The organism is Nostoc sp. JL33 (genome assembly GCF_017114985.1).
Classification (GTDB): domain Bacteria; phylum Cyanobacteriota; class Cyanobacteriia; order Cyanobacteriales; family Nostocaceae; genus Nostoc.
The window spans coordinates 68,677-154,698 of record NZ_JABXKP010000053.1; the positions used below are offsets into that span (position 1 = coordinate 68,677).

Below are 86,022 nucleotides of genomic sequence, written 5' to 3' on the forward strand. Positions count from 1 at the left end.
GCAGATTGATGAATTCCGCCGTTGCCAAGACTGCGATCGCATTTATTGGAAAGGTTCGCATTATGAACGATTGCAACAGTTTATTGATGGAGTACTTAACTCACAAAAAGGTGAGTAACTTAGTTATGCCAATTATTTAACCAGCAGAAATATTCCCACTAATTATTTGACTACCCCCGATTCTGGGATCTTCATCTTGGCGATCCAAATCATCAGGAGTGGGGTTTTGCTTACTCTCTCCAGTAACTTCTTCTGGTTCAATGGGATCTGCCTCTTGAGCTTTATCGATATCAAGAGACTGAGGAGGCTCTTTGGCGTGAGAGAAATCGATGAGTGGATTGGGTTGATCGGGAGTCATGAGTTACTAAATTATACAGTCTTCTTTAGTGTTGAATTTATTTTGCTTGCAAACATCTTTCTTGAGAAAGAAACCACGTATTTTGACACTCCCCCCCATAAATAAACGGGGATTCTGTACTGATAAGCTAAAACACATCTAAGAAAGCATATCAAAATTTTATCAATATCTTGTGGGGTGGGCATCTTGCCCGTCCTGATGCTTGGGCGCTGGGTGTGGGTATTGGCAATGTGGCGAACTTGATGAATCCGCAGCGCTTTGTGTTGGGAGGCGGTGTGACGAAGGCGGGGGAGGATTTCTAGCAGGTGGCGCGGGAGACGGCTTTGCCTTCACCATGTAAATTATCCGGTGTTACTCGTGACAGTAGTTCATCAAGGTCATGTACTTTTTCACTTAAGCAAGGTAAGTTGCTCGTAATGCTTTGCAATGCTAAGGATTCTATAGATTGACCAGTTAACTCAGCAAGATGATGCAATTGCTCAAACAGAGATTCTGGAATTTCTAACGTCAGCTTTTGGTTAGCCATCTTTCGACAGATTTGATTATTGTTTTCTTTAACCTAATATTATTTCTGAATATTTTGACGAAATTCTCTAATCGCTTCCAAGGGAGACGACAACAAAATACAACGATTGAGCAGGGATAAATCTAATTCTGGTAAAACTTCACTGTTAACAACTTTCTCATATTCTTGTTCTCGTAAGCAGTAAACTTCAATTGTGCCATCTTCCCAAAACCAAACTTCCGGGACTCCCATTAATTTGTACTTCTGTAACTTTATGGGACTACCGCTAGTAATCACTACTTCAATGCACAAGTCTGGTATAGGTTTGTCCGTTCCAAAGCAATAAGATAAATCTGCTTGATATTCTACTATCTTGGGAATAATCTGGCTAAAACTCCCACTGGGGAAAAATTCAATGCCTTTGATTTCAAAATAAGTAATCAATAGTCCAGCAATTAAACACTTAATCACCTCATGAGGTTTACCAATAGTCACTATTTCTAAAATTCCCTCACAATAAAACAACCGCACCCCTGGCAGATTTTCAAAGCTGGCTTGAATCGCTTTAAATTTTTCCCAACTTAACCCACGTCGAAAGAAGCGTTGTTCTTCTGGTAAGTTAACAGCATTTTCTAACGTTTGAGTCATAATATTTTTTACTCTCCCAGTTAGTACTCACGAAATTTATCTCATTTCCATCTTAAATCAAAACCAAATTATCTCGGTGAATCACAGTTTCCACACCCGCATAGCCTAAAATTACGGAAATTTCCCGCGAATGACAGCCGCGAATCTTTTGCAATTCATCGCTGTTGTAATTCACAAGTCCTCTAGCAATTTCGTTGCCGTTGGTGTCACACAATTGCACTGCGTCCTGTGTGCGAAACTCTCCTTCTACTAGCTTAATTCCAGCTGCTAATAACGATTTTCCTGCTAGAGAAATTGCCGCGATCGCACCTTCATCTAAATACAATTTACCCGCAGGTACAAGTCCGTAAGCTATCCAACGTTTACGCGCCGAAGTTGGTTCAGGTTGCGGTTCAAAATGCGTCCCAATCAGTTCACCTTGGATAATTTTTTCGATATTCCGGGGAAATCGTCCTTGAGTAATTACGGTACGGACTCCAGCAGCGATCGCAATTCTCGCAGCCGAAATTTTTGTCACCATACCACCAGTTCCCCATTGAGAACCTTGGGAACCTGTTTGTATTTGTAATTGAGCTAATTCCTTAATGCTACTCACTAAAGCGATCGGCCGCGCATCTGGTACAGAACGCGGATCGGCTGAGTACAGCCTATCGACATCGGTAAGCAAAAATAGCCAATCTGCTTCTACTAAACTGGCAACCAATGCCGAAAGGGTGTCATTATCACCAAATTTTAGTTCGTCTATTGCTACGGTATCATTTTCATTGACTATGGGGATCACTCCCAGTCTCAGTAGTTCCTGAAAAGTGTTGTAGACGTTGAGATAGCGGCTGCGCTGTACCAAGTCGCTGCGAGTCAGTAATACTTGGGCGATCGCCTGTTGGATCGTACTAAATAAATCATCGTATATACGAATTAACCTGCCTTGTCCAACTGCTGCTACAGCCTGTTTTAGTGCGATCGCCTTCGGACGTTCAGTTAAACCCAACCGCGCACAACCTACCCCCACAGCGCCAGAGGAAACCAAAATCACCCGGTGTCCCTGGTGTCTTAAATGGGAGAGTGTTTCCGCCAAGGTAGCGATCGTAGAAAGTGCTAATTGTCCCGTTTCTGGTTGAGTTAGGCTAGAAGTGCCTATTTTGACAACAATTGTTAGTGGCATCTTTCAATTTTAGATTTTAGATTTTAGATTTTAGATTTCAGATTAGACATCTTGCATAAGTTTTTTAAGCCCTGCTCTAAGAGGTTGTTTGAAAAGTGTTTCACTGTGACTTGAGGCACTTTTAGATCCCCCCTAACCCCCCGATAAATTGGGGGGAACCGGAATCAAAGTCCCCCAATTTATCGGGGGATTTAGAGGGATCTAGAACTTTTAATGCCGACAAGAGGACTTTTCAAACATCCTCTAAGGCAGAGGCTACGCGAACAGACTAAAGCATATGGAAACACCCTTTTAACTTTTAAATCCATACACACAGAAGTCTATTTTAGATTCAATCCAAAATCCAAAATCTAAAATCCAAAATTGTAAAGCGCCAATCCCTCTATAGTGAAGGCTGACGCTTTACGGGTGTATATTTACTTAGTATGGGTTAGGGTCTTTTTTGGCTGACCCCATGTTATTAATACTTATGATCCCCGATTTTGGAATCACACCAAGATTCCTTAATGATTTCTTTAGATTTACTTTCCTGACGATTTATCAACTTTTGTGAATCTTGCTTTTCTTCGGGGTAATAGAGGCTCCCAGAATTTCAGATATCCAGACTTCAAAGTTGCGTACTGGATGAGAGCGGAGGGCTGCGTCGGCATGAACAATCGGTTCGACTAAAATAGTAAACATTCCCAGGCGATTACCTGCTAAAACATCGGTAAATAAGCGATCGCCTACCATTCCCACTTGATGTACTGGTAGATCCATTCCCCTAAGTGCTGCCCTAATTTTGCGCCGGGAAGGCTTGGCTGCACCTAAATAGTAAGGTAGGTTGAGCGATCGCGCAATTCCACCAATTCGCGCTTCACTGAGGTTATTACTGACCAAGCACAATGCAGTACAGGCGCGGATTTGCTCCACCCACTGCCGTAGTTCTGGGGAAGCCACTCCGACTCTAAAGGGTACTAAAGTTTCATCTACATCCAATACCAGCCCCTTAAGCCCGTATTTTTGGATAATATCTGGCGTTAGGTTCAACACTGAACCCTGTAAAATCAAGTCAGGCTGTAAAAGATTGTTCCAGGTCATAGTCACCAGTCAAATTTGAGTAGCTCAGACAAATGAGCATAACCCAATATAGTTTAGTTAGTCGAACTCCATCCTGGGATATCTCCCTGAACACTTTGAGATAAAATCCCTAAAATCTTATCTATTTCTTTGATGTAATAATTACTCAAATCTATAAATATATCGTTTTCTTCTAACTTCAAAAATTTCCAAATATCACCCGTTGTTACCGCACCGTAAATTTTTCTGATTTCATTCCCTTCTTGTTGATTAAACAATTGTGCTGCCAACATTCCGGCTGCACATTGACCTAATCCACCTTTAATATTTTCGTTTTTGGCTTCAATAATAACCACCACAGGCACATTAATTGTTAGTTGCTCTTTAGAACGACTGATGATAAAGTCACAATAGCCATTCAGTCCGTTTTCTGCATCTACATTAAACTCTGTTCCCGAAAATAAACTAATTGGACAATTAGCCCTGCGTCTTACCTCCAACAATATCGGAGTGATAATCATTTCTGAACGAGCTTTTTCAGTATTAATTGCTAAAGCCAGTTCTGTAGTTTCTTCTAAAGAATTTTTGAGTTTCTCACTTGCCTGTAAAGGTTCTATGTTGGCACATAAATCAGTTTTTTCATCAATGCGGATGCTGAATGACTTTTTAAATTTACTTAATGTAAAATCACTATAAGCCATTTTCAGCACCTCATAGCAATTTTTGATTTTAGATTTTAGATAATGGAATTGAAAATCTCTACCAACCACAATGCTTTTTCCAGAATCTTAAACAATACTAATTGTCCCAATTTAGTGTCAATGTTTCATTGCTTCCACATTTAATGGGACATGGTAAAAGGTTTAAGTAGATTGTGATTAAAATGAAAAATTCCCAATTAAAAAATTCAAAATGTTACATTATCATTTTGAATTTTTAATCTTATTCCACTTCATTAAAAAGATGTTCCTCTAACAGAGGTTGCACTTTGCGGAACTCCTCTGGAGAGAGTAATTCAGGTTGACCTGTTTTTGCTATCCGTGCAAAAAATAATAGGGGATCGAGGGGTGTATAAATTGCATACTCCTGATCTTCATCATAGAAGCTAGCTAGTAGCTGTAATTGCTCTGGCTCTAAATCTGCCTCTTCGTCTTCGATTTCTAAGGTGAAGAGTTCTGATTCTTCAACTGGCGGTAAATCACCTGCGACTGTCAAAGCATAGGCTGTGTTCTTCAATATCAGGTTCTGCTCAGATAGTACCGCTTGAGCAGTGGCAAAAATTTGCTCAATGGTGCTGTCATCTTCTACCAGAACCGCTTCTTCTTCCTCGCCCTCACCCTCCCAAGAAAAAATTTCTACAGGTGAGTCTACAGGAAGAAGTAAAACGTATTCTTGCTCATCAACCTCCAGGGAATGCTCTATGTAACATTCGAGCGATCGCCCTTTGTCATCGGTTAAAGTGATGGAACCCGCATGAGCGTTATCATTTTCTTCAGGAAATGGGGAGGGAAACATAGCCGAAATGTAGAATTTTAATAAATACCAGCAACTTTAAAAATCGCTTAACTATTTAATCACATATTATGTTAATTAAATAGCTTTATACGTAGATACAACTGCTGGGTAATCGTTTTCAGAATATCATGTTAAAAGGTATCAATACTCAATAGCCGCCACTGAACTGCGGGAATTGGCACGCTTAACATCCAGCCATTGTTGCAAAATCAAAGCGGCTGCCTTGCGGTCAATCAATCCTTTATGGCGTGACGGGGAGCGGTTCTCAGCTATCAGCAGTTGCTCTGCTTGAAATGAAGTTAATCGCTCATCCATATATTCCACAGGCAGTTTCAGTGCTCTAGCAAGTCTTGTAGTAAATTTCTGAACTTGACGCGCCTGAAATCCTAGTGAGCCATCCATTGAATAAGGTAAGCCCATAACTAGAACTTGCACCTCGCGTTCATTAACTATTTGTCGGATTTGCTCGACATCCCGCTCAAAAGATGTGCGCTCAATTGTGGTGATCCCTGTGGCAATTAAACCCGTGCGATCGCACCCGGCCACACCAATCCGCTTGCGACCGAAATCCAATCCCAACGCTGAAATAAACGGTTTTGGTTGCTCTTGGGATATCACACTAATTCTCCTGCTGTGCATCTGCTGATTCAGGAATCGGCGATGCTTCCATGCTAGGGTTTTTAACCGAAAAGTTAATCGGTTCTGACTTGCTTGGCAACGGTTTATCTGACGATGGCAACTTTGGTGGTTGTATCCATGACATCCCACCTGGTATAGGTTTACGAGTAGGTTGTAGACCTTGCAGCATATCAGTCCACTGGATTCCTTCTAAGGAGACGAATTTAGACTCCCGTAGCTTGTGCCACACAGAGCGAGACATAACTAATGTATGTTCTATGCGTTTTGCCCCAATTCGTTCCAAATACTCTTCTCGCTCTGCCTGATAGTCTGAGGAAGCTAGTTGTAACCCTTGCTGGGGAAAATCTTGGGCAATACGAGCCAGTTGAGATAGTAATTCTGGATACAGCCAGGTGTAAGCAGGATGAACCGTCAGCGTTGCAGCGTGGGGAACTTCACCCTTACGGTCAAGTTGCACCTGAAAATAGCCGATCGCAGCTTTGCGTTGGGGTTCAAATACGTAACCACTCACTACTTCTGTTTTGGTCAGCCATTGCTTCACTGCATCAGTTAAAGCGCCGAACAAACTGGTTTTAAAGTCGCGGGTATTGCGGTCAAAAACCTGACGTACCAGAGGTGGCATCGATGCCGTATCCAGCTGATATAGCAACTGGGCATCAGCATTGCTCACTGGCAAGAGATTGGGCAAGTCTGGCTCTGCTTGTGCCAATTCAACCAATAATTCTGGCCCTATTTCCCAGTATGTCATTTCTGCCAGACGCTGGAATCCATTTTGTCGATATAGTGCCAGCGCCTCTATGTCATTGATGTTAACTTCCAGTAGCCAAGTGCGAGCTTCCAAAATCGATTCAAAGCAATGACGCAAAAGTTGCGAGCCAATTCCTTGTTTATCGACACCACGCTCCAACAGCACTTGATCAATCCGCCAAGTGCTGCGTGTCCGGTTAAACGGTGACACTTGAATCATTCCTAGAAGCATCCGCCCTTGCTCTGCAACGTAGGCACAGAGGCGATACTGGAGCGGGTTAGGAAACCAACTCAAAAATTTGAGTAATCCATACCAGCGACGCAGCCTTTGCATCTGGCTGATGGCAAGACCTGCTCTCTGGGGAGTGAGGGCTGCGAATGACTCTTGAGTTATGCGCTCAATCCCGTCCAGATCCCGGTATTGGACTGGTCGAATAATAACGCTTAGGTTTCGGGGAAGTAATGAAGTCATTTTAATTCGAGCCGCCATTTAGCTTTCACTAACTGATCTTCAAAGGAACTGCTGCATTGACACTCTCAGGTCTAAAGACACTGAGATTCTTGGCTCAACGACGGACTTTAAAACCCAATATCCTTGCGGCAATGCTTAAACTTTTTGACCGTGCCACAGCACCAATCAACGAGCCTAATTTATTGAATTTCTCCAGAGTCTATCTTCTCAAGCGTACTAGGATATGTGAACCTAGAGTTTGAGCGTGCCCCGCCCTACTTTTTTATCAACAATATTTGTTTTTTTGGATTGGGGTACTTCTTTATTACCCTAACGGGTTTCACACTTCGACTGCCCTCAGTGTTAAAACCGAGCAAAGCCGAGGCTTTAACAGTTTTCGTTGGCTCTTTGCCCCTATATTCTTAGCTAAAAGTGTGTCTTAACTGTTTCACAATGCTAAAGGAGTTACACCTTGGCAAGATGATTATATCACGAACGACTCTTCCTAAAGCCCCACGATTGCCTAAAACTCAGTCCCTTTAGGGCTGAGTTTTAGGCTTACCGAGTGTTTTAATAATATTAACTACTTTCTGCCCCTTACTATTGTGCCAAAAGGGTGATTTTAGTAACTTAATACTTAAAAAAGCAGACCTTGTGAGAACACCATTGGCATTGACCCAACAACATCTGCCTTTATTTTATTGGAATTTTGATTAAAGTTTCTATATATTTACAGTCCTTGTCGAGAAACTAGCTTTTCAAAGTGGGCTTGGGTTTGATGGAGTAATTGGTGGCGACTATCTACCAGTGTTTGTTTCAGGGTTGGAACAAGATTGCGAGCTTGCAGAGTCATGTGAAGTTGCAGGTTGGCAACATATTCACTGAAATCTTGATTCACTTCATTTGCGCCCGCATCCGTTAATAAATTTGATTCCATTGCCACTGTGTTCTCCTGTGTTAATCCTGTGCTGTCTCTCTTCATGACCAAAAATTATCACGTTGTTTGGACTAACTTCTTAATTTGCAATGAAGTTTAACGCTTTTTAGGAATAGCGATCGCTGTTAGGTTTTCATCTGCCCATTAAAATCTCAAACCAACACCACCTTGTACTGAGATAGCTGTACCACTGCTATCACGGTAGGCATCAAAAGCGATAATGGCGTTGCCAAAAAGGACAGTATTGCTATTTGGGATCATATAATCAATGCCCGGTTGTAAAGCAAAACTAATTTTGTCGCCCACAGGAGAAGATCCACCACCACCAGCCAACACTAACCCAGCACCCAGGTAAGCATCAGCTTGCCAGTTGAGAGGGAAATCGTAGGAAACCGTTGGCACTACTGCCGTATTATTACCAATTAACACTTGGGCGCGGAGTGAAATCGGTGCTTCCAAAAGCTTGTAGCGCCCCGCTATCACCCCCCCTAATTGGATACCATCGGTAATACCAATAGCCGGGCCTATACCGATATAACTGCCATAGGCTACTTGAGCTTGCGCTGGTTTAGTACTCACCAGACTCAAGGCCAAGCCAGCCCCCAAAACTGAAACCAAATATGGAATATACTTCATAACCGAACTCCTCACACCAATTTGTCATTAGTCATTAGTCATTAGTCATTAGTCATTGGGCATGGGGCATTGAGTTTAGCTAGTCTCCCTCATCCTCCCCTGCCCCCTCCTCCCTCTGCCTCTTCCCCCCTCTCATTCTACGGGCAACGCGGATGAATGCCTCCTTGAGTACAAATGTACGCTAATTGCTTGGCATCTAAATTTTTGGCTTGAGAAAAATCAACCCCTTGGACTACGGCAGATACTGAGCCTAAATCTGGGGTTTCGACAAATTGATCTGCTGGATCTTGTTTGATCGGGGCGAGAATTGCCCCCTTAAAATCTGCTCCGGCGACATTTGCCCCTCGTAAATCTGCCTGACTCAAGTCGGCATTTTGCAAGTTAACGTTTTCCATCTGGGCAGAACGCAAAACAGCGCCAGCTAGACGAGTGGCGCTGAGGTTAGCATTGCTGAGATTAGCACGATCCAAATAGGCTCCTGATAAATCTGCCCCTTGCCAATCAGTGTTAGTTAAGTTGGCAAAGGATAATTGCGTTCCTATAGCACTGACGCGACCTAAACGCGCGGCGTAGAGATTGGCTTCGTTCAAGTTGGCGTCGCCTAAATCTGCTCCAGTCAGGCTAGCTCTTTCCAAGACTGCGTTTCGCAGATCGGCTCCTACTAGTTGAGTGCTGTTGAGTTTAGCGTCAAATAAACGCGCGTTGGATAAGTTGGCTCTGTTGAGAGTAGCGCGGCTCAAATCGGTACGGCTCATCAAGACGCGACTGAGATTAGCATCAGTAAGATTGGCTTGCTGCAACTGAGCTTGGCTTAAATCAGCGATCGCATCGTCGTAGGTATCCCAGCGTCCATCTTCACCCACACCCCGAAAACGGCTACCCTTAAAGCTGGCTTGGTTAAGATTTGCAGATTTTAACTTAACTCCTGATAAATCAACGTTGTCCAGTACCAAGTTGAAGAAGGAACTTCCTGGAGTACCGCTTTGACCTAATTGGGTGCGACTAAGGTCAACGCCCTCGATTTTACCACTGTAAACAGAGAGAATCTTGTTGATCGTCCCCTGGTTTCTTTGTAGCCGCCCTTGCCGTAATTCCCGTTCTTGGGTTGCAGTGCTGCCTACAGACTCCAGTTCGCTAACCAAAAACTGATTTTTATTTTTTAATTCCGGGATGGCTTGGGGCCCGACAGTTGTCAAAGCTTGTTGAATCGTATCCAAGAGGCTGGGATTGGTTTCGCTAACCAATAAATTCGCCAGAAATTTGATCGACTCTGGGTCATTAAGACCACCCATCGCCAGAATTGCACTTTGGCGTTGCTCATTACTCGCTCCAGAGTTGGAATTTAATTGGTTGCGAAGTTCGAGAAACTGTTGGCTGTTGATTTGCTTAGTTGCTCGCTGAGATTGTTGAATTTGGATATAAACTTGAGTGCCGATTAAAGTTGCCAACACAGCAGTCATACTCGTAAGCCCTACCCCAAACAAGGTAAGATTAGGATTTTGCTGTATCCGCCGCCACAGATTAGGCGACTGGTTGGTTTGAGGTACTGCTAATTCTTCTCCCTCCTGCCATTCTTCTGCTTGATCATTAGCGTCAGCAGACTGAACTTGTTTGTTGCTAGCTAAGAGTCCATCTATTGTATAAGTGCTTGCAAGTTGATCATGCAGTGCGCGACGTCCCCGGCGCGACGGTAAGCCGATCCCTTCACCCACAATCATTAACAAAGACAAAAATGTGAATAATCCTAAATTTGGAAAAGCAAAGCTGTAGCGCCACAGCAGATAGGCGATGGAAATGGGTACAGTCCAACGCCCAACGCCTTCTCTAATCACAACTGCCCCCAATCCGGGCGGCGTCCCTTGCTCGTTGACAACCCGCACTTTTAACCAACGTTTAGGAATTGTACTACCAGTCTTAGCTAGTAAATACAATTGCCACCACGAGAGAGTTACAGGCGCTAACAGGGCGATTGTCCACAAAATATTAGTTGGCCATGCGACGTTAGGGATGCCATAGCTCATAGGCAGAGCCAGGGGTCTAGCGATCGCTCTTTGTGTTACTACCAGCACGGGGTTAAGCGGCACTCGGTTGAGATCGCTTCTAGAATTGGCATAGACACCAATGCCGAAGGGAATCAACCCACTAGTAACCACTAGTGTGATTTCAGCTGCCCAAGCAGCAAAACGCCTACCTGCTAGCAACAGCGACTTGGCTCTTTCCGGTTCTTTTGACTGACTAGATTGATTAGTACTTCTCCTGACAATTGGTGTCGTCATCGCATAATTCCCTTTGATATTATTTTTACGCCGCGATCGGCACAATTAAAATAGACTAAGTTAATCGGCAAAAAGAAAAGCATATTGAAATAGAATTTACCAGACATAGGTCAGGAACCGTTTGTATTCTGGCTCCTGACTCTCATAACTTTGGGCATGCAAAGCAAATGCATATCAACTTATTGCTTACGTTGAAAGCTACTAGACACAAAAAATTTGTATCCAACATACACTAATACTGCCAAAAGTGCCAGAGTGATTACAGATGCAACCAGTTTAAACACTGTTTGCAGCATCGCCAAGCCTACTAGCACCGTCACACCCGAAACTACCAGCTTTTTTGCCCCAGATAAGCTCTTGAACCAAATCTGAAATCGCTCCAGTTGCAAGTTCAAGTTGGCAAAAACAGATTGAGGTGTTTGTTTTTGTTCTTGTGGTTGCGAAACCACCCCAGGTGGGGAATTAATCTCTGCCTCTAGCTTATCGAGGCGACGCTGTAAGTTTTCTTCTGGTTGAGAATTCATTAATCTTTTCTACCTCAGCTAAGTCACTTATTCAACAACAAATCAACCAAATTCTATTTTTGATGGTTGTCTTAGTGATTTTAGCTAATGTCTGTATGTGCAAGAACTTTCTGGGCAGATAAAATTTATTATGATGATTTTTAGATTACTAGGGTGTTACGGATTGAAGTGCGGAATATACGGTGAAATATTTTGGTGCAAAAGTGCCACCAAAAATCGATAATTTGCACAATTGATGGTCTTTACACACATCAAATCCTCACAAACAATACCTAACTAAAGGGTATTAGGTTATACGGCAGCTTTTGGAACCAAGATGGATTGCTGTCGTCAATTAAATGACTACTGTATAACAATATTGCTCTAAAAAAATCTGGAGCATTAATTAAAATGAACACGCTTAGGCTACTTGCAATTGTTCCCACAGCTTTGGCGATCAGTTTGGTTTTCACTGAGGCTAATTTGGCACAGACACCAACAATCCAAATTAATCGGAATTTACAACCAGATCCACTGGTTTTGAAGGGAAAGTCTGGGGGAACTGTCAAAAGTAATTGTGGCAATATTACCACTGAACCTAGTCAAGTTATCCAGGTTACAGAGTCACTACCTTATTTGCGATTAACAGTAGAGGGAGAAGGGAAGCCAACGCTGTTAATCGACGGGCCTGGGGGGCGCTTTTGTGTAATGGCAGATAGCTACTCTGGAGACAAGCCAGAACTTTCTGGTTTCTGGCAGGCAGGAAAATACTCGCTGCATGTGGGCGAACTATCCAAACGAGAGTATACCTACACCCTCTCAATCTCGCAAAAAAATAAATAGTCATTTGTCATTTGTCATTTGTCCTTTGCTAATCACCAATGACCAATGACTAATCTTCCAGTGATTGGGCTGGAACTTCGACAGCAGTGACATCAATTGTGCCTTCTGGTGTGAAGCGGTGAAAATGACTATTTTGTACTAACAGTGACTCCCCACAGTTAGGACATTGCAACTGGGTATTATTTAAACCTGTAAATTCATATCGACAGACAGGACACTGATCAGCAACCAAGCTGCGTTGTAGCCACCAACGAAAGCCAAAAAAAGCCAGAATCGGTGCCAACAACAGCAAAGAGAAAATAATTAGCAACGAATTAACCAACCAACCCAAGCCCACTGATGCCAGCAACCAAATAACTGCCAGCAGGATGAGCCAAGGGCGGAGATTTAAAAGATTCAATTGAAATGACTTAAAGCTCATTTTTTAAATGTCGTCCTGCTCTCCTTCTAGGATAGCGATTTTAGTCATTGGCCATTTGTGATTTGTCATTTGTTATTTAGACTTGATTACTGAGGATAGAAGCATTTTTTGCAAGTGCTGTTGGAAGGCATCTATGCCAAACAGAGCGATCGCTTGTTCTCGCAGCCACTCTCCATCACATCGCTGGTCATCCCCTTGAAGCATTTCTATACAAGCCGCTGCTACACTATCAGGGCTGCGGTGTGGTACTCGCCATCCTAGTTTACCATCCTGCAAGGGATCAGCGGAGCCATCGTCGTCACCGGATAATACAGGTACTCCACAAGCCATTGCTTCCAGATAAACAATGCCAAAGCCTTCTTGCGAAGGCATAATATAGGCATCAGCAAGGCGGTAATGTTCTATTAATTCTTCTGTAGGAACGAAACCAGCAAAGACGACCTGATCGCTTACATCTAAATATGCAGCAAGTTTGGCTAATCGCGGTTGGTCATCACCGCGACCAATTACCAAATATTTCACTTCTGGGAAAACTTGAGCGATTTGTGGTAATGCCCGAATTGTTACATCTACACCTTTGTAAATATCCCCCGACCATAACCGCGCTACTGTCATTAACACCTTAGCACCAGTTAAGCCATACTTCTTTGCTAATTCTGGCTGCTTGGAACCAGGAGTAAATTTATCCCCATCAATTGCACAAGGCATTATCTGTACCATTTTCGGGTTTAGACTATTAGCAACACAAGCGCGATCGCGGCTGTAGCGACTAATTGTCCAAATTCCAGCTGCTGATGTCAGGGCGCGACGTTCTTGATTTTTCAGTGGTTCCCAGACTTCTTTACCATAAGTTAGCACGGTGTAAGGAATCCCCAAGGGCTGGCAAAGAGTTTGGATTAATACTGCTAAGTTAATATGACCGCAGAAAACTTGCTGCGGATGGGTTTGCAACAGACACTTAAGTAAAGCGGCTGCCATTTGGAGTCTTCCCCAATAGGGAGACTGATTTTTAAAGTAATGAAATTTTAAGTTCTCGTCTTCAAAGGGATTTAAAGTATCAGGACTATCTCGCAGCAAAAAGACTTCTGCCTTGTAGGCTTGGCTTAATCCCAGATAGGCGCGAAAAATATCTTTTATATATGATTGAATACCACCTTCGTGGGCAAAAATTTCTAAAAACACGAAGACATGGTTAGTTTTTTTGTTAACTTTATCACCTAACTTTAGGTTTTCTATCACTGTAGTGATATGCATGTTATATTCTTTACACTCGTAGCCAGGACGCGATGTCTACGACGGGCTATGCCGGAGCACCGCTTTTTAACCGTTCTAAATCTGTTTTTACCATTTATTTCTAAAAGTTCCTCAAAGCTCACTTGGGGTTTAAGACTCTCAACACTGGTGACAAATCTTAACAAGGGAGCTAGTTTGACACTCCCCGGCGTGAACGCACGGGGATTCTTCTATCTACGAGCCAACTTGCTCTGATAGGATTGCTCCAATTAGAGTAGAGGTATATTATTGTAATCCAAATAATATTGAAAAAAGAGTATACTTTTATCAATCAAATAACTATACACTATATATTTGATCAGAGACTCGTTCCGCTCCTGCTTCTGTTTTGAAGTGAGTGGCTCGACTTTGGGCAAAATCGCCCTACCTCTAGGGAGAGGCAAGCTACGGGTATCAGCGCAATCTAGATAATCATCCAGACATCTGCTTATATTTGCAGAAATATTAGCGAGCAGCTTCCAACCCTTGGCTGCTTGATCATTACTTTTGTGCTTCTAGAGAGTATTTGACGATGAGCAGGCAATTTCTACCATCTGCACCACGTTCGTATACAACACGGTCAGCCAACCGCCGGAGGAGAAACCATCCATACCCGCCTACTTGCAGCGTACCTGGCTCTGGTTCTGCGATCGCATCAGGATTAAAAGGTTTTCCATAATCCCAAATTCTAATCTCTAGTCGGTCAATCCAGAGATAAACGTTAATCTCAATGGTTGTTTCCGGGGGTAAAGCATGATGAGCATGACGAACAGCGTTGGTAAAGCCTTCTGCTAATGCTAAATTGAGGCGATCAAGTTGGGTTTTTGACCAGCCAAGTTGAGACAAATGTTGCAGACAAAATTGCTCGAACCATTCTTGCACCTGGTTTAGGAGACTGAGTTCGCTCTTAACCGTCAGATGGTCTTGCTGCACTATGCTAAACATTAACTGTGACTTAAATATAAGTAAACCCAAGTTGCTAGTTATTAAATTTTGCGCTATTCGCAAAATTTCTCTGATATAGAAAAATCTTAATTGAGATATTCTGTTTACCAAAATACAAAACATGAGCGATTTTGGCATTTCGAGGGTTGTAACTAGCAACTTACGTTAAGTAAGTGAAAAATGTTTGTATTTGTTGACTTTTAGTGATTTGAGATTTTGGAATAGCTTTTCCATCCAAAACTTAAAATCCAAGATGCAATCTCAACTATTAAAATTGACGCCTGTTAATTGTTTTCAAAAGCACATCTGCATATGCTGTTGAAACTCACAGGCGTCAAAGCACTTGGTAGTGACTAATTTAGAATAGTCCTAAGGTCAAAGATTTATCCAATGGCAAGGCAGCACCAATACCCAGCCACAGAGTGACAAGGGTACCAAAGAGGAATAATGTGGTTGCAACTGGACGGCGGAAGGGGTTTTGGAATTTATTCACGTTCTCAATAAAGGGAATGAGGATCAACCCCACTGGTACCGAACCCATTGCTAACACTCCTAAAAGTTTGTTAGGAAGCGATCGCAAAATCTGGAAGACTGGATATAAGTACCACTCCGGCAAAATTTCCAATGGTGTGGCGAAAGGATTTGCTGGTTCACCTGTCATTGCCGGATCTAGCACAGCTAGAGCCACAATCGCAGCGAAGGAACCCATGATCACGATTGGAAAGACGTAAAGTAGGTCATTAGGCCAAGCGGGTTCACCATAGTAGTTGTGACCCATGCCTTTAGCGAGTTTGGCTCTTAACTGAGGATCGCTCAGGTCAGGTTTTTTTTGTGTTGACATTTTGAAATGTGCTCTCCTGCTTAAGTTAAATTAAAGCATTTGTGAAAGCTATCAGCTACTAGGCAACCCTAGCAAAAGCGGCAAATAGCGTTTGTCTATCTACACGTCAGCCGCCTGGAAGGTGTCTACAGCTTTAGGCTTCAGATACAAGTGTTGGTTTTTTGAACTTATGTACAATTAATTTTTTCTGTTTCATAAGTTTAAAACAAACAACTTCATCTGAAAACTGACAAATGTTGCCGAGGGCTAATAGCTTGTTTACAAAGGACCGGAAATGCCTTGCTTGCGGATCATCAAGAAGTGAAACAGCATGAAGACTGCAATCAACCAAGGCAGCACAAAGGTGTGTGCGCTGTAGTAACGAGTTAGTGTTGCTTGACCAACACTCGATCCGCCGCGTAGCAGGTCGGAAATCAGAACGCCAACCACAGGAATTGCTTCTGGTACACCGCTAACGATTTTCACAGCCCAGTAACCAACTTGATCCCAAGGTAGGGAATAGCCGGTGACTCCAAAGGAAACTGTAATCACAGCTAGGATGACACCACTTATCCAGGTCAGTTCGCGGGGCTTTTTGAAACCACCAGTCAGATAAACTCGGAAGGTGTGCAAAATCATCATCAATACCATCATGCTGGCAGACCAGCGATGGATGGAGCGAATTAGCCAACCGAAGTTGACTTCATTCATGATGTACTCCACTGAGGAGAAAGCTTCAGCTACTGTTGGCCTGTAGTAGAACGTCATCGCAAATCCAGTGGCAAACTGGATGAGAAAACAAACCAGGGTAATTCCACCCAGGCAGTAAAAGATATTGACGTGAGGAGGGACGTACTTACTAGTGACGTCTTCGGCGAGTGCCTGAATCTCAAGGCGTTCCTCAAACCAGTCGGAAACGTTGGCCATACAATCTCAAGTTCCTAAAAGTCGGTTGCGGTTGATAAATCTCGAAGTTCTGAATCGGCAAAAGCCTTCGCTCAGACTTCTCTCCCAATTAGCAATTTTGGGATTTTTGTAAAGGGGAGTTTTTTTGGTTGTCAGTTTTCAGCGTGCTAAGAGACTTCAGAAACTTTACACTCTGTAAAGATGGAATATATTGCGATCTCTCTACGCCCCTACACGGTAAATGGTGGACACAAAGTAGATTTTATCCTTTGGTGAGTGGATACGATGCATCAGTTGACTGAACAACTTGATGAGAAAAATGCACCACTTCTATAAAAAAAGTAACATAATCGAGAGATAGATTTCATCAACAACAGGGCAAGTGGGCATTATCTAGGCAATTTGGGTTGAGGTGGAATTGATAATGAGGTTCATGAACAAACAAGTCTTTCGGGTTGGATTTTCATTGTTAATGGTGTTTTCGTTGGCGTTGGGTACGCTCGTCCAGCCGGCGGTGGCTTTGACGACGGAACAAAAGCTGGTTTCGGAAGTTTGGCGAATTGTTAATCGCACTTATCTAGATGAGACGTTTAATCATCAAAACTGGGCGGCTGTCAGGCAAAAGGTTCTGGAGAAGCCGCTCACCGACTCAAATGCCAGTTATACGGCAATTGGGACGATGCTCAAGAGCCTTGATGATCCTTTTACCCGCTTTTTAGATCCAGAACAGTACCGCAGCTTGCAGGTCAATACTTCTGGGGAACTGACTGGGGTAGGATTGCAAATTGCTCTGAATCCTGAGACTGGGAAGTTGGAAGTAGTGGCTCCGATCGCAGGTTCACCAGCAGATAAAGCCGGGATTAGACCACGCGATCGCATTCTCAAAATTGAAGGCGTTTCTACAGAAAATCTCACCCTTGATGAAGCTGCAACTAGGATGCGCGGGCCGAGTGGCAGCCTTGTTACCCTGGTGATCGAACGGGACAAAGAGACAGAAAGGGAAATTAGACTCACACGCGATCGCATTGCTCTTAACCCTGTAGTCTCAGAATTGCGTGTTTCCACTGAGGGTACACCCATTGGCTACCTTCGCCTGACTCAATTTAATGCCAACGCCTCAACAGAATTGGCACACGCTATTTCTAGTCTAGAAAAAAAAGGCGCTGCTGCCTACATTCTGGATTTGCGAAATAATCCTGGGGGGCTATTGCAATCAGGAATTGAAATCGCCCGTCTGTGGTTAGACTCTGGCACTATCGTCTACACTGTTAACCGACAAGGCATTCAGGGTAGTTTTGAAGCCGTTGGGCCAGCCCTGACCAATGATCCTCTGGTTATTTTGGTGAATCAAGGAACTGCCAGTGCCAGCGAGATTCTCGCCGGCGCACTCCAAGATAACGGTCGTGCCCAGTTGGTAGGCGAAACCACCTTTGGAAAGGGCTTAATTCAATCATTATTTGAATTATCAGATGGTTCCGGCTTGGCAGTCACAATTGCTAAGTATGAAACTCCTCAACACCGGGATATTAATAAACTAGGTATTAAGCCGGATAAAGTGATTTCCCAAGATCCAATTAACCGCGAACAGATTGGTACCCAAGCGGATCTGCAATATCAAGCAGCAGTGGAACTTTTGCTTAAAAACTCCGTGATGGCGGGAAAGGCGTATTAAATAATTCGTAATTCGCAATGACGCTCTCTACGAACGCGAATAGCGTGTCGCAGACAGACGCTAAAAGCGTAGCTTGCTTCTCTGTAAGAGTACGATGACTCGCTAACGCAACGCTGACGTAATTTGTAATTAAAGACATTTACATAAGGGGATTTAAATCCCGATGGTTCCTGAGCTTGTCGTTCGCGTAGCGTCCCGCAGGGAAGGACTGAAACTGATCAAAGGCGGAGTGGCTCCGACTCCGCGCTACGTGTAATGGTTGGGGTCTTAAACCCTTTTATTTACGATAAGTTAGGAGTTAGGAATTTGCCTTGTTCCCAGTCTCTGACTGGGAATGACCGGATAATTCATGCAACAGTTTTTTGTGCTGAACTTGCTTTTTGTCAGTAACTATGAGATATTTTATCTGAGATTTAAAATACTGTATTCCTATCGAATTACTGAAAATTCCTGCTAGGTAGCAGGGTGTATAAACTTTTTGACATGAATTTAAGTTTTTTTAGAAAGCATCCACTGTTGTTTGTCATCATAATTTTCTTTGGGCTTTTTTTCAGTAGTACAGTAGTTGCTGCCAACTTAAAATTATATTTCGCTGCTCAGAACTCTAGGTCAGTACAATCAGTAAATCCTCAAGCTATTGCGATCGCAGATCAACAAGTACCTGTAGATAAATTACTAAAATTGATCCAGCAGCGATTGCTAATTGCACATGATGTAGCCCGGTGGAAATGGAATCACAAACGTCCTATTGAGGATCTAAAGCGGGAACAAGAGTTACTATTAAAGGTTAGGCAACAAGCAACAACCCATAGTCTAGAACCCGATACAGTTGCAGCATTTTTTCAAGGACAAATAGAAGCAGGAAAACTCATCCAAACAGTTGATTTTCAAAACTGGCAAAAGCAAGGCATTAAATCTTTTCCTAACGTGCCAGACTTAAACCAGACATTGCGACCATCGTTAGATAAATTAAACACAGAATTTGTCTTTGCTTTAAAAGAACTGACTCCTGTTCTAGGTTGTCCGCAGATACGGCAATTAATTCAGTCACGTTCTCAGGTAATTATTCAGGGAGATGGTATTGATCAGCGAGTGCAGACCCTAGCAATTTCACCCCTGCTGCAATTTCAAAGCGCTTCTTGCAAAGTGGGTAACTTCCGTTGATCGGGTTAGCGACACCTAATGCCAATTATGTATGAAGATGTGCCAAATTATCCATCCGATTGGACTGCCTGGGCTAACTGCTGCACAAAGGCTTGATGTTCGATAGAATTCACTCCTGTCTGTAATACGCTTAACACCTGTTGCATATCACCCGACAGCAAGGCAGATTGATCTAACCACAATCCTGGAAAGACTCGACTTTGAATCACACCTGCGGCATCAGAGTGCAGATTTATATACTCTCCTGCTTCTAAGTGGAACCAATCGATGCGCTGCTCAAACACCTGCCACACGAAGTACTCCTGTATTCCATTCCGCCGATAAGCACGCTTTTTGTCACCCAGATCAACCGTGGCACTACTGGCGGCAATTTCGGCAACCAGTTCTAGCGCTCCCTCTACATAACCATCCTGGCTCAGATGCGTAGACGCGTAGCGGCTTGTTGTCAGACATCGCCCACCCGCCTGAGCATCAATCAATAACACCGCCGAAGTAATTGCTCGGACTTGCCAAGTATTTTCTTGCAGAAGTAGCAATACAACTTTTTTTGCCCCAGAGTTTTCCAGGATAATCTGAGTGAGACTGGCAATGAGTTGGTCTAATTGCAATACGGTTCAGTTAAGCATTTCTTTCTTCTCTCCGTATTCTCTGCGCCTGGAGTGGTTCGATTAAAAATTAATTTTCACAACTCAGATAGGATTGCTATATCTGAAGTTACTTACCAAAAAGAGCCAAAAATTATACCGGAATTTCAATTAAAAATTCTGTTCCCTCACCGATAATACAGTTGAAACTCAATTTTCCACCATGAGTTGATTCGACGATTTGACGAGCGATCGCCAATCCTAATCCTGTGCCTTTACCGACAGCTTTTGTAGTAAATAAATGGTCAAATATTTTGGATTGGACTTGTTCACTCATCCCCTTACCATTATCAGCAATGCCAATTCTAAATAGATTATTTTCTGCTGAGGTTGTAATTGTAATGCAGTTAGGATTGGCTTTAATTTCCTCATAAGTGCGTCCAGAATTAGATTCATCTAAGGCATCAATAGCATTGGCGATAAGATTCATAAATACCTGATTTAATTGACCAGGGAAACATTCTACTTGAGGTAAATTACCGTAGTTTGTGACAACTTCAATAGCGGGACGTAGTTCGTTCGCCTTCAGACGATGTTTCAAAATTAAAATTGTGCTATCAATGCCTTCGTGAATGTTAAATGGTACTTTGTAATCTCGATCAGCACGGGAGAAAGTGCGGAGACTGGTACTGATATTTTTTAGGCGATCGCACGCCATCGACATGGAATCAATCATCTTGGGCAAGTCTTCTAAACTATAATCCAAGTCGATTTCTTCAGCATGATCTTTGATTTGATCACTTTTGTTGGGTAAACTTTCTTGATATAGTCCGAGGTGTTCAACAATATCAGCGATAGTAGGTTTAGCAAGTTTTAGACTGGCAGCAATAAAACCCAAAGGATTATTCATTTCGTGAGCCACACCAGCAACTAAGTTGCCCAGTGCAGACATTTTTTCACTTTGCACTATTTGTAATTGGGCGTTTTGCAAATCAGTTAGCGCTTGTTCTAAATCTTGTGATTTTTCCTGTTCTTGGGCATAAAGTCCGGCATTTTCCAATGAGATTGCCGCTTGAACGCAGAGGAGATTGAGCAGTTCGACCCGCTCATGGGTAAACGCTCCAGTCGCTAGGTTATTCTCCAAATACAGCACACCAAGCAGTTTACCCTGATGTAAAATTGGACTACACAAGATACTTTTGGGCTGCTGTTGCTGAATATAAGGGTCATTAATTAATTGTGGATGCACAATAGCATCAACAATCACTGCTGGTTGTAAACTGCGTTTAACAGTATTAATTAAGCGAACTGGTACATAGGTTGACCCTTCAATAGGCTGTGGATTAGTCAGCATTGGAGAAAAATCAACTTTTGTATTTCCATTGTTCTGTAGCCCCAGCTTTGCTAATGCCCGAATCTGTAAATTACCTGACTCCATAAGCATTAACACACACTTATCGGCTCCTGCATTTTCGATGATGATATGCAGCAACGATGAAAGCAGTTTTTCGAGTTCGATTTCGCCTGAGATCGTTTGGGAAGCTTTGAGAATGGCAGCTAAATCTAGAGTCACAGAGATACTGGTACTGCTGGAAGTGGCAGAACTGCTGGATGTGACACTTCCCAAGGCGAAGATAGTTTCGCTAGTGGAGAAGGGAGAACGGGTTTGGTTGAGGATGGGAGCAAGCAGTTGGGGATAGTGGTTTTCTAGGTGAGCGACTTTGGCTTTAGCACCCCAGCGAGCATAGCAGTAGTAAGCATTTGTGATGTAAATTTGAGCAAATTGCTCTTTACCCCATTCCAGGTAGAATTTAGCTGCGAGTTCGTTGGCTAACGCTTCTTCGTTGATAAACTGATGTTCTTTAGCAAGAGTTATGGCTCGGTCATAACACTCAATGGCTGCGATTTTTTCACCCAAAACTCGATAACGTTCAGCCTCCACTAAATACCATTTATGCAAGTGATTCATCGGGGCATTTTGCGCCCACTGGTGCAGAATAGTTTGATGGGTGAAGGTAGCAGCAAGCATTTCGGCTTGTTCTGGTTCTGGCTGTGTTGGGAAGAGTGCTAGGTGTGTGAGTGCGGCATAAAAATGGAAACTGGGAATAAAAATTAATCCCGATACTGCCATCAAATAGGAGTTGACTTGGGTGATGTGGTCGCGGGCAGCCTGATAATTCCCAAAGGAGTAGGCAAGCAGCAGTTTATAGATGTAGACAATGGCGATCGCCATGAGATCATTATCCTGCTGGTGCTTCGGCAGCATCACCGTTTCATCGTAGGCAGTGCCAATTAAGCAATCGGGTTGGCTGACTGTTTCTCGCAAATGCTGCACCATTTGCCGCCTTATCTGCGAATGAATATGCGCCGAATCTTGTTTAACCTGAGCCAAGGCAGCACTGTAAGCGGCGAATTCGGGTTCTAAAGTGTCCAGTTCTATACCTGCGAAAACCGCAATATTCATGTAGGATATTGCGCTGTAGCCAGCGTTGAGAAAATCGCCTGTTTCGATGCCAGTCGTGTAGCTATCTTTCAGCGTCAATATCGTTGCTCTCAGCGCTTCGTGGCGATGTTGGATGAAAGACCCAAACAGGTTTAGAGTGATGGACTTTATTAAGAGAACATTCAACCGTTCCAGCAACGAGATCGCTAATCTACCAAACCCATAGCCTGTTTCGACTTCGCCCAAAAAGGCACATAGCATCATGCCATGAATCCCATAGCCGACAATCGAAGCGGGTGCATTCCCAAACTGGAGTGACAACCGCACCATTGTCGCACTCAACAAGGGCAGTAACCCTGGCATTCCCTGGATCACTGCTGGAAACAAAACTCCTAACAGTTGCATTGCAGCTTCGGCTGTGCGATCGCTCATCACGGGCAGGTCAATCAGCTCGGCAATCTCTCTGCCCTGGAGAAGGCTGGCCACGTCTTGTAGCCCTTTGCCGATTTCGGCTTCATCTGGTGCGTTCGGGAGATCCACCCCTAATTGACTTAGTGCCTCTTTTCCCACCGCGATCGCCTCTAACATTTGGCTTTGAGCCGTTAATGCCGCGATTTGAATTTCGTAGATTTTCACTTTGTCAAAAATTGTCTGTGTCTGCTGCAATACCACTGCGGCTAAGAGTTCCATGCCCTCGAAGTCACCATTTAAATAGGCAGCTTCCGCAGCCGTCACATATAGATTCAGAGTCAATTCATACTGATTTTGCCAGCAGTTTGTCTGTAATAGCTTAATCCCCGTTTGCAAATAATCCCTTGCGGCGACGTAAGCTGTAGAATTTCTCGCCTTGACTCCAGCTTTCAAATTCAGTTGAGCTAATGCTTGGCGATCGCTTGGTTGACTAATTAACTCAATTCCTAAATTCAAATGCCCGACAAGATCAAACAGTTTTTCCTCAAGCTCGATCTCGGATAAATTTTGTTGGAGTAAATGTCCAATTTGGAGATGAGTTGCTGTTTTTTGCTCATCGGGAATCAGGGAATAAGCCGCTTGCTGTACTCTGTCATGTAAAAATCTATATGAAGCTGTCCTTTGTCCTTTGTCCTTTGTCATTTGTTTGTTATTTTCCAATGACAAATGACCAATACTTCGGCAAAGCTCAGTACAAGTGACCAATGACGAATTTTGATAAAACTTATAAACATCACTAATCGGTAAAATTAGCCCTTCTTGTAAAGCTTTCCATAAATCAGCAGCCGTTTCTACCTCTGAATGTTCTGAAACAATTGCCAAAGTTGCTAAATCAAACTGATTGCCAATACAAGCAGCTAACTCCAAGACGTGTTGAGTTGATTGTGGCAGTCTTCGTAATTGAAATTTCATAAAAGCAACAACGTCATCTGTAACTGCTAGCTGATTCACCTGTACAATGTCACATTGCCAACAGGCTAATTCAGAATCAAATTGAATCAGCTTATCTTGATGCAATGCTTTGAGAAACTGTGTAGCGAAAAACGGATTACCTTTAGTTTTCTGAGATACCAAGCGAGAAAGAGTCCATGCCAAACTTTCTGTACATTTAAGTGTGTCAGCAACTAATTGATTCACTGTGATTTGACTCAGTGGTGCTAAGGTAATTGTATTAATCGTGAAGAGTGTTTTTTGAATCTCACTCAAAGTCAACATTAATGGATGTACTGGATTGACCTCGTTATCACGGTACGCACCAATTAATAAAAGATGACCTGTATCAGCCATTAAGAGCTGCATTAACTTCAGTGATGCCGAATCTGCCCATTGCAAATCATCTAAAAATATCACTAAGGGATGTTCAGCACTGGTAAAGACTTGGGTAAATTTTTGAAACAATAAATTAAATCTATTTTGTGCTGCCGTTCCTGATAATTCTATGGTGGGTGGTTGTTGACCAATAATTCTTGATAATTCGGGGATGACTTCAATAATTACTTGTCCATTTTCTCCAACAGCATCTAATATTTGGTTTCTCCATTGCTGAATTTGAGCATCACTTTCGGTTAACAATTGACCCATTAAATCTCGGAAGGCTTGCACAAATGCACTGAAGGGAATATTGCGTTGAAATTGGTCGTATTTACCTTTGATAAAATAACCGCGTTGTCTAATAATTGGTTTATGAACTTCGTTAACAACTGCTGTTTTACCAATTCCAGAAAATCCAGCTACCAGCATCATTTCTGTTGCACCAAGGCTGACTCGCTCAAATGCTTGTAGTAGAGTTTCTACTTCGGTTTCTCGTCCATAAAGTTTGTCGGGGATAATGAAGCGATCGCACACATCCCGTTCTGCAATTGGGAAACTCTTAATTTCACCAAAAACTTGAAGTTGAGATAAACAATTTTCTAAATCAAATTTCAGCCCCAATGCACTCTGATAGCGGTCTTCAGCATTTTTCGCCATCAATTTCATTACAATATCACAAAGAACTTGAGGAATAAGAAAATCGACCTCACCCCAGCCCTCTCCTTGGTAAGGAGAGGGTGCTTTATGCGGGTGAGGTTGATTCATATTTGGTGGTTGTTTTGCAATATGAGAATGTACCAACTCCATTGGATCGTTTGATGCAAAAGGTAACTCTCCCGTGAGTAATTCGTAGAAAGTCACACCCAGAGAATAAAAATCAGTCCGGTAGTCAATCCCCCGATTCATTCTGCCTGTTTGTTCTGGGGAAATATAAGCGAGTGTACCTTCTAAGACATTTGGATTAATTAGTGTCTGCGTTTCCCGTGGTAATAAAGATGCAATACTAAAGTCAATTAATTTAACTTGTTTGGTTTCGGGATTAATGAGAATATTAGCGGGTTTGATATCTTTATGAATAATCCGATCGCGATACAATATATCTAAGGTATTGCACAGTGCGATCGCTATCTGTAAAAACTCCGTGAGATTTCGTAGACTTTCCCCTGTTACCCATTCTTTCAGAGAAATCCCCCCAAAGTCTTCCATCACCAACGCATACCCATTTTGATACGCTTGGAGGCTGTAGGTTTGGATGATTAGGGGTGAGTTGAGATTTTTGGCAATGGTGTACTGATTGCGAAACTGCACCAATTCGCTGAAACTGGGATAAGGATTTTTCAGCAGTTTAATCACTACTCTTAAGGAGTCTGTTTCTCGATACCCCCGATAAACTAGGGTTCTCGAACCATTGTAGAGTTCTTCACTGATGCGATATCCGGGAATAGTGACCATATTGCGCTTATCCTTAAGGCTTTCAGATTTAGTATTCCCAGATATCTGAAGTTGTTTACCAATAAGAGGTAAAGATTATACCGGAATTTCAATGATAAATTCTGTACCATTACCCAGAAGAGAGTTAAAACTCAATTTGCCACTATGGGTTGATTCGACGATTTGACGAGCGATCGCCAATCCTAATCCTGTGCCTTTACCGACAGCTTTTGTAGTAAATAAATGGTCAAATATTTTGGATTGGACTTGTTCACTCATCCCCTTACCATTATCAGCAATGCCAATTCTAAATAGATTATTTTCTGCTGAGGTTGTAATTGTAATGCAGTTAGGATTGGCTTTAATTTCCTCATAAGTGCGTCCAGAATTAGATTCATCTAAGGCATCAATAGCATTGGCGATAAGATTCATAAATACCTGATTTAATTGACCAGGGAAACATTCTACTTGAGGTAAATTACCGTAGTTTGTGACAACTTCAATAGCGGGACGTAGTTCGTTCGCCTTCAGACGATGTTTCAAAATTAAAATTGTGCTATCAATGCCTTCGTGAATGTTAAATGGTACTTTGTAATCTCGATCAGCACGGGAGAAAGTGCGGAGACTGGTACTGATATTTTTTAGGCGATCGCACGCCATCGACATGGAATCAATCATCTTGGGCAAGTCTTCTAAACTATAATCCAAGTCGATTTCTTCAGCATGATCTTTGATTTGATCACTTTTGTTGGGTAAACTTTCTTGATATAGTCCGAGGTGTTCAACAATATCAGCGATAGTAGGTTTAGCAAGTTTTAGACTGGCAGCAATAAAACCAAGGGGATTATTCATTTCGTGAGCGACACCAGCAACTAAATTGCCTAGTGCAGACATTTTCTCACTTTGCACCATTTGTAATTGGGTGTTTTGCAGATCAGTTAGCGCTTGTTCTAAGTCAAGTGATTTTTGCTGCAAGGCAAGTTCAGCTTTTTTGCGTAAGCGAAGCCCGTTGTAGACATCAGTAACATCTCGCATCACAATTACTGCACCGATTTTATTACCCAAAGGATCGAAGATTGCTTGTCCGCTTGCTAACAAAATTCTCTTAGAACCATGCTTCGGCGCAATTACCATTTCGGCATTTTCGACTATTTCCCCTTCCAAGGCGCGAAACAGAGGGATTTCTGTGATTGACAGAGGTGTTTGACCATCAGGTTGATAGAGTGAGAAGTGTTCTGCCCATTGTTCTGCTGGTAATGATTCTACTGGTAAGCCATGAAACTCACGAGTTGCGTTATTGAATAAGGTCAACTTGCCACTAGCATCACAAACAACAATCCCATCGGTAATATTGTGAATGATCGCATTCAAAAACTCTCGTTCTTTGGCTAGAGATGCTTCAGCTTCTTTGCGTAAGCGAAGCTCGTTGTAGACATCACTAATATCAATCATCACCCCATCCCAGATGATTGCGCCATCGGCTTGTCGCTCTGGCCGAGCAAGAGATTGAATCCATTTCACGGTTCCTGAAGGCAGGATAATCCGACATTCTACCTCAAACGGTGTCAGAGTTTGGGCAGAGTAGGCGATCGCTTGGACAATAGCTGGTTGATCGTCAGGATGATTCATGGCGTAAAGACTATGGGTTCCTGCTATCACCGACTCTGGCTCTAATCCATACAAGTCGAGACAGCCAGAGCTAACGTAGGGTGTTGAAGTTGAACCGTCAGCTGCGATCCGGAATTGGTACACCATACCAGGAATATTATTCGCCAAATTTTGGAAGCGAACTTCACCAGCCTGCAATTTTGCTAGAGATTGTTCCAACTGTTGAGCATAGTTCTGGGAATTTCGATAAAGTCGGGCATTTTCTAAAGAGATTGCGACTTGAGCGCAAAGTAAGTTGAGTAGTTCGACGCGATCGCTGGTAAATGCTCCAGTTGCCAAATTGTTTTCTAGATACAAAATGCCCAGCAACTTACCCTGATGCAAAATCGGGCTGCACAAGATACTCTTGGGTTGCTGTTGCTGAATATACGGGTCATTGATTAATTGAGACTGCACCGTGGCATCAATAATTACTGCTGGTTGTAAGCTGCGTTTGACGGTATTAATTAAGTTAACTGGAACATCAACAGAGTCTTCAACAGGCTGCGGGTTGAGCAACATTGGGTAAAAATCGACTTGAGCAATTCCTTTGTTCTCTAGAGATGTGACACGAAGGGAAAGCTGTGCTAACGCCTGAATGAGCAAACGACCTGACTCCAAAAGCATAAACACGCACTTATCTGCTCCCGCATTTTCAATGACGATATGCAGCAATACCGAAAGCAGTTTTTCGAGTTCGATTTCGCTTGAGATAGTTTGGGAAGCTTTGAGAATGGTAGCTAAATCTAAAGCAACAGAGACGCTGCTACTGCTTGTTGTGGCGGAACTGGTGGAGGTGACACTCGCCAATGTGAAGATAGTTTCGTTAGTTGAGAAGGAAGAACGGGTTTGCTCTAAGATGGGGGCGAGGAGTTGGGGATAGCGTCGTTTCAAGTCGGCGACTTTGGCTTTAGCGCCCCAACGAGCATAGCCGTAGTAGGCTTCGGTCATGTATGACTGGGCAATACGTTTTTTGCCCCAGTCGAGGTAGAATTTAGCTGCTAGTTCATTGGCTAGGGCTTCTTCTTGGATGTAAGCGTTTTCTTTTGCAGATGCGATCGCGCGATCGTAGTAATCCATTGCTTCATACATCTGCCCCAACACCCGATACTGCTCTGCTTCAACCAAATAAAATCTGTGTAAATGGTTTGTGGGTGCATGGTTTGCCCATTGTTTGAGCTTCTTCTGGTTGTCAACAACTTCCTGGGGAAGGCGATCATATTCTCTGCCTTGAGCGTTGGCTATGATCGCCAGATGGGTCAATGAATCGTAAAAGTGAAACACCGGAACCATGAAACAGCCGGATACTCCACTCAAATATTGTTTGGCATAAACTGCCACTTTGATTGCTTGCTCCCACTCATTGAACAAACAACAAAGAATTAATTTATTGATATACAGTGTTCCCATTGCGTAAAGATCGTTTGCTTTCTGATGCAAGGGCAACATCATTTGTTCGTCATAGATTACACCTTGAATTTTCCAGGGACATTCACTCTGGTCGAGTAAATTCAAGACGGATTGGTAAAAGACTCTCAGATAGTTGTGAGCAACTTCCTGTTTGAGTTGAGCCAACGCCTGACTGTAAATCTTCATTTCTGGTTCTAGGATTGACAAATCTTTTCCCAGAAAAAAGGACAGCGAACAGTAATTGTAGGCACAGTAGGCAGCATATTCTAAAGTACCCATCTCCAGACCGGTGTGGTATCCGTCGAGCAAAGGAGCGAGTGACTCTTGAATATGATGTTTCCAAGGCTTTACGAACGGATAAACCATGTTAATCGTGCTGGCTTTAAATTCTCTACTCTCAAAGCGTGATAATAGTCCCATTGCCAGTTGACCAACGCGATCGCCCAAATCTATTTCTCCAATAACGCACAGAATTACTCCATACCAAGCATAAGTTTGTGCTGATACCGCAGCATTACCATATTCAACTGATAACCTAACTTGCTTGCACACGATTAACGGCAGTAGTTCTGGAACCGCTTGATAGACTGCTGCTGTGACGGTTGCTAAAATTCGCATCACTGCCAGAGCTTGAAGGTCTCTCATCTCAGGCAGTTCCAGCAAATCTGCCCAATCTTTTCCTTTTAATATATCTTGAGTCTGTTGCAAACTTTGAGTATTATCTGCTTCAGTGGGCTGCTCTGGAAACAACACTCCAAATAATTTCAAAGCAGAAAGAGCGGTTTTAATCGCTTCGGGCTGCTGACTCTGCGCCACGTCAGCCAAAATTCTCACTTCATAAACCTTAACTTTGTCTAGTAATTGACGAGCATTTTGCAGTACCCGCTCAACTATCTGCTCCATTTGCCTAAAGTCACCGCTCAGACACGCTACTTCTGCGGCTAAATCATGCAGAGCCAAGGTGATGTCATAACATTGCTGCCAACAATTTGCTGTGAGAAGTTGTATGCCTTTAGTTGCGTATTCAATTGCTGCGACGTAAGCGATTGCAGATTTTGCTCTTTGTGCAGCAGCTAGGTTTAACTTTGCTAATCCTTCACGTTCAGTTTCTGAGCCAATTAAATCGGCTCCTTTATTTAACTGATTGACAATCTCAAAGATTTTTTCATCTTTTCCCCTCTGGCTGATTGCACTGAAAAGCAATTGCCCAATTTTCAGGTGAGTTGCCTGTTTTTGCTCCTCTGGAATCAGGGAATATGCCGCTTGCTGGACGCGATCGTGCAAAAATTTGTAAGCACAGGTGTCAACTTTCTGTGTTGATGTTTGGAGTGTGGCGGTTGATGTTTCAGTTTGATAAAACTTGTAAACCTCATTGATCGGAATGATAAATCCTTCTTGCAATGCTTTCCACAAGTCCGAAGCGGTTTCTGTCTGCGATTTTTCAGAAACGATCGCTAACGTCGCCAAATCAAACTGATTGCCAATACAAGCTGCCAGTTTCAAAACATCTTGAGTGATGTCGGGCAATTTCTGAAGCTGTTGGGCCATAAATTCCACCACATCATCGGTGAGGGCGAGCGATCGCACTTGCGCGACATCACACTGCCAAAAACCCGCCTCCCAATCAAAGGTAATCAGCTCATCTTCATGCAGTGCTTTCAAAAATTGAGTCGTGAAAAAGGGATTGCCTTTAGCTTTTTGATAAACCAACTCTGTCAACGGCCATGCCAGGCCCGTTGCACAACTGAGGGAGTCGGCAATTAAATGATTCACATCTGCTTGACTCAAGTTCGCTAGAGTTATAGTATTGACGCGGGAGGATGCCTTTTGAATTTCATCTAGCGTTAAGATCAGTGGATGAGCCGCAAACACTTCGTTATCGCGGTATGCGCCAATAATGAACAGATAACCGCAATCGCTCTGGGCCATCAACACCTTCAGCAAATTCAGCGATGCCGAATCTGCCCATTGCAAATCATCGAGAAACATCACTAACGGATGCTCTCTTGTGGTGAAGACTTGAATGAAATTTTGGAACAGTAAATTAAAGCGATTTTGTGCCGCACTGCCCGATAGTTCGGCTAACGCAGGCTGTTTGCCGATGATCTGTTCCAGTTCAGGAATCACCCCAATTAGGACTTGCGCGTTTTCTCCAAGTGCCGCTAAAATTTTGCTCTGCCATTGTGACAGTTGGGTATCACTTTCACTCAGCAACTGTCCCATCAAGTCACGAAAGGCTTGCACAAAAGCAGACAGAGGAATGTTGCGGTTGAACTGGTCATATTTCCCTTTGATGAAGTAGCCGTTCCACCGGACAATCGGCTTATGCACTTCATTGACGACTGCGGTTTTACCAATGCCAGAGAAACCTGCCACCAGCATCAGTTCACAGCCACCATTGGCAACATCACCAAATGCCTCCAATAACGCCTGCACTTCCGATTCGCGTCCGTAGAGTTTTTCTCTGATGAGAAAGCGATCGCTGATATCGCGCTGTCCCAATTCAAACCAGGTATGTTTGCCTGTTTCTCGCGACTGTTCTAGGCAAGTAACGAGGTCATGTTTAAGCCCCAGTACACTCTGATAGCGGTCTTCGGCATTCTTCGCCATCAGTTTGCGGATAATTTCACCCAGCATCAAGGGCAAATCCGGGTTGAAATCGCAGAGGAAGGGGGGAAGTTTCGCAATGTGGCAATGCACCAACTCCATCGGGTCATTGGACTCAAAGGGCAGTTGTCCGCTCAGTAGTTCAAAGAAAGTCACACCTAATGAATAGAAGTCGCTGCGGTAGTCAATGCCCCGGTTCATCCGTCCGGTTTGCTCTGGCGACAGATACGCTAGTGTTCCCTCCAGTCCGTTGGGACTTTGGATTTCCTGGGTTTCTCGTGGTAGAAGCGAGGCAATACTGAAGTCAATCAGCTTGATTTGTTTGGTGTCAGGGTGAATTAAGATGTTGGCTGGTTTAATGTCTTTGTGAATGACGCGCTGTTGATGTAACTGGTGTAGCGTGTCGAGCAGTTGCAGGGCAATCGCCAGGAATTGCTCTAAAGTCAATGGTCGTCCTTGGGTAAATTCTCGCAAACAAATGCCACCAAAGTCTTCCATGACTAGGGCGTAGCCGTTGCGATCGGCTTCTAAACTGTAGGGCTTGATGATGCCGGGAATATCTAGGTTTTTAGCGATCGCATATTGGTTGCGAAACTGTACTAGTTCGCTAAAAGTTGGGTATTCTCGTTTTAAGAGCTTGATCACAACTGCTAGGCGTTGGCGAAGCCCACCGTTCGCGTAGCGTCTCGTAGAGAAGGTATCACATTCTCGAACTGCCCGATACACTTGGGTACGAGAACCTGAATAAAGTTGCTCGATGATTTGGTAGCCAGCGATCGTTACAGTCCCATCAACTTTTGCGCTCATAAATTTTTCCGAGAATTCCTGTGTACTAAGCTTAGAATTCCCAGGAAAATATCTTGTTTAACAAACGTTACAAAATTTGCATTGCGAACGGCATAGCTTCTCTTCTCTACGAGAGGCTGCGCCAACGAGACGCTCCGCGAACGCTTAACGCGTAGCGTCTCCTTGGCGTAGCCTCTTTAAGAGTTGAGTTGCGATCGCAAAGGTTTTGAGTATTTTATATTTCGTTACATAGTTAGGTTTGTTTATGCCTACCTACTTAGGGATTTCCAACAAATAAATTATCCAATCTTGTGGGGTATTTTTTTATTTGTCAGTCCCTTAGTACAGCATTTCATTAATTCGTAGCGAATTAAATTTGGCAAAACCTTGCAATGTTAATGCGTCCATTTACAATGCCAATGCATCGGGATGCATTGTTAATGCGTCCCCTTACAATGCCAATGCATCGGGATGCATTGTTAATGCGTCCCCTTACAATGCCAATGCATCGGGATGTATTGTTAATGCGTTCCCCTGCATTAAAAACGCTACGCGTATTGGGGGTTAGGGGGTTAAGTTTTTCGTAGGCTTTTCCAGATGAGGTGAAAAGTCAGGTAAATCCAAGGAGGCGAGGTGTTGATAAGCTTGATCTATGAATCGCTTACCTCTGAGAAAGCCTGTATTAGCTCCAGGACAAATGTAGCAGAGAGTTTCTGGTGTAAAACGTTCTAACAATAATCGAAGACTGTTAATTTGCCTTGGCCAGTGAAAGGTTTTCGCAGTCCGTAATGGTACTGGTTGACCCTGCTGATTAGGGACTAAATGGCGACCAGAAAACAATATACCTCCAAGCTCACTATAATAGAGGCAAGATGAGCCGGGAGAATGTCCTGGTGTCCAAATCACTTGTGTTGATGCATCGAGAGTAAATTCCTGCCTAAACGTAGTTACGGTTAAGCCTGGTAATAAATAAGCTTCTTGCTCTTGAACCAGTACCTCGCAGCCAAAGGTTTGCTGAAATTCAGCAGTCTTGCCAATAGCGCCTCGATGGGTGATAAATAACCAACGCACGCCTCCATGCGCTCCTAAAAAATCTTGATTTGTTTGGTCTAAGGTAGGGCAATCTATGAGGATATTGCCTTCATTTCTTACAATAAGATAAGAGGTTCCCCCTAATGTGTCCCGATTGGGTGGAAAAGCAAAAATGCTTTCTTGGGCGAAGTCCGATTGCAGAGAACCCCCGCTAAGAACTTCGTCAGGGAATACAGCCCGTGGTGGCTTAGTTGTATGACTTGGCACTTGTGGTAAAGGGCACATGATCAAAGAGCCGAAACTGAGGAGTTGTGGATAATTTGGTTAAGTAGAGCGGTGTGAATAATTCAAGGTTTGTAGTGAGGGCTTCAGCCATCATTTGAGGACTAAAGTCCTCACTACGAACTAATCTCAAGATTTTTTACATTACTTAATCTAGTTTGATTTATTCTCACCGACTTGGTTACAGTGTGGAAATTCTGAAGAATTGAAACTTGAGCGTTAACCAGCGCTGTTAACCATTGTGAATCAGGAGGCAAAAGGAAGGCAGAAGGAGACAGGAGTAACCCATGTTTAAAGGCGTGGGACTTAGACTGTGAATGCTTTGTATCTCGCGGCACTTTCCGGTCGATACAATTCTTCTTTCTTTTTAAACTGGGTTTTATACTCAGAACTAAAGTTTTCATTCATACTTCTTTCCTCCTGCCTCCTGCCTTCTCTTATAAAATTGGGGTTTGTAGGTCTGCCTTGTAGTTAATGCTATGGTGCTGAAGCTACTGGTGGGGCGTTTTGTCCAAATTACTGAAGATAACATGGCATTTTGGTTTCTGTTTATCCTCCTACTGGGGCTAGCTACTTATCTAATGGTGCAGCGTAGCGTCGCTCAAATCACCCGGACGCCAGTATGGTTGTTGTGGCTGGTTTTAATGACACCAGCATTTTTGTTGAGTGGATGGACGCTGATGTACGGGGCTAAACAACCTCCACCACCAGGGCTGATCCTTTGGTCGTTATTTGTCTGCACACTCTTGTACTGGATGTTGTTTCAATGGGGGCGTCAAGTGCCAACAGATACACAGACCGAAGCCCCAGCCAAAGCTGATGCACAGCCGGCTATCGAGCCAATCGCAGAACCAATAGCGCGTCCCATTGAGCTAACGGAAGAAACCCAACTGCGAAATTGTTTTCCTTGGTCTGTATACTACATTCAAAATATTGAATATCGACCACAAGCCGTGATTTGCCGTGGTCAGTTGCGAACTAAAGCCAGCAACGCCTACCAGCAGATTAAGACTAATATTGAAGCACAATTTGGCGATCGCTTTGTGCTGATCTTTCAAGAAGGTTTAAATGACAAACCTTTCTTTGTGCTGGTTCCTAACACTCAAGCTGCTAAAGAGAGAAATACACCACGACGCGACCAGGAACGGTTAACTCGACCAGGATTAGCACTTCTACTACTAGCAGCTACTTTGGTAACTACAACTTTGGTGGGAATCGAAAATGCTGGTGTTTCTCTTCCAGCTATCTGGGAAATTGGCTCTTTGTTCAAAGTTCTATCTAACCCAGATGTCCTATTCAAAGGATTGCCCTATGCTTTAGGACTGATGACTATTTTGGGCATTCACGAACTTGGGCATTATTTGACAGCTAAATTTTACAATATTCGCTCGACGTTGCCTTACTTTATTCCCGTGCCTTTCTTCTTGGGAACTTTTGGTGCATTTATTCAGATGCGTAGTCCTATTCCCAACCGCAAAGCTTTATTTGATGTAAGTATCGCTGGGCCAATTGCAGGTTTTGTCGTTACCTTGCCATTACTAATATGGGGCTTGGCTCATTCTGACGTGGTTTCCCTGAATGAAAAAACCCGGCTTTTGAATCTTGAGGCCCTTAATCCCAAGTATTCAATTTTACTGGCGCTACTCTCGAAGTTAGCCTTGGGAAGTCAGTTAACAGCAAAATCAGCCCTTGACTTACATCCAGTGGCTGTAGCTGGTTTTCTGGGATTAATTGTCACGGCGTTAAATTTAATGCCTGTGGGACAACTAGATGGAGGTCACATTGTCCATGCGATGTTTGGACAACGAGTTGCGATCATAATTGGTCAAATTGCTCGCCTACTGTTGTTATTACTTTCTTTAGTTCGGGAAGAATTTTTGGTGTGGGCGATTATCTTATTATTTATGCCGTTGGTTGATGAACCGACGCTGAATGATGTGACTGACTTGGATAATGGACGTGACATTTGGGGATTACTGGCGATCGCTTTATTGATTGTAATTGTTCTGCCACTACCGCAGGCGATCGCTAACTTTTTGCAAATTTAAAAAGTATCAACGCCAACAGAGAAATATATCTAAATTTTTTCCCAGCTATCGAATTAACCACAGCTTGGTATTTTATGATTTTAACTTGCTCGCCAGTCAAATAATCTGGTAACGTGCGTTATGGATGGACATTAACCCTAACGCACTGAAAATTTAGGATGGTGCGTTATCCTACGGCATAACACACCCTTGCATTACTACAAAACTAACTAGATACGGAATTAGCCGCCTCTGAAGCCTTCGCGGCTGGTGGAAAACCACCCATGCGAATCTCAGAAGTGAAGGAAGTGATACTAAATCCACCAAAACTCTTGAGGACATTTACCCGCATTCGCAAATTCGGGCTAGCAAACCACAGGCGCTCCTCACAACTCATCGTTTTATCCTCTGTAATCAGGATCAAAGCACCATCACTGTCAATTTTATAGCGTCCGGCAACCGGAGTTTTATCGGCATCAACTATTTCTCGCAGTAACTTGCCTTGGGCTGGATTATCTGCATCAGATACCAGAACTAACACAGTTGAACCACTGTGTTTTGCTTGATCCTTTTCCGTTGTGCCGTTCCAGCTAATTTTGGCAGCACAAGAGGCGGAACTAAGATTAATCTTGTATTGTTGACACAGTTTGCTCACTTCTGGATGATCTACTGCCAGCCTCTCAATGATGATATCTGATTTGCTATTTTCAGATTGGTTAAAAGCCAAATGTTGACTGGTACGATGAGAAAACCATTTCCCAGCACTTAACTGAAAAAACTCTTCAATATTCATGAATTAAATTACCCTGCATCAAAATGCTAAAATTCCCACTTAATTATTATTAATAAATAGCAGGAAACTTTAATATTAAGCTTGATTGCCTATTTCCTCAAGCTTCTTGAGACCAATCCTGGCTGCCTCAGCAACGTTGAAATGATTGTCTTTTTCCAAATATTTCAAAGCTGAGACACTCTTGGGAGTGGGAAGATTTCCCAAAGCTTCAGCCAAACGCTGCCTTACTAACCAATCATCTGATTGGGCGAAGCGGAGGATCTGATCGACAGACTCAATATCTTGAATTTCTCCCAGTGCAGAGATTGCAGCTTGTTGCAACACTACTTCTTTGCTATCCAATGCCTGAATAAGTATTTCATGGGCACGAGGGTCTTTAATGTTACCTAATGAAACGGCTGCACTAAAGCGTACTAGCCAATCAGTATCTTCATAAAACGCCCGTGAAAGCACTTCAAAGGCTCTGGTATCACCCAAATATCCTAAGGCACCAGCAGCATCAGCGCGTATACCATAATCGGGGTCATTTACGAGAATTCTTACCAAAATTGAATAACATTCTGCTGTCGGCTTGATTCCAAGGGCAAATATTGCCATCGATCGCAGTTGCAAAGATTCGTCGTCTAGTACCTTTTTAATCAAAGGGACTGCATCCTCAGCAGAAACATGACGCAAATTGGCAAGGGCTACCATGCGATCGCGTAAATTCGGACTTTCTAACTGAGTAGAAATTTCTTCTAAGCTTAGAGTTGCCATTTAATTTAAAGCGTTTTCTTTACTTATCTTAATTTACCCGATCCATTCATCAGGCTGTTGCCATAGTGAAGTAGGAGTTTGGCGACTTGACAAAATACCTCGATTATGAATAAAAAATAAACAAATGTTACTTTCGGCGAGATTATGTATTGAATTTAGCAGTCATATTTTACACTATGCTGTGGCACTATAGCCCCAATACGCTTGGGTTAAGGCTAAAAACGCTGTGCTGCCTGCTGACTAAAATCGCAAAAATGCGATAAATTTAATAGTATGCGTAACTTTATCCCATACAATGCCACAAACACGGATTATTTTCTTTCAGGATAATACAGGAGAAGTTCCAGTTTTAAAGTGGCTAAACAAATTACTCAAACAGGATCGTAAGGGATATGCGAACTGCATCGCCAGAATTGAGCAGTTAGCTGAGTATGGTTTTGAATTAAGACGACCCCCGCAGATTTCCTGCGTGATGGTATTTATGAACTAAGAGCCAAGCACGTCAGAGTACAGTATAGAATTCTATATTTTTTTCATGGTCAAAACGTAGTAATTTTAGCTCATGCCATCATTAAAGAGGATAACCAACTTCCAGATCGAGAAATTGATTTAGCATTAACATACAAAAATTTATTCACACTCAATTCAGAAGTTCATACTTATATTGAACCAGAGGAAGAAACAGATGAAGAAAACTAATGATGCGCTGAAAATCATTAAAAGAATGATCAAGTCAGATCCAGAATTAGAAGAGATGGTTAGAGAATCATCAATAAATGCTCAAGTATCTCAAATCATCTACGATGCACGCAAACAAGGAGGACTAACCCAGCAACAACTAGCCGCAAAAGTCGGTACTACCCAGTCAGTCATAGCTCGATTGGAAGATGCTGACTATGAGGGACATTCTTTGTCTATATTGGCTCGGATTGCAGCAGCTTTAAATCAAAAACTAGAAATTAAAATGTCACCTAAAGAAGTTGTTTAAAAAATACAGGGTAAACTTAAAATTCTTACCCCGTATACATATAACGGAGAGGGAGGGATTCGAACCCTCGTTAAGTTGCCCTAAACACACTTTCCAGGCGTGCGCCTTCAACCACTCGGCCACCTCTCCAGGTGCCACAAGTTACGATCATACTATAGAATCCCAGAAAATGCAAAGATAAAGAAAGATATTTAAGATTGAATCTGAAAGTCCCAACCCCAAAACGCAAATCAAGATGTCCCGTACATACACAATTAGAGTTAGCGATCGCGCCACTGGCAAAACATACACCCTAGAAGTTCCAGAAGACCGTTACATCCTGCACACTGGCGAAAAACAAGGGGTGGAACTGCCGTTTTCCTGCCGCAACGGGGCTTGCACCACTTGTGCTGTGAGGGTGTTGTCAGGAGAAATTTACCAACCAGAGGCGATCGGATTGTCGCCAGATTTACGTCGCCAAGGTTATGCCTTGTTGTGTGTGAGTTACCCCCGTTCTGACTTGGAGGTGGAGACACAAGACGAAGATGAAGTCTACGAACTCCAGTTTGGACGCTATTTTGCTAGGGGGAAAGTTAAAGCGGGCTTACCCTTAGATGAGGAATAAACTATTCAAAATCACCAAAGTTGTGATGCCTGTACATTTTGGTGGCTGGGTGCGAAAAATAGCCATTTTGGCCTGCTTATTGCTCTTGGTGAGTTGCCAAGGTAAAAACCAGCTGCCAAACAATCAAGCCCAGGTGAAAGTAGCGCGGGTAGTTAGTGGGCAAAGCTTGGAAGTGTTAGGCATGGCTGAACAACCAAATTTGATTTCCCAAGTCCGGTTAGTTGGTATTGATGCACCAGATTTGCGACAGCGGCCTTGGGGGGAAGCAGCAAAAGAACAGTTAGAGGATCTAATTGGTGGTGCAGAACAATCGGTAACGCTGGAGTTTGATTTAGAAGCAAAAGACAAAATCGGGCGAACTCTAGCTTATGTGTGGAAAAATAAGGTGTTGTTGAATGAAGAATTGGTGAAACAAGGGAATGCAATGTTTATTGGGCGATCGCCTAACCACAAATATGACCAACGTTTAGAACGTGCCCAACAATGGGCTAGACTCATGGGACAAGGAATCTGGAACCCAGAAAAACCCATGCGCCTTACTCCCGCCGAGTATCGCCGCCAAAATCTTTGAGGAGTGGGGAGATGAGGGAGATGAGGGAGATCAACCAATGACAAATGACAAATGACTAATCTACAAATTTTTCTAGATATTGCTACGGAAGCGGCCTTGGCTGCTGGTGCGATTTTGCAAGGTTACTTGGGTAAGTTAGAAGACGCAATTATTGAAAAAGCACGCCCTGGTGATTTAGTCACTGCTGCTGATAAAGCCTCAGAAGAGTTAATTTTAGAAATTTTGCGCCGCCACTTTCCCCAGCACTCTATCCTCGCTGAAGAATCAGGGAAATTTGGTAATCAAGAGAATGAATACCTTTGGGCAATAGATCCTCTAGATGGCACAACCAACTATGCTCATCAATACCCATTTTTTGCCGTTTCCATCGGGCTATTAATTAATGGCATTCCGCAAGTGGGTGTAATTTATGACCCCTTTCACAATGAGCTATTCCGTGCTGCTGCTGGCTTGGGAGCAACGCGCAACCGTAGCCCTATCAATGTTTCGGTAACATCAGAACTGAGTAAGAGCCTACTAGTGACAGGATTTGCCTACGATCGCCGCGAAACCTCTGATAACAACTACGCAGAATTTAGTCACCTCACCCATCTTACCCAAGGAGTCAGACGTAGCGGTTCTGCATCGCTAGATTTGGCATATGTCGCCTGTGGACGTGTCGATGGTTATTGGGAACGGGGGCTTTCTCCTTGGGATATTGCCGCCGGGATAATTTTGGTACAAGAATCCGGGGGCAAAATCACCGCCTATGATGGTACTGCCGTCAAAATTGAATCAGGTAGAATTCTCGCCACAAATGGTTATATTCACGGCTCCCTCAGTAGCGAACTTTTACAAGTTCCGCCACTATCAGCTTGGGTGTGAGAGGAGTGGGGGAGTAAGAATTTTAGATTTTAGATTTTAGATTTTAGATTAAAGAATTGAAATTTAATCCAAAAGACGCTCCTACGTCGCTCTCCGTAGCGCTATCGTCAATCCCTTCTCCCAACGCGAAGCAGCGTCTCCTTGGCGCAGCCTCTCGTAGAGAAGAGTTGGGGAGACGCGCAAGGGACGGCTTGGTGCAGTCGAGGAAAGGGGGAAACCCCTGTTCTGGCGCTGCTTCACCAAAATCCTTGCATTGAATTGCCCTGTTTGCCCAATGGCTAATGACGAATCACTGATCAACCGAAGTAAACTAGAAAGAATCTAACTGCTCCTTTGGTGCAAGAGCTCTATATGGCTTTGAAAATAGATCGTGGACTATTTAAATATGATTTCATAGATAATCACGCAATATTGTGCGTTTCAGTTGATGCAGATGTCAAAGAGGTTCGCAAACGCTATCTCCAAATCGCCCGCCGTCTGCACCCGGACAGTAATCTTACTGAAAGTGCGGCTCAAAAACAGCTAGGGAACGAATTGTTATCAAAGTTGGTTAACCCTGCTTACGAAAAACTTACTAGCGATCGCACTCGCGCAGAATATATGATGATTTTGGCGCAAATTGGCAAGCGCCTGGTACAAGAGTCTACTTCAGTGACTCTAAACAGCAACTTGGCTAGACAGTTAGCTGAGGCGGCTAATCTCGATCATTTCTATAAAAGTGCGATCGCTCAACTAGCCCAAACCCAATATGATTCTTTAGAGCAAGCGCTGCAAGTCATTGGCCAAGTTAGTGAATTGAATTTAGTCTATTTAATGCGTAGTGCGGGCAAATCATCCACCGCGCCGCCGCCACATGCTCAACCCAAAGCCCAATCAGGCACACCTGAGCCAAATACAGCAAAAAATACACCACCAGAGCCAGCGCCACCAAAAGAAGACTTGATTGTAGAACAGTATGTTCGCCGCGCTCAATCTTTGATTGACAAAAACCAATTTGCCCAAGCCAAAGTAGAGTTGCAGGATGCCCTGAAGCTAGAACCTAAAAATAGTCGCTGCCATAGCTTAATTGCAATGGTGTATTTGAAGCAAAATCAGCTAAAAATGGCAAAAATCCACTTTGACAATGCTCTAAAATTAGACCCCAATGACGAAACGGCATTGCAATGGAAACCAAAAATAGATAAGGCTTTAGGACAACAACCTAGTGATCATAAGGTGACTTCATCCCCCAATAATAAAGATAAGCAACCAGATAAATCTGGTAGTGGTGGTTTGTTCGGTGGTTTGTTTGGTGGGAAGAAAAAATAATGGTGTATCAACCAGCATCGGGAGCCAGGGATTTATTGCCCTTGGATGTGGAGAAAAAACGCTGGATTGAAGAGCGGTTACAGCAGGTGTTTCACCGTTGGGGATATCACCGGATTATCACCTCGACTTTAGAGCGCATGGATACCCTGATGGCGGGGGAAGCAATCCAGCGCCAGATGGTGATTCAGCTACAACAAAATGGCGAAGATGATGAATTAGGGCTACGTCCAGAATTAACAGCATCCATTGCTCGCACTGTTGTGACTCGGATGGCAGGTCTGCATTATCCGCAACGATTGTACTATAACGCCAATGTGTTTCGCCGCACTTGGGAAAGCAGGCATAATCGCCAGCAAGAGTTTTATCAAGCTGGGGTGGAGTTGTTAGGCGCTGGGGGATTGCTGGCCAATGCGGAAGTACTGCTGTTAGTTGCAGATTGTTTGGCAGCACTGGGTTTACGGGAATGGCATTTAATTTTAGGTGAGGCGGGAATTACCCGATCGCTCCTGAGTGCCTTTGGTGATAATTTACAGGATAAAGTTCGCAGTGCGATCGCCCATCTCGACCGCATTACTATAGATACTTTACCCCTAAGTGAGAAACTACGCGATCGCGCCCGAATGATGATGGATCTGCGTGGCTCTAGTGCAGACGTGTTACAAAAAGTCAGTATTTTGGATTTAGATGAAGAACAGCGAGAGGCAGTAAATAACCTCAAATCCCTAGTAGAATTACTGGAATCGGAGAAAAAACTTCCGTTAATCCTTGACCTCAGCCTCATCCAGACCATAGATTACTACACTGGTATCGTCTTTGAAGTTGTCAATGATACCGATCAAACCAGAGTTTTAGGGCGGGGCGGTCGCTATGACCAGCTTTTGGGGCTATATCATCCCCAAGGAGAAAACATACCCGGAATTGGTTTTGGACTCAATATCGAAGATTTATACCAAGTTTTATTGTCTACTCAGCAATTACCGCAGGTAATTCCAGCGAGTAACTGGTTGGTAGCACCAGAGACGCCGAGTGCTAATGCCTTTGCCTTTGCCTACGCGCAAAAGCTCAGAGATTCTACTGATTTGGCGCGGGTAGAAATTGATTTGGGGGGAAGGGATGCAGACGCTATTCGCCAATATGCACGCGATCGCGGCATAGCCCAAATTGCTTGGATCAAAGCTGATGGCTCCCCAAAAATAGAATCATTGCGTTAAGTGAGTTGGGCATTGGTGATTGGGGAGCCATTGCGTTAGGTGGCTTCCCGTTGCCACAGCCCTAAGCAGCAAAGTCATACACTGGCGTTTCAACAATGCAGACAGGCTCTTGTTGGTTGTAAATAATCTGCTGCAACCGTTCTACCGTAGACGGTGAGAAAAATTGTTCTCCTGTCTCTGGATTCACCTGTGCAGGGACATTTTCAATTAAGTAAAATTTGCCATTCATCTGTAGTGTGTAGGTTACTGTTTGTTCTATTAGTGTCTCATTGGAGTTACTGCTCATCGTTGCTTCTCCTTCGGGTAAAGTCATTGTTCCATAGGTTGGAGTTAGGCTCGTAAACGGTAATAATTTTGATTAAGGAGCGAGAGGGATAGCTACACTGAACGTGAAGAGGTCGGTTTGCTTGCGTCAAGCCACTAATCAAGCAGCTAGGGGCATATTTATCATCAGGATAGTCTTCGATAACTTGACCACTAGCAATTGCCTCCTTAATTTCTTGTACGTGAATGCCACGCAGAATAGATTGGTCAACAGCGTGTTTGGAGAATTCAAATTGATCATCAGCTATTTTGCGACGAATTTCTGCAAGCATTGTGAGCAACAGAATAATATCGGCTGGTTTAAATTGTGATTAATCTGGTGATCCCAATTCCCTAGTGATGATCTCTTGCGATCGCCTCAACTTGAAATCACACCCTGTTGTTTTGCGTTTTAGGAGTAAGATAAATTACGCTTGTAAATTTGAAAATTCCGGGTTCTGAGCTAGTAATGAATAGAAATTACGGTCTCATCCAGACTCAGCTTGACACCAGTATCTCCAATCTCCAGTGGTCACTGAGCTTTGCCGTTGGCGCAGCCTCTCGCAGAGAAGTGTCCCCACTCCCCTGTTAGGCTAGAAATAGCCGATACAGAAAAGAGGGAATCGAGAATATGCCGCACACAATTGTTACAGAAGTCTGTGAAGGTGTCGCTGACTGCGTAGGTGCTTGTCCAGTAGCTTGCATTCATGAAGGCCCAGGCAAAAATGCCAAGGGCACCGATTGGTACTGGATTGACTTTGCCACTTGCATAGACTGTGGCATATGTCTCCAAGTTTGCCCAGTAGAAGGGGCGATTCTTCCAGAAGAAAGACCGGAGTTGCAAAAAACTCCGTAATAGTCCATAGTCAACAGTCAATAGTGAATAGTTATGTTTGACTTGACTGTTGACCAATGACAAATGACAAATGACCAATGACAAATGACTATTTACTAGATGTTCAAAATGTCCACGCTGGATACATCAAAGATGTAGATATCCTGCAAGGTGTGAATTTCCAGGTTGCACCAGGGGAATTGGTGACAGTGATTGGCCCCAATGGTGCGGGTAAATCTACTTTGGCAAAAGCAATTTTTGGGCTTTTGATCCCCCACACAGGCACAATTACCTTCAAAGGTGAAAATCTTGTGGGGCTAAAGTCCAATCAAATTGTCCAACGAGGAATGTGCTACGTACCGCAAATCGCCAATGTTTTCCCCTCCCTCAGTGTTGAAGAGAACTTGGAGATGGGTGCTTTTGTGCTTAACGTTCCCCTGAAACCAATCAAAGATAAAATATTTACTATGTTCCCCCGACTGAGCGATCGCCGTCGTCAACGTGCCGGTACTCTCTCTGGAGGAGAACGCCAGATGCTAGCGATGGGCAAAGCTTTGATGTTGGAACCTAGTTTGCTGATTTTGGATGAACCATCTGCTGCTTTGTCCCCGATTTTGGTGACACAAGTGTTTGAGCAGATTAAACAAATTAATCAGGCGGGTACTGCGATCGTATTAGTAGAACAAAATGCCCGTAAGGCTTTAGAGATGGCTAATCGCGGCTATGTACTGGAGTCGGGACGCGATGCTATCTCAGGCCCTGGTGAAGAATTGTTGAATGACCCGAAAGTGGGTGAGCTATATCTGGGAGCAGGTAAGAGACATTAACCCTTTTTAATCACTCTTGCCCCATTCAACATAACACCAGTCTAATATGGGAACTTCACCAGGCGATAGCGATGGCTCGGTTGGGCTGCGCCTACGCTATCTATAACTAATACAAAATCTATAATACTACCTGCCACTGCCGCGACCGTCGTTTTCGATGCTCAAAGAATTCTCCCCAATAATCCTTGCTTTTCTAATCACATCTACAGCTAGTCGAAAGGTAAAACAGGACATTCATTCAGGAAAAAACGACCAAAACATAAATTATTCGGATTTGCCAGAACACCCATTCAGAATTCTTAATTCTTAATTACGAACAGGTTAAAGTCCCTAGTTATGAGCATAGGCGTAGGCATCGCCTGTTTTTCTCTTACTCCCCTTTACTGCATTTTTTGTCTACTTTGTCAATGCATAAGTTCTGCCAGTTAGCCCTTTCAAGGTGAACGTTTGTACTATGAAAAAAATGATGTTTTAACCCAACTTTGGTATTTTGGCGATTGCGATCGCTACCCACTACGACCTAACAGTGCGTCTGGTAGAGTTGGCATCGCTTAATTTACAGTCCAAAAATTTGGAGTTTAATGCATAAATTCTTTGTTCAATTCCAGGCGATGCCTGAAATGCCCTAAAAACTTTGATAGTACATATGCTCGCCTTGAAAGGGCTAGTTCTGACAGCAACTTTTCCTCTCTAAGAGACGCTGAACGCGATCGCTTGAATTCAAGTTCAACATCACTTAAAAAATTCCCTTAATTGAAGCAAAAAAGATTTACTATAAAAACATTTTCTCAGGGTATTCACTGATGTATTTTGCGAGTTTGCCTGCTTAATATGTAGCAAATAATATAGAACTAGTTACTTAAGTTAGAAGGTAAAGTTTCTTTCGTTAAATGACTTAAAGAAGTATTTTTACAAAGATTAGTTAGTAGTAAGCGTATTTATAATCATCTCGGCTTAATGCAAATTGTTCTAAATATTTCAATGTCAGTCTTATAAATTATCAAAAAATATTATGAAAGTGCTTTTACCAGAGGGAGTTGAACTTCAAGGTTTTGAGAGAGAATTAAAAACAACTCTAGAGCAAGCACAACTTGCTGGTTATGCCCTTATGGGTTTTGCCTTTAGAGAGGCTCTCAGTTCAAAGCTTCACCAAATTGATGCTTTGGTGGTTATGGAGCCAGGAGTATTTGTATGTTTAGAGGCAAAAGGATATAAAGGTAAGTGGACAGGAAGCGCCAACGAAACATGGTTTTCTGATAATCAAGAAATTAAAGCAGTTGGCGGCAATCCATATATACAAGTTGAACGATACAGCCTAGTTATTAAAGATAAACTTCGGTCTTGTATATTTCAGGATATTGATTTTTGGGTTAATTATTTTGTTGTTGCCCCTGATCAAACAAAATTTGAAATAAAAGATGCAGTTATTAATACCTTTCAACCTGGAAGGTCAGTGCAAATTTGTAATATATCCAGAATAGAACAGGTCTTAGGCAGTATTAGAACTAAGGAAAATGTTGCTGCAAAATTCAACGAAATTGGTATTAAAAAAATTATTAGCGAACTCACAGGAATATCACTAGAAAAAATCGAAATACTTATAAATGGTCAGCCGCCGGGCCCAACTCTAAAACCACGTCCAGTAGAACTAAAACCTGTTAACCCGACTCTAGAAGCACCTCCAGTAGAACTAGAACCTGTTGGCCCGACTCTAAAACTACCTCATAACAAATATATTCATCTTTCTATAATCCTTACTTGCTTTGCAGTCGCAGGAATATTTGCTGTTTGGCATTATTCTAATCAAAGAGGATGCGAAACCGCTACTCAAACAAGAGTAAATGGTATTTGTTATAAAGATATTACTAAAAAACCTCTTGTTGTAGGCATTATCACTTCACCTAAACAGTATTCAGAATTTAAAACATATTTAAAAAACCAACTCCGTTCTCAAGGCATAGATGTAGTAGTTGAAGGGAACTCTGAAATTACATATAAAGATGCTCAAAATAATATTACTAAAAACAAATGGGATATCGTGTTTGCCAACTCACCCATGAATGGAATGCGAGCTAAAGATAATAGCTACAAATGGTTAGCTCGAATGTATCCTAAATATCCACTTACTTATGAATCAGTTTTATTTGTTAGGTCTGATAGTTCAATTAAGTCAATTGAAGATATTAATTCTTCAACAACTATCGCTCTTGGAGATTTCAATTCAGCTTCAAGCTTCTATATGCCTGTCTATAATTTATATGGAAAATCTATGACTGTAACGGCAGGACATAGAAGTAGTAAAATTCGAGAGCTAGTAGCTAACAAAAAAGCAGATATAGGAGCAGTTGTATACAGTACGCTGAAGGACGATCCACAATTCCGAGTAATTCAAATTAGTAGAGAAATTCCAGGCACAGGAGTTTACTTATCTCCAAAATTAACTCCTACTATCCAAAAGCAGATTCAAAACATTTTAGAAAATGCACCTAAAAGAATTAAGAAACAGGCAAACTACGACACAGGAGAAGAGCCAGACTATAAAGAATTTAGAACGATTGCATTAAGAGCAGATCAAGTTTTATCATGCGCTAATTTTAGTAGAAATCCCGTACAATTTTTTTGTAACGCAACATCTCAAGGAATTCTAGGACGGGTGGCTGGTTTCACCAACCAGGGGAATGGAATGATTCGATTACGATTGGAACGAGAAAATCATCAAATCTGCGAAGTCTTTGTTTCTTCACAAACGCTGAACAAAATTACAGATGGTCGTTCACCAGAATTTATTAATAGAAAACAAGTCAATATTACTGGAGTAGAGGCAATAGAAGTAGAAGACGGCACTTGTGAACTAACAATTGAAAACCCTACTCAGCTAGTAGTGTTAACAACCTAGAGTTTAGCCTTTTAAAGTCCCTAGTGATTAGCTCCGGCGTCGCCTGTTTTTCTCTTGCCCCCCTTACGTCATTTTTGGTTTACTTTGTCAAGGCGTAAGTTCTGACGAATTACGAATTAGTAATAGACATAGGAGTGAAATTAAATATGCCTTACCCAGAACCCTTGTAGAGACGTAGCACTGCTACGTCAAAACAATTCTTTTTTGGAGATGTCTGATGATGTTGAGTGCTTTTGGCAATTTGGCATCCAAAATTTTTCTGTTGCAGTTTTAATTGAGATATCAGCAGGGTTACAGGGACATTGAGAAAGTTCTACAAGGGAGCGATTCCCGTCTCAAAAATCCCACCCAATGGCCAGTTGTTGACGCCCAGGCTCTTTGAACCACCTTAACGTGGATGCAGCGCAAGCGTCACCGCTTCACCACAACTGGCTAGAATTGAACCTCGCATGACTAGAAGTCACGCGATTCCTACTTCAACGATTCCTGCCTGGATTACTCCAGGACTTACAGATTCTCCATAGGCGTTTAAAGCATCCGGCGCACCGACGGCTGCTGTCTTGAAAAGTCTCTTTGCTGCTGGGGAGACCCCAGCAGTATTAATACAAGAGCTTTTCGCTGTTAAAAGTTTTAATCCCTCATTCAAGATGTTCAAAGCCGCATTATTGTCTCTGAAATTGTAATTGCTGCAAGTAGGACAAGACCATTCACGCAGTTTTAAATCTTTGACTAATGGGTTGATAAAACCACAATCATTACAAGTTTGAGATGAGGGGTAAAATGTGCCAACTTTTTGCACAATTTTGTCATGCCACAAAGCTTTATATTCCAGCATGGCAACGAACTTAGACCAACTAGCGTCCGAAATACTCAAAGCTAGTAAGGGAATTTTAACCATGTTGGCAACTCGCAAATCTTCTATACAGATAATACTGTTTTCTTTGATTAGACGAGTTGAGAGCTTATGCAGAAAATCGTCTCTGAGATTAGTAATCCTTTCGTAGGTACGAGCCAGCTTGATTTTCGCTTTGACTCGATTACTACTACCCTTGACACTACGAGATAGCTTTTTATGTGCCTTGCGTAACTTACGAGTTTGAGTTCTGTAATATTTCGGATTATCTACAACTTCTCCATTGCTAGTAACGAGATAAGATTTTATGCCTAAGTCTAGCCCAATATTTTGAGTGACCTGGTGGTGTTTCTCTATCTCTGTTTCACATAAAATGCTAGCAATATATTTACCTGATGACGTGCGAGTTACCGTAACATTTATCAGCTTTCCCGTAATTGACTGAGACTTGTGAAACTTCACCCATCCTAGTTTTGGTAGTTTTAAACGATTCTCTATTACCTGAATGTTACCGTTGGTCAGGTTGGTTTTGTAAGACTGCTTGCACCCATGCTTCTTTTTGAATTTAGGAAAGCCTACGTTTTTTCTACTTTTAATTTTCTTGAAGTCAGCAAAAAAGTTTTTGTACGCTGTTTCTAGATTCTTGAGCGAGTTTTGTAGAGCAAATTTATCTACCTCTTTGAGCCATTCAATTTCTTTTTTAAGTAAAGTTAACTGCTGACTACAAGCGTTATAGTTTAACGCTTTTTTCTCAGTGTTATATAACTCTTTTCTTAGTCCTAAGAAGCGGTTGTACACAAATCTCGCACAGCCAATAGTCTTGTTAATTAAGACTTGTTGATTGTGTGTGGGGATTAGTGTAATCTTGAATGCTTTTTGCACGTAGGACAACTTGTTAAATGTGTTAAATACACTGGTATTGTAACACAAAGTCACACTCAATATGGAGCGCCTAACTCATGACTATAAGTCACGAGTGTGCGGCTTGTAGAAATCAAACAGAAAACACATAGTTAGCCAGGTGGATCATACCAAAGCGATCGCCACCATTTATTTAACCTGTAGTTGCCTTAGTTTATTATTTGCGGACAGCAGTAACTCTTGAGCTTTCAGATAGGCTGTTGTGCCATTTTGCACCTTTTCTAATTGATTAATAATACTTTGCAATTGGCTCAACACCCGATTGCGCTCTCCATCATCAGCATTAGCAGGAGTTGAAGCCACCAAGCTTTTTATTTCTCGTTGCGCTAATTCCATTGTCTCCACAGCATCAGCCTCAGCTTGCCGCCTTACCTTAACTTGACCTAAATTCGCCTCATAAATTGCTAATAACTTCTGTGCTTCGGTATAACCCGCCACGTCTTTTGAGGGAATCTCTTTAAGCCGCTCAATTGCCTCTATCCACAAATTTTCTATCTGTTGCCATTCAGTTACAGCGTGCGGCGGATTTTGACCAGCTTTGGCAGCTTGCCAGGAAAATTGCCGCGCTGCGGTAATTAAGGCACTGATGCGATCGTTCCCAGCACTGATGCGATCGTTCTCAGCTGCCAATCCAACGACTTCCTGAAACTCACGCTTATAATTATCCAGTTGATTTTGTACAGTTTTTCCTGCCAGAGTTTGACTAGGAATCTGCTCTAATTGATTAAGGGTGGTTTGCCAAACAGCAGTTGCAGTCTGTTTATCAGTTGCTGTTGCAGCCCGTTCATATTGCTGTTTAGCATTTAAGAAGCTCTGCATATTATCGGCAAGCAACGACTGAGCATTCTTTTCCTGAAAAACTTGAGCTTCTAGCTGCCCAACTTTACTCCGAAATGCATTAAAACCGTAGATGCTAAAGCGCGAATCATACCACCAATATCTGTATTCTGACCAATCGTTGACAAAGGAAGTTGGTAACTGATCTAGATGTTTTTGTGTTTCTTGTAGCTTCTGTTCTCCCAAAGCCAAATCAGCCGGACTAGTAGCTTTTTCAATCAATTGTTCAGCTTGTTCGACTAATACCAACGCCTCTCGATAGTGATTATCCATGCTGATATAGCTGGGTAGCAACAAAAAAGGCGCATGGAGCATCATCGGACGCCGAATCACCGGGTAAGGCTGGTTGGCCACCCAAATTATACCAACGGGAATACCTATAAGTATTGCGATCCAAATAAGTCTACTACCTATACCGCGCTTGGCTTTGCTATGCAATTGCTGAGGAGATGTTTTGATAACCTGCCTTTTTAACTCCATTTCATGCTCTAATTCAGCAAGGTTCTTGGGGGTTGATGGTGTTGTAGATTGCTTTCGCACTACAGGTTGAAGGCTGGGAACAGATGGAGCTATCCCAGAGCTATTTGCAGCATTTTTACGTAAGAAATTCCAGTTTATTTTGTTTAAAAAAATCATCTTTATAGCCAGTACTATGTTAAGTATTCCCAAAAAACACAGCAAATACAAACAATAGATCCTTTTGGCTTTTGACACAAATTATACTCTTTCGTAACTAGAATATTAATGTTTCGGAAAAACTGCGCTGGTTATAGCTAACCTTGGCTTTAAACTTGACAAATAATATCAAATTTAATTGAGGCACATATAGCGTTTCTTAATAAGAATGAGGTACAGCTTAACCTCACCCCGATAAAGCTGTGCTTTATCTCCCCTCACCTTGGTAAGGAGAGGGGTTGGGCGTGAGGTTTTGATATGTACTTCATGCACCTGGGAACCGCTATAATAGTCAATTTATACAATATATAAGTTATAAATTACGATACAATGTGAAGATTAAATGACTCTTAAATCGTGTAATCAGGTACTCTTGCATCTTCCTTTAGTCTGATATCTTCTTGGGAACAGCTTTGTTGTTATCAGGTAGATTGATGAGTCGAATTAATGGATTTGTAGGGCGACGTGATTTCTTAAAATTCGCCAGCATGGTAGGTATTACCGCTACTGGTTTTGGTAATAGCTTTTGGAATTCAGAGCAAACTGCTGTTGCTGATATTCACGCAGTTAACCCTAATCCAATCAGTCCAAATGAAGCCGTCAGACGCTTGCTGGATGGTAATCAAAGATTTATTCATCAAAAACGTCAATATCCCGATCAATCATTAGAACATTTGCGATTAGTTGCTAAAGCTCAGTATCCCTTTGCCGCCATATTGGGCTGTGCAGATTCTAGAGTACCTGCGGAAATCGTCTTCGATCAAGGACTTGGAGATTTATTTGTTGTGCGAGTTGCTGGTAATGTAGTCAGTGACACGGTTATAGGCAGTTTGGAATATTCTACAACAGTATTGGGTTCGCAGTTGATTGTGATTTTGGGTCATAAAAGATGCGGTGCAGTAGCAGAAGCAATCAAAAACGAACCACTTCCTGGCAGAATTGGTTTGATTATTGAGGGCATCAAACCATCTGTAGAAAGGGTAAAGTTCAGAACGGGTGATAATATGCAGGATGCAGTTATAGCTAACATTCAGTATCAGGCTGAAAAATTGCAGGAAAGCTCAACAGTTTTAGCCAAATTGCTCCATCAAGGCAAACTAAAAATTGTTAGCGCTTGTTACGATATTGACACTGGTAAAGTCAACATTATTACTTGAATATCTCACACCTTTTAAGCGTAGGATTATTAGTTTAATGATGTTGCAATAAATTATTATTTATAAAATATTTTTTATTAATAATTTTCAAGATTAATTAAATTTATTTACATATACATTGGTAGGAGCGTACATCTGTACGCCCCTACGGTTGGCCTACGAATATAGCAAACTCACAAAAATTCAGAAAAACCTAAAAGCAAGGCACAGTCCAAGCTTGTAATAAATAAACCCAGCAGGGGCCATATAACAACGCCGCCTGCCAGGAAGGTATAGTATATTCTGGCCATGTTTGATCAGGTTAGCGCTTATTTGTAAAAAATAATTGCGTATCCCTAGATACAATAACTAAATACTTTGGGAAACCAGTTAAGAAAAGTTACTAAATAGGTTAATTTACAATTAAATCTAACAATTTACCGAATAGGGAGACGAGGACACGGAAAAATATTTCCCAATGCCCAATGCCCCATAATATAAGAAAGCGCTTCACACTTCTTAAATAATCAGCTTTATTAGAACAATGGCGAGAGACTTGCGGGGATTCATTAAAATTTTGGAAGATAAGGGACAATTACGGCGGATTTCAGCTTTAGTTGACCCAGATTTAGAAATTGCTGAGATTTCCAACCGGATGCTGCAAAAAGGTGGCCCAGGTTTGTTATTTGAAAACGTCAAAGGCGCTTCCTTCCCGGTGGCGGTGAATTTGATGGGAACTGTGGAAAGGATTTGCTGGGCGATGAATATGCAGCATCCAGAGGAGTTGGAAACTCTGGGGAAAAAGCTGAGTATGCTACAACAACCAAAACCGCCGAAGAAGATTTCCCAGGCGATAGATTTTGGAAAAGTACTGTTTGACGTGCTGAAAGCGAAACCAGGGCGGGACTTTTTCCCCGCTTGTCAGCAAGTTGTGCTTCAAGGTAATGATTTAGATTTACATAAGTTGCCTTTGATACGTCCTTATATTGGTGATGCTGGCAAGATTATCACGCTGGGACTGGTGATTACCAAAGATTGTGAGACGGGGACTCCAAATGTAGGTGTGTATCGCTTGCAACTACAATCTCAAAATACGATGACGGTTCACTGGTTATCGGTGCGGGGTGGGGCGAGGCATTTGCGAAAAGCGGCCGAACGTGGGAAGAAATTAGAAGTTGCGATCGCACTTGGTGTAGATCCTCTAATTATCATGGCAGCAGCTACACCTATACCTGTAGATTTATCAGAATGGCTATTTGCTGGACTGTACGGCGGTTCGGGTGTGCAGTTGGCAAAGTGTAAAACTGTAGATTTGGAAGTTCCCGCAGATTCGGAATTTGTCTTGGAAGGAACGATTACACCAGGGGAAGTTTTACCAGATGGGCCTTTTGGCGACCACATGGGTTATTACGGCGGCGTGGAGGATTCGCCGTTAATTCGCTTTGAGTGTATGACACACCGGAAAAATCCGATTTACTTAACAACATTTAGCGGTCGTCCACCTAAAGAAGAAGCGATGATGGCGATCGCGCTAAATCGCATTTATACGCCCATACTGCGGCAACAAGTATCAGAAATTGTCGATTTCTTCCTCCCAATGGAAGCTTTGAGTTACAAAGCGGCGATTATTTCCATTGATAAAGCATATCCGGGACAAGCGCGACGGGCAGCTTTAGCGTTTTGGAGTGCTTTACCACAATTTACCTACACCAAATTTGTAATTGTTGTGGATAAAGACATAAATATTCGCGATCCGCGTCAAGTTGTGTGGGCAATTAGTTCCAAAGTTGACCCAGTGCGGGATGTCTTTATTCTGCCGAATACACCTTTTGATACGTTAGATTTTGCCAGTGAGAAGATTGGCTTAGGTGGACGCATGGGAATTGATGCAACTACAAAAATTCCGCCGGAAACAGACCATGAATGGGGTTCGCCTTTGGAATCTGACCCAGATGTGGCGGCGATGGTAGAGAGACGATGGGCGGAGTATGGTTTGGCAGAGTTGCAGTTAGGAGAAGTTGACCCAAATTTGTTTGGCTATGATATGAGGTAGAGTTTTAGGTGGCGACTGGTAAAAATCTCTACTGCATATCAGCTTGGCTGATTTTTATCAATCAAGCTGTCAGTGATTTTTAAGTTACAAAAGGAGCTTTTGGATGAATCAGGTATTTGTGAAAAACTCTTTGGGAGCGAAACAGATAGCTGAAGAAGTTGCTGAACGTACCCAACGTTTTGTACCTGCTTACAAGCGTTTTTTGGAAAGCCAGGGGTTTAAAGGTGGAGAAACCTTTGAGCAGTTACCCCAGTTAGACAAAAAATCATACGCCCTTGCTTACCCATTTGAAGAACTGCTGGGGGATGATTATGAAGAGTGCTTTACGATCTTTCGCTCTTCAGGCTCATCTGGGCAAAGCTTCTATTGGCCGCAGTTGAAGTCAGACAGTAGTTCATCATCGGCTGGTATGAGGACGCTTCTCGAAGCCGTATTTGCTGTACACCAGAAAAAGACACTAGCGATTATGGGGCTGAACCTTGGAGCCTGGTTAGGTGGTGAGTTTTTTTCCTGGTCTCTCAAAAATATGGCAATCGATACGCCTTATCCATTCTATGTATTCTCTCCAGGTAGCCATCATCAAGAAATTATCGAGATGGTCTACAAAATGAACCCCTTTGTGGATCAGATCATTCTGTTTATGGTTCCATCTGCGATCGCACATCTTCACCTTAAGGCAAGTCAGTTAAATAAATCTTTCCCCTTTGAGAAATTAAAGTACATTGTCACTGGTGAACCTTTTCCAGAGAGCTTACGAATTTCTCTCCAGAAGCGTGCAGGGGTAGAAGATAAGATCCCATTTATGTTTTCTCTTTATGGCAGTGCCGATACGGGTGGTCTCGGAATGGAACTCCTGGCTACCATCGCTCTGCGAAAAATATTATATCGAAACTCTGCTCTCGCTAATTCCCTTGGTATAGAATCCCCGATTCCGCACTTTTTTCATTTTCTTGCAACTAAGACTTTCCTGGAGAGTATCGATGGTCATCTGTGCGTAACTCGTTGGCAAGGCATTCCCCTAGTACGCTACATTCTTTATGATCGTGTGGCTTTATACAACTGGAAAGAATTTAAACAAGCCGTTCTCACCTCTGCGTATCTAGATTTGGAGGATCAACCTTGGGTAAAGATAATTTCAGATAGTAGTGATGATCTCCCAGATTTGCTGGCTGTTAGCGGTCGAGCAGATAGTTGCTTAATCCTTGGCGGTGCTAATCTCACAGAATATATGCTAGACGCGGCGGTGAAATGTGAAGAACTGGATGAGATTCTCACCGGACTATACCGCGCTCGAATTGTTGATGAAGAAGATATGCAATATTTGGCTTTTGACCTGGAAACCAGACAAGGTGTAGAGTCTGATGCAGTAACGCTCGACCGAGTTTATCATTCTCTGGTGCAAACTTTAGGGCAGCTTGAATCATATTTCTTGGAAGCTTGGAAGAATGTTTACAGCGCTTGGGATAACGACTCTTCTAAGCGGATTCTGCGGCTAAATTTCATCCCTTGGCCTGGGCTGTCTCAGGCAACGGAACAAACCATCAAACAGCGAGGAATTGTCCAATGAATGATGAATCAATACCAGAATGTACCTGATTAATCTTTATTTATTGCGATCGCACTCCCTTTAGAGAATTTAATTCCAAAGCATGAGTTGCCCCAAGCTACTGCTAAGGAAAGGAGAATAAATAGAAAATTCACAAATCTCACAAATCATTACAACTGCTATAGCAATCCGAACTGAAACGTGAGAAAATACGTAGACATAAAGTAGGTATATATAAGCATTTCAGCGATTTTGTCACGAATGATTTAGGATTGCTACAGCAGATTGCGAGTTGGTGAGGTACAAAAGTACCCCACCCTAACCCTCCCCGATATATTGGGGAGGGAACTAGATTTGCTGTTTCCCCCCAATATATCGGGGGGATTAAGGGGGGTAATTTACCGTAGCCCCAAGCAATGGAAGGTTGTACTTCATTTACTTGCAAAGTGCTGTATATATAAAAATCTCGCACCAACATTCATACTAGTACCGAGATACTAGTGTCGAAAAATTGGATAAATTATGACAAAAAAAGTAAAAAATCCAGCATTAAAGTTAGTGATAGGATTGGCACTCAGTTGTATTAGTGTGATGCTCAATATTGCTATAGCTAATCAAATAAGTTTAGCGAAATCAACTAACTCTCAAAAGTGTAATATTTTTGCCTACGTTACCGATACAGATCAGCAAGGTTTAAATGTGCGGAGTGGTGCAAGTACAAATAACACAATTTTAGGACAAATACCAATCAACGAGACAGTTCAGGTTATTGGTGCTGTTGGAAATTGGGTGGAGATTACTAATGCTAGTAATGATTTTAAAGGAACTGGATGGGTATTTGTGCCAAAGTTAGGCTTAACAACGCGGGGTTACGGTACTAATGGGGTGGATTTATATGCTAGTACCAGTAAACAAAGCCAAAAAGTGAGAAGGATTCCTGCTAATACGATTGTCAAATTGTTAGGCTGTCAGGGAGATTGGGCGCAGGTAGAATATCAAGGTGTTAAGGGTTGGTTGAGAAGGAAAGATCAATGTAGTGCAGCCCTTACTAGTTGTTCTTAGAACCCCACCCCCAACCCCCTCCCCGCTCTTCGAGAGGGGGCTATGAGAATTACGAGGAGGGGGCTATGAGAATTAGGTTTAAAATTTTGGTTTTGAGATATTTGTTATGGCTTATCCATTTCCAGGAATGAACCCGTTTTTAGAAGATGCTGAATTATGGCCAGGAGTACATCACTTGCTAATTAGTGAAATTGCCAGGTTTTTATCTCCCCAACTACGTCCTAAATATCGAGTTGCTGTAGAGGTGCGGATGTATGAAACCACTGATGAGAATTCACTACTTGTTGGCATTCCTGATGTGATTGTTAAAAATCGGCAGACTGTAACTGATTCTACAAATACAAATGTGGCAGTAGCCGCACCAACGCCTGAACCTATAAAAGTAAAGATTCCTATGCCTGTTTCCATCAGGGAAGGATATCTAGAAGTACGAGAAGTTGGTACAGAGGCATTAGTTACTACTATTGAAATTCTATCTCCTACGAATAAACGTCCGGGTAAAGGAAGACAGACATATCAAGAGAAACGTGAACAAGTATTAGCTAGTCGTAGTAATTTAGTTGAAATTGATTTACTGCGTAAAGGTGAAGCAATGCCTATGATGGGCAATGATATTCAGAGTCACTATCGAATTTTAGTTTGTCGTGGCGATCGCCGTCCTTATGCTGACTTATATGCTTTTAATTTAACAGATATAATTCCACCTTTTCCCCTGCCTTTGCGTTCTGAAGATACGGAACCAGTTATAGATTTGCAGACATTGTTAAATGAGGTATATGATATCTACGGCTATGATTTGGTAGTAGATTACAGTCAACAACCAGTATCAGGTTTGTCAGAAGCAGATGCAGCTTGGGCTGATGCGCTTTTGCGGGAGAAGGGGTTACAGTCAGGGCTATTTCGTTCTAGACAGAAACCGCCCAGAACTGAAGTTCCGGGCTAATAACTAAAGTCCGTTAAAACGGACTATAACCTTTTCTCAGTCGTCTTGAGACGACTTTCGCTATTAGACTCAGAATTTATTCTGAGGCGGGCTAGATGAGAATGAAATAGCTCTGGGGTTACGGTAGAGCAACTTAATAGTAATTTGAGATTTCTGCCACTCAACTGGGAATACTAAACTGAGATTCCTTGTAAGGTAAGACTGGATTCCTAAAAACATGAACTCGATTACACTACAAAAAGCAAAACAGGCTGTATTTATAAAATTTTATCATGTATTGCAGTACCTATCTAAACTTGTACTTTATATTTTACTCGCATGAACTATGAGTATGACAGAGATTATTTTACCTATTATACCTCTAACAAGGCATGGAGTGGCTGAGGCAGTTCCCATAAATAAATATTTATCATCATTGCAAGTAGATAAGACACTTGCAGTTTTGGAAAAAGCTAGAAATTTTATTGCCACAGGGAGTTCTTTTATCCCAGATATTTCTATTTTAAGAGCAACATTAGCGCCGACTATTGCTCCTACTTTCGCACCAACTTTCGCGCCTACTTTCGCTCCTACTCTATCTTTCATTGGCAGAGTAGATTTCTTTTTTGAAGCCCAAGAGGTTAACTTAATTAAGGTTAATATAGGTGATAAAAAAGATTCCTTTGTGTCTCCTGCTTTAGAGTGTTATAAATTAGGAGTCGAAAAGGCTCAAGAAAAAGCAGATTATAAGGGTGCTGTTAAGCATTACAGCGATGCTTTGAGTAAAGATGGCAAATTTGCAGAAGCTCATGTAAGCCGAGGTCGTGCTTATTCAGAGTTAGGAGAGCAGCAAAGAGCTATTGCAGATTATACTATAGCAATGAATGTTAGTCCCAAATTTTCTGAAGACAAAGACAGATATGTTGAACCATTACTAGGACGAGGTACCGTTTACATCAAACTTGGTAATTATCAGGCTGCACTTGATGATTTTAATCTAGCGGTTAAACTAAATCCTGACTTTTATGATGCTTATTTAGGTAGAGCTATTATCTATATTGAACAAAAACATTATCAAGAAGCGATTAATGATTTAACAGAATCATTAAAGTTAACTGCTGATAATTATCCGGCTGCATTTCTGAAACGTGGTTCTGTTTTGGCTGAATTGGGCGAATACGAAAAAGCTATTGAAGATTTAACTCAGGCTATTGATAATAATGCAGAGGATGCTAATACCTATTATCCAGATGCCTACTATAAGCGTGGACTTATTAATTTAAAACTAGGCGAACCAAAAAAAGCAATCGAGGATTTAAATAATGCTATTAAGCTGGATTCTAAGTATTATGAAGCTTATGATATTCGGGCGATCGCTCATGAAACACTTGGAGAATACGAAGCTGCAAATAAAGATTACATCAGTGCAGATTATAGTAAGGCGTTATTAATATATAATCTCACAGGGCATTCAGGAATGTTTGCTGCGGTTCAGTCAGTAGCTATCAGTTCTGATGGAACAACTTTAGCCAGTGGGAGTGAAGACTCAACTATCAAACTATGGAATTTAAAGACAGGACAAGAAATTAACACACTTTCTGGAAATTCAGGTTTAGTTTTTGCTGTAACTTTTAGCCCTGATGGTCAAACTATTGCTAGTTCCGGTACTGAAAAAACTATTGAACTTTGGAATGTCAGCACAGGAGAACAAATCCTTACTATGTCAGGGCATTCTGGTTGGATTGGTTCCCTTGCTTTTAGTCCAGACGGACAGACCATAGCTAGTGGAAGTGATGACAAAACCATTAAATTTTGGAATATAGAAACTGGAGAACAAATTCGCAGCTTCTCTGGACACTCAGGTTACATTAAGTCTTTGAATTTTAGTCCAAATAATAATATTATCGCTAGTGGAAGCTGCGACAACAGTATTAAACTATGGGATGTGCAAACTGGCAAAGAAATTAATACCCTAGAAGGACATCAACAGTGTGTTCGTGCTATAGCTTTTAACCCAAATGGCCAGACTTTGGCTAGTGGTAGTGAAGATAATAAAATCATACTTTGGGATTGGGAAAATAATAGCCAGATACGTACTTTTAAAGGCCACTCTAATGCAGTGACATCCTTGGCTTTTAGCCCTGATGGTCTAACCCTTGTGAGTGGCAGTGATGACAAAACGATTAAACTATGGGATGTGCAAACTGGACTACCAATTATCACTCTTTTTGGGCATGAATCTTATGTAGAGTCAGTAGCTTTTAGTCCCGATGGTAAAAATATTGTTAGTGGTGGTTATGACAAAACAGTTAAAGTGTGGCAGATGCCTTGGCAGTAAACTGAAGATACATCAAAATCACTATTGTGTGAAATAATCGTCAAACTATGACGCAAAGCGATCGCACCTCCTCACCAAAAACCACATAATTAGCCCCCTCCTCGCTTGCGGGGAGGGGGTTGGGGGTGGGGTTCTATCTCTGCAACCAAGCAGCAATATCTTGCAACACCCCCTCCATCCTCTCCAGAACATCCTCATTTCTAAATCGCACAACCTGCAACCCCAAACTCTCCAAAAATTCTTGACGTATCGCATCTTCCTGTTGGGTGTAGTCATGAATTTCGCCATCCACTTCCACCACTAACCGCGCTTCACCACAGTAAAAATCGACGATAAAACGGTCAATTGTTTGCTGACGGCGGAACTTGAAACCCAAAAGTTGCTTGTGTCTCAACTTCTCCCAAAGTAACTTTTCTGCTGGAGTTGGTTCACACCGCATTTGTCGCGCTAATGGCTTAAGTTTTTTCCAAAGTTCGTGTGAGGTTTGCCAAGGGTATCCCGGAACCCCACCCCCTAACCCCCTCCCCGCAAGCGATGAGGGGGGACTGGAGTCGGTGAGAGACTTTGGGTTGGGGTTGTGATTTTGGGTCATTTGCACTCTTGGTGGTTAGCTAATTAATATTTCATGTATTATTAAGAGCGATCGCACTCTTCGCTCAACTCCTCAAAACTCTGGCATAATCAGACTAATCTCATCAAAAGATTCGCAGAAACATAAATGGACTGGATTACACTACTGCGATCGCTACAGTCTGATTTTATTAAAAGGTTAACATCTGGTTGTCTGCTTCATTGTCAAACAGAAGGTCAATATAGTGAATTGACTATAATTTCTGGAGAGAGATTAAAGGCACTACGGGAATTTTGCTGGCTGATGGCTGAGAAATATAAGCGTGTTTCGCCAGTCCGTGACGTTTTTATTAGCTATCTCAAAGGGAAGTTGGGTGAGGAAGTTGTCAAAGAACGTTTAGCTGATTTTATTACCGAAGTCGATTATGAAAAGCGATTCGGCGGCGATGGTAATATAGATTTTACCTTGACTTCTGACCCTTCTATTGGTATTGAGGTTAAATCTCGTCACGGTAGTATTGATAAAGTTAGATGGTCAATTAGTTCTGAAGAGGTTGAAAAAAATGCAGTTGTAGTTTGCATTTTGATTCAAGAGGATGTGAGTGAAGCACAATCGGAGTATCACCTTTTTTTGGCTGGCTTTCTGCCAACCCGGATGATTAAGTTAAAAACTGGTAAAATTTCATTTGGGATAGAACAATTACTATATGGTGGTGGTTTATGGTGCTATCTAGAACAGTTACAATCTTCTATTAATAATTCTTATCAGCAACAACCACCAATTTATAAATATCTCCCAAAACAGGAAACGCCACCGAAGCCAACTATTAATCAGGTGATAAAATCTTCTTTTAAACCTGAATCTGGTGATGAAGATTTAAATATACTTTATGTAAGATTGGGTGATGAATGTTTTGAAAAAGGAGAATATACTAATGCAATTACCAACTATAATCAAGCCTTAAAAGTTAAATCTAGCGATATTGATTTATATTATAAACGAGGTTTAGCTCATTATCAAGTAGGAGATTATGAAGCTGCGATCGCAGATTATTCTCAGGCAATTGAGATGAATTTTCATGATGCTAAATCTTACAATAAACGAGGTTTAGCTCTGTCTCAGCTGGGGCGATTAGAAGAAGCAATTAATGATTATACCCAGGCGATCAGAATTAATCCTAATGTTGCCGTAGCTTATAAAAACAGGGCTGAAGCTCGTTCTCATATAGGGGATAACCAAGGAGCAATTGAGGATTATACCCAGGCTATTAAAATTAACCCCCATTATGCTGATGCTTATAAAAACCGTGGAATTGCTCGTTATTTATTAGGCTCTCAACCGGGGTTTCCCCAAGCAATCAAGATTAATCCTAAAGATGCCATAGCTTATAAAAAACGTGGTAATGCTCGTTCCGATTTAGGAGATTTTGAAGGAGCAATTGAAGATTATACTCAGGCAATACAGATTAATCCTAATTATGTCGATGCTTATTACAACCGTGGTAATGCTCGTTCTGACTTAGGAGATTTGCAAGGAGCAATTGAAGATTATACTCAAGCAATCCAGATTAATTCAAATTATGCAGATGGTTATTACAATCGTGGCAATATCCGTTTAGAAATAGCAGATAAACAGGGAGCAATTGAAGATTTTCAGAAAGCGGCAGACATTTATCGTCAAGAAGGCAAGCTAGAAGCACTCAAAGATACACGAGAAAGAATATTAGATTTAGAAATAGAAGAATCATTAGATATTTTAAACTTCTAGAAATGGCTTCTTCTCGCGTATCTCGCTTTGCAATACAGTTCAGTTAACCATTTTTTTCTTCTCTCTGTGTTCTCTGCGCCTGGAGTGGTTAGTTAAAAAAATTGACCTTGACAAAGGATTTTAGCCTTAACACCAAGCGTATTGAGCTATATTCCTCCCTATTCCCTACCTGAAATTATTTTTCCCTATACCCCCCAGCGTAGTCAATTACACACATTGTTCTATATAAATTGTGAGTTCCATAAGCAACACCAGACACTTTAAAAGCACCATTAAAAATGTTTTTTCTATGGCCGCGATCGCCCACACCATCATCAATAATTAACTGCATGACGATATCTTGGGCAGTGTTTGGGCCATAACTAATATTTTCGCCTGCGGTTGTTTGCCATTTACCATAGCGGTTGATGCGAGTAAAGGGGTTGCTACCATCGCTACCATCATGACCTATAGCACCTTTTGGGCCTTGGTCTTTAACGTGATCTCTTGCTCCTAAAGACATACCTTTAGATGCACCCAACGCTCCCACAGGACGTGCTGATTTCAGAAATGCGATCGCTTCATCGACTGCTTTAACTCCTTCTTGAGTTTGCAAATAGGTATTATTAGAAATTTTGACTCGGTTCCCCTGAAAGCGCTTTCTATAGTTTTCTACAATCGGGAGGTATACCTTGGGATTTGTTCGTACCTTATTTGTTTCAACAATTACCTGTCGTTCCAGCGATGAAAGATAACTCGCCTTTGCTAATAAAGTCGGACTGGCTGGTTTAACTACTGCTGGGTTCAACTTTTCCACAGACGGGGTAGATTGAAACAGTTGGTTTGAGCAGCCGAATATCAGGGTAAGTGGCAAAAATACCCAAAATCTAAAACGATGCATTCATTACCTCACAATTTTTTCTATGAATTAATTTAGTGAATTAGAATAAATAAGAATTTTTAACACACAGAGAATTTTGTAGACGCTTCTTTATTGGGAATTTTAGAAGCGGCTTATTGTCAGACATGATAACTTAGATCAGTTCCCTAAGAAGAACGGAAATGAGCTGATAGAGAGTATAGATAACGCTAGGATTGTCTTTGTTCCTTGAGTGTTAAAAAATTATTACTTAATACCTGTTGTAACCTAGTGAACACTCAAACGTAAAGCGCAAAAAATATTATACAAATAAAAACTTTGCATATTTGCGTTTGACAGAAAAACCCAGAGTTTATATCATGTCCGTTCAAATAACTGTCATTGCGATCGCTCGTTCTCAGTGTTCCCGGATAATAGGGAAACAAGCCCAAAAAAATATTGCGATCGCTAATTTTACTCGCAATTGACTAATTACGGGTGATTTGCCGAATATCATATTACACTTTGAGAAACCAACGTTGCCGATACATCAGAACACCAACAGCCCACCACAAGAACACGGTGACTATGGCAAACAACAGGGAACCATTCAGGAATCCCGCCCAAGATGCGAAAAAATTCTGGTAAATCCAATTGTAGGTGCTAGGAGCGTCTTTGCCTGTACCGATAGTGGTTTTTACTAAAATTTTAATCAACAAAACCGATGGAACGAAAAGAGCGATCGCATTTAAGCCCATAATTTCAAAAGGTTTACTCCAGCGACGTATCAGCCGTACTTCGATGAGTTCATAACAAGCTGCTAGCAAAAGTAACGCCCAACCGGTGGTAAAAACTACATAGGAACTTGTCCACAGCTTTTTGTTGATGGGGAATGTCCACCCCCACGCCCAACCGATAATTAAACAACCAACTCCAAATAATCCTAACCCTATACTTGTGCGTGACTGTACAGGTTGACTACGTATCCATTGGCCAGTGAAGTAGCCAGCGAGGACGCTTACGATCGCCGGAATAGTACTGAACAGTCCCTCTGGATCTCCCATAAAGTTGAAACCATCACCTTTATATAGATGTGCTTTGGGAATAATCAAACGGTCAATATAAGCGCCAAAGTTACCTTCCCGCGTCAGAACTCCCGCACCATAATCCGGCACTGGTAGATACATCATCGTTAGCCAGTAGCCGATGAGTAGCACTGCTGCCAGTATCCATTGACCTTTACGCGGCAGGTTGAGAACTACCAAGGAAGCCACCACATAGGTAATGCTGATGCGCTGCAACACCCCCATAATGCGGATACTACTCAAATCAAAAGTCCAAAGACCCTGATTCCAAAAGCCATTTAGTAGCAATCCTAAGGCAAAGAGAATCGCAGCGCGGCGTAAGATCCGCGAGTAAACAGCTGAGTTTGGTTTATTGCTTTCAGTGTACTTTGACAGCGAGAAAGTCATCGCTACACCGACAATGAAGAGAAAGAAGGGAAATACCAAGTCAGTTGGTGTGCAACCATGCCAATCGGCGTGGGCTAAGGGAGGATATACATCATCTGCAACTCCCGCCATATTGACGAGAATCATCGCAGCGATCGTAATGCCGCGAAAAACATCCAGTGAAGTCAGGCGCATAAACGGAATTTTATGTTAGATGAGTATCTAAGCTACCCCGCTTGATGCAGGTAATCAAGCAAAATTTATATACTTGAATACAAGGTAAAATTTCGTTAAGTAATTACCACGACTCATTATGCCAATCAAAGTTGGAGATACCGCTCCTAATTTCAGTCTACCCGCTCAAAATGGCTCAACAATTAGCCTCCAAGATTTTCGCGGCAAAAAAGCTGTTGTCCTATATTTTTATCCCAAGGACGACACACCCGGATGTACGGCTGAATCCTGCGCCTTTCGCGATCAGTATGAAGTGTTTAAAACGGCTGGTGCTGAAGTTGTCGGCGTGAGTGCTGATTCTAGCGAATCTCACCAACGATTTGCTGCGAAATATAATCTACCTTTTACTCTGTTAACTGACAAAGGCGACCAAGTGCGGAAGCTATACGGCGCAACAGCAGCCTTTGGCTTGTTCCCTGGTCGCGTTACTTACGTCATTGACCAACAAGGAGTTGTGCAATACGTCTTTGATTCAATGTTTAACTTTAAAGGTCATGTTGAGGAAGCGCTGAAAACTTTGCAACAACTTGCGCCTAAGTAGGAGTTAGGAGAGACGCGATTAATCCCGTCTGTACAGGAGTTATCTCTCCCCACTCCCTACTCCCTACTCCCTACTCCCTATTTATTCGAGTGCGATTTTTCCGGCATGACAATATTAGCGTGGGTTGCCTTGCCATTTTTGCCGTTGGTATGACCGTTACCATTGCGGGGATGGATCAGACCATAACCGCCGTGGTTGCGTTCGTAAAGTACGTTAATCTCTCCAGTTTCAGAATTGCGGAACATATAAAAGTCGTGTCCGACGAGTTGCAGCTGTTCGAGTGCTTCTGCAAGAGTCATCGGCGGCATAGAAAAATATTTGGTGCGAACGACTTCGTTGGGCAATTCGGGGGTGCGATCGCCAATTAAATCTGTAACTACCGACTCTGCAACAACTACTTCTGTTGGTGGGGACTGAGTTTTCTTGTCTTGACGCCGTTCTTTGTATTTTCGCAGTTGACGGGCAATTTTATCTGCAACTAAGTCAATGCTGGCATAGAGGTTTTCGCTGCTTTCCTCGGCACGGATAACGCTACCATTAGCATAAATAGTTACTTCAGCTGCTTGTCTAGTATTAATTCGCGGATTACGGGCTACGCTAAGATGCACATCCACTTCATTTGTAATGCTCTGAAAGTGACTAACTGATTTTTCAATCTTTTGATGTACATACTCACGAATTGCATCGGTGATTTCAATATTTTTGCTGTGGATGACAAGCTTCATGTAAACTCTCCCGCTGAATATTTGAATTTGTGAATTTGCTTTGTATGAAAAGAAGTTGCGGTAAGGTCTATTACTCCCGCCAAAACAAATTGTGAACTATATTGTACTGCTGGTAATCTGTCTCTAAGCCTGCTGCGTCTGAGTTATTGCCAAATATACCCTTGATTTTCCTCCTCATCTCTGCGCGGATATCCAATTGGAAGTCCCTAAAACTCTTGGGTGAGGGAATCTGAGTGGTAGCTCCCGTGACTACCTTCTCTTTTAAAGCAACGCTTACAGAACTGTTGGTTGATAGTTGCTCCTTCTGTGTTCGATTCAGGTTTGCTTGCTGTTGTTCAAGAATACAAGTTTTTGTGGAAGTTTGATTCTGTTTGAAATGCAAACAATGTTATCAGAGTCATCAGCCATTACATTCGTCTTTATTGTTTTGGCATGATGCTTATTGCAGAAAATTCCTCCTAAAACCTATTGAGGTTATCTTTTCAAGCTAGCACTTTGTATTTTCTAATGCTGCTTACCTTGACTTTCCTTTAAAATCCTTTGCAAACCTTAACATCTGTTGACTCCAATCCTGTAACTTGAAATATATTTCCTTCTCAATCCCAATTGATTTTTGGCATGATCTATAGTATGGAACCACACAAAAACCGTTGTTTGCTGTATAACCAAGGATTAATGCCTTACTTAGAAGCTCATGCATGGCAGCGATCGCTCCTGACTGAGCGCATCCACGACCCCAGTCTAGATGATCTGTTAATTTTGCTAGAACATCCACCTGTCTACACTCTGGGGCAAGGAAGCAACTCAGATTTTCTCAAATTTGATATTGACAAAGGTCTATATGATGTGCATAGAGTTGAACGAGGCGGCGAGGTTACTTACCATTGTCCCGGTCAACTGGTGGGGTATCCAATTTTAAATCTGCAACGTCATCGTAAAGACCTCCATTGGTACTTACGGCAACTCGAAGAAGTAATAATTCGCGTATTGGCAGTTTATGGGTTGCAGGGAGAAAGAATTCCGGCTTTTACTGGCGTTTGGTTACAAGGGCGAAAAGTTGCGGCTATTGGTATTAAAGTCAGCCGTTGGATTACCATGCACGGCTTTGCATTAAATGTTTGTCCTGACATGACAGGCTTTGAGCGCATTGTACCCTGCGGTATTTCTGATAAACCTGTAGGCAGTTTAGCCGAATTGATTCCTGGAATCACTTGCCAAGAAGTGCGTTTCTATGTAGCGCAGTCCTTTGCGGAAGTCTTTGGCGTGGAATTAGTCGAGTCGCAGCCTCAAGGATTTTTCCAGTCTGAGTAAATTCAGCTTCTAATTATGTAATAAATACTATAGTAATCCTATTTAAATTGTGAGACACTTATGAGAGTAGTCCATATTTATTTAATAGTATAAAAATAATTATTTAACTCCCGTTGTCAAAGCTAAAATCTGATTATTTACAAATTTTTATACTAACTTTTTACGGCACTCAAGCACAACTTTGCGCGTGAATTACTCAAATAATCTCCAGGTATATGCCCCATCGTTAACGTTTCTCAGAGAACGTGATTGGACAGCTTTGATAGAACTATTTGACAGAGATGACACTGATGAAATTGAAGCCGACATCAGCTGTAGTTTACTTTGGCTGATATCTGAACCTTGTTGGGAAGATGATCCATTTGATTTCTTGCGCGAATACCTTTGAAGAGTGCTGAGTGAAGAGTTATGAGTTATGAAAAAATCTTTAATTGTCAACTCCTAACTCCTAACTATCTAACATTAAGGCGACTGAGGAAAATACGTAGGCGATCGCTTTGGGGATTAGTCAGCACTTCATAGGCTGGGCCTTGTTCTGTGACAATACCTTTGTCTAAAAATATCACCTGATGGGCTACTTCTTTTGCAAATTGCATTTCATGGGTGACAACCACCATTGTCATCCCTTCTGATGCCAATTGTTGCATCACTTGCAAAACTTCCCCGACGAGTTCGGGATCTAGGGCGCTGGTGGGTTCGTCAAATAGCATGATTTGGGGATTCATACATAAACTACGAGCGATCGCAGCTCGTTGCTTTTGTCCGCCAGAAAGTTGTTCGGGATAAGCCGAGGCTTTGTCAAATAAACCAACTTTATCTAAGTATAATCTCGCTAGTTGGGCGCTTTCTTTCGCTGTTTTACCCAAGACTTTCTGAGGGGCGAGTGTCATATTTTCCAGGACACTGAGATGAGGAAACAGGTTGAATTGCTGGAAAACCATGCCTACTTGTGTTCGTAGTTGCCGTAGTTGGCTATAGTTGACACTGGGTCGGGATACGTTGATACCGTTGACTATCAAACGCCCGTTGTCAATGGCTTCTAGCCGATTAAAGCAGCGTAGTAGGGTACTTTTGCCACACCCGGAGGAACCGATAACTGCAACGACTTCTCCCCGGTTGATTTCGCCGGTGATTCCTTTGAGGACTTTTAGGGAACCAAAGTTTTTTTCGATATTGTCAAAAATAATCGCAGGGATGGTATTGTTCATTACTTATGTCAAGCTGCTCTAATACTTGTAAGGTTTTTAATGTAGACGTGCAGTAGTCTTAAAAAACGCCTGAGAATTTATTTGTTGGCGGGAGATTGGACGGTTGCAAGATTATAACTTGAACGAACCACACCAGGCGCAGAGAGCGCAGAGGGAGAGAGAAAATAAATAATATGGCTAAATTTGGTTTTATCCGTTGGCTGCGCTTATCTCTAGTTATAAGTTTTAGCTGTTTGTTACTGGCTGGCTGTGGGGTGAATCCTAGTGTGGGTAAAACTCTACGGGTTGCTACTGAACCGGCGTTTCCACCTTTTGAGTTTCAGGGAAAAGGTGGTGAGTTGCAGGGTTTTTCGATTGATTTGATGAATGCGATCGCAGTTGCAGCTAATTTTAAAGTGGATTTTCAAAGTCTGCCTTTTGATGGCATTATCCCAGCTTTGCAAGGCAAAACGGTAGATGCGGCGATTAGTTCAATCACGATTACCGAGGAGAGGGCGAAGACGATTTCTTTTTCCCGTCCTTATTTTAAGGCTGGGTTAGCGATCGCAATACGCGCAGATAATCAAAATATTACTGGCTTTGACAGTCTCAAAAATAAAAAAATTGCGGTACAAATTGGCACAACTGGGGCTGCAAAGGCTAAAAGTATTCCTGGAGTGCAAATTCGCAGTTTTGATTCAGCGCCTTTAGCCCTGGAAGAATTGCTCAATCGGAATGTGGATGCGGTAATCAATGATGCACCAGTGACTTTATATGCTATTAATACGGGCAATCTTCAGGGAGTTAAAATAGTACAGCAATTGCTGACGGAGGAGTTTTACGGGATTGCTACAGCTAAAAATTCGCCAAATTTGGCATTAATAAACGATGGTTTGGATAGGGTACTGAAAAATGGTACTTATTCCCAAATTTATCGAAAATGGTTAAAAGTCGAGCCGCCATCATTACCAGTTAAATCACCATTTGAGAAGCAGACTACCACTGGCGCACCTAAAATATTGACCTCAATTGGCGTGATTTTGCAGGCTTTTCCAACTTTATTACAGGGAGCTTTAGTAACGTTGCAATTGACGATACTTTCTGTAGTGTTTGGTTTAATTGGCGGTTCTTTGATTGGTATTGTTCGCCTTTCTCATATTACACCTGTGCGTTGGCTAGCGAGGGCGTATGTAGATTTTTTCCGGGGAACGCCTTTGTTGGTGCAAATTTTTATGATTTACTTTGGATTACCTGCAATTTTACAAGAACTTGGTTTGACATTTACTTTTGATCGTTGGGTCGCTGGGGTAATTGCCTTAAGTTTGAATAGCGCCGCATACATTGCTGAAGTTGTTCGTGCTGGCATTCAATCAATTGAAACAGGACAAGCAGAAGCAGCACAGTCATTAGGTTTGAGTTCTGTGCAAACAATGAGTTATGTAATTTTTCCCCAAGCTTTCCGGCGGATGATTCCACCTTTAGGTAATGAGTTTATCAGTTTGTTGAAAGATACAAGCTTAGTTGCGGTGATTGGTTTTGAAGAATTGTTTCGCAAAGGACAGCTAATTGTCGCCGATAACTATCGCGCTTTTGAAATTTACGCGGCTGTGGCGGTGGTTTATTTGTGTTTGACGTTACTTTGTTCACAAGCGTTTAGCCGCTTAGAAGTGTGGATGAATCCGGTTAAAGGGCGGAAGAAGTACGATACTTAATAATTTTTCAGTGCTTTTTCCGACTTACTTTAATTTAGGATTGCTAATGACAATTAACTTTTAAGGTAAGCACTAAGTACAGTTTTGCGTAAAAGCGTGGCGTTTTTAATGCAAGCCGACGCATTAACAATGCAAGCTGACGCATTAACAATGCAAGCTGACGCATTAACAATGCAAGCCGATGCATTAACAATGCAAGCTGATGCATTAACAATGCAAGCCGATGCATTAACAATGCAAGCCGATGCATTAACAATGCAAGCCAACGCATTAACAATGTAAGCCAACGCATTAACAATGCAAGCTGATGCATTAAGCTGTTCCACATTTAACTTGCATAATTAGGGCGGGCAAGATGCCCACCCCACAAGATTTTAATTAAATTTAGATATGTAAACTAGATGTGGAACAGCTTAACAATGCAAGCTGACGCATTAGGATTGCAGGATATTGCCAAATTTAATTCGCTACGAATTAATGGAATGCTGTACTCAATACGCTTGGGTTAAGGGGGGTTGGGGGCAATACGCTTGGGTTAAGCATTTTTTTCTTCTCTCTGTTTCCTCTGCGCCTCTGCGGTAGCCTGCGGCAAGCCGCTCCGCGTCTACGTTAAAAAAATTGAGTTTGACAAAGAGTTTTAACCTTAACACCAAGCGTATTAGGGTTGAAGGAGAGGGAAGCCGGAGGCAGGCTAGTTATATTTGCTAACTATCAACACACCGAGGGCTAATAGAGATAAACCAGATAAAATAGAAATTAAAAATTAGTAACCAAAACATAATAACCATTGACAAAATAAATTTTTGATAACTTTCATCACAACTTAAACACTTTTTTATAGCCAACTTGAAGCAGAATACATAGATGCGGATAATTGGACATATCAACTACAAAAGGTACTACCCATGAGTTTCCGCGCACTGCTGTTAGTAAATCGTCATGCCCGCCAAGGGCAAAAGGGTCTGTCGGAAGCGATTGAATATCTGAAGACACTCGGCTTTGAATTAATTGAGGAGTCTACAGAAGACCCCAAACATCTTGGTGAAGTTATTTTTCGCTATCAGCATCAAGTTGACTTGGTAATCATTGGTGGAGGAGATGGGACTCTCAATGCCGCAGTAGATGCTTTAGTTGATACTCAGTTGCCCTTGGGAATTTTGCCTTTAGGAACTGCCAACGACCTAGCGAGGACTTTGGAAATCCCGAATTCCCTCAGCGAAGCTTGCAAAATTATTGCCAATGGAAATTTACACCGCATTGACTTGGGTTGGGTGAACGGCAAGCACTTTTTTAATGTTGCCAGTCTGGGATTGAGTGTAAAAATTACCCAGCAACTTACCAAAGAAGCCAAACGCCGTTGGGGAATATTTGCTTATGCCGCCACTGCTTTAGAAGTGATTTGGGAAGCTAGACCTTTTACTGCGGAGATTTTAATCAACGGTGAATCAGTTCGCGTCAAAACAGTGCAAATTGCTGTGGGTAACGGCCGCTATTACGGCGGTGGTATGGCAGTGGCTGATGATGCCACAATAGATGACCAAAGGCTAGACCTCTATAGCTTGGAGATTAAACATTGGTGGCAGATTATACTATTACTCCCTGCGATGCGACTAGGGCGACATATACATTGGGAGAGTGTACGCTCCCTTCAAGGTCAAGAAATACAGGTGCATACTCGCAAACCTCACCCTATTAATACAGATGGTGAAATCACTACCTACACACCTGCTCGTTTTCGGCTTATACCTAAAGCTATAGCTGTTTTAGTACCCCCCAAAATCAGGAGTTAGGAATTATTCTCCCTCATCTGGCAGCGTGTGGGAAGCCAAAGCTACATCTGCCCCAGTCTGTGTTGCGTAAGTCTTGTTACTTTAAAGTAGCAAAGATTCCTACCAAAAGTTAAGATTGCGATCGCCTACGATGGGGGAAGCTAATCTGGAAAAAATAGTTCAACCTAACTGCCAAGGTTATGAGTAGGATTAATATTTCCTTGCCTGAGTCGATGAAAGCTTTTGTTGAGGAACAAGTGGCTCAAGGTGGCTACGGTTCAATTAGCGAATATCTACAAAACTTAATCACTCAAGACCAAAAACGCAAGATGCAAGAACATATAGAATAACTTTTGATTGCAGGGCTTGAAAGTGGAGAGGCAATAGAAGTTAATCATCAATGGTGGCAGCAAAAACGCACGCACTTAAATATTCTAGCTGCATCAAGAGAAATAATCACAAAGCGGATAATCATTACACCCAAAGCCAGTTTAGATATTGATGAGTATTTTGTTTACATTGCCGAAGAAAACCCCCAGTTATGATTGCGTTGTTTAAGCGATCGCTTAAACAAATGTTAAGTTTTATCTTCCATAGTTTGCCCTAATAACATGCCTGATTTCATGGTGGCATATGTCAACGCACTTAACCGCGATCGCTCGTTATAGCTTGGCTAATATTTCATCTGTTTATTTTAGGCAACACAGAGCAGGAATCATTGACAAGCTAAGTATATACGCAATACAATTATTGTAATAGAACCTAACGATAGAGTTAATTAAAATAATTTCCCCACAAAATAAAGACAAGCAATATTAAAGATAATTTGGATTAAACAAATGAACACCAAAACTATTGCTTTTTTGGCAATTACGGTAGCCTTTGCAAGCTTAGGAAGCCAGGTGTACGCTCAGTCACCAGCATCAAGCTTAAATCGAGGGCAATACAGATTAACTGGTGATTCTCTAGTTGGAATTGATCATAGAACAGCCCAAAATGACTTTAGAAGCTTTTTTGAGCAAACTAATCCAGCAAGCATCTCCAACAATAATAGAAGCAACAATAAAACTCCAGTCAAACTCCGCTTTAACGAATCATTATCACTGCCAGACACTTCTGTTTTCTTAACACCGGCTCAGTCTGGGAGTGGCAATGATGGATTGCAAGTGCAGTTAGATATAGAGAGAGAATAATCAGGTATAAAGGTTGATGCTGTAGTTTTGAGCGTAGATGCCTTATTGCCTTATCATCAACAATCCATCTGCGAGGCGCACCTTTAGAATCAAACAAAGCTAAAGCTATACCATTTTGCCAGATACCTGATACTCAAATATTGCACCTGCTCTATCTCCCGCCAAGAAATAAATTTCACAGGCTTTTAGCTTAACTCCACTAAAGTGGACTAAAAACCTTAGTGTTCTTTAGAAGACTTAAGCTATTAGCCTCAGAATTCATTCTGAAGCGGTTGTGGGAACTGGTGCAATATCTGAGTGATACAGATACATAGGCAGGGGCCTACATCTAGCTCTACATCCCTGTCAAGGGACTGACAAATAAAAAAATACCCCACAAGTAGTAGTAATTTATTTGTTGGATAACCACCCTTTTAATCTTAAGTTGACTAAATCCGCGTTCCTTAGTCGATAATTCTGCAATCATTTTGCAGTAAAATTAATCGTCTAGATAGAGGAGGGCTTTTAGATGACTCGTGTCATCATTGTGCGCCACGGTCAAAGTGGTTATAACACCGAGCGGCGTATTCAGGGACGCACTGATGCGTCAACATTAACCGAAAAAGGTCGTAACGATGCCAGTAAAGCTGCCAAAGCCCTCAGCAATATTTTATTTAATGCGATTTACAGCAGTCCCCTGCAACGAGCGAAACATACAGCAGATATTATCCATAGTGAGTTAGCTACTCATCCTGAACAGTCTGCTGTAATCCAAGTTTCTGATTTGCTGCTAGAAATTGACTTACCTTTATGGGAAGCACTGCTAACTGCTGAAGTTAAGCAGAAATTTGCCGAAGACTACCGCACTTGGCATCAACGCCCCGACGAACTGCGGATGCTGCTAAATGATGCACAAGGGACAAGAGAGCATTTTCCCGTTCTTGCTTTATACGAACAAGCACGGCAATTTTGGCAAGAAACTTTGTCCCAACATCAAGGCGAAACTATTCTCATAGTGGGACATAACGGCATTAATCGCGCCCTGATTAGCACAGCCTTGGGGATCCCTCCAAGTCGCTACCATTCAATCCAGCAATCTAACTGTGGCATCACCGTACTAAATTTTGCTGGGGGATTGGGGGAACCAGTCCAACTAGAATCCTTAAATCAGACGCAACACACTGGGGAAATTCTACCCTCATTGCGACCGGATCATCAAGGAATACGGTTGTTGCTGGTGCGTCATGGGGAAACTGACTGGAATCGCCAAACTAGGTTTCAAGGGCAAATTGATGTCCCCCTCAACGACAACGGTAGACAACAGTCGCAAAAAGCAGCCGAATTTCTTCAACAGGTAGCAATTGATTTTGCTGTAAGTAGCCCAATGTTGCGCCCTAAAGAAACAGCAGAGATTATCTTAAAACAACATCCTAATGTAAAGTTAGAATTGCAAGATGGTTTAAGAGAAATTAGTCACGGACTTTGGGAAGGGAAATTAGAAACCGAGATAGAGCAGGAGTTTCCGGGAGACTTGCAGCGCTGGCGGATAGTACCAGACCAAGTGCAAATGCCTGAAGGGGAAAATTTGCAACAGGTGTGGGAGCGTAGCGTTGCAGCTTGGCAATCAATTGTGCAAGCAGCATCAACTAATCAATACAAAACTGTATTAGTAGTAGCTCATGACGCTACTAATAAAACATTGCTTTGTCACATTCTGGGTTTATCGCTGGAAAACTTCTGGAATTTTCGCCAGGGTAATGGTGCAGTCAGTGTTATCGACTATCCTTCTGGAATCGATGGTTTACCAGTATTGCAAGCGATGAATATCACCACTCACTTGCGTGGAGGGGTACTAGATAAAACAGCAGCAGGGGCATTGTAATAGAGTTAGGAGTTAGGAGTTAGGAGTGAGGAGTTAGGAGTCAGAAGTGAAGAATAAAGTTAGTACAACATGGTGCGTTAGGCTAAAGCCGTAACATACCCTACTTAAGATTTACTTATAACTCATAACTAAAAGCTTTTATGACTGAACTGCTGCAACAAGTACGGGTGATTGACCCAGTTTCTGAAATCGACGGACTCTTTGATGTGTTGATTGCTGATGGTTATATCCAAGCAGTGGCTTCGCGCATTTCTGATATCGGTTCCGATACTCAAATTAGAGATTGTCAGGGATTAATTCTCGGTACTGGGTTAGTAGATTTGTATAGCCACTCTGGTGAACCTGGCTTTGAAGAACGGGAAACCCTCTTGTCTCTTTTACAAGCTGCTGCTGCTGGCGGCTTTACCAGAGTTAGCATTTTACCCGATACATCCCCAGCTATTGATAACCCTGCGCTTGTGGCACAGTTGCAGCAGAAGAGAGGTGGGGAGATGAGGCGGATAAGGGAGATAAGGGAGAAGGAGAAAATTAATTTGGCTCCCCCTGCTACCTTTACTTCTCCTCTCCCCCTGCTTCATCTCTGGGGTGCTATCACCTTAGATGTTGCTGGGAAACAAATGACGGAATTGGCAGATTTAGCGTCGGCTGGAGTTGTTGGTTTTACGGATGGTAAGCCTTTAGAAAATTTGGCGCTGGTGCGCGGAGTGTTAGAGTATCTCCAGCCGTTAGGTAAACCAGTAGCATTTTGGCCTAGCGATCGCCAATTAACAGCAAATGGTGTAATCAGAGAAGGGCCAGATGCTCTGCGTTTCGGTTTACCCCCAATACCCGCCAGCGCTGAAACTACTGCGATCGCAGCAATGCTTGAATTGGTTGCAACCATAGGCACACCAGTCCATATCATGCGTGTCTCTACATCTCGCAGCGTGGAATTAATCGCTTCAGCTAAGGCTGCTGGTTTACCGATCACCGCCAGCACCACCTGGATGCACCTTTTACTTGATACAAAAGCAGTTAAGAGTTATAACACCAGCTTGCATTTAGACCCGCCTTTAGGTAATCTCCGCGATGTGGCGGCGTTGCGTGCTGGGGTGCGTGCGGGTGTGATAGATGCGATCGCTATTGACCACACACCCTACAGCTACGAAGAAAAAGTTCAAGCTTTTGCCGAAGCACCGGCTGGAGCAATTGGTTTAGAGTTAGCATTACCTTTGCTGTGGCAATATCTGGTTGAAACTGGAGAATTTACAGCTTTAGAATTATGGCGGGCATTGAGTAGCAGTCCAGCCGAGTGTTTGGGGCAAAAAGTCAGTGCGATCGCACCTGATCAACCAGCAGAACTTACTTTATTTGATCCCCAGCAAACCTGGAAAGTCGAACGCAAAAGTCTTTATACACTTTCACAAAATACACCTTGGTTAGGACAACAGTTAAAGGGTCATGTTGTGCAAATCTGGTGTTGAAAAAGAATCTTCAATCCCTTCTCCCAAGGGGAGACGCTGCGCGAACGGCTTGGTGCAGTCACTCATGGGGGAAACCCCCTGTTCCCGCGCTGCTTCACCAAAATCCAAAATTTAAAATCTAAAATTCGGTGATCTAACCCTGCACTAACATTGTTAAACTTCTCTATCGCCTGCATGTGAAGAAGTTAACGTTAAAAGATAGCCGTCCGGGCCAGTCAAAGTAAATGAACTGTGGATTCTGCCTGTTTCGATCTCAGAAACAGTCAGCCCCCACTTCTTAAAAGTATCTCTGGTGGCAAAAACATCATCTACCATCAGATCAAAAGGCGCATTAATTCCAGGAGCGATCGCCTCTGAACTTGTTCTCAAAACTAAGTGCGTTCCTCCTCGTAATTCTAAAACAGCTAATTGTTCTGATTGGGCGATCGGCCGCAGCCCTATCTTGACAAAAAAATCGCTAGCCTCCGGTATATTACTGACATATAATCTCACATGACCAATCGCTACAGGGGGACGAGCATCTTTTTCTTTTGCAATAGTTTCTGGTGACATAGCTTTAATCCAAAAATATTTAGTTACCGTTTAACTCTGTTGACTTTAGTAGGTTTGCTATTTTCCAAATCAGCTTGGTCAAATTCAGCAGTTTTGGGCAAATTTATCTCAACGTTTGCTAAACTATCAAGTTCTACTTTAGCATTTTGGAATTGTCCATCTACAATATGTCCTCCAGTTTGACGATTTGCAGTTATAAAATGAAAGTGATAGCCATTAACATTTACTCCTTGCATATATTTGGGTATCCGAAAACCTACTAAAGTACCATTGACGTTTCTTAACTCAAAAATTGATTGTTCTTTGAGCGCATCTGCCAAAGGACGATAGGGTAGGGTTTGTTTGGGAACGCTTCTAAGTTTGAGATAAGGAAAATTACCTTGAATCCGAATAGCATAAGGATAATTTTTAGTCGGTAAGCGCTGATCTAACGATTGCTGCAATTGTTGATAATTAATCTGCCCTTCTAAATTAATTAATCTTTGTGGTTTAAAAAAGGTGACTGTAGCAAAAGGGCTTGTCATCGAATCAGGAATGACAGACGCAACTCCATCAGCTTTGACCTGATAAAACTTGCCATCTAATCCAATCATTTCTCCATCAAGGTAATTTACTGTTCCCAAACCAAAATTACCGGATTTTTTTAATTCTTTAAAATTAGTATTTCCCTGATAAACACCTATTGACAAAGCATTAAACGTAGATGTTTGAAATAGGGTATTTGATGAGCTATGTTGCTGAGTTCTCCCTGGAAGAATGATACCGAATAATACAGTTATGCTTAAAACAGTTATCCATAAATAACGCTTAAGTTTCATAAGATAAAATTATTACTTTTGAATATTCGTGTACTACGTAGTAAAATCCCTAGACTGCTGGAAGGCGGCTTCTCCTAGAGTAGGAGGTTGACAGCGACTAGCTTACAACGTAGCCATCAATGCAAGCATTGATGAAACAAATCTTTTCGCAGGGTGCTTGATTCTTTTGTCTATATTGTGATAGTTTTCTTTCTACACCCTAAAAATTACTATAAACCTATCAAGTTACCGTAGATTGTTAAATATCATTAACCTAGTTGTAGGGATTAGGGGTTAAGAAGGACTAGCGAAATCTATCGAGTTTATTATTGTAGGCAGTACATCGTGAACCACCGATCTAGAAATTCATCTCTAAGCCAGGGCATTCTCTATGAGTAAAATACGTGCTGTGATTGTTGATCCGAATGTGGTTGGACGTTTGGCACTAAGTGAAGTGACTGCACCAACGCCTGCCCCAGATGAAGCACTAGTACGGGTAGCGGCGATTTCTCTCAATCGGGGAGAGGTGAAACGTTCAACCACTGCTGAGGCTGGTTGGCAGCCTGGTTGGGACTTGGCAGGTGTAGTGGAAACCCCGGCTGCCGATGGTTCAGGGCTTCCCCAAGGGACGCGTGTAGTTGGCTTTCGCCGCGCCGGTGCTTGGGCAGAACTCGTATCTGTTGCCACCAACGCCTTAGCAGAAGTGCCGGCATCGGTATCCTTTGCTCAAGCTGCCACACTGCCTGTAGCAGGTTTAACCGCGTATCATGCTGTGCTAAAAGGTGGTTCGCTGTTAGGTCGCCCAGTTCTAGTTACAGGTGCATCAGGAGGCGTTGGTTACTTTGCTATCCAATTGGCGCGGCTGTCAGGGGCGCACGTCGTGGCATACATTCGTCAAGCTGGCTATGAGACTCTAGTTAGAGAAGCAGGGGCACAATCGGTGGTGATTGGCGAAGACCTCTCACCCGCCAGCGAATATGGCCCCTATGATCTAATTATAGAGTCAGTGGGTGGCAAGACTTTGGGGGTAGCCCTTAGCTTACTGGCACAGGATGGAAAAACTGTGCTGTATGGAGTATCTGGGGGAGCAGAAGTAACATTCAACGCTGCCCAATTTTTTGGGACTGGTAGCGTGAGTTTGTATGGTTTACGTCTGTTCGATGAACTGAGATTTGAATCAGCCGCAGTCGGTCTAAAACGGCTTTTGAGTCTAGTAGAAGCAGGCCAGTTGCGTCCTCACATTGATCTAGAAGCTTCTTGGACACAAATAGCTGATGTAGCGCAACAATTACTCGACAGGCGCTTTCCTGGCAAGGCTGTGTTACACATTTCCAATTGAGTATTAGCTGATGGCATGGGGGATAACAATGACTTCTGGTTGAAACTAGATCAGCTTGTAGCCACTAGTAATCTCAAGATAGATCGCCCAAAAGGGACATCACATCCACGTTATCCATCCTTCGTTTATCCACTGGACTATGGATACTTGGAAAACACTAGCTCTGGAGATGGAGATGATATTGATGTTTGGATAGGTAGCTTGTCTAGTCAAACAGTAACTGCCGTTATTTTTAGTGTTGACTTGGAAAAGCGAGATACAGAAATCAAGATACTTCTGGGTTGTACATCAGGGGAAAATCAAGCCATCTTGGATATCCACAATAGAGGCTCTCAATCAGCAATGTTATTGGTTCGCAAGTAAATTACATTTTTGAGCATAAGTTGGTATGAGTTTAGAACTAAAACTATCAGATAAAACAGCGATCGTAACAGGAGGAAGTGCGGGAATTGGTTTAGCAACTGCCAAAGCACTTTATAGTGAGGGTGTGAATGTAGCGATCGCAGCCCGCAATCAAGAACGCTTAGATCAGGCAGTAGCTGACATCCAATCCTTACCCACTCCAGGCGCGAAAGTTATTGCCATCAGCGCCGATTTAACAAAAGCAGAGGATGTAGAGAAAGTTGTCTCCACAACATTAGCCCAATTTAATCAGATTGATATCTTGATTAACAATGCTGGATCAGCCCGTGCTGGATCTTTCCTAGAATCCACTGATGATTTATTTTTGGATGCTTGGAACTTAAAATTATTGGGCTATATCCGCTTAGTTAGAGCCGTCGTTCCCCATCAAAAAAGTCGCGGTGATGGCCGGATTGTGAATATAGTTGGTGGTGCAGGACGTACACCTCGCCCTAACTTCCTAGCTGGTGGTACAAGCAATGCTGCTTTGCTGAACTTCACAAAGGGCATTTCTAAAGAGTTAGCCGAGTACAAGATTCGGATTAATGCCATATCGCCCGGTGCTACAGCTACTGAGCGTGCCGAGACTTTAGCGCGGCAAAATGCCCAAGCACAAGGGATCAGCGTCGAGCAAGTGAAGGCACAAAATATCCAAAGTATTCCTTTAAAAAGAATCGCCCAGCCAGAAGAAATTGCCGCGCTGGCGTTATTTTTGGTGTCTGATCTAGCTGCATCGATTACAGGAACAGAGATTATCGTTGATGGCGGATCTACCCCTGGTGTTTAACAGTAGAGACGCGATGAATCGCGTCTGATGAATCGCGTCTCTACTCTTGTAAAAACATAAACTTCTTGGAGATAAAAACATGGGTTCTCAATACTTTGATATCAAACCAGTTGCAGGACGTATCGGTGCTGAAATTATTGGTGTTAATCTGAGTTCTAATCTCAGCGATGACATTATCAGTGATATTCGCAAGACTCTAGTCAAATACAAAGTGATCTTTTTCCGTGGTCAGCAACAGCTCGATACTGATGGACAAGTCGCCTTCGCTCGTCGTTTCGGTGAACTCACTACAGCCCACCCCACCGTACCATCGCTTCCAGAAAACCCCGAAGTTTTAGACCTGAATTATGGCCGCACCACTTCCCGCGCCAATAGCTGGCATACCGATGTGACATTTGTAGACCGTCCGCCTCTCGGTTCCGTCTTACGAGCGCTTGACATTCCCCCAACTGGTGGCGATACAATCTGGGCAAACTCCGTGACTGCCTACCAAGATTTACCTACCCATCTGCGTAATCTCGCAGACCAACTTTGGGCAGTACATAGCAACAAATACGACTATGCAACTGCATTCGACCTACCTGAAGATGTCAAAGCTTACCGAGCTGTTTTCACCTCGACTGTATACGAGACTCTGCACCCAGTTGTACGCATCCATCCCGAATCTGGGGAGCGTGGGCTATTCATCGGCGGATTTGTTCGCCAGTTCCGTGGCTTATCAACAACTGAATCAGATGACATTCTGCGACTATTGCAAGCGTATGTAACACGTCCTGAGAACACAGTCCGGTGGCGTTGGCAAGTTGGTGACGTCGCCTTTTGGGACAACCGGGCTACTCAACATTATGCGATCGCAGATTACGGCGATCAGCCCCGCCACGTTCAACGAGTGACAATTGTCGGCGATCTCCCAGTTGGCATCGATGGTAAACAAAGTGAGGCCATCAAGGGAGACGCTTCTGAGTACAACCGACGTGAAGCGGTAACTGCGTAATCGGGACTCGCGTAAAAATAAAATACCAGCTAGACAATCTTTGTGAAGTAGAAGTTTCATTGGTAGTAAAGCAAGTTCGATACTTGGGCAGAGGAGCGATGCATGGGTGATACACGCGCTACTGTTTTGGAAACAATAGCGGATACTTTAATCGAGCATACTGAGGCTCTGCCTTCTCGTGTTCTGCAAGTCGCGGTGACAGGCATTACTGCTAGTGGCAAATCCACTTTGGCACAGGATCTGGCACAGATATTAACCAGACGTGGAAGAAGTTCTGTTCACATTGCAGTGGATGATTTCCATAACCCACGTCACCTGCGCCATCGCCGAGGTCGTGAGTCGGCTGAAGGCTACTATTTTGATGCCTACAACTATCCGCTCCTCAAAAAGCTTGTGCTTGAACCACTGGGGCCTGGGGGTAATTTAATCTACCAGGCACATGGGTTCGACTTGGAAACAGATGCTCCAGTGGAAGAGGCACCTAATAAAGCCAATCCTGGAGATATTTTTCTTTTTGCTGCCAGTTTTCTGCTACGACCAGAGATTGTCTCTTACTTTGACTATCGTATCTATATAGATACAGATTTTGATGTGGCCGAGCAGCGTGGGGTAGATAGGGATGCAGCACGGCTTGGGTCTTGGGAAAACGCAGTTCGTCTATATCGTCAGCGATACCATGCTGCACAACGAATCTACTTTGCGGAATCTAATCCTGTGCAGTATGCCGATGCTTTATTGAAAAACAATAATTTGGCAGAACCGATTCTCTTCTTGAGAGCAAATCATCCTAATTCGTAATTGTTAAAACGATAGACGTTTGAACCCAGTATCTAATGACGATCGCGCTTTTTATGAAACTCTTCTATACACCTAACTCGCCCTATGCACGCATTACACGGATAGCAACACTAGAATTGAATCTCAGCAATCAGATCGAAACCCAAAAAGTCATTGCACGAGATCCAAACAGCGACCTACTGAATTACAACCCTACAGGTAAAGTGCCAACGCTAGCGACTGATGATGGATTTATTTTGAGTGAAACACGTATAATATGCGCCTATCTGAATCACTTAAATCCTGAGATCAAACTAGTTGCTGACATTTCTAATGGCTTTTTACAGCAACTTGAAGGTATGACTGGTGGGTTCATAGATGGTATTGCTGTCTGGGTACGGGAGTTAAGGCGTCCCCTGAGTGAGCAGTCTTTTGGGGTGATCGAGTTTGAGCGATCGCGGGCGTTGAGAATTTTGGACTACTTCGAGAAGATATCAGATAAACTCGACCAAACTCCTAAACTTGCTCATATAACTCTCGCCTCTGCACTTGGACTAGAAATCCGTCTTCCTGATCTGCAATGGCGGCAGAAATATCCAAAACTTGCCCATTGGTACGATGAATTCTCTAAACGATCCTCCATGCAAGTAACAATACCAGAATCCTAATAAATAACACTTTCTTGTTCCAAACAAGAGAACGAAAAAAGCATGAGTACGCCCTCGCAGATAGAAATATGAGTACGAAAAAACAACTTAAACATGGATACTCAAAGTAGTACTTTGTCAAGCTAGTAATGAAGAGTTTGTAGTAAGGACTTTAGGGCTTAGACGTTTTAACCCAGTTAGAACTTACGCAAAACTACACGCGCTCTGGGGCAATTCATGAATTGCCCCTACCAGAAAATTAGGGTTTCGGCTATTGTTTGCGTAAGTCCTGAAGATCAAAAAATAACCTCCTGGCTGCTTGAACCAGGGGTATAAAAATAAATGGATTCATTTTTACAAACGTTGTAGCAAACTCAAACCGTGGGTATCAGTACCACAGGTATTGAAAAGAAAGTATTCATTAGCTAACTTTTGTACTTGTTCTGATTCCAATACGCTGGGTTGCCAGGGGGTAGGGTTATTGTAGGCGTAGAAAGTTTCCACGCCATCGATACCCTTTTCGGCAGCAGCTGGAATTAAGTCGAAATGCGATCGCTTGTAACGAGCTGGATGAGCCAAAACTGCCAATCCCCCAGCTTCATGAATAGCGGCAATCACGTTACTTGCCTGATATTCTTGCCCTGTAGTCGCCCTTCTTTGCAGATAGGGTTTTATACTAGGGTGTTCTGGTGCAAAAGCGTAAGCCAAAATGTGAACTTCTATATTCAAAAGGTTGGCATTAATTTCCACGCCACTCCACAGGTAAGGAGTGATTGCACCAGGATTACTCCACTTCCAGTCTTCTAACCAAGCAAGTGCAGCTTGATAGCCGATAATACCATGATGATCGGTGATGGCTAACCCTTTTAGTCCAATCGCGATCGCCTGCTCCATCAATACACTCGGCTGCAACCTCCCATCCGAGTAAACAGTGTGCATATGAAAGTTGAATAACCTTGGACAACTATGTGCATCAATCTTATGGAATACTTGCTTTAAAAGTTCTGCCGAAGCAGTAGTTTGGGCCAAATTTACAACCATAACCCCCTCTGAACAAAATGTATATTTTTAACACACTAAAACGCTACATCTAGAGATAAGAAAGACCCAACAATAAAAATTAGTGTTGGCTGTTACTTTCTCAGCTTTCTCAGCAAATTTTTCAATATGTTAAGACTACGTTAGCAAATCTTAATCTAAGTGGTCATGGGTAGTTTGTACTACTTTAATTTTAAGTAGTAATAAATATTGCATCCAAAATTTCATAAATACGCCTATAGTATTTGTGTTAAATTACTTAGATACTAAAGGTTTAATAGAGTAATTATCTCTAATTAGCCGGAAATGCTAATTTATATTGTGTGTAAAAAAGATTACTTGCATTAGTAATTACACTAGTTTTAGTTAACTAGTAATGACTTTAGCATAGGCTTTTTGAACCGCAGGCATCGCAAAACTAAGAGTATCCTGTGAGTCTACAATAGCTTCAAGAAAGCTGGCGATGTCTACGACGGGCTATGCCTACGCTTACGAATCACTATACCCCTCGCGCAATCCCAAAAGAATCTCCCTTTAAGGTGACTCCAAACGGTTCTACCACCACCTCGCGGCTAAGGGACGCTTCAACCTTTCCGGCAATCACAGCCGAAAGCCCCTGTTTTCTTGCAAGCATGACAATTTTCTCTGCATCTTGCTCCGATTCTGTATAGAATGCAAATCCTGCACCGTAATTGAACACAGAAAGCATCGTCGCTGCCCCGCCCTCAAGATGACCCTCGACAAACGTAAATATCTCCGGCACTGGGAGCATTGTTTCGATGACGTACCGGAGCGGCTTCACCGACCGCATCAGCTTTTGCCAGCCATGTCCAGTGATGTTCTCCATCGCGGTGGGACGAATTCCCTCGCCAAGCACCGCCTGCACAAGCGGCGTGTAGAGATACGACGCAGCATTCATCGCCTCCCAGAACTCCTGCCCACTCGGAAGTTTGGTTCTGTAGCCATCAGGGAGAGACTCAGCAAGCTTGCGTAGTGGGGTAAAGCCGTTCTCATGGGGCCCCGAACTCTCGACGAGAACAATGGTATTTCCGGCATCCAGACGCGAGCTATCAATAGGAGCGACACCAGGCGGCATGACCCCAAAAACCGAGCCGGCGATGTCAAGTCGCCCTGGAATCATTTTAGTTTTTAGTTGAGGAGTTTCCCCTGAAAGATAAACACACCCCACTCGTTTGCACCCCTCAACTACTCCATCCAGAAACCCATCAAGGAAAGCGGGGGTGAAGATTGTTTCAGGAGTACTCGACGGCAGATAAAGACCGAGAAGTATAGTCTGCATACCTGAGGTTGCCGCGTCGTTCGTAAGACACGAGATTATCTTGATACCGATATTCCACCAGAATCGTCGAAGCTCTTGTTCACAGAGGTCGTCAGGTCGGGTATCGTCTGCGGTGCCCAGTCCTTCGGGTACAAGTGTCATAGAAAGTTCTCTTGCCCCCGCCTCTAGAAACGGAGCAAGGTTGAAACTGAAGGCGTTAGCGCTTGCTCCAAGACCGGATGCGGGCACGATGCCATAAGCCCTTGCAAAGCCAAGCGTGCGTTTTGCGGCATCGATGAAGCGTCGTTTTGCGGCATCGAGAGTATCGTAATCGACTTGATCGAGAGCTTGAGGCATCAGGTTGCGTTTTAATTTAGGAGTAGAGACGCGATTAATCGCGTCTGTGCAGGAGTTAAAAGTTAGGAAAACTCATAACTCCTAACTCCTAACTTTAAAATACCTCATCTTCAATACCACGCCACCATTCCCCCAAATTCATCAAGTCTTGGTAAATATCTTCTAACTCTTTGGTGTAGACATCGTTTGTAAGGGTGGCTCGACGCTCTTGCAATTTCATCAGGCGCAGTTGTACCAATAGCCAAGGTTTGGTAATGCTATTCGTTGCTTCGATGTATTGCGCTAGTTCTTTACTATCCATATATTTTATATTTTGATTTTCATATCAGTCTTGACAAGCGGGACGGATAGCGAGTCAGACGCTATGCACAGCCGCTAACGCTTCTCTATCGAGCGTCGGGAACCTCCGCAACGCGGCGGCTCCCCTACGTGTATTTCAAAAATCAAATATGAGTCCTAATATAACCACAATCTAAAAATTCAGTAATCTCTTGATAGGTTTTTCGATCATCGATTAGCAATCAGATTAATATATTTTGTGTTAACTGGGGAGAATTGCTATCTTTTAAGTAGAACGAGGTGAAAAAACCAAACTGTGTAAAGATAAGTAAATACATATAA

Annotated in this window: 78 protein-coding genes, 1 tRNA gene and 1 pseudogene (1 of these 80 only partly in view); 40 read left to right on the top strand and 40 right to left on the bottom strand. The window is 42.6% G+C overall.

The annotated features are described in order from the left end of the window. A protein-coding gene (locus HWQ23_RS14820) for a Mut7-C RNAse domain-containing protein (protein ID WP_292829514.1) crosses the window boundary here: on the top strand, nt 1-118 show its end. 635 nt of this gene lie to the left of the window's left edge; only the last 118 of its 753 coding nucleotides appear in the window; its start codon lies beyond the left edge, outside the window; the stop codon is at nt 116-118. Nucleotides 119-136: 18 nt separating this feature from the next. On the opposite strand, the gene HWQ23_RS14825 is transcribed toward HWQ23_RS14820, so the two are convergent. After that, complete coding sequence (locus tag HWQ23_RS14825; protein WP_292829516.1) at nt 137-358, bottom strand: hypothetical protein; 222 nt, start codon at nt 356-358, stop codon at nt 137-139. A 200-nt stretch (nt 359-558) separates the two neighbouring features. Between HWQ23_RS14825 and HWQ23_RS14830 the strand changes: the two are divergent. Beyond that, nucleotides 559-657 (top strand): annotated as a pseudogene (locus tag HWQ23_RS14830) (ROK family protein); the annotation flags it as partial. On the opposite strand, the gene HWQ23_RS14835 reads toward HWQ23_RS14830, so the two are convergent. The 12 genes from HWQ23_RS14835 to HWQ23_RS14890 form a co-directional block, all read right to left on the bottom strand. Then, nucleotides 657-884, bottom strand: coding sequence for a hypothetical protein (locus HWQ23_RS14835; protein ID WP_292829518.1), 228 nt, complete (start codon nt 882-884; stop codon nt 657-659). The pseudogene HWQ23_RS14830 and the gene HWQ23_RS14835 sit on opposite strands and share 1 nt — an antisense overlap. A gap of 39 nt (nt 885-923) precedes the next feature. Beyond that, nucleotides 924-1,511 carry a Uma2 family endonuclease gene (locus HWQ23_RS14840; RefSeq protein WP_292829520.1) on the bottom strand — a complete coding sequence of 196 codons (588 nt, stop codon included), beginning with the start codon at nt 1,509-1,511 and terminating at the stop codon, nt 924-926. A gap of 52 nt (nt 1,512-1,563) precedes the next feature. Next, nucleotides 1,564-2,673 (bottom strand): glutamate 5-kinase, encoded by a 1,110-nt coding sequence (gene proB, locus HWQ23_RS14845; RefSeq protein WP_292829522.1) that lies wholly within the window; start codon nt 2,671-2,673, stop codon nt 1,564-1,566. 540 nt (nt 2,674-3,213) lie between these two features. Next, on the bottom strand, nt 3,214-3,753 hold the full coding sequence (locus tag HWQ23_RS14850) for a YqeG family HAD IIIA-type phosphatase (protein WP_292829524.1): 540 nt from the start codon (nt 3,751-3,753) through the stop codon (nt 3,214-3,216). A gap of 53 nt (nt 3,754-3,806) precedes the next feature. Next, entirely contained in the window at nt 3,807-4,433 is a 627-nt protein-coding gene (locus HWQ23_RS14855) for a hypothetical protein (protein WP_292829597.1), read from the bottom strand. 241 nt (nt 4,434-4,674) lie between these two features. Next, entirely contained in the window at nt 4,675-5,247 is a 573-nt protein-coding gene (locus tag HWQ23_RS14860) for a DUF3727 domain-containing protein (RefSeq protein WP_292829526.1), read from the bottom strand. Between the two features lie 141 nt (nt 5,248-5,388). After that, nucleotides 5,389-5,865 carry a Holliday junction resolvase RuvX gene (gene ruvX, locus HWQ23_RS14865; protein WP_292829528.1) on the bottom strand — a complete coding sequence of 159 codons (477 nt, stop codon included), beginning with the start codon at nt 5,863-5,865 and terminating at the stop codon, nt 5,389-5,391. A 1-nt stretch (nt 5,866) separates the two neighbouring features. After that, a complete protein-coding gene (locus HWQ23_RS14870) occupies nt 5,867-7,123 on the bottom strand; it encodes a GNAT family N-acetyltransferase (RefSeq protein WP_292829530.1) in 1,257 nt (418 codons plus the stop codon). Between the two features lie 691 nt (nt 7,124-7,814). Then, nucleotides 7,815-8,021, bottom strand: coding sequence for a hypothetical protein (locus tag HWQ23_RS14875; protein ID WP_292829598.1), 207 nt, complete (start codon nt 8,019-8,021; stop codon nt 7,815-7,817). 144 nt (nt 8,022-8,165) lie between these two features. Further along, the gene (locus tag HWQ23_RS14880) at nt 8,166-8,657 is read right to left on the bottom strand and encodes a hypothetical protein (RefSeq protein WP_292829532.1); all 492 of its coding nucleotides are present in this window, start codon (nt 8,655-8,657) and stop codon (nt 8,166-8,168) included. Between the two features lie 137 nt (nt 8,658-8,794). Further along, complete coding sequence (locus tag HWQ23_RS14885; RefSeq protein WP_292829534.1) at nt 8,795-10,933, bottom strand: pentapeptide repeat-containing protein; 2,139 nt, start codon at nt 10,931-10,933, stop codon at nt 8,795-8,797. Between the two features lie 179 nt (nt 10,934-11,112). Then, on the bottom strand, nt 11,113-11,457 hold the full coding sequence (locus HWQ23_RS14890) for a hypothetical protein (protein ID WP_292829536.1): 345 nt from the start codon (nt 11,455-11,457) through the stop codon (nt 11,113-11,115). 390 nt (nt 11,458-11,847) lie between these two features. On the opposite strand from HWQ23_RS14890, the gene HWQ23_RS14895 reads away from it, so the two are divergent. Continuing rightward, nucleotides 11,848-12,279 (top strand): hypothetical protein, encoded by a 432-nt coding sequence (locus HWQ23_RS14895; protein WP_292829537.1) that lies wholly within the window; start codon nt 11,848-11,850, stop codon nt 12,277-12,279. Between the two features lie 49 nt (nt 12,280-12,328). On the opposite strand, the gene HWQ23_RS14900 is transcribed toward HWQ23_RS14895, so the two are convergent. From HWQ23_RS14900 to petB, 5 genes are all read right to left on the bottom strand, one after another. Next, nucleotides 12,329-12,700 carry a hypothetical protein gene (locus tag HWQ23_RS14900; protein WP_292829539.1) on the bottom strand — a complete coding sequence of 124 codons (372 nt, stop codon included), beginning with the start codon at nt 12,698-12,700 and terminating at the stop codon, nt 12,329-12,331. 72 nt (nt 12,701-12,772) lie between these two features. Then, entirely contained in the window at nt 12,773-13,954 is a 1,182-nt protein-coding gene (locus tag HWQ23_RS14905) for a glycosyltransferase (RefSeq protein WP_292829540.1), read from the bottom strand. A gap of 519 nt (nt 13,955-14,473) precedes the next feature. Continuing rightward, nucleotides 14,474-14,917 (bottom strand): ATP-binding protein, encoded by a 444-nt coding sequence (locus tag HWQ23_RS14910; protein WP_292829541.1) that lies wholly within the window; start codon nt 14,915-14,917, stop codon nt 14,474-14,476. A gap of 358 nt (nt 14,918-15,275) precedes the next feature. Next, nucleotides 15,276-15,758, bottom strand: coding sequence for a cytochrome b6-f complex subunit IV (gene petD / locus HWQ23_RS14915; RefSeq protein ID WP_292829542.1), 483 nt, complete (start codon nt 15,756-15,758; stop codon nt 15,276-15,278). Between the two features lie 258 nt (nt 15,759-16,016). Further along, nucleotides 16,017-16,664, bottom strand: coding sequence for a cytochrome b6 (petB, locus tag HWQ23_RS14920; protein WP_292744746.1), 648 nt, complete (start codon nt 16,662-16,664; stop codon nt 16,017-16,019). Between the two features lie 403 nt (nt 16,665-17,067). On the opposite strand from petB, the gene ctpA reads away from it, so the two are divergent. Together ctpA and aroQ are read left to right on the top strand one after the other, a co-directional pair. Continuing rightward, nucleotides 17,068-18,315: a carboxyl-terminal processing protease CtpA gene (ctpA, locus tag HWQ23_RS14925; protein ID WP_292829543.1), complete on the top strand. Its 1,248-nt coding sequence runs from the start codon at nt 17,068-17,070 to the stop codon at nt 18,313-18,315. 483 nt (nt 18,316-18,798) lie between these two features. Beyond that, the gene (gene aroQ / locus HWQ23_RS14930) at nt 18,799-19,479 is read left to right on the top strand and encodes a gamma subclass chorismate mutase AroQ (protein WP_292829544.1); all 681 of its coding nucleotides are present in this window, start codon (nt 18,799-18,801) and stop codon (nt 19,477-19,479) included. Nucleotides 19,480-19,526: 47 nt separating this feature from the next. Here the strand turns inward: aroQ and HWQ23_RS14935 are convergent, their stop codons facing one another. The 4 genes from HWQ23_RS14935 to HWQ23_RS14950 form a co-directional block, all read right to left on the bottom strand. Further along, on the bottom strand, nt 19,527-20,087 hold the full coding sequence (locus HWQ23_RS14935) for a Uma2 family endonuclease (RefSeq protein ID WP_292829545.1): 561 nt from the start codon (nt 20,085-20,087) through the stop codon (nt 19,527-19,529). A 130-nt stretch (nt 20,088-20,217) separates the two neighbouring features. Further along, nucleotides 20,218-25,740, bottom strand: a complete 5,523-nt coding sequence (locus HWQ23_RS14940) for a trifunctional serine/threonine-protein kinase/ATP-binding protein/sensor histidine kinase (RefSeq protein WP_292829546.1) — start codon at nt 25,738-25,740, stop codon at nt 20,218-20,220. Between the two features lie 75 nt (nt 25,741-25,815). Then, complete coding sequence (locus HWQ23_RS14945) at nt 25,816-32,190, bottom strand: ATP-binding sensor histidine kinase (protein WP_292829547.1); 6,375 nt, start codon at nt 32,188-32,190, stop codon at nt 25,816-25,818. Between the two features lie 543 nt (nt 32,191-32,733). Next, a complete protein-coding gene (locus HWQ23_RS14950; RefSeq protein ID WP_292829548.1) occupies nt 32,734-33,486 on the bottom strand; it encodes an MBL fold metallo-hydrolase in 753 nt (250 codons plus the stop codon). A 527-nt stretch (nt 33,487-34,013) separates the two neighbouring features. On the opposite strand from HWQ23_RS14950, the gene HWQ23_RS14955 reads away from it, so the two are divergent. After that, entirely contained in the window at nt 34,014-35,531 is a 1,518-nt protein-coding gene (locus HWQ23_RS14955) for a site-2 protease family protein (RefSeq protein WP_292829599.1), read from the top strand. Nucleotides 35,532-35,736: 205 nt separating this feature from the next. On the opposite strand, the gene HWQ23_RS14960 is transcribed toward HWQ23_RS14955, so the two are convergent. Both HWQ23_RS14960 and HWQ23_RS14965 read right to left on the bottom strand, forming a co-directional pair. Further along, nucleotides 35,737-36,303, bottom strand: a complete 567-nt coding sequence (locus HWQ23_RS14960; protein ID WP_292829549.1) for a phycobiliprotein lyase — start codon at nt 36,301-36,303, stop codon at nt 35,737-35,739. 75 nt (nt 36,304-36,378) lie between these two features. Next, nucleotides 36,379-37,059 carry a HEAT repeat domain-containing protein gene (locus HWQ23_RS14965; protein ID WP_292829550.1) on the bottom strand — a complete coding sequence of 227 codons (681 nt, stop codon included), beginning with the start codon at nt 37,057-37,059 and terminating at the stop codon, nt 36,379-36,381. Between the two features lie 519 nt (nt 37,060-37,578). Between HWQ23_RS14965 and HWQ23_RS14970 the strand changes: the two genes are divergently transcribed. Both HWQ23_RS14970 and HWQ23_RS14975 read left to right on the top strand, forming a co-directional pair. After that, on the top strand, nt 37,579-37,758 hold the full coding sequence (locus HWQ23_RS14970) for a type II toxin-antitoxin system RelE/ParE family toxin (protein ID WP_292829600.1): 180 nt from the start codon (nt 37,579-37,581) through the stop codon (nt 37,756-37,758). After that, nucleotides 37,745-38,047, top strand: coding sequence for a helix-turn-helix domain-containing protein (locus HWQ23_RS14975; RefSeq protein WP_292829551.1), 303 nt, complete (start codon nt 37,745-37,747; stop codon nt 38,045-38,047). The genes HWQ23_RS14970 and HWQ23_RS14975 overlap by 14 nt, the downstream gene beginning before the upstream one ends. A gap of 44 nt (nt 38,048-38,091) precedes the next feature. Here the strand turns inward: HWQ23_RS14975 and HWQ23_RS14980 are convergent. Further along, nucleotides 38,092-38,176 (bottom strand) — tRNA-Ser (locus HWQ23_RS14980). A gap of 106 nt (nt 38,177-38,282) precedes the next feature. On the opposite strand from HWQ23_RS14980, the gene HWQ23_RS14985 reads away from it, so the two are divergent. From HWQ23_RS14985 to HWQ23_RS15005, 5 genes are all read left to right on the top strand, one after another. Then, the gene (locus tag HWQ23_RS14985; RefSeq protein ID WP_292829552.1) at nt 38,283-38,651 is read left to right on the top strand and encodes a 2Fe-2S iron-sulfur cluster-binding protein; all 369 of its coding nucleotides are present in this window, start codon (nt 38,283-38,285) and stop codon (nt 38,649-38,651) included. Then, a complete protein-coding gene (locus HWQ23_RS14990; protein WP_375466516.1) occupies nt 38,641-39,222 on the top strand; it encodes a thermonuclease family protein in 582 nt (193 codons plus the stop codon). Before HWQ23_RS14985 ends, HWQ23_RS14990 begins: the two co-directional genes overlap by 11 nt. Before the next feature lie 51 nt (nt 39,223-39,273). Beyond that, entirely contained in the window at nt 39,274-40,086 is an 813-nt protein-coding gene (locus HWQ23_RS14995) for an inositol monophosphatase family protein (RefSeq protein WP_292829553.1), read from the top strand. Nucleotides 40,087-40,437: 351 nt separating this feature from the next. Next, nucleotides 40,438-41,394, top strand: a complete 957-nt coding sequence (locus HWQ23_RS15000; protein ID WP_292829554.1) for a J domain-containing protein — start codon at nt 40,438-40,440, stop codon at nt 41,392-41,394. Continuing rightward, the gene (locus HWQ23_RS15005) at nt 41,394-42,605 is read left to right on the top strand and encodes an ATP phosphoribosyltransferase regulatory subunit (RefSeq protein WP_292829555.1); all 1,212 of its coding nucleotides are present in this window, start codon (nt 41,394-41,396) and stop codon (nt 42,603-42,605) included. Before HWQ23_RS15000 ends, HWQ23_RS15005 begins: the two co-directional genes overlap by 1 nt. Nucleotides 42,606-42,666: 61 nt before the next feature. Here HWQ23_RS15005 and HWQ23_RS15010 read toward each other — a convergent pair whose 3' ends face one another. Then, a complete protein-coding gene (locus tag HWQ23_RS15010; protein ID WP_292829556.1) occupies nt 42,667-42,891 on the bottom strand; it encodes a hypothetical protein in 225 nt (74 codons plus the stop codon). Beyond that, on the bottom strand, nt 42,881-43,201 hold the full coding sequence (locus HWQ23_RS15015; protein WP_292829557.1) for a DUF4258 domain-containing protein: 321 nt from the start codon (nt 43,199-43,201) through the stop codon (nt 42,881-42,883). The genes HWQ23_RS15010 and HWQ23_RS15015 overlap by 11 nt, the downstream gene beginning before the upstream one ends. A gap of 338 nt (nt 43,202-43,539) precedes the next feature. Between HWQ23_RS15015 and HWQ23_RS15020 the strand changes: the two genes are divergently transcribed. The 3 genes from HWQ23_RS15020 (at nt 43,540) to HWQ23_RS15030 (ending at nt 47,466) form a co-directional block, all read left to right on the top strand. After that, entirely contained in the window at nt 43,540-43,764 is a 225-nt protein-coding gene (locus HWQ23_RS15020) for an indolepyruvate ferredoxin oxidoreductase subunit alpha (RefSeq protein WP_229495593.1), read from the top strand. 77 nt (nt 43,765-43,841) lie between these two features. Continuing rightward, complete coding sequence (locus HWQ23_RS15025) at nt 43,842-44,570, top strand: ABC transporter ATP-binding protein (protein ID WP_292829558.1); 729 nt, start codon at nt 43,842-43,844, stop codon at nt 44,568-44,570. A 1,012-nt stretch (nt 44,571-45,582) separates the two neighbouring features. After that, on the top strand, nt 45,583-47,466 hold the full coding sequence (locus HWQ23_RS15030; RefSeq protein WP_292829559.1) for a PhnD/SsuA/transferrin family substrate-binding protein: 1,884 nt from the start codon (nt 45,583-45,585) through the stop codon (nt 47,464-47,466). 460 nt (nt 47,467-47,926) lie between these two features. Here the strand turns inward: HWQ23_RS15030 and tnpB are convergent, their stop codons facing one another. Further along, a complete protein-coding gene (tnpB, locus tag HWQ23_RS15035) occupies nt 47,927-49,201 on the bottom strand; it encodes an IS200/IS605 family element RNA-guided endonuclease TnpB (protein ID WP_292829602.1) in 1,275 nt (424 codons plus the stop codon). Nucleotides 49,202-49,369: 168 nt separating this feature from the next. Then, on the bottom strand, nt 49,370-50,713 hold the full coding sequence (locus tag HWQ23_RS15040) for a hypothetical protein (protein WP_292829560.1): 1,344 nt from the start codon (nt 50,711-50,713) through the stop codon (nt 49,370-49,372). A gap of 473 nt (nt 50,714-51,186) precedes the next feature. Between HWQ23_RS15040 and HWQ23_RS15045 the strand changes: the two genes are divergently transcribed. The 6 genes from HWQ23_RS15045 (at nt 51,187) to HWQ23_RS15070 (ending at nt 59,809) form a co-directional block, all read left to right on the top strand. Further along, nucleotides 51,187-51,909: a carbonic anhydrase gene (locus HWQ23_RS15045; protein WP_292829561.1), complete on the top strand. Its 723-nt coding sequence runs from the start codon at nt 51,187-51,189 to the stop codon at nt 51,907-51,909. A 523-nt stretch (nt 51,910-52,432) separates the two neighbouring features. Beyond that, nucleotides 52,433-53,941: a UbiD family decarboxylase gene (locus HWQ23_RS15050; protein WP_292829562.1), complete on the top strand. Its 1,509-nt coding sequence runs from the start codon at nt 52,433-52,435 to the stop codon at nt 53,939-53,941. Nucleotides 53,942-54,044: 103 nt separating this feature from the next. Then, nucleotides 54,045-55,508: a phenylacetate--CoA ligase family protein gene (locus HWQ23_RS15055; protein WP_292829563.1), complete on the top strand. Its 1,464-nt coding sequence runs from the start codon at nt 54,045-54,047 to the stop codon at nt 55,506-55,508. Between the two features lie 501 nt (nt 55,509-56,009). Next, on the top strand, nt 56,010-56,549 hold the full coding sequence (locus HWQ23_RS15060; protein ID WP_292829564.1) for an SH3 domain-containing protein: 540 nt from the start codon (nt 56,010-56,012) through the stop codon (nt 56,547-56,549). Nucleotides 56,550-56,655: 106 nt separating this feature from the next. Further along, nucleotides 56,656-57,492 carry a DUF4058 family protein gene (locus tag HWQ23_RS15065; RefSeq protein ID WP_292829565.1) on the top strand — a complete coding sequence of 279 codons (837 nt, stop codon included), beginning with the start codon at nt 56,656-56,658 and terminating at the stop codon, nt 57,490-57,492. Between the two features lie 325 nt (nt 57,493-57,817). Further along, nucleotides 57,818-59,809: a WD40 domain-containing protein gene (locus tag HWQ23_RS15070; RefSeq protein ID WP_292829566.1), complete on the top strand. Its 1,992-nt coding sequence runs from the start codon at nt 57,818-57,820 to the stop codon at nt 59,807-59,809. Nucleotides 59,810-59,942: 133 nt separating this feature from the next. On the opposite strand, the gene HWQ23_RS15075 is transcribed toward HWQ23_RS15070, so the two are convergent. Beyond that, nucleotides 59,943-60,401: an endonuclease domain-containing protein gene (locus HWQ23_RS15075; protein ID WP_292829567.1), complete on the bottom strand. Its 459-nt coding sequence runs from the start codon at nt 60,399-60,401 to the stop codon at nt 59,943-59,945. 126 nt (nt 60,402-60,527) lie between these two features. On the opposite strand from HWQ23_RS15075, the gene HWQ23_RS15080 reads away from it, so the two are divergent. Continuing rightward, nucleotides 60,528-62,147, top strand: coding sequence for a tetratricopeptide repeat protein (locus tag HWQ23_RS15080; RefSeq protein ID WP_292829568.1), 1,620 nt, complete (start codon nt 60,528-60,530; stop codon nt 62,145-62,147). A gap of 175 nt (nt 62,148-62,322) precedes the next feature. Here HWQ23_RS15080 and HWQ23_RS15085 read toward each other — a convergent pair whose 3' ends face one another. Further along, entirely contained in the window at nt 62,323-63,027 is a 705-nt protein-coding gene (locus HWQ23_RS15085; protein WP_292829569.1) for a CAP domain-containing protein, read from the bottom strand. Between the two features lie 476 nt (nt 63,028-63,503). Continuing rightward, complete coding sequence (locus tag HWQ23_RS15090; RefSeq protein WP_292829570.1) at nt 63,504-64,631, bottom strand: acyltransferase family protein; 1,128 nt, start codon at nt 64,629-64,631, stop codon at nt 63,504-63,506. Nucleotides 64,632-64,749: 118 nt separating this feature from the next. Between HWQ23_RS15090 and HWQ23_RS15095 the strand changes: the two genes are divergently transcribed. Next, on the top strand, nt 64,750-65,211 hold the full coding sequence (locus HWQ23_RS15095) for a peroxiredoxin (protein ID WP_292829571.1): 462 nt from the start codon (nt 64,750-64,752) through the stop codon (nt 65,209-65,211). A gap of 77 nt (nt 65,212-65,288) precedes the next feature. On the opposite strand, the gene hpf is transcribed toward HWQ23_RS15095, so the two are convergent. Both hpf and HWQ23_RS15105 read right to left on the bottom strand, forming a co-directional pair. After that, nucleotides 65,289-65,936 carry a ribosome hibernation-promoting factor, HPF/YfiA family gene (hpf, locus tag HWQ23_RS15100; RefSeq protein WP_292829572.1) on the bottom strand — a complete coding sequence of 216 codons (648 nt, stop codon included), beginning with the start codon at nt 65,934-65,936 and terminating at the stop codon, nt 65,289-65,291. Nucleotides 65,937-66,006: 70 nt separating this feature from the next. Further along, nucleotides 66,007-66,318 (bottom strand): hypothetical protein, encoded by a 312-nt coding sequence (locus tag HWQ23_RS15105; protein WP_292829573.1) that lies wholly within the window; start codon nt 66,316-66,318, stop codon nt 66,007-66,009. A gap of 236 nt (nt 66,319-66,554) precedes the next feature. On the opposite strand from HWQ23_RS15105, the gene lipB reads away from it, so the two are divergent. Beyond that, entirely contained in the window at nt 66,555-67,247 is a 693-nt protein-coding gene (gene lipB / locus HWQ23_RS15110) for a lipoyl(octanoyl) transferase LipB (protein WP_292829574.1), read from the top strand. Nucleotides 67,248-67,434: 187 nt separating this feature from the next. Beyond that, nucleotides 67,435-67,635: a hypothetical protein gene (locus HWQ23_RS15115; RefSeq protein ID WP_292829575.1), complete on the top strand. Its 201-nt coding sequence runs from the start codon at nt 67,435-67,437 to the stop codon at nt 67,633-67,635. A 64-nt stretch (nt 67,636-67,699) separates the two neighbouring features. On the opposite strand, the gene HWQ23_RS15120 is transcribed toward HWQ23_RS15115, so the two are convergent. After that, a complete protein-coding gene (locus HWQ23_RS15120) occupies nt 67,700-68,455 on the bottom strand; it encodes an amino acid ABC transporter ATP-binding protein (RefSeq protein WP_292829576.1) in 756 nt (251 codons plus the stop codon). A gap of 173 nt (nt 68,456-68,628) precedes the next feature. Here HWQ23_RS15120 and HWQ23_RS15125 point away from each other — a divergent pair, with 173 nt between their 5' ends. From HWQ23_RS15125 to HWQ23_RS15155, 8 genes are all read left to right on the top strand, one after another. After that, a complete protein-coding gene (locus HWQ23_RS15125; protein ID WP_292829577.1) occupies nt 68,629-70,146 on the top strand; it encodes an ABC transporter permease subunit in 1,518 nt (505 codons plus the stop codon). Nucleotides 70,147-70,275: 129 nt separating this feature from the next. Next, a complete protein-coding gene (locus tag HWQ23_RS15130; protein WP_292829578.1) occupies nt 70,276-70,428 on the top strand; it encodes a hypothetical protein in 153 nt (50 codons plus the stop codon). Between the two features lie 623 nt (nt 70,429-71,051). Next, on the top strand, nt 71,052-71,936 hold the full coding sequence (locus HWQ23_RS15135) for a lipid kinase (protein ID WP_292829579.1): 885 nt from the start codon (nt 71,052-71,054) through the stop codon (nt 71,934-71,936). Between the two features lie 179 nt (nt 71,937-72,115). Continuing rightward, nucleotides 72,116-72,265 (top strand): ribbon-helix-helix domain-containing protein, encoded by a 150-nt coding sequence (locus HWQ23_RS15140; RefSeq protein ID WP_335121657.1) that lies wholly within the window; start codon nt 72,116-72,118, stop codon nt 72,263-72,265. A 3-nt stretch (nt 72,266-72,268) separates the two neighbouring features. Then, nucleotides 72,269-72,460 (top strand): hypothetical protein, encoded by a 192-nt coding sequence (locus tag HWQ23_RS33450; protein ID WP_365741518.1) that lies wholly within the window; start codon nt 72,269-72,271, stop codon nt 72,458-72,460. Nucleotides 72,461-72,754: 294 nt separating this feature from the next. Beyond that, a complete protein-coding gene (locus HWQ23_RS15145; RefSeq protein ID WP_292829580.1) occupies nt 72,755-73,108 on the top strand; it encodes a hypothetical protein in 354 nt (117 codons plus the stop codon). A 508-nt stretch (nt 73,109-73,616) separates the two neighbouring features. Then, nucleotides 73,617-74,969 carry a histidine phosphatase family protein gene (locus HWQ23_RS15150; RefSeq protein WP_292829581.1) on the top strand — a complete coding sequence of 451 codons (1,353 nt, stop codon included), beginning with the start codon at nt 73,617-73,619 and terminating at the stop codon, nt 74,967-74,969. Between the two features lie 140 nt (nt 74,970-75,109). Next, nucleotides 75,110-76,432 carry a dihydroorotase gene (locus tag HWQ23_RS15155; RefSeq protein WP_292829582.1) on the top strand — a complete coding sequence of 441 codons (1,323 nt, stop codon included), beginning with the start codon at nt 75,110-75,112 and terminating at the stop codon, nt 76,430-76,432. 153 nt (nt 76,433-76,585) lie between these two features. Here HWQ23_RS15155 and HWQ23_RS15160 read toward each other — a convergent pair whose 3' ends face one another. Further along, nucleotides 76,586-76,984 (bottom strand): VOC family protein, encoded by a 399-nt coding sequence (locus HWQ23_RS15160; protein ID WP_292829583.1) that lies wholly within the window; start codon nt 76,982-76,984, stop codon nt 76,586-76,588. A gap of 23 nt (nt 76,985-77,007) precedes the next feature. Then, entirely contained in the window at nt 77,008-77,802 is a 795-nt protein-coding gene (gene budA, locus HWQ23_RS15165; RefSeq protein WP_292829584.1) for an acetolactate decarboxylase, read from the bottom strand. Between the two features lie 370 nt (nt 77,803-78,172). Here budA and HWQ23_RS15170 point away from each other — a divergent pair, with 370 nt between their 5' ends. The 6 genes from HWQ23_RS15170 (at nt 78,173) to HWQ23_RS15195 (ending at nt 82,748) form a co-directional block, all read left to right on the top strand. After that, a complete protein-coding gene (locus tag HWQ23_RS15170) occupies nt 78,173-79,120 on the top strand; it encodes a zinc-binding dehydrogenase (protein ID WP_292829585.1) in 948 nt (315 codons plus the stop codon). Between the two features lie 15 nt (nt 79,121-79,135). After that, nucleotides 79,136-79,483 (top strand): inorganic diphosphatase, encoded by a 348-nt coding sequence (locus HWQ23_RS15175; protein WP_292829586.1) that lies wholly within the window; start codon nt 79,136-79,138, stop codon nt 79,481-79,483. 25 nt (nt 79,484-79,508) lie between these two features. Next, entirely contained in the window at nt 79,509-80,309 is an 801-nt protein-coding gene (locus HWQ23_RS15180) for an SDR family oxidoreductase (protein ID WP_292829587.1), read from the top strand. Between the two features lie 79 nt (nt 80,310-80,388). Continuing rightward, entirely contained in the window at nt 80,389-81,303 is a 915-nt protein-coding gene (locus tag HWQ23_RS15185) for a TauD/TfdA dioxygenase family protein (RefSeq protein ID WP_292829588.1), read from the top strand. A gap of 102 nt (nt 81,304-81,405) precedes the next feature. Further along, complete coding sequence (locus HWQ23_RS15190; RefSeq protein ID WP_292829589.1) at nt 81,406-82,101, top strand: nucleoside/nucleotide kinase family protein; 696 nt, start codon at nt 81,406-81,408, stop codon at nt 82,099-82,101. Between the two features lie 53 nt (nt 82,102-82,154). Then, nucleotides 82,155-82,748, top strand: coding sequence for a glutathione S-transferase family protein (locus tag HWQ23_RS15195; RefSeq protein ID WP_292829590.1), 594 nt, complete (start codon nt 82,155-82,157; stop codon nt 82,746-82,748). A 333-nt stretch (nt 82,749-83,081) separates the two neighbouring features. Here the strand turns inward: HWQ23_RS15195 and HWQ23_RS15200 are convergent, their stop codons facing one another. The 3 genes from HWQ23_RS15200 to HWQ23_RS15210 form a co-directional block, all read right to left on the bottom strand. Further along, nucleotides 83,082-83,768: a PHP domain-containing protein gene (locus HWQ23_RS15200; protein ID WP_292829591.1), complete on the bottom strand. Its 687-nt coding sequence runs from the start codon at nt 83,766-83,768 to the stop codon at nt 83,082-83,084. Between the two features lie 496 nt (nt 83,769-84,264). Then, nucleotides 84,265-85,401, bottom strand: a complete 1,137-nt coding sequence (locus HWQ23_RS15205; RefSeq protein WP_292829592.1) for an AIR synthase related protein — start codon at nt 85,399-85,401, stop codon at nt 84,265-84,267. Between the two features lie 94 nt (nt 85,402-85,495). Beyond that, nucleotides 85,496-85,702, bottom strand: a complete 207-nt coding sequence (locus tag HWQ23_RS15210) for a hypothetical protein (protein WP_292829593.1) — start codon at nt 85,700-85,702, stop codon at nt 85,496-85,498. Between the last annotated feature and the right edge of the window lie 320 nt (nt 85,703-86,022).

Coding starts and splice junctions, on each gene's coding strand:
- petD (WP_292829542.1), bottom strand. CDS start 15,758: ATGTCAACACAAAAAAAACCTGACCTGAGCGATCCTCAGTTAAGAGCC.
- HWQ23_RS14890 (WP_292829536.1), bottom strand. CDS start 11,457: ATGAATTCTCAACCAGAAGAAAACTTACAGCGTCGCCTCGATAAGCTA.
- HWQ23_RS14895 (WP_292829537.1), top strand. CDS start 11,848: ATGAACACGCTTAGGCTACTTGCAATTGTTCCCACAGCTTTGGCGATC.
- HWQ23_RS14905 (WP_292829540.1), bottom strand. CDS start 13,954: ATGCATATCACTACAGTGATAGAAAACCTAAAGTTAGGTGATAAAGTT.
- proB (WP_292829522.1), bottom strand. CDS start 2,673: ATGCCACTAACAATTGTTGTCAAAATAGGCACTTCTAGCCTAACTCAA.
- HWQ23_RS15050 (WP_292829562.1), top strand. CDS start 52,433: ATGGCGAGAGACTTGCGGGGATTCATTAAAATTTTGGAAGATAAGGGA.
- HWQ23_RS14960 (WP_292829549.1), bottom strand. CDS start 36,303: ATGAATATTGAAGAGTTTTTTCAGTTAAGTGCTGGGAAATGGTTTTCT.
- HWQ23_RS15120 (WP_292829576.1), bottom strand. CDS start 68,455: ATGAACAATACCATCCCTGCGATTATTTTTGACAATATCGAAAAAAAC.
- HWQ23_RS15080 (WP_292829568.1), top strand. CDS start 60,528: ATGGACTGGATTACACTACTGCGATCGCTACAGTCTGATTTTATTAAA.
- HWQ23_RS14990 (WP_375466516.1), top strand. CDS start 38,641: ATGAGGAATAAACTATTCAAAATCACCAAAGTTGTGATGCCTGTACAT.
- HWQ23_RS14985 (WP_292829552.1), top strand. CDS start 38,283: ATGTCCCGTACATACACAATTAGAGTTAGCGATCGCGCCACTGGCAAA.
- HWQ23_RS15025 (WP_292829558.1), top strand. CDS start 43,842: ATGACAAATGACTATTTACTAGATGTTCAAAATGTCCACGCTGGATAC.
- HWQ23_RS15075 (WP_292829567.1), bottom strand. CDS start 60,401: ATGACCCAAAATCACAACCCCAACCCAAAGTCTCTCACCGACTCCAGT.
- HWQ23_RS15040 (WP_292829560.1), bottom strand. CDS start 50,713: ATGATTTTTTTAAACAAAATAAACTGGAATTTCTTACGTAAAAATGCT.
- petB (WP_292744746.1), bottom strand. CDS start 16,664: ATGGCCAACGTTTCCGACTGGTTTGAGGAACGCCTTGAGATTCAGGCA.
- HWQ23_RS15045 (WP_292829561.1), top strand. CDS start 51,187: ATGAGTCGAATTAATGGATTTGTAGGGCGACGTGATTTCTTAAAATTC.
- HWQ23_RS15070 (WP_292829566.1), top strand. CDS start 57,818: ATGAGTATGACAGAGATTATTTTACCTATTATACCTCTAACAAGGCAT.
- HWQ23_RS14950 (WP_292829548.1), bottom strand. CDS start 33,486: ATGTGCCCTTTACCACAAGTGCCAAGTCATACAACTAAGCCACCACGG.
- HWQ23_RS14945 (WP_292829547.1), bottom strand. CDS start 32,190: ATGAGCGCAAAAGTTGATGGGACTGTAACGATCGCTGGCTACCAAATC.
- HWQ23_RS14835 (WP_292829518.1), bottom strand. CDS start 884: ATGGCTAACCAAAAGCTGACGTTAGAAATTCCAGAATCTCTGTTTGAG.
- HWQ23_RS14940 (WP_292829546.1), bottom strand. CDS start 25,740: ATGGTCACTATTCCCGGATATCGCATCAGTGAAGAACTCTACAATGGT.
- HWQ23_RS14855 (WP_292829597.1), bottom strand. CDS start 4,433: ATGGCTTATAGTGATTTTACATTAAGTAAATTTAAAAAGTCATTCAGC.
- HWQ23_RS15170 (WP_292829585.1), top strand. CDS start 78,173: ATGAGTAAAATACGTGCTGTGATTGTTGATCCGAATGTGGTTGGACGT.
- HWQ23_RS15205 (WP_292829592.1), bottom strand. CDS start 85,401: ATGCCTCAAGCTCTCGATCAAGTCGATTACGATACTCTCGATGCCGCA.
- HWQ23_RS14885 (WP_292829534.1), bottom strand. CDS start 10,933: ATGACGACACCAATTGTCAGGAGAAGTACTAATCAATCTAGTCAGTCA.
- HWQ23_RS14965 (WP_292829550.1), bottom strand. CDS start 37,059: ATGGCAACTCTAAGCTTAGAAGAAATTTCTACTCAGTTAGAAAGTCCG.
- HWQ23_RS15000 (WP_292829554.1), top strand. CDS start 40,438: ATGGCTTTGAAAATAGATCGTGGACTATTTAAATATGATTTCATAGAT.
- HWQ23_RS15190 (WP_292829589.1), top strand. CDS start 81,406: ATGGGTGATACACGCGCTACTGTTTTGGAAACAATAGCGGATACTTTA.
- HWQ23_RS14870 (WP_292829530.1), bottom strand. CDS start 7,123: ATGGCGGCTCGAATTAAAATGACTTCATTACTTCCCCGAAACCTAAGC.
- HWQ23_RS14850 (WP_292829524.1), bottom strand. CDS start 3,753: ATGACCTGGAACAATCTTTTACAGCCTGACTTGATTTTACAGGGTTCA.
- HWQ23_RS15095 (WP_292829571.1), top strand. CDS start 64,750: ATGCCAATCAAAGTTGGAGATACCGCTCCTAATTTCAGTCTACCCGCT.
- hpf (WP_292829572.1), bottom strand. CDS start 65,936: ATGAAGCTTGTCATCCACAGCAAAAATATTGAAATCACCGATGCAATT.
- HWQ23_RS15065 (WP_292829565.1), top strand. CDS start 56,656: ATGGCTTATCCATTTCCAGGAATGAACCCGTTTTTAGAAGATGCTGAA.
- HWQ23_RS15180 (WP_292829587.1), top strand. CDS start 79,509: ATGAGTTTAGAACTAAAACTATCAGATAAAACAGCGATCGTAACAGGA.
- HWQ23_RS15130 (WP_292829578.1), top strand. CDS start 70,276: ATGCAAGCTGACGCATTAACAATGCAAGCTGACGCATTAACAATGCAA.
- HWQ23_RS15085 (WP_292829569.1), bottom strand. CDS start 63,027: ATGCATCGTTTTAGATTTTGGGTATTTTTGCCACTTACCCTGATATTC.
- HWQ23_RS15055 (WP_292829563.1), top strand. CDS start 54,045: ATGAATCAGGTATTTGTGAAAAACTCTTTGGGAGCGAAACAGATAGCT.
- HWQ23_RS15160 (WP_292829583.1), bottom strand. CDS start 76,984: ATGTCACCAGAAACTATTGCAAAAGAAAAAGATGCTCGTCCCCCTGTA.
- ctpA (WP_292829543.1), top strand. CDS start 17,068: ATGAGGTTCATGAACAAACAAGTCTTTCGGGTTGGATTTTCATTGTTA.
- HWQ23_RS14875 (WP_292829598.1), bottom strand. CDS start 8,021: ATGGAATCAAATTTATTAACGGATGCGGGCGCAAATGAAGTGAATCAA.
- HWQ23_RS15145 (WP_292829580.1), top strand. CDS start 72,755: ATGAACACCAAAACTATTGCTTTTTTGGCAATTACGGTAGCCTTTGCA.
- HWQ23_RS15005 (WP_292829555.1), top strand. CDS start 41,394: ATGGTGTATCAACCAGCATCGGGAGCCAGGGATTTATTGCCCTTGGAT.
- HWQ23_RS15015 (WP_292829557.1), bottom strand. CDS start 43,201: ATGCTTGCAGAAATTCGTCGCAAAATAGCTGATGATCAATTTGAATTC.
- lipB (WP_292829574.1), top strand. CDS start 66,555: ATGATCTATAGTATGGAACCACACAAAAACCGTTGTTTGCTGTATAAC.
- aroQ (WP_292829544.1), top strand. CDS start 18,799: ATGAATTTAAGTTTTTTTAGAAAGCATCCACTGTTGTTTGTCATCATA.
- HWQ23_RS14995 (WP_292829553.1), top strand. CDS start 39,274: ATGACTAATCTACAAATTTTTCTAGATATTGCTACGGAAGCGGCCTTG.
- HWQ23_RS14840 (WP_292829520.1), bottom strand. CDS start 1,511: ATGACTCAAACGTTAGAAAATGCTGTTAACTTACCAGAAGAACAACGC.
- HWQ23_RS14880 (WP_292829532.1), bottom strand. CDS start 8,657: ATGAAGTATATTCCATATTTGGTTTCAGTTTTGGGGGCTGGCTTGGCC.
- HWQ23_RS15140 (WP_335121657.1), top strand. CDS start 72,116: ATGAGTAGGATTAATATTTCCTTGCCTGAGTCGATGAAAGCTTTTGTT.
- HWQ23_RS14975 (WP_292829551.1), top strand. CDS start 37,745: ATGAAGAAAACTAATGATGCGCTGAAAATCATTAAAAGAATGATCAAG.
- HWQ23_RS15030 (WP_292829559.1), top strand. CDS start 45,583: ATGAAAGTGCTTTTACCAGAGGGAGTTGAACTTCAAGGTTTTGAGAGA.
- HWQ23_RS15185 (WP_292829588.1), top strand. CDS start 80,389: ATGGGTTCTCAATACTTTGATATCAAACCAGTTGCAGGACGTATCGGT.
- HWQ23_RS15135 (WP_292829579.1), top strand. CDS start 71,052: ATGAGTTTCCGCGCACTGCTGTTAGTAAATCGTCATGCCCGCCAAGGG.
- HWQ23_RS15020 (WP_229495593.1), top strand. CDS start 43,540: ATGCCGCACACAATTGTTACAGAAGTCTGTGAAGGTGTCGCTGACTGC.
- HWQ23_RS15010 (WP_292829556.1), bottom strand. CDS start 42,891: ATGAGCAGTAACTCCAATGAGACACTAATAGAACAAACAGTAACCTAC.
- HWQ23_RS15125 (WP_292829577.1), top strand. CDS start 68,629: ATGGCTAAATTTGGTTTTATCCGTTGGCTGCGCTTATCTCTAGTTATA.
- HWQ23_RS14860 (WP_292829526.1), bottom strand. CDS start 5,247: ATGTTTCCCTCCCCATTTCCTGAAGAAAATGATAACGCTCATGCGGGT.
- HWQ23_RS14910 (WP_292829541.1), bottom strand. CDS start 14,917: ATGTTTAGCATAGTGCAGCAAGACCATCTGACGGTTAAGAGCGAACTC.
- HWQ23_RS15175 (WP_292829586.1), top strand. CDS start 79,136: ATGGGGGATAACAATGACTTCTGGTTGAAACTAGATCAGCTTGTAGCC.
- HWQ23_RS15195 (WP_292829590.1), top strand. CDS start 82,155: ATGAAACTCTTCTATACACCTAACTCGCCCTATGCACGCATTACACGG.
- budA (WP_292829584.1), bottom strand. CDS start 77,802: ATGAAACTTAAGCGTTATTTATGGATAACTGTTTTAAGCATAACTGTA.
- HWQ23_RS14955 (WP_292829599.1), top strand. CDS start 34,014: ATGGCATTTTGGTTTCTGTTTATCCTCCTACTGGGGCTAGCTACTTAT.
- HWQ23_RS15210 (WP_292829593.1), bottom strand. CDS start 85,702: ATGGATAGTAAAGAACTAGCGCAATACATCGAAGCAACGAATAGCATT.
- HWQ23_RS15155 (WP_292829582.1), top strand. CDS start 75,110: ATGACTGAACTGCTGCAACAAGTACGGGTGATTGACCCAGTTTCTGAA.
- HWQ23_RS15060 (WP_292829564.1), top strand. CDS start 56,010: ATGACAAAAAAAGTAAAAAATCCAGCATTAAAGTTAGTGATAGGATTG.
- HWQ23_RS14825 (WP_292829516.1), bottom strand. CDS start 358: ATGACTCCCGATCAACCCAATCCACTCATCGATTTCTCTCACGCCAAA.
- HWQ23_RS15150 (WP_292829581.1), top strand. CDS start 73,617: ATGACTCGTGTCATCATTGTGCGCCACGGTCAAAGTGGTTATAACACC.
- HWQ23_RS15200 (WP_292829591.1), bottom strand. CDS start 83,768: ATGGTTGTAAATTTGGCCCAAACTACTGCTTCGGCAGAACTTTTAAAG.
- HWQ23_RS14900 (WP_292829539.1), bottom strand. CDS start 12,700: ATGAGCTTTAAGTCATTTCAATTGAATCTTTTAAATCTCCGCCCTTGG.
- HWQ23_RS15090 (WP_292829570.1), bottom strand. CDS start 64,631: ATGCGCCTGACTTCACTGGATGTTTTTCGCGGCATTACGATCGCTGCG.